General features: G+C 67.0%; 94 protein-coding genes and 1 pseudogene (1 of these 95 cut by a window edge). 45 read left to right on the forward strand and 50 right to left on the reverse strand.

The features are described from left to right. Positions 1 to 175: 175 nt before the first annotated feature. Positions 176 to 1,204, forward strand: coding sequence for a fused (3R)-hydroxyacyl-ACP dehydratase subunits HadA/HadB (locus ACFWF1_RS06205; RefSeq protein WP_379285873.1), 1,029 nt, complete (start codon positions 176 to 178; stop codon positions 1,202 to 1,204). Between the two features lie 99 nt (positions 1,205 to 1,303). Here the strand turns inward: ACFWF1_RS06205 and ACFWF1_RS06210 are convergent, their stop codons facing one another. Genes ACFWF1_RS06210 through ACFWF1_RS06220 form a run of 3 tightly spaced genes read right to left on the reverse strand, consistent with a single transcriptional unit; the run spans position 1,304 to position 4,633 of the window. Further along, a complete protein-coding gene (locus ACFWF1_RS06210) occupies positions 1,304 to 3,718 on the reverse strand; it encodes an ATP-binding cassette domain-containing protein (RefSeq protein ID WP_379285875.1) in 2,415 nt (804 codons plus the stop codon). A 49-nt stretch (positions 3,719 to 3,767) separates the two neighbouring features. Beyond that, the gene (locus ACFWF1_RS06215) at positions 3,768 to 4,178 is read right to left on the reverse strand and encodes a VOC family protein (protein ID WP_379285877.1); all 411 of its coding nucleotides are present in this window, start codon (positions 4,176 to 4,178) and stop codon (positions 3,768 to 3,770) included. A 5-nt stretch (positions 4,179 to 4,183) separates the two neighbouring features. Then, positions 4,184 to 4,633, reverse strand: a complete 450-nt coding sequence (locus ACFWF1_RS06220; protein ID WP_379285879.1) for a helix-turn-helix transcriptional regulator — start codon at positions 4,631 to 4,633, stop codon at positions 4,184 to 4,186. A 165-nt stretch (positions 4,634 to 4,798) separates the two neighbouring features. Here ACFWF1_RS06220 and ACFWF1_RS06225 point away from each other — a divergent pair, with 165 nt between their 5' ends. From ACFWF1_RS06225 to ACFWF1_RS06235, 3 genes are all read left to right on the forward strand, one after another. Then, positions 4,799 to 5,530, forward strand: coding sequence for a DUF6882 domain-containing protein (locus tag ACFWF1_RS06225; RefSeq protein ID WP_379285880.1), 732 nt, complete (start codon positions 4,799 to 4,801; stop codon positions 5,528 to 5,530). Positions 5,531 to 5,731: 201 nt separating this feature from the next. Continuing rightward, on the forward strand, positions 5,732 to 7,015 hold the full coding sequence (gene aspS / locus ACFWF1_RS06230; RefSeq protein ID WP_379285882.1) for an aspartate--tRNA(Asn) ligase: 1,284 nt from the start codon (positions 5,732 to 5,734) through the stop codon (positions 7,013 to 7,015). Between the two features lie 117 nt (positions 7,016 to 7,132). Beyond that, positions 7,133 to 7,477 (forward strand): hypothetical protein, encoded by a 345-nt coding sequence (locus ACFWF1_RS06235; protein WP_379285884.1) that lies wholly within the window; start codon positions 7,133 to 7,135, stop codon positions 7,475 to 7,477. A gap of 3 nt (positions 7,478 to 7,480) precedes the next feature. Here ACFWF1_RS06235 and ACFWF1_RS06240 read toward each other — a convergent pair whose 3' ends face one another. Beyond that, a complete protein-coding gene (locus tag ACFWF1_RS06240) occupies positions 7,481 to 7,834 on the reverse strand; it encodes a hypothetical protein (protein ID WP_357384414.1) in 354 nt (117 codons plus the stop codon). Positions 7,835 to 8,307: 473 nt separating this feature from the next. On the opposite strand from ACFWF1_RS06240, the gene ACFWF1_RS06245 reads away from it, so the two are divergent. From ACFWF1_RS06245 to ACFWF1_RS06255, 3 genes are all read left to right on the forward strand, one after another. Further along, positions 8,308 to 8,937: a TetR/AcrR family transcriptional regulator gene (locus tag ACFWF1_RS06245; protein WP_379285886.1), complete on the forward strand. Its 630-nt coding sequence runs from the start codon at positions 8,308 to 8,310 to the stop codon at positions 8,935 to 8,937. 46 nt (positions 8,938 to 8,983) lie between these two features. Then, positions 8,984 to 10,756: an AMP-dependent synthetase/ligase gene (locus tag ACFWF1_RS06250; RefSeq protein WP_379285888.1), complete on the forward strand. Its 1,773-nt coding sequence runs from the start codon at positions 8,984 to 8,986 to the stop codon at positions 10,754 to 10,756. An 89-nt stretch (positions 10,757 to 10,845) separates the two neighbouring features. Continuing rightward, the gene (locus tag ACFWF1_RS06255) at positions 10,846 to 11,340 is read left to right on the forward strand and encodes a phosphoribosyltransferase (RefSeq protein ID WP_379285890.1); all 495 of its coding nucleotides are present in this window, start codon (positions 10,846 to 10,848) and stop codon (positions 11,338 to 11,340) included. A gap of 3 nt (positions 11,341 to 11,343) precedes the next feature. On the opposite strand, the gene ACFWF1_RS06260 is transcribed toward ACFWF1_RS06255, so the two are convergent. From ACFWF1_RS06260 to ACFWF1_RS06270, 3 genes are all read right to left on the reverse strand, one after another. Further along, positions 11,344 to 11,880, reverse strand: coding sequence for a MarR family winged helix-turn-helix transcriptional regulator (locus ACFWF1_RS06260; protein ID WP_379285891.1), 537 nt, complete (start codon positions 11,878 to 11,880; stop codon positions 11,344 to 11,346). A 64-nt stretch (positions 11,881 to 11,944) separates the two neighbouring features. Further along, the gene (locus tag ACFWF1_RS06265) at positions 11,945 to 12,178 is read right to left on the reverse strand and encodes a hypothetical protein (protein ID WP_379285892.1); all 234 of its coding nucleotides are present in this window, start codon (positions 12,176 to 12,178) and stop codon (positions 11,945 to 11,947) included. Between the two features lie 46 nt (positions 12,179 to 12,224). Then, on the reverse strand, positions 12,225 to 13,379 hold the full coding sequence (locus ACFWF1_RS06270; RefSeq protein ID WP_379285893.1) for an LLM class flavin-dependent oxidoreductase: 1,155 nt from the start codon (positions 13,377 to 13,379) through the stop codon (positions 12,225 to 12,227). A gap of 307 nt (positions 13,380 to 13,686) precedes the next feature. On the opposite strand from ACFWF1_RS06270, the gene ACFWF1_RS06275 reads away from it, so the two are divergent. From ACFWF1_RS06275 to ACFWF1_RS06325, 11 genes are all read left to right on the forward strand, one after another. Then, positions 13,687 to 14,763 (forward strand): 3-oxoacyl-ACP synthase III family protein, encoded by a 1,077-nt coding sequence (locus tag ACFWF1_RS06275; protein WP_379285895.1) that lies wholly within the window; start codon positions 13,687 to 13,689, stop codon positions 14,761 to 14,763. Continuing rightward, the gene (locus ACFWF1_RS06280; RefSeq protein WP_379285897.1) at positions 14,760 to 15,740 is read left to right on the forward strand and encodes an acyltransferase domain-containing protein; all 981 of its coding nucleotides are present in this window, start codon (positions 14,760 to 14,762) and stop codon (positions 15,738 to 15,740) included. The genes ACFWF1_RS06275 and ACFWF1_RS06280 overlap by 4 nt, the downstream gene beginning before the upstream one ends. Positions 15,741 to 15,754: 14 nt before the next feature. Further along, the gene (locus ACFWF1_RS06285) at positions 15,755 to 17,560 is read left to right on the forward strand and encodes an acyl-CoA dehydrogenase (RefSeq protein WP_379285899.1); all 1,806 of its coding nucleotides are present in this window, start codon (positions 15,755 to 15,757) and stop codon (positions 17,558 to 17,560) included. A 21-nt stretch (positions 17,561 to 17,581) separates the two neighbouring features. Next, positions 17,582 to 18,910 (forward strand): acyltransferase domain-containing protein, encoded by a 1,329-nt coding sequence (locus ACFWF1_RS06290; protein ID WP_379285900.1) that lies wholly within the window; start codon positions 17,582 to 17,584, stop codon positions 18,908 to 18,910. Positions 18,911 to 18,914: 4 nt separating this feature from the next. Next, entirely contained in the window at positions 18,915 to 24,491 is a 5,577-nt protein-coding gene (locus ACFWF1_RS06295; protein ID WP_379285902.1) for an SDR family oxidoreductase, read from the forward strand. Between the two features lie 299 nt (positions 24,492 to 24,790). Continuing rightward, positions 24,791 to 26,032: a helix-turn-helix domain-containing protein gene (locus ACFWF1_RS06300; protein WP_379285904.1), complete on the forward strand. Its 1,242-nt coding sequence runs from the start codon at positions 24,791 to 24,793 to the stop codon at positions 26,030 to 26,032. 167 nt (positions 26,033 to 26,199) lie between these two features. Next, entirely contained in the window at positions 26,200 to 27,429 is a 1,230-nt protein-coding gene (locus ACFWF1_RS06305; RefSeq protein ID WP_379285905.1) for a helix-turn-helix domain-containing protein, read from the forward strand. A gap of 108 nt (positions 27,430 to 27,537) precedes the next feature. Then, positions 27,538 to 28,326: a GNAT family N-acetyltransferase gene (locus ACFWF1_RS06310; RefSeq protein WP_379285906.1), complete on the forward strand. Its 789-nt coding sequence runs from the start codon at positions 27,538 to 27,540 to the stop codon at positions 28,324 to 28,326. 441 nt (positions 28,327 to 28,767) lie between these two features. After that, complete coding sequence (locus tag ACFWF1_RS06315) at positions 28,768 to 29,250, forward strand: hypothetical protein (RefSeq protein WP_379285907.1); 483 nt, start codon at positions 28,768 to 28,770, stop codon at positions 29,248 to 29,250. Between the two features lie 18 nt (positions 29,251 to 29,268). Further along, positions 29,269 to 30,195, forward strand: a complete 927-nt coding sequence (locus ACFWF1_RS06320; RefSeq protein ID WP_379285908.1) for a hypothetical protein — start codon at positions 29,269 to 29,271, stop codon at positions 30,193 to 30,195. A gap of 14 nt (positions 30,196 to 30,209) precedes the next feature. After that, a complete protein-coding gene (locus tag ACFWF1_RS06325) occupies positions 30,210 to 30,698 on the forward strand; it encodes a hypothetical protein (RefSeq protein WP_379285910.1) in 489 nt (162 codons plus the stop codon). Here the strand turns inward: ACFWF1_RS06325 and ACFWF1_RS06330 are convergent. Then, positions 30,689 to 31,276, reverse strand: a complete 588-nt coding sequence (locus ACFWF1_RS06330) for a TetR/AcrR family transcriptional regulator (RefSeq protein ID WP_379285911.1) — start codon at positions 31,274 to 31,276, stop codon at positions 30,689 to 30,691. The two genes, ACFWF1_RS06325 and ACFWF1_RS06330, sit on opposite strands and share 10 nt — an antisense overlap. Positions 31,277 to 31,620: 344 nt before the next feature. Here ACFWF1_RS06330 and ACFWF1_RS06335 point away from each other — a divergent pair, with 344 nt between their 5' ends. Further along, positions 31,621 to 34,515: a helix-turn-helix transcriptional regulator gene (locus ACFWF1_RS06335; protein WP_379285913.1), complete on the forward strand. Its 2,895-nt coding sequence runs from the start codon at positions 31,621 to 31,623 to the stop codon at positions 34,513 to 34,515. Between the two features lie 82 nt (positions 34,516 to 34,597). Here ACFWF1_RS06335 and ACFWF1_RS06340 read toward each other — a convergent pair whose 3' ends face one another. The 5 genes from ACFWF1_RS06340 to ACFWF1_RS06360 all read right to left on the reverse strand — a co-directional run bounded on the left by ACFWF1_RS06340 (position 34,598) and on the right by ACFWF1_RS06360 (position 40,768). After that, positions 34,598 to 34,912: a hypothetical protein gene (locus tag ACFWF1_RS06340; protein WP_379285914.1), complete on the reverse strand. Its 315-nt coding sequence runs from the start codon at positions 34,910 to 34,912 to the stop codon at positions 34,598 to 34,600. Between the two features lie 19 nt (positions 34,913 to 34,931). Next, positions 34,932 to 37,283: a hypothetical protein gene (locus ACFWF1_RS06345; protein ID WP_379285915.1), complete on the reverse strand. Its 2,352-nt coding sequence runs from the start codon at positions 37,281 to 37,283 to the stop codon at positions 34,932 to 34,934. Positions 37,284 to 37,495: 212 nt separating this feature from the next. Next, complete coding sequence (locus ACFWF1_RS06350) at positions 37,496 to 38,494, reverse strand: pyridoxal phosphate-dependent aminotransferase (RefSeq protein ID WP_379285916.1); 999 nt, start codon at positions 38,492 to 38,494, stop codon at positions 37,496 to 37,498. 107 nt (positions 38,495 to 38,601) lie between these two features. Then, the gene (locus ACFWF1_RS06355) at positions 38,602 to 40,290 is read right to left on the reverse strand and encodes a thiamine pyrophosphate-binding protein (protein WP_379285918.1); all 1,689 of its coding nucleotides are present in this window, start codon (positions 40,288 to 40,290) and stop codon (positions 38,602 to 38,604) included. Positions 40,291 to 40,489: 199 nt separating this feature from the next. After that, a complete protein-coding gene (locus tag ACFWF1_RS06360) occupies positions 40,490 to 40,768 on the reverse strand; it encodes a hypothetical protein (RefSeq protein WP_379286282.1) in 279 nt (92 codons plus the stop codon). Between the two features lie 508 nt (positions 40,769 to 41,276). Here ACFWF1_RS06360 and ACFWF1_RS06365 point away from each other — a divergent pair. Beyond that, positions 41,277 to 42,104: an SAM-dependent methyltransferase gene (locus tag ACFWF1_RS06365; protein WP_379285919.1), complete on the forward strand. Its 828-nt coding sequence runs from the start codon at positions 41,277 to 41,279 to the stop codon at positions 42,102 to 42,104. 45 nt (positions 42,105 to 42,149) lie between these two features. Here ACFWF1_RS06365 and ACFWF1_RS06370 read toward each other — a convergent pair whose 3' ends face one another. After that, positions 42,150 to 43,169 (reverse strand): NADP-dependent oxidoreductase, encoded by a 1,020-nt coding sequence (locus ACFWF1_RS06370; protein ID WP_379285921.1) that lies wholly within the window; start codon positions 43,167 to 43,169, stop codon positions 42,150 to 42,152. 23 nt (positions 43,170 to 43,192) lie between these two features. Then, positions 43,193 to 45,190 carry an ATP-binding protein gene (locus ACFWF1_RS06375; protein WP_379285922.1) on the reverse strand — a complete coding sequence of 666 codons (1,998 nt, stop codon included), beginning with the start codon at positions 45,188 to 45,190 and terminating at the stop codon, positions 43,193 to 43,195. A 121-nt stretch (positions 45,191 to 45,311) separates the two neighbouring features. On the opposite strand from ACFWF1_RS06375, the gene ACFWF1_RS06380 reads away from it, so the two are divergent. Continuing rightward, positions 45,312 to 45,719, forward strand: a complete 408-nt coding sequence (locus tag ACFWF1_RS06380; RefSeq protein ID WP_379285923.1) for a helix-turn-helix domain-containing protein — start codon at positions 45,312 to 45,314, stop codon at positions 45,717 to 45,719. Here ACFWF1_RS06380 and ACFWF1_RS06385 read toward each other — a convergent pair. Beyond that, entirely contained in the window at positions 45,676 to 46,587 is a 912-nt protein-coding gene (locus tag ACFWF1_RS06385; protein WP_379285925.1) for an alpha/beta fold hydrolase, read from the reverse strand. The two genes, ACFWF1_RS06380 and ACFWF1_RS06385, sit on opposite strands and share 44 nt — an antisense overlap. A 270-nt stretch (positions 46,588 to 46,857) precedes the next feature. Between ACFWF1_RS06385 and ACFWF1_RS06390 the strand changes: the two genes are divergently transcribed. Both ACFWF1_RS06390 and ACFWF1_RS06395 read left to right on the forward strand, forming a co-directional pair. Continuing rightward, complete coding sequence (locus tag ACFWF1_RS06390; RefSeq protein ID WP_379285926.1) at positions 46,858 to 47,586, forward strand: LGFP repeat-containing protein; 729 nt, start codon at positions 46,858 to 46,860, stop codon at positions 47,584 to 47,586. A gap of 123 nt (positions 47,587 to 47,709) precedes the next feature. Further along, positions 47,710 to 48,444, forward strand: coding sequence for an LGFP repeat-containing protein (locus ACFWF1_RS06395; RefSeq protein WP_379285928.1), 735 nt, complete (start codon positions 47,710 to 47,712; stop codon positions 48,442 to 48,444). A 57-nt stretch (positions 48,445 to 48,501) separates the two neighbouring features. Here ACFWF1_RS06395 and ACFWF1_RS06400 read toward each other — a convergent pair whose 3' ends face one another. Then, positions 48,502 to 53,811 (reverse strand): hypothetical protein, encoded by a 5,310-nt coding sequence (locus tag ACFWF1_RS06400; protein ID WP_379285930.1) that lies wholly within the window; start codon positions 53,809 to 53,811, stop codon positions 48,502 to 48,504. 16 nt (positions 53,812 to 53,827) lie between these two features. Continuing rightward, positions 53,828 to 56,728, reverse strand: a complete 2,901-nt coding sequence (locus tag ACFWF1_RS06405) for a hypothetical protein (RefSeq protein ID WP_379285932.1) — start codon at positions 56,726 to 56,728, stop codon at positions 53,828 to 53,830. Positions 56,729 to 56,965: 237 nt separating this feature from the next. On the opposite strand from ACFWF1_RS06405, the gene ACFWF1_RS06410 reads away from it, so the two are divergent. Continuing rightward, a complete protein-coding gene (locus ACFWF1_RS06410) occupies positions 56,966 to 58,195 on the forward strand; it encodes an FAD-dependent oxidoreductase (RefSeq protein WP_379285934.1) in 1,230 nt (409 codons plus the stop codon). Positions 58,196 to 58,246: 51 nt separating this feature from the next. On the opposite strand, the gene ACFWF1_RS06415 is transcribed toward ACFWF1_RS06410, so the two are convergent. From ACFWF1_RS06415 to ACFWF1_RS06445, 7 genes are all read right to left on the reverse strand, one after another. Further along, positions 58,247 to 59,299, reverse strand: a complete 1,053-nt coding sequence (locus ACFWF1_RS06415; RefSeq protein WP_379285935.1) for an N-acetylglucosamine kinase — start codon at positions 59,297 to 59,299, stop codon at positions 58,247 to 58,249. Positions 59,300 to 59,343: 44 nt separating this feature from the next. Next, positions 59,344 to 60,627: a 6-phospho-beta-glucosidase gene (locus ACFWF1_RS06420; protein WP_379285936.1), complete on the reverse strand. Its 1,284-nt coding sequence runs from the start codon at positions 60,625 to 60,627 to the stop codon at positions 59,344 to 59,346. After that, the gene (locus tag ACFWF1_RS06425) at positions 60,627 to 61,517 is read right to left on the reverse strand and encodes a carbohydrate ABC transporter permease (protein WP_379285937.1); all 891 of its coding nucleotides are present in this window, start codon (positions 61,515 to 61,517) and stop codon (positions 60,627 to 60,629) included. Before ACFWF1_RS06425 ends, ACFWF1_RS06420 begins: the two co-directional genes overlap by 1 nt. Before the next feature lie 3 nt (positions 61,518 to 61,520). Then, positions 61,521 to 62,480, reverse strand: a complete 960-nt coding sequence (locus tag ACFWF1_RS06430) for a carbohydrate ABC transporter permease (RefSeq protein WP_379285938.1) — start codon at positions 62,478 to 62,480, stop codon at positions 61,521 to 61,523. Between the two features lie 7 nt (positions 62,481 to 62,487). Then, positions 62,488 to 63,828, reverse strand: coding sequence for an extracellular solute-binding protein (locus tag ACFWF1_RS06435; RefSeq protein ID WP_379285939.1), 1,341 nt, complete (start codon positions 63,826 to 63,828; stop codon positions 62,488 to 62,490). Between the two features lie 38 nt (positions 63,829 to 63,866). Next, positions 63,867 to 65,048 carry an ROK family transcriptional regulator gene (locus tag ACFWF1_RS06440; RefSeq protein ID WP_379285940.1) on the reverse strand — a complete coding sequence of 394 codons (1,182 nt, stop codon included), beginning with the start codon at positions 65,046 to 65,048 and terminating at the stop codon, positions 63,867 to 63,869. A gap of 460 nt (positions 65,049 to 65,508) precedes the next feature. Then, complete coding sequence (locus tag ACFWF1_RS06445; RefSeq protein ID WP_379285942.1) at positions 65,509 to 66,444, reverse strand: RDD family protein; 936 nt, start codon at positions 66,442 to 66,444, stop codon at positions 65,509 to 65,511. A 540-nt stretch (positions 66,445 to 66,984) separates the two neighbouring features. Between ACFWF1_RS06445 and ACFWF1_RS06450 the strand changes: the two genes are divergently transcribed. Further along, entirely contained in the window at positions 66,985 to 67,299 is a 315-nt protein-coding gene (locus tag ACFWF1_RS06450) for an NIPSNAP family protein (protein ID WP_379285944.1), read from the forward strand. 1 nt (position 67,300) lies between these two features. Here ACFWF1_RS06450 and ACFWF1_RS06455 read toward each other — a convergent pair whose 3' ends face one another. Then, positions 67,301 to 69,025, reverse strand: coding sequence for a DUF3556 domain-containing protein (locus ACFWF1_RS06455; RefSeq protein ID WP_379285946.1), 1,725 nt, complete (start codon positions 69,023 to 69,025; stop codon positions 67,301 to 67,303). 251 nt (positions 69,026 to 69,276) lie between these two features. On the opposite strand from ACFWF1_RS06455, the gene ACFWF1_RS06460 reads away from it, so the two are divergent. Both ACFWF1_RS06460 and ACFWF1_RS06465 read left to right on the forward strand, forming a co-directional pair. After that, positions 69,277 to 70,422, forward strand: coding sequence for an LLM class flavin-dependent oxidoreductase (locus tag ACFWF1_RS06460; protein WP_379285947.1), 1,146 nt, complete (start codon positions 69,277 to 69,279; stop codon positions 70,420 to 70,422). An 8-nt stretch (positions 70,423 to 70,430) separates the two neighbouring features. Beyond that, a pseudogene (locus tag ACFWF1_RS06465) lies at positions 70,431 to 71,649 on the forward strand (FAD-dependent monooxygenase). Here the strand turns inward: ACFWF1_RS06465 and ACFWF1_RS06470 are convergent. After that, entirely contained in the window at positions 71,606 to 72,130 is a 525-nt protein-coding gene (locus ACFWF1_RS06470) for an endonuclease domain-containing protein (protein WP_379285948.1), read from the reverse strand. The pseudogene ACFWF1_RS06465 and the gene ACFWF1_RS06470 overlap by 44 nt on opposite strands. A 537-nt stretch (positions 72,131 to 72,667) precedes the next feature. On the opposite strand from ACFWF1_RS06470, the gene ACFWF1_RS06475 reads away from it, so the two are divergent. Both ACFWF1_RS06475 and ACFWF1_RS06480 read left to right on the forward strand, forming a co-directional pair. Further along, positions 72,668 to 73,732, forward strand: coding sequence for an ADP-ribosylglycohydrolase family protein (locus ACFWF1_RS06475; protein ID WP_379285950.1), 1,065 nt, complete (start codon positions 72,668 to 72,670; stop codon positions 73,730 to 73,732). Between the two features lie 71 nt (positions 73,733 to 73,803). Next, positions 73,804 to 74,421 (forward strand): hypothetical protein, encoded by a 618-nt coding sequence (locus tag ACFWF1_RS06480; RefSeq protein WP_379285951.1) that lies wholly within the window; start codon positions 73,804 to 73,806, stop codon positions 74,419 to 74,421. A gap of 53 nt (positions 74,422 to 74,474) precedes the next feature. Here ACFWF1_RS06480 and ACFWF1_RS06485 read toward each other — a convergent pair whose 3' ends face one another. Then, complete coding sequence (locus tag ACFWF1_RS06485) at positions 74,475 to 75,194, reverse strand: haloacid dehalogenase type II (RefSeq protein ID WP_379285953.1); 720 nt, start codon at positions 75,192 to 75,194, stop codon at positions 74,475 to 74,477. A gap of 55 nt (positions 75,195 to 75,249) precedes the next feature. Further along, positions 75,250 to 75,648, reverse strand: a complete 399-nt coding sequence (locus ACFWF1_RS06490) for an NUDIX domain-containing protein (protein ID WP_379285955.1) — start codon at positions 75,646 to 75,648, stop codon at positions 75,250 to 75,252. A gap of 174 nt (positions 75,649 to 75,822) precedes the next feature. On the opposite strand from ACFWF1_RS06490, the gene ACFWF1_RS06495 reads away from it, so the two are divergent. From ACFWF1_RS06495 to ACFWF1_RS06545, 11 genes are all read left to right on the forward strand, one after another. Further along, the gene (locus ACFWF1_RS06495) at positions 75,823 to 76,608 is read left to right on the forward strand and encodes a DsbA family protein (RefSeq protein ID WP_379285956.1); all 786 of its coding nucleotides are present in this window, start codon (positions 75,823 to 75,825) and stop codon (positions 76,606 to 76,608) included. A gap of 62 nt (positions 76,609 to 76,670) precedes the next feature. After that, positions 76,671 to 77,336, forward strand: a complete 666-nt coding sequence (locus tag ACFWF1_RS06500; protein WP_379285958.1) for a peptidylprolyl isomerase — start codon at positions 76,671 to 76,673, stop codon at positions 77,334 to 77,336. Positions 77,337 to 77,407: 71 nt separating this feature from the next. Next, positions 77,408 to 77,686 carry a hypothetical protein gene (locus tag ACFWF1_RS06505; protein WP_379285960.1) on the forward strand — a complete coding sequence of 93 codons (279 nt, stop codon included), beginning with the start codon at positions 77,408 to 77,410 and terminating at the stop codon, positions 77,684 to 77,686. Between the two features lie 63 nt (positions 77,687 to 77,749). Next, positions 77,750 to 78,520: a 2-phosphosulfolactate phosphatase gene (locus ACFWF1_RS06510; protein ID WP_379285962.1), complete on the forward strand. Its 771-nt coding sequence runs from the start codon at positions 77,750 to 77,752 to the stop codon at positions 78,518 to 78,520. A 98-nt stretch (positions 78,521 to 78,618) separates the two neighbouring features. Beyond that, the gene (gene msrB / locus ACFWF1_RS06515; protein WP_379285964.1) at positions 78,619 to 79,074 is read left to right on the forward strand and encodes a peptide-methionine (R)-S-oxide reductase MsrB; all 456 of its coding nucleotides are present in this window, start codon (positions 78,619 to 78,621) and stop codon (positions 79,072 to 79,074) included. Further along, entirely contained in the window at positions 79,071 to 79,586 is a 516-nt protein-coding gene (gene msrA / locus ACFWF1_RS06520) for a peptide-methionine (S)-S-oxide reductase MsrA (protein ID WP_357384334.1), read from the forward strand. The genes msrB and msrA overlap by 4 nt, the downstream gene beginning before the upstream one ends. 188 nt (positions 79,587 to 79,774) lie before the next feature. Further along, complete coding sequence (locus tag ACFWF1_RS06525; RefSeq protein WP_379285966.1) at positions 79,775 to 80,341, forward strand: RNA polymerase sigma factor; 567 nt, start codon at positions 79,775 to 79,777, stop codon at positions 80,339 to 80,341. Beyond that, entirely contained in the window at positions 80,338 to 81,027 is a 690-nt protein-coding gene (locus tag ACFWF1_RS06530) for a Rieske (2Fe-2S) protein (protein WP_379285967.1), read from the forward strand. The genes ACFWF1_RS06525 and ACFWF1_RS06530 overlap by 4 nt, the downstream gene beginning before the upstream one ends. 80 nt (positions 81,028 to 81,107) lie before the next feature. Then, complete coding sequence (locus ACFWF1_RS06535) at positions 81,108 to 81,572, forward strand: cupredoxin family copper-binding protein (protein ID WP_379285969.1); 465 nt, start codon at positions 81,108 to 81,110, stop codon at positions 81,570 to 81,572. Further along, positions 81,569 to 82,510: a metallophosphoesterase family protein gene (locus tag ACFWF1_RS06540; RefSeq protein WP_379285971.1), complete on the forward strand. Its 942-nt coding sequence runs from the start codon at positions 81,569 to 81,571 to the stop codon at positions 82,508 to 82,510. The genes ACFWF1_RS06535 and ACFWF1_RS06540 overlap by 4 nt, the downstream gene beginning before the upstream one ends. Further along, positions 82,507 to 82,902 carry a hypothetical protein gene (locus ACFWF1_RS06545; protein ID WP_379285973.1) on the forward strand — a complete coding sequence of 132 codons (396 nt, stop codon included), beginning with the start codon at positions 82,507 to 82,509 and terminating at the stop codon, positions 82,900 to 82,902. Before ACFWF1_RS06540 ends, ACFWF1_RS06545 begins: the two co-directional genes overlap by 4 nt. Here the strand turns inward: ACFWF1_RS06545 and ACFWF1_RS06550 are convergent. From ACFWF1_RS06550 to ACFWF1_RS06585, 8 genes are all read right to left on the reverse strand, one after another. Further along, on the reverse strand, positions 82,878 to 83,732 hold the full coding sequence (locus ACFWF1_RS06550; protein WP_379285975.1) for a sterol desaturase family protein: 855 nt from the start codon (positions 83,730 to 83,732) through the stop codon (positions 82,878 to 82,880). The genes ACFWF1_RS06545 and ACFWF1_RS06550 overlap by 25 nt on opposite strands. 83 nt (positions 83,733 to 83,815) lie before the next feature. Next, the gene (locus ACFWF1_RS06555) at positions 83,816 to 84,574 is read right to left on the reverse strand and encodes an alpha/beta hydrolase (RefSeq protein WP_379285977.1); all 759 of its coding nucleotides are present in this window, start codon (positions 84,572 to 84,574) and stop codon (positions 83,816 to 83,818) included. Positions 84,575 to 84,802: 228 nt separating this feature from the next. Beyond that, the gene (locus tag ACFWF1_RS06560) at positions 84,803 to 85,216 is read right to left on the reverse strand and encodes a hypothetical protein (protein ID WP_379285979.1); all 414 of its coding nucleotides are present in this window, start codon (positions 85,214 to 85,216) and stop codon (positions 84,803 to 84,805) included. After that, positions 85,213 to 86,010, reverse strand: a complete 798-nt coding sequence (locus ACFWF1_RS06565; RefSeq protein WP_379285981.1) for an alpha/beta fold hydrolase — start codon at positions 86,008 to 86,010, stop codon at positions 85,213 to 85,215. The genes ACFWF1_RS06560 and ACFWF1_RS06565 overlap by 4 nt, the downstream gene beginning before the upstream one ends. Positions 86,011 to 86,013: 3 nt before the next feature. Continuing rightward, complete coding sequence (locus ACFWF1_RS06570) at positions 86,014 to 86,886, reverse strand: hypothetical protein (protein ID WP_379285982.1); 873 nt, start codon at positions 86,884 to 86,886, stop codon at positions 86,014 to 86,016. Positions 86,887 to 87,040: 154 nt separating this feature from the next. Beyond that, on the reverse strand, positions 87,041 to 87,250 hold the full coding sequence (locus ACFWF1_RS06575) for a hypothetical protein (protein ID WP_379285984.1): 210 nt from the start codon (positions 87,248 to 87,250) through the stop codon (positions 87,041 to 87,043). Between the two features lie 52 nt (positions 87,251 to 87,302). Then, positions 87,303 to 88,268 (reverse strand): ADP-ribosylglycohydrolase family protein, encoded by a 966-nt coding sequence (locus ACFWF1_RS06580; protein ID WP_379285986.1) that lies wholly within the window; start codon positions 88,266 to 88,268, stop codon positions 87,303 to 87,305. A gap of 78 nt (positions 88,269 to 88,346) precedes the next feature. Then, positions 88,347 to 88,973: a TetR family transcriptional regulator gene (locus ACFWF1_RS06585; RefSeq protein WP_379285987.1), complete on the reverse strand. Its 627-nt coding sequence runs from the start codon at positions 88,971 to 88,973 to the stop codon at positions 88,347 to 88,349. 66 nt (positions 88,974 to 89,039) lie between these two features. Between ACFWF1_RS06585 and ACFWF1_RS06590 the strand changes: the two genes are divergently transcribed. Then, on the forward strand, positions 89,040 to 90,467 hold the full coding sequence (locus ACFWF1_RS06590) for an FAD-dependent monooxygenase (RefSeq protein WP_379285988.1): 1,428 nt from the start codon (positions 89,040 to 89,042) through the stop codon (positions 90,465 to 90,467). A gap of 182 nt (positions 90,468 to 90,649) precedes the next feature. On the opposite strand, the gene ACFWF1_RS06595 is transcribed toward ACFWF1_RS06590, so the two are convergent. Then, positions 90,650 to 91,516: an LLM class flavin-dependent oxidoreductase gene (locus ACFWF1_RS06595; RefSeq protein ID WP_379285989.1), complete on the reverse strand. Its 867-nt coding sequence runs from the start codon at positions 91,514 to 91,516 to the stop codon at positions 90,650 to 90,652. 707 nt (positions 91,517 to 92,223) lie between these two features. Beyond that, a complete protein-coding gene (locus tag ACFWF1_RS06600) occupies positions 92,224 to 92,940 on the reverse strand; it encodes an SDR family oxidoreductase (protein WP_379285991.1) in 717 nt (238 codons plus the stop codon). A 102-nt stretch (positions 92,941 to 93,042) separates the two neighbouring features. Here ACFWF1_RS06600 and ACFWF1_RS06605 point away from each other — a divergent pair, with 102 nt between their 5' ends. Both ACFWF1_RS06605 and ACFWF1_RS06610 read left to right on the forward strand, forming a co-directional pair. After that, the gene (locus ACFWF1_RS06605; RefSeq protein WP_379285992.1) at positions 93,043 to 93,882 is read left to right on the forward strand and encodes a helix-turn-helix transcriptional regulator; all 840 of its coding nucleotides are present in this window, start codon (positions 93,043 to 93,045) and stop codon (positions 93,880 to 93,882) included. Between the two features lie 270 nt (positions 93,883 to 94,152). Next, positions 94,153 to 94,596, forward strand: coding sequence for a YybH family protein (locus ACFWF1_RS06610; protein ID WP_379285993.1), 444 nt, complete (start codon positions 94,153 to 94,155; stop codon positions 94,594 to 94,596). Between the two features lie 5 nt (positions 94,597 to 94,601). Here ACFWF1_RS06610 and ACFWF1_RS06615 read toward each other — a convergent pair whose 3' ends face one another. Further along, complete coding sequence (locus ACFWF1_RS06615; RefSeq protein WP_379285994.1) at positions 94,602 to 95,138, reverse strand: DUF6886 family protein; 537 nt, start codon at positions 95,136 to 95,138, stop codon at positions 94,602 to 94,604. Positions 95,139 to 95,336: 198 nt separating this feature from the next. Between ACFWF1_RS06615 and ACFWF1_RS06620 the strand changes: the two genes are divergently transcribed. Together ACFWF1_RS06620 and ACFWF1_RS06625 are read left to right on the forward strand one after the other, a co-directional pair. Next, positions 95,337 to 95,465, forward strand: coding sequence for a hypothetical protein (locus tag ACFWF1_RS06620; protein WP_379285995.1), 129 nt, complete (start codon positions 95,337 to 95,339; stop codon positions 95,463 to 95,465). 416 nt (positions 95,466 to 95,881) lie between these two features. Then, positions 95,882 to 96,382: a hypothetical protein gene (locus ACFWF1_RS06625; protein ID WP_379285997.1), complete on the forward strand. Its 501-nt coding sequence runs from the start codon at positions 95,882 to 95,884 to the stop codon at positions 96,380 to 96,382. 6 nt (positions 96,383 to 96,388) lie between these two features. Here the strand turns inward: ACFWF1_RS06625 and ACFWF1_RS06630 are convergent, their stop codons facing one another. The 10 genes in view from ACFWF1_RS06630 to ACFWF1_RS06675 are tightly spaced (at most 2 nt apart) and all read right to left on the reverse strand, a layout consistent with a single transcriptional unit that may run on beyond the window. After that, on the reverse strand, positions 96,389 to 97,180 hold the full coding sequence (locus ACFWF1_RS06630; protein WP_379285998.1) for an ABC transporter permease: 792 nt from the start codon (positions 97,178 to 97,180) through the stop codon (positions 96,389 to 96,391). Further along, positions 97,167 to 98,126 (reverse strand): ABC transporter ATP-binding protein, encoded by a 960-nt coding sequence (locus ACFWF1_RS06635; RefSeq protein WP_379286000.1) that lies wholly within the window; start codon positions 98,124 to 98,126, stop codon positions 97,167 to 97,169. The genes ACFWF1_RS06630 and ACFWF1_RS06635 overlap by 14 nt, the downstream gene beginning before the upstream one ends. Next, on the reverse strand, positions 98,089 to 99,636 hold the full coding sequence (locus ACFWF1_RS06640) for an SDR family NAD(P)-dependent oxidoreductase (protein ID WP_379286002.1): 1,548 nt from the start codon (positions 99,634 to 99,636) through the stop codon (positions 98,089 to 98,091). The genes ACFWF1_RS06635 and ACFWF1_RS06640 overlap by 38 nt, the downstream gene beginning before the upstream one ends. Continuing rightward, a complete protein-coding gene (locus tag ACFWF1_RS06645) occupies positions 99,633 to 99,881 on the reverse strand; it encodes an acyl carrier protein (RefSeq protein WP_379286003.1) in 249 nt (82 codons plus the stop codon). Before ACFWF1_RS06645 ends, ACFWF1_RS06640 begins: the two co-directional genes overlap by 4 nt. After that, the gene (locus tag ACFWF1_RS06650) at positions 99,871 to 101,613 is read right to left on the reverse strand and encodes an HAD-IIIC family phosphatase (protein WP_379286005.1); all 1,743 of its coding nucleotides are present in this window, start codon (positions 101,611 to 101,613) and stop codon (positions 99,871 to 99,873) included. Before ACFWF1_RS06650 ends, ACFWF1_RS06645 begins: the two co-directional genes overlap by 11 nt. Positions 101,614 to 101,615: 2 nt before the next feature. Continuing rightward, a complete protein-coding gene (locus ACFWF1_RS06655) occupies positions 101,616 to 102,575 on the reverse strand; it encodes a hypothetical protein (RefSeq protein ID WP_379286007.1) in 960 nt (319 codons plus the stop codon). After that, positions 102,572 to 104,332, reverse strand: a complete 1,761-nt coding sequence (locus ACFWF1_RS06660) for a fatty acyl-AMP ligase (protein ID WP_379286009.1) — start codon at positions 104,330 to 104,332, stop codon at positions 102,572 to 102,574. Before ACFWF1_RS06660 ends, ACFWF1_RS06655 begins: the two co-directional genes overlap by 4 nt. Continuing rightward, on the reverse strand, positions 104,329 to 109,965 hold the full coding sequence (locus tag ACFWF1_RS06665) for an amino acid adenylation domain-containing protein (RefSeq protein WP_379286011.1): 5,637 nt from the start codon (positions 109,963 to 109,965) through the stop codon (positions 104,329 to 104,331). Before ACFWF1_RS06665 ends, ACFWF1_RS06660 begins: the two co-directional genes overlap by 4 nt. Then, positions 109,958 to 112,945, reverse strand: a complete 2,988-nt coding sequence (locus tag ACFWF1_RS06670; protein ID WP_379286012.1) for a type I polyketide synthase — start codon at positions 112,943 to 112,945, stop codon at positions 109,958 to 109,960. Before ACFWF1_RS06670 ends, ACFWF1_RS06665 begins: the two co-directional genes overlap by 8 nt. Next, a protein-coding gene (locus tag ACFWF1_RS06675; protein WP_379286014.1) for an amino acid adenylation domain-containing protein crosses the window boundary here: on the reverse strand, positions 112,942 to 115,343 show its end. 2,614 nt of this gene lie beyond the right edge of the window; 2,402 of the gene's 5,016 nt are visible here — the last part of the coding sequence; its start codon lies off the right edge, out of view; the stop codon is at positions 112,942 to 112,944. Before ACFWF1_RS06675 ends, ACFWF1_RS06670 begins: the two co-directional genes overlap by 4 nt.

The following is a 115,343-nucleotide window of genomic DNA, read 5'->3' on the forward strand; positions in this document are numbered from 1 at the left end:
ATCCCACCCGGGGTTTTTTTCGCGCCCCCCGCCGGCGGGCGTCCCCCCTGATCCTGTGGTGGGGTTGCCGGGTCGGGCCCCGAAAAGGGGCCGCGACCGGAACTCTCGACTCATGGATTCGGCTCTGCGAGTGCTGATTACGATGTCCGAGGAAACCAACGCGAGGAGCGGCTTGATGGAAGCAACGTTCGATGTGGCCGCCCTGGTCGGGCATCACTACCGGGTCGACGACTATTACGAGGTCGGCCGGGAGAAGATCCGCGAATATGCCCGCGCGGTACAGGATTTTCACCCCGTGCACTGGAGCGAGGACGCGGCCGACGAACTCGGCTACGCCGGGCTGGTCGCGCCGACCACGTTCATCTCGATCCCCGCGATGCTGGCCAACCGCAAGCTGTTCGAGTCCGTCATCACCGGGTACGACGTGTACGTGCAGACCGATCAGGTCTTCGAGATGCACAAGCCGGTGGTCACCGGTGACCGGTTGGTCAGCGACGTCGAACTCGCCTCGGTCCGCCGGGTAGCGGGCAATGACCTGCTCACCATCAAGAACACCTTCACCGACCAGACCGGCGAGGTCGTGCAGATCATGCACACGACCGTCGCGGGTATCACCGGCGAGAGCGTCGCCGAAGGCATCAGCGACGCGATCGAGCGCGTGGTCATGCACGGCATCGAAATCCCCTCCCGGGCACCGGGAATCGCGACAGACCAGTCGGACGAAACGACTGAGGCGCCCACTCCGATCCTGTCCGAGGTCACCCGAACGCGCCTCCCGCACACCGCGATCCGCTTCGAGGACCTCACCGTCGGTGACGAACTCCCGCCTCGGACAACCCAACTCACCCGCGGCGACCTGGTGAACTATGCCGGTGTAGCCGGTGACGCGAACCCGATCCACTGGCACGACTCCGTAGCAACCCTGACCGGCCTCCCCGACGTGATCGCCCACGGCATGCTCACCATGGGCCTCGGCGCCGGATTCGTCACCGGCTGGCTCGGCGACCCGGGCGCCCTCACCCGCTACGGCGTACGCCTCTCCAGCTACACCGTGATCGACGCCCGCTCCGTCGGCAACGTCGAATTCACCGGCCGCATAAAGTCTCTCGACCCCGAGACCAAAACCGCCGTCATCGTCATCGTCGCAAAATCCGCAGGCCGCAAGGTCTTCGGCCTCGCCACCGCCACCGTCCGCCTCGCCTGAGCCGCCCGAAATATCTTACTGGACAAGCGATCACTGGGAACTGGTGCTGTTGGCTTCTCGGCCGATACCAGCACTGGTTCCCAGTGATCGGTTGACCAACTACTTGCGAGCTCGGGTGGTCTTCTTGGGGGTGGCGACGTAGGCGGCGAGGTGTTCGCCTGTGAGGGTGGAGCGGGCGGCTACCAGGTCGGCGGGGGTGCCTTCGAAGACGATTTTGCCGCCGTCGTGGCCTGCGCCGGGGCCGAGGTCGATGATCCAGTCGGCGTGGGCCATGACGGCCTGGTGGTGTTCTATGACGATGACGGATTTGCCGGACTCGACGAGGCGGTCGAGCAGGGCGAGCAGGTTTTCCACGTCGGCGAGGTGCAGGCCGGTGGTCGGCTCGTCGAGGACGTAGACGCCGCCTTTGTCGCCCATGTGGGTGGCCAGTTTGAGGCGCTGGCGTTCGCCGCCGGACAGGGTAGTGAGCGGTTGGCCGATGGTGAGGTAGCCGAGGCCGACGTCGGCGAGTCGTTCGAGGATGGCGTGTGCGGCGGGGAGGCGTGCGTCGCCTGTGCCGAAGAACTCTTCGGCCTCGGTGACCGACATCGCGAGCACTTCGCTGATGTCGCGGCCGCCGAGGTGGTAGTCCAGCACCGAGGCGTCGAACCGCTTGCCTTCGCACACCTCACAGGTGCTGGCGGTGCCGGCCATCATGCCCAGATCGGTGTAGATGACGCCCGCGCCATTGCAGATGGGGCAGGCACCCTCCGAGTTGGAGCTGAACAGCGCGGGCTTCACGTCGTTGGCCTTCGCGAACGCCTTGCGGATCGGCTCGAGCAACCCGGTGTAGGTGGCCGGATTGCTGCGTCGCGAGCCGCGGATCGGGGTCTGATCGACGGCGATCACGCCCTCCGAAGCAGGCACCGACCGATGCACGAGCGAACTCTTGCCGGAACCGGCGACGCCGGTGATCACGCACAGCACCCCGAGCGGAATGTCGACATCGACATTCTGCAGGTTGTTCGCCGAAGCGCCGCGGATCTTCAACGCACCCTTGGACTTTCGCACCGACTCTTTCAAAGCCGCCCGGTCGTCGAAATGCCGCCCGGTGATGGTGCCGCTCCCCCGCAGCCCGTCCACAGTGCCCTCGAAACAGACTGTCCCACCGCCCGAACCGGCACCGGGACCCAGGTCGACGACATGGTCGGCGATGACGATCGTCTCCGGCTTGTGCTCGACGACGAGCACCGTATTTCCCTTGTCCCGCAACTGCAGCAACAGATCGTTCATCCGCTGAATATCATGCGGATGCAACCCGATGGTCGGCTCGTCGAACACGTACGTGACATCCGTGAGCGCCGACCCGAGATGCCGAATCATCTTGACGCGCTGCGCTTCTCCACCCGACAGTGTGCCCGACGGTCGCTCCAGCGAGAGATAACCGAGCCCGATCTCCACGAACGAATCAAGGGTGTGCACCAGCGAGTCGAGCAACGGCTTGACCGATGGTTCATCAAGCGCGCGAACCCATTCAACGAGATCGCGGATCTCCATCGAGCAGAGCTCGGCGATGTTCTTCCGCTTGATCTTCGACGACCGCGCCTCTTCGCTGAGCCGAGTGCCACCGCAGTCGGGACACGTGGTGAAGGTGACCGCCCGATCGACGAACGCCCGAATATGCGGCTGCAGCGATTCCCGGTCCTTGGACAGGAACGACTTCTGAATCTTCGGAATGAGCCCCTCATAGGTCAGATTGACGCCGTCGACCTTGACCTTGACCGGCTCCTTGTACAGAAAGTCGTTGAGTTCCTTCTTGGTGTATTTGCTGATCGGCTTGTTCGGATCGACGAAGCCCGACTCGGCGTAGACCCGCACGGTCCAGAAACTGTCCGACTTCCAACCCGGAATGGTGAACGCGCCATCCGCGAGCGACTTGGACGCGTCGTAGAGCTGGGTGAGGTCGATATCGGACACCGAGCCGCGCCCTTCGCACCGCGAGCACATGCCGCCGATGATCTGGAAACTGCGGCGTTCCCGCACGGTCCGGCCCGCACGCTCGAAACTGACCGCACCCGCGCCGCTGGCCGAGGCGACATTGAACGAAAACGCCTGCGGTGAACCGATATGCGGCTTACCGAGCCGACTGAACAGGATCCGCAGCATCGCGTTCGCGTCGGTGGCGGTGCCGACCGTGGACCGCGGATCCGACCCCATCCGCTGCTGGTCGACGGTGATCACCGTCGTCAACCCGTCGAGCACATCGACCTCGGGCCGCGCCAACGTCGGCATGAAACCCTGCACGAAGGAGCTGTAGGTCTCGTTGATCAGTCGCTGCGACTCCGCCGCGATCGTGCTGAACACCAGCGAGCTCTTGCCCGACCCGGAGACACCGGTGAACACCGTCAGCCTGCGCTTCGGGATCTCGATGCTGACGTCACGCAGGTTGTTCACGCGCGCACCGTGCACCCGGATCAGATCGTGGCTGTCGGCGGCGGGCAGACTCGTGCCCTTTTTCTTCGCGGCGGTCGTCATGATGTCTCCATTCAACCTGATCAGTACTGCGCCGACGGCGTTCGACGAGCTAACTCTGCTGCTGGATACGCACCATGTTGCCCGCGGGATCGCGGAACGCGCAGTCACGAACACCGTAGGGCTGATCGGTCGGTTCCTGGACGACCTCGGCGTCGCTGGCCTGCAGCCGCTCGAACGACCCGTCCAGATCCTTGGTTGCCAGCAGGATGCTGCCGAAGGTGCCCTTGGCCATCATCTCGTCGATGACGCGACGCTCGTCGTCGGTGATACCGGGGCTGGCGGCGGGCGGGTACAGCACGATGGACGTGCCGGGCTGGTCGGCCGGACCGACGGTGATCCAGCGCATCCCGTTGTATCCGACGTCGTTGCGGACCTCGAAGCCGAGCACGTCGCGGTAAAAGGCGATGGCGGCGTCCGGGTCGTTCTGCGGGAGAAAGCTCGCTTGAATGGTGATGTTCATGGTGCTCAGGCTAGTTCCGGCGCGGCTACCTGCGCTTCTCGATTCCTGATCGGTCTGGTGACTTGTTTGGCCACGCAGGACGGCAGGCCGGCCGTCGCCTCGGCCTCGTCGCGCCGGTAGGTGCTCGGCGGCACCCCGACCAGTTCGGTGAAGCGGGTGCTGAAGGTGCCCAGCGACGAGCAGCCGACCGCGAAACACACCTCGGTGACGCTGAGATCGCCGCGACGCAGCAAGGCCATCGCGCGCTCGATCCGCCGGGTCATCAGATAGCTGTACGGTGCTTCGCCGTACGCGAGCTTGAACTGACGGCTGAGATGCCCGGCCGACATGTGCACGTCACGGGCCAGCGCCTCGACGTCGAGTGGTTGCGCGTACTCCCGATCGATCCGGTCGCGCACGCGACGCAGCCGCGCGAGGTCGCGCAGGCGCGGCGCTTCGGCGGAACTGCTGGTCACCTCTACGATCGTGCCACGTTGCGGCGGCGGTGCCCAGCGCAATCGTGCGGCGTTCGTATTAGCGGCGCTTGGTCGAAATTCGACCTACCCGGTTTTGTACGAACTCGACGGACGTGATTTCTATGGGCGTGCACGGCGTCGTGCGGTAAGACAGGATCGACAGTCGTGACTGCTTATCTCGACCATGAATCACCAACGCTCGAACAGTTACTCGATGATGCCGCATTAATGTCTTTCGAACATCAAGACCACTGCGTCCGGGTACTCGGTGAACATCGGTGGCAGGTGAGTTACGAACCGCCGCGATTCGACTTCTTCGGCGATCATCCGTTGACGTGCACGCGGTTTCACGTGCTGGGAACGGCGGCGCCCGGCCCACAGAGCTGGCTGTGGAGTTGGGCGAACAACGATTGGTATCCGCCAGAGGTGACCGAGTTGGCTCGGTCGGTGCGCGATTACGGACTGCGCCACGGGATTTCGGCGTTGCACACGGCCGAGGTGCCGTTCGCGGAGCTGCCGGGAGCGCCGACCGAGCCGAGCCGGGTCACCTGGTTGATGGGTGAGCTCGCCAAGGCGGTGTCCGGCAGCTGGACCTGGTACAGCTGCGACGTGGGCGGTGGCACGCGGCTCGCGGTGTTGATCGAACATCCCGATCTCACGCTGCCCGCTCCGGATCTGCCGCACGTCAGGAACGTGCTCGATTGGACCCTCGAAGTGGGCCTGCCCGACCATAAGCGCGTCGTGCACAGCTATGCCATCCAGCGGGGACTCGACCCGAGGTTCAACCAGGACGACTCGAAGCTGCGCCTCACCAGCCCTGGTGTCCAAGTCGTCATCACGTTCAACGTGAACGGTCACATCACCGGGATGTCGTCCTCCCCCGGCGCCGGCGTTTAATCGCTCGCGGAAACGACGCAGCCAGCTAGGATCGAGGACGCGGCGCTGACGAGCGTGACGAACTCCGAGCCGCGTCGGCCGGTCACCGCCTGAGAAATCGACCAGCAGAGGCAGCGAGCATCGCGCTGCGAAGGTGTGGTGGCACCGCGACGGACCCGATCGCCCACACCTCCCGGGGATAGCTACCAGGAGGTGAAACTGATGCCACGCACACTCTGTTCGGCCCTGCACGCAGGCAGCGGATCGGTGACCGTCGAAGGCTGGATACACCGGCGCAGGCAACTCGCGACCGTCACGTTCGTCGTGCTCCGCGACCGCTCCGGCCTCGCGCAAGCCGTGGTGACCGATCCGCAAGTCCGCGAACAGGTTTCGAGTCTTCCGGAAGAATCCGTCGTCCGGGTGACCGGGACGGCGATCGAGAACTCGAAGGCGCCCGGCGGCGTCGAGATCGCCGACCCGACCGTGCACCCGCTGGGCGCTCCGGCCGAACCGCCGCCGGTCGAGCTGTGGCGACCCGGCCTCGGCGTCACCCTGCCCACCGCGCTCGACCACGCCGCGATCACCTGGCGTCATCCGGTCCGGCGGGCGGTCTGGCAGATCGCCGCCGCATCGATGACCGGCTTCCGCCGTCACCTCGACGGTGCCGGATTCACCGAAGTCAGCACGCCGAAAATCGTCGGCCAGTCCACCGAATCCGGCGCGAATGTGTTCACGCTGGACTACTTCGGGTCGACCGCCTATCTCGCCCAGTCGCCGCAACTGTACAAGCAGATGCTCACCGGAGTGTTCGAGCGGGTCTACGAGGTGGGACCGGTCTTTCGCGCCGAACCACACGACACCGCGCGGCACCTCGCCGAATACGTTTCCCTCGACGTCGAATTCGGCTTCCTCCGGGACCATCGCGACGTACTCGCCCAACTGCGTGCCACACTCGCCGTGATGGTCGACACGATCAGCGAAAAAGCCTGGGCCGCAGTGCAAACCGTCGGCGCCGAGCTGCCGTTCGTACCCGAGGAGATCCCGGTCATCCATTTCCGGGAAGCCCTCGAACTAGTCGGCGCGGCACCGACCGAGCCCGACCTCGCGCCCGAGCACGAACGCTTCCTCGGGAGGTGGGCGAAGGCGCAGTTCGACTCGGATTTCCTTGCGGTAGAGGGATATCCGGCGATCAAGCGCCCCTTCTACACCCACCCGCAACCAAGCGACCCGCGCTGGACGAACTCCTTCGACCTGCTGTTCCGCGGCCTCGAACTGGTCACCGGCGGGCAGCGCCTGCACAACCACGCCGACTACGTCGCGGCACTGGCGGCCCGCGGCGAAGACCCCGCCGAATACGCCCCCTACCTCGAAGCGATGCGCCACGGGATGCCACCGCACGGCGGCTTCGCCATCGGTTTGGAAAGGTGGGTCACCCGCCTGATCGAAGCCGACAACATCCGCCACGCCACCCTGTTTCCGCGCGACATCCACCGCCTTCGGCCCTGAGCTCATCGAACGGGACATGACAGCGGTGTTACTCATGTCCCGTTCGGGAGCTCCCGCCGAGCGGCGGCGGTACGGTGGTGGGCCAGTGGGTGATTGCGGCGAGAGCGGGGAAGATAGATGACCATCATCGGTAGGTCCGTACGGCGAATCGAGCCGGGCCCGAAAGGCGTGCAAGTCTTCGGCGAACCGTACGAGACCGCCGATGGTTCGACTGTCATCACCGTCGCGCGGGCCGGCGGCGGACCGTTCCGGGCGGCACCGCTGGGGATCTTCGTCATCCACGACGGCACCGTGAAGTGGGAGTCGGCGATCGACACGACGCGCGTAGCACTGCTGGCCGAGTTCATCGGGCTGGCGGCGACGGTGATCGCGACACTCGCGGTGTTCCGCCGCCCGCCGTGGCCCGACCTGTCCGCGGCGGGGATGAGCGCAATGCGCAGCGTCAAATCCGCCTGGAAGTAAGACCTAGCGCATTTCGTATACGTAGCAACCGAATCCGTCGACCCGCGTCGGCAGCGACGCCTCACCGAACGCATCCTTGGCCTCGCCCTCGCAGACGGCGATCATGTCGGGCTTGGGTTGCACGCCGCGCTGGTGCAGCTTGAATTTCTGTTTGATCGGCCCGGATTGCGGCGCGCCGTTGTCGGCCTGGCAGTTCCCGGATCCTTTCGCGCCGACCTCCCCCGGCTCCTCGATCTCGTCACAGACGTACGTCCACTGCTCGTCCGCGATGGCGGCCGAGGCGAGGGCGGTCAGGCCGGCGGCCGCCGCGATGAACAAGACTGCGAGGGCTGCGATCCGGGCCGGACGAAAGCGCATGACAATCCCCATTCTGTACGGTGTCGGTCCATTGGCCGCAGTACGCGCAGGCATCTGTCATCGTGCGCTTCGACGCAGCCAAGAGGGTTCGAGGTAACACGCGATAGCGCGAACCGTAGCGGAATCCGGCGACGCTTTGTCCTATTTGAAACCGGGTGTCGCGGTGGAATCGGGACCCGTTGAAAAGCCGGACAGAAATTCCCACAAAACGCGTTGGCAAATGCCGTAGCAATGTTTATCGACGCGGCGTGCCGGGTATTGGCGCGCGTTTATTCGCGAACCTGCCAGGCAATCAGCAGGTTTCGCGCCAGGCGTCGAGCTCGCGTTTCTTCCTGATGGCAGAGAAACCGAGGCGAGCCGAGTCGGCGCAGTAGTCGGCGGGCATCAGGTTGCACTCCGCATGGAACACCGGCTAGATCGAGATTTTCGGCCACAGGGTGGATCTTGACACAGTGCTGTGTCAGGATTCGTTCATGTCCACAGTTGTCCGCCCGTTCCGCGGGGTCAGCGCCGAGCAACGGCTGGCCCAGCGACGGGCCGACCTGCTCGAGGCCGGCCTCGACGAGATCGCGGCGGTCGGCGTCGCGCAGCTGCGGATGAGTTCGGTCTGCGAGCGGGCCGGTTTGACCCAGCGGTACTTCTACGAACACTTCCGCAACCGTGATCAGCTCCTCGACGCCCTGCACGAGACCATGATCGGCGACCTGATCACCCGCACCATCGCCGCCGTCGAGGCGGAGCCACTCGACCTGCTCGTGCGCGCGCGGGTAGCGGTGGCGACCTTCTTGGACTTCTTCGCCGAGGAACCGCGGCGCGCTCGCCTCTACACCGAGGCGGCGACCCTGCCCACCCTCGCCGCACGCAAGGCCGAGGGCATCAAGCGCTACGCCGAACAGGCCGCCCGCCAGGTCTGCGCGGTCTACGGCGAGACCGACCCGCAAACCCACGCCAGGATCGCGCTCGCCGCACTGGTGGTGGTGCACGGCAACTCCGCCGTCACCCTCGCCTGGCACAACGGCGAAATCGACATGGCGCGAGACGAATACGTCGAGCTGCTCGCCCAGATATTTGTCGACGCGCTCGTCGGCGTTCATCAGCACTGACCCACCTGCCGCCGGAACACCGGCCATCAACGAGCCAGGAGATCATATGCCCACCTTCGCGTCCGCCTCGTCCACGCTATGCGAGGCGTTCCAAGCCACCATCGCCCGCGACCCGGACAAGGTCGCCGTGCGCACGCTCGGCGACCGGAGCACCCTCACCTACCGCGAGTGGGGCGAGCAAGTCCGTTCGCTGGCCGCGGGATTCGCGGCGCTCGGGGTGCGGCACGGCGATCGGGTCGCCCTGCTGATGACCAACCGGCCGGAGTTCTATCCGATCGACGTCGCCCTGCAACACCTTGGCGCCACACCGTTCTCGGTCTACAACACCTCCTCCCCCGAGCAGTTGAACTACCTGCTCACCGACTCGGGCGCGACGGTTGTCGTCTGCGAAACGCAATACGCCGCAACCGTGTTGGCGAGCAAGGGAGGTGCCCGGGTCGAGCATGTGGTGTGCATCGACGGCGCACCGGAGGGCACCAGCACCCTGGACGCGGTCAAGGCAGGCGGCCGCCACGACTTCGACTTCGACTCCGCTTGGCGCGCAGTGCGACCCGACGACGCGCTGACCCTCATCTACACCTCCGGCACGACCGGCAGTCCCAAGGGCGTGCAACTCACGCACGCCAACATGCTGGCGATGGTCGACGGCACCGAGCAGCTCGCGGACGCCACCCCGGCGGAGCGGATGGTCTCGTTCCTGCCCTCCGCACACGTGGCCGACCGCTGGTCGGGGCTCTACATCCTGTCGGTGGTCGGTAATCAGCTGACCACCGTCGCCGACCGCGCCGACTTCGCCGCGACACTGGCCGACGCCCGCCCGACCGTGTTCGGCGCGGTCCCGCAGGTGTGGCAGAAGCTCAAAGCGGGCATCGAGGCCAAGCTGGCCGAGGCGACGGGAGTCAAAGCGGCCCTGGCGAAGTGGGCGCTGACCGTCGGCCGGACCGCATCCGACGCCAGGCTCGACGGCCGCCCGGTCCCGGCGCTGCTCGCCCTGCAGGAGAAGGTCGCCGACGCGCTGGTGCTGTCGAAGCTGCGCGCCGCGGTCGGGCTCGCCGACGTACGGCTCGCGCTCTCCGGCGCCGCCCCCATCTCGCCGGATGTGCTGCGCTTCTTCAACGGCGTCGGCATCGCGGCCTCCGACGCGTGGGGCATGTCGGAGCTGTCCGGCATGGCCACCATGAGCCCGCCCGGCCAGGTCCGCCTCGGCACCGTCGGTAAAATCGTGCCGGGCAACGAGATTCGGATCGCGGACGATGGCGAGGTGCTGGTGCGCGGCCCGATCGTGATGAAGGGCTACCTGAACAAGCCCGAGCAGACCGCCGAGGCGATCGACGCCGACGGCTGGGTACACAGCGGCGACATCGGCACCCTCGACGAGGACGGCTTCCTGCGGATCGTCGACCGCAAGAAGGAACTCATCATCAACGCGGGCGGAAAGAACATGTCGCCCAGCAACATCGAGAGCTGGATCAAGGCGTTCGCGCCACTGATCGGCCAGGCCGTGGCGATCGGCGACAACCGCAAATACAACGTCGCGCTGATCGCCCTCGATCCGGACGCGGCCGCGGTGTACGCCGACAAGGCGGGCGTCGCCCTCGACGCCGCCGTGCTCGCCAAGGACTCCGGCGTTCGGCAGATCGTGGCCGACGCTGTCGCGCAAGCGAATTCGAAGCTGTCCCGGGTCGAGCAGATCAAGAAGTTCACCATCGTGCCGGACTTCTGGCAGCCGGGCAGCGAGGTGCTGACCCCGACGATGAAGCTGCGGCGCAAGCCGATCAACGACCGCTACGCCGCCGACATCGACGACCTCTACGCCTGAACAACGCCGCTGAGTGGACCGTGAAGCCGGCCACATCGTGGCAACTCGTATGCTCTGTGCGCAGTCGCGACGAGGGAGATGGAGGATCCATGGCGGATCGGGAAGTGCTGACCTGGGAGTTGTTCGGATCGGCGAGCCGGGAGTTGGCGACCACGATCGCGGACGACGGGTTCGAGCCCGATCTGATCCTGTCGATCGCCCGCGGCGGGTTGTTCGTCGCGGGCGCGCTCGGTTACGCGCTGGACGTGAAGAACCTGCACGTGATGAACGTGGAGTTCTACACCGGCATCGACCAGCGCCTCGACCTGCCGGTGATGTTGCCGCCGGTGCCGCAGGCGGTCGACCTGGCCGGCGCCACCGTGCTGGTCGCCGACGACGTGGCCGACACCGGCGCCACCCTCAAGCTGGTGCGCGACTTCTGTGAGAAGCATGTCGCCGAGGTCCGGTGCGCGGTGGTCTACGAGAAGCCGCGCTCGGAGGTCAAGTGCGAGTACGTCTGGAAGCACACCGACCGCTGGATCAACTTCCCGTGGTCGACCGAGCCGCCCGTGGTGCAGCGTCAAGTCAAGGTGCTCGACGCGTAACGCTCAGCGTTCCTTGCGCTCCTCGGTGATCGCGTCGAGGCGTTCGCCGAGCGCGTTGACCTGATCGCGCAACGCGATCAGCGTGTCGAGCGGGTAGCCGACCGACGCCATCACCGACTCGATCATCTCCCTGGCCTGGCGTTGCAGCGCGAGGCCCGCGTCCGTCGCGCGGAGTTCCACCGAGCGGCGATCGTGGGCACTGCGCACGCTTTCCACGAAGCCGTGCGACTGTAGTCGCTGGATCAGCGGCGAGACGGTGCCGTAGTCCAGGCTGAGCTGTTCGCCCAGCTCCTTCATCGTCATCCCCGGCCGCTCCCACAGCGCGAGCAGGGCGAGGTACTGAGGATAGGTGATTTCCATCGCCTCGAGGAACGGCCGGTACGCCGCGGTCATCGACCGGGAGGTCGAGTAGAGGGCGAAACACAGTTGGTTCGCCAACGACAGCAGGTCGTGGTCGGAGTCCCCTACAGTCGCGGTGCTGCCCGGCGTTGCGGCCGGTTCGACACGCACCGCGGAACTGGGATGCGCTACTTCGGGCATCCAATCACCTTACGCCAGCGAGTTCGGCGCTGCTCGTGGGCTTTTACGGTGACCGCGCGACGTACTAAGACCCCTGCTCCGGGCGTAGCTCGGTGGGGAGAACTTTCCCGTCGTGGCGGATCATGCGTTCGCCGATGCTCCCATCGTGATAGTCGCGGCGGATGTATTGGCAGCCACAGGCGTATCGGTCGACTCGGACGATCATCCCGAATCCGTCGGAATCCTCGACATGGTCGTCGTCGACCAGCCTGCCGCACGGTGCGCGACACTGTGCGCGATGCGTTGATTCGATCGTCATTTTCCGGCGCCCCTCTCGCGAGTTGGTCAGCTTCGTGCGGCCACGATCACAACTTGCGCAGCCTGCGGAGGATGCGCAGGAACGGAATCGACGCGGCGAGCCCACATTTGATGTCGGGATGGAAGGTGCTGAGATCGACAAGCACGGCGTACCGCAGACCGTTGTCGCGTAATTCGGCGATGCGCTCCTCGACTTCGGCCGGCGTCCCGGTGACGCAATAGTCCCGGACCAGCGAACTCGGGACCTTCTCGGCATACGAGAGCACGGTGTCCTCGTCCAGCAGTTGCGGTAGCAGGTCCTGGATACCGGTGAAACGGGAACCCAACGGATGTTCGACCCCGTGCCGCGCCCACATATCGGCGGAAATACACAAGCCGAATGCCCGGGCACCCACCGATCCGACCGTCTCGTCGATATGCGCACGAGTCGATCCGGTAATCACAAAGATCATCGCCGCCGGCGTCACCGACATCGGATCGCGGCCCGCATCGGACGCCGCAGTCCGCATCCGCTCCAAGCTGGTCCGATATTCGGGCACGGGTTGCGGATAAGCGGGGAACCAGGCGTCGGCATACCGGCCTGCCAGCCGCAGCATGCGCGGACTGTGCGCGCCTATCCACATTTCGGGTCTGGTGCCACGGTAGGGCGGGATTTCGAAGATCGCATCGCGCAGCGGAAAGTATTCGGAATCCCGGGTAACCGGACGGCCGTTGGACGCCCACAGCAGCCGGATCGTCGCGAGGGCCTCCTCGAATCTGGCCACCGGCTTTTGCCACGGAACCCCGTACGGCTCATTGTTTTCGCGTTCGCCCGGTCCGATGCCCAGGATCGCCCGCCCCCGGCTCAGTAGGTGCAGGGTGGCGGCGGCCTGTGCCGTGACCGCGGGATTCCGCCGCCCGGTGTCGGTGACACCGACGCCGAGCCGCAGCCGCTTGAGACTGTTCTGTGCTGCGATATACCCGAGCGCGGTCCACGGATCGTAATGTGCGTTCGCTCTGGGGATGAGCCGTGCGGCCCCGATGTGCCGTGGCTGCCAGATCGAGCCGGGCAGCAAACCGGTCAGGTGGTCCGGCACGAAGAGCGAGTCTGCCTTACCCGCCGCGGCGAGCAACCGATTGGTGCGCAACGTCAGATCGGGTGCGAACCGGGGCTGCAAGCTGAGATCGAGTATGCCGGTACGGAATCCGTCCGCCTTCCGCATGAAATCTCCTGGGTCGTCGGAATACGGCAACGCGGATCCGGGTGATGTTCGCCAGCCGGTCCGCGTTGCCGTCGGGTCCAACGAACATAGGACGCCCATCGGACGAACGATCCAACAAAAGTTGTGGGTACAGACCGACGACAGAAGTTGGTGACCACGGCACGGCGGAAATTGGGCGGCGGAACAACGACCGCCGCCGGTGCCACGGATTCGAAAAGCGTTGGCTCCACCTCGGGTAGGGCAGGCAGCCGGTGGCCGGTAGTACGTTCCAGAGAACGTTTCCCGAAATGGAAAGTAAGTGATATCGATGGCAGACGATAATCTCGGATACCTCGATCGGATCTCGAGACGCCATGGAAATTTCGGTAGCGGCAACGTTGCTATCGGAGTTCTCGGCGCCGGCGGATTTGTTCCGCAGCGCGTGCGCACGAATGCGGAAGTCGCCGAACCCGCGGCCGTTACGCCGGAGTGGATTGTCGAACGCACCGGAATACAGGAACGCCATGTTTGCGGTCTCGGTCAGTCCGCGTCCGATCTCGCCGCCCAGGCGGTGCGCACCGCGCTCGATGTGGCCGGCCTGGACGCGGGCGATCTGGACCTGATCATCGTGACGACCTCCACCCCGGATGAACTCGGCCCGTCCACCGCCTGTCGGGTACAGGCCCTGCTGCGAGCGCACCAGGCGGTGGCCTTCGACGTGTCCGCCGCGTGCACCGGCTGGCTGTTCGGCACCCGGGTCGCCGTCGACTACCTGCGCGGCGATGCCGACGCCCGGTGCGCGGCCGTGGTGGGCGTCGAGGCATATTCGCACTTCCTCGACCCGGCCGACCGCGCCACCGCGGTGCTGTTCGGCGACGGAGCGGGCGCGACGATTCTCGGCCCGGTCGCCAGGGGCAGGGGCTTCGGCCCGATCGAGCTCGGTTCCGATGGCGACCACGCGGACGACGTGCTTATCCCGGCCGGTGGCAGCAGGCGCCCGGCCAGCATCGACACCCTGACGCGCGGACAGCATCGCATCCAGATGGACGGCAAGGCGGTACGCGACTTCATTCTCGAGATCTTCCCCAAAGCCGCCGCGAGCGCGTTACGCCGATCGGGTCTGACGGCGGATCAGATCGACGTGATCGTTACCCACCAACCCAATCCCGTGCTGTTGCGTAAGGCCTGCGCGGACGCCGGATTCGACGTCGAGCGCCTGATCATCGTCGGCGACATGGTCGGCAATATCGGTGCGGGGTCGATGCCGTACGCGCTGGCCACCGCGCACGCCGACGGACGACTCCAGACCGGCGACCGAATCCTGATCGTAGGTTTCGGCGCCGGTGTCACTTGGGGCAGCACCGTACTCACCTGGGGCATCGGCGACGCGGAGGTCGACCGATGAACGGGCAGGCCACACCACCGACGCCACGCACCGTTTTTCTGGTTCCTGGACAAGGCGGCGATCCACGATGCGCGCTGCACGAGCTCTATCGCGCGGACAGCCCGTCCCGCGCGACGGTCGACGGCGTCCTCGGCGAGATCGAACGCGCGTCCGGCGATGCGGGACAAGGACTTCGCGAGGTATTGCTCAGCGAGGTCAAGCAACCCGTAATGGGGCCGGGAATCCCGCAGCTCGCGAGCTACGCCATCTCGGTGGTCCTCGATCGACTGCTGACCGCGGCGGGCCTGCACCCCGACGTGATCGTCGGACAGAGCTTCGGCGAGATCGCCGCCCTGGTGTGCGCGGGCGTCTTCGATGTGCCGGACGGCACCCGCGCGGTCGGCGCGCTCAATGCCGCGTTCCGCGGCTTCGAGGGCCGCGGCGCCATGGTGCTCGTGCTCGCCTCCGTGCCGGAGACGCGCGCCCTGCTGGCCGAGGTCGGCCCGTCGGATCTCGTTGTCGCCTGCGTCAACAGCCCGAAGCAGACCATTGTCAGCGGTCCAACGGAGGCGATCGCGGCACTGCTCGAGCGGCAAGGTGACGGTCCGCGGCTGGTGCGCCTGGCGGTGCCCTATGCCTCGCACCATCCGGGGCTCGTCGTCGTCGCGGACCGATTCCGCGCGAATCTGTGCCAGACCCGGCAGCGCCCCTTGCGCGTGCCGGTGTATTCGCCGGTCGGGCGACGGGCCTATGCCGACACCGACGACCTGCACGAGGCCCTGGTCGATTGCGTCACCAAACCCGTGGATCTGGTGGAAGCGCTGCAGCACGCCGGCTCTCAGCACACGCAGTTCATCGAACTAGGGGTCGGCGACGGTCTGTGCCGGTGCGTGCAGGCCACCCTGCCCTCGGCAGGCACCCTGGCACCGTTGGCCGGTGAGCTGTCCTGGTTGACCGGCACAACGTCGAAATCCCCTGTCTCCGTTCGACAGCGGTGAAGAAGGGAACGACGATGTCCATCGACCACGATCTCGCCACGACCACCGCGACCCCGTCGCGATCCGACCTGCGACGCTCGCTCGCCGATCCCGACTCGGTGGCGGCACCGGACCAGACGCGCGCGCTAGTGCACGCAGCGATCCCCGATACGTTCTTCACCTGGCCCGATGGAGCTTCCCGGCAGGAGCGGCTGAGCCTGGTGTATGCCAGAGCGCGACAGGCAGGCCGGACCGCGCCGCCGGCCGCCGAGCTGCTCGACTCGCCGCACACGTTGTCGGCATTGCTGGCCAGGGCCGCGCTCGCGGACCCCGACCTGTTCCATATCCTGCTGGTGCACTACACGCTGGTGCTCGCGCCGATCCTGCGCTCCGTGCCCGCTGATTCCAGTGCGGGACTGGCCGATACGCGGGCCGCGCTGGAGTCGATGGACGCCTTCGGCTCGGCCCTGCTGACCGAGGGCGCCCGCAGCAACAGCCACCTGCACCCGCGCACGCAGGCGACGTTCGACCCGGATTCCGGCGGCTTCGTCCTGCATACCCCAGACGCCGACGCGCGGAAGTTTCCCAACAGCACCGGCCATCCCGGCGTCGCGAAGACCGGCGCGGTCTACGCGCAGCTGATTGTCGGCGGGCAGGAACGAGGCGTGTTCGTGTTCGTCGTTCCGCTGCGCGGTCCCGACGGCGCCGTCCGGCCCGGAGTACAGATCACCCCGGCACCCGATACCTTCGCGCTGCCTTGCGATTTCGCCTCTGTGCGGTTCGACCGGATGCGTATTCCGTTGCACGCCTGGCTCAGTGATGGCGCCGCCATCGACGCCGACGGCCGGTTCCATGATGACGCGGGCGCTGCCGCGGAGCGCCTCGCTCGCACAATGCGCATCGGGGCGCCGCACGTGTGGCGCGGCGTCATCGCGGCGTGCGCCGCCGTCACCCAGGACTCGGCACGAATCCTGGAGTCGCACACCGCGACCCGCTTGACCATGGGACGACTGGCCCCCGAGCAAGGGCTCATCCGCTATCGCAATCAGCAAGAAGCGGTGCTCGGGGCGCTCGCGGCCGCGTACACCCTGACCATCGTCAGCAGGCACGTCGTCCGCGAGACCGCCGCGACGCCTGTCGCACCGGTCGGCGAGGCGACCTGGGCGCCCTGGTCCTCGGTCGACACCGAACTGCCCCTGCTGAAGGTGTTCGCCACCCGACTCGCGTTGGAGGTGACCGCGAGCTGCCGCACGCACTGCGGCGCGACCGGTTTCGTCGCGCACAACCGGCTCAACGCTTTTCACGGCTTCGTCAACTCGTACTTCTGCGCCGGCGGCGACAACGACCTGATCCTGATGGACACCGCGCATGCCATGGCGGACCCCCAGCGGTACCGGCCGCCGGGCCCGGAGACCAGACCAGCCGATGCCGCGGATCTGACCTCGCCGCACGCCTGGGTTTCGTTGGCGCGCACCGCCGAACGGTACTACCACCATCGCCTCGACGGCTGCCTGAAAGCGGCCCGGCGCGCCGGGCACGACCAGTTCACCGGATGGAACGACAATCTCGCCCTGGCACAGACGGCCGCGGCGGCCCGAGCGGATCGTATTGTCCTGGAGCTCTTGCGGATGGCCTGTCACAGCGCGCCCGCACCGGTCGGTGGACTGCTGCGGCTGTACGCGCTGTCCTGGATCGAGCGCAACGCCGGATTCCTGGCCGATCAGCGGCTCACCCCGACGCCGCTGCTGGACCGCATCTGGGACCACCGTCGTGCGCTGTGCGACGAACTACTCCCGCACACAACCGATCTCGCGGCCGCCTTCGACCTGCCCGAACTGTAAGCCTCCCAAAGGAAGTCTCCGATGAATGCTCGTACCGCCTTCATGTTCCCCGGGCAAGGCTCGTACATCCCGGGTGCCATGGCCACTCTGATCAACGAATTCCCCTCGGCGCGAGAAACAGTGGAGCGCATCGACGAGGTGTGCGACGAGCACGGGCATGCTCCGGTGTCCCGGCTGCTGATCGATCCGGACGCCCCATCGCTGGACGACCTGGTGGCCGATCGGTCACCGGATCTGGATGTGGCCCTGTTCGCGAGCGCTATCGTCACCTACCGGATCCTGGTCGAGACCGGCCTGCACGCGGACGTCGTCGTCGGGCACAGCCTCGGCGAGGTGTCCGCGTTCACCGCGGCAGGCGCCCTCACCGTACGCGACGCGACCCGGCTGGTCCTCGCCAGAACGACAGCCCTGCAAGATATTTCGAGCCTCGACGGTGGCATGGTCGCCCTTGCGGCCGGCAGCCCCCGCGCCAGAAACCTGACCGGCTTCCTGGACGAGCCGACCGCTGTCGTCGCGGTCGACAACGGTCCGGATCAATGCGTCATCTCCGGGCTGACCACAGCCCTTGCCATGGTCGAGCAGGTCGCCGCGGCCGCGGGCATTCGAGCGACTCGGCTGCGCGCTGCCCTGCCCTTTCACAATCGACTGCTGCGCGATGCCGCGGAAGCGTTCGCCCGAGCCGTCGACGACATTGGGGTCGCCGAGCCGAGGATCCCGGTCTACTCCCCGGTGCTCGGCCGTTACGTACGGTCCACCGAGGACATCCACTCCTGGGTGGCGCGACACCTGACCCAGCCGGTGCTGTTCTACGACGGGCTGCTGCGGTTGTACCGCGACGGCGTGCGCCACTACGTCGAGTCGGGCGGCCGGGACACCCTCACCTCGATGGTTGCGGCCTGCCTGCCCGCTGCGGCCGATACCGTCGCGCCACTGCGGCAACGGTGTTCGGCCGCGGAGTTCCGGCAGGCAGTCGGCTCGGGCGACGCCGTCCGGGCACCGGTCGCCGAGCCGGTCGCCGAAGCCACCAACGGCAGCGCGCCGACCTCGACCAACGCGTCCGCCGCGCTACCCGCACCGGACGAACTCTTCGCGCAGATTCGCGAGATCTACGCCGAAGCCCTCGGCTATCCCGTCGACCTGCTGGAGGCCGACGTCGACCTCGAGGCAGATCTCGGGATCGACTCGATCAAGCAGATCGAAGCCTTCCGGTTGGCCAGGCAACGGTTCGGGTTACCCGAACCTCCTGCCGCGGTGCGCGTTACGTCCTTCTCCACGCTGACCGAGCTGGCCGAGCTGTTGCGCCGGCTCGCCGACGGATCCGCACACACTCCGATCACGACGGAGGTTTGACGCGATGAGCGGCGAGTTCACCGGGCGGACCGCGCTGGTCACCGGCGGCGGCAAGGGCATCGGACGCTCGATCTGCCTGCGGCTGGCCGAGCAGGGCGCACATGTCCTGGTCAACTACTTTCATTCGAAAGGCGACGCCGAAGCGACGCTCGCCGAGATACGCCGCAGCGGCGGTTCCGCCGAGCTCGCCCATGGCTCGGTGGCCGACGGGGAGTCCGTTCGAGCGATGTTCGCCGGGATCGCCGATCGCCACGACGGGCTCGATATCCTGATCAACAACGCCGCCCGCGGGACGCTCGCGCCGCTGTCCACCCTGCGCGACAGCGACTGGTCCAAAGCCCTTGCGGTCAACCTCGATGGCAGCAGGCGATGCGCGCAGGCGGCCGCAGCGCTGATGACCGGGCGTCGCGGTTCGATAGTCAATCTGTCCTCCATCGGCGCCGGACTGGTCATCGGCAACTATGCGACGGTCGGGGTGAGCAAAGCGGCCGTCGAGGCGTTGACTCGTTATCTGGCAGTGGAATTCGCCGCCGCCGGCATCCGCGTGAACACCGCGTCCGCCGGCCTGATCGACAACGCCACCAGCCATCTCTTCCCCGACAGCGATGTCTTCCGGCAGACCGTGCTGACGGCGACGCCGCTGCGCCGATTGGCGACCGAAGCCGACCTCACCGAGATCGTGCTGTTCCTGGCCTCGGATCGCGCGTCGTTCATCACCGGTCAGGTGATTCTCGCCGACGGTGGACTTTCCCTTGGCTCAACGAGTTTGGCGCCGCCCGCCGGGCAGGTGACGGTCCCTGCCGAAGCCACGGTCGCCGCGCTCGGCGCGCCGGACGCGGATCCGCCTACCCCACCGCCGGAAGCCACCGAAGACGCCGACCAGCTCGTCGCCGTGGTCGGCACCGGCATGGCCATCGCGGGTGCCAACAGCCCACAGGAGTTCTGGAATCTGCTGTCGCGGCCGACGCCGGTGTTCACCGAGCCGGGTGCGCGATTCGCCCTCGAGAACTTTTACACGCCCGACCGCACCGCCGTCGATCGCACCTACTGCCGGGTCGGTGGCCACCTGCACGATTTTCAACCGCACCCGACCCTCCTCGCCGAGGAAGCGGCCGACGGGCCCCGCCGCGACGAAGCGACTCGCTGGCTCCGGCACAGCTTGCTGCAGGCCAGGGACGGCGTACGGCAGACATCGACGGATCGTTGCGCCGTCTATGTCGGCGCCTGGCCGGGCGGTAGCCAAGCCCTGGCCGAACATCTGGTCACCGAAACGTTCGGCAGCGCGGCCGACGAGGCCGCGGGCCCGGCGGCCGGAAACCGGTTGCGCGAACTGCTGAGTCGGCGCTACCCCAGAGCGGGCGCCGACCAGCCGGTGCTGCCCACGATGGTGGTGCACGCCGCCATCGCCGGCATCCTGGACCGGGTCACCGAGGCCACGGTCATCGATACCGCTTGCGCGTCATCGCTGTACGCGGTCGATTTCGGCACCAAAGCGCTGCTGGCCGGTGACTGCGATATCGCCTACTGCGGCGGGGTCGAGGTCTTGAATCCGACGGTGGCGGTGATGTTCGCCAAACTCGGTGGCCTGTCCCGCGGGGGCGCGGTCCGGTCCTTCGACGCAGCGGCCGACGGCACCCTCTTCAGCGACGGCGCCGCGGTCGTCACGCTCAAGCTGCTCTCGCGGGCCCGCGCGGACGGCGACCGAATCCTCGCCGTGCTGACCGGATTCGGCGCCGCCGCCGACGGTCGCGGCAAGGCCATCGCGGCGCCGAATCCGGCGGGCCAGCGGCTGGCGATCGAACGTGCCCGCGCGCTCAACGAAACCTCGCCCGCGCAGGTCGACTGGATCGTCGCGCATGCCACCGGCACCACCGCCGGTGACCGCACCGAGCTGCAGACCCTGGCCGCCGTCGCACCCCCCGACGGCTATCCGTGCAGTTCCAACAAGTCGGTGGTCGGGCATACCGGCTGGGCCGCGGGCGCGGTCTCGCTGATCCATGCCACCGAGGCGCTGCGGGCCGGGCGGATACCGGGACAGTACGGTTTCACCCGAGCGCCCGCGGACGTGCAGACGGATCGCACGCGCGTCTGCGACCGCGACCTCGCCTTCCCCGCCGACGCGCAGCGGCCTCGACTGGTCGGGGTATCGGCGTTCGGGTTCGGCGGCACCAACGGTCACCTGCTGGTGACCGATCGCGCGAACGGCCACCCGATCCGGTCCGGACGTCGCACCGGCAGCGAAGATCTGGCCGTGCTCGCGTGGAGCGCCCACCTGCCCGGCAACCCCGATCACGAGCGGATCACCGCCTGGCTGCGCGGCGACGGCGATGCACCCGATCGGCGGTTCGCCGTCCCCTACCCGGCCCCCGCTCCGGCCGAAGTACGACTGACTCCGAAAACGATCGCGACGATAGATCCCTGCCACCTCATGGCCATTCAGGTCGCGGACACCTTTGTTCGCGAGCACGGCGAACTGTGGGCCGAGGTGCGCGAGTCGACCGGCGTCATCACCGCACACACCGGCGTCCCGGTGGCCCTGGCCGGCGCGTTCACCCGCACCTATGGCGACGATGTACTCAGCGCGATCACCGAATCCGATGCGGCACACGACCTTAGCCCGCTCGTCGCGTCGATTCTCGCGGCGGTGCGCGACCGGGTGCCCGAGTGCAACGAGGACACCTATGCGGGCGTCATGACGAATGTGATCGCGTCGCGGATCACCAGCAGGCACAATCTGCGCGGGATGAGCGTAGCCGTCGACGCAGGCGATGACTCCGCGCTGGCCGCCCTCGGCACCGCTCGACGGTATCTGCAGGCCGGCGATCTGAATCTGGCGCTGCTGCTCGCGCTGAACGGCAACTCCAGCGGCGAGCTCGCCGATATTCTCGGCCGTCCCGCGCAACAGCTGGCCGAAGGTGCTTTTCTGATCGCGATAGCCACCGCCGAGGAGGCCGCCCGACGTGGCTGGCCGATCCTGGCGCGGGTGAGTATCGCTCGCGGTGATCGCGCCACTGCCGCCAATCCGTCCACTGATGTTGGCGCACTGAAGGATTCGATCGACACCCGAGACTATCTCGGCGCCGCGGGAGCGGTGGACCTGCTTCGCGCGGTCGCCGGCCCGGCCAAGCCGTCGGAGTTGTCGCTGCCGAATGGGGACCGCGTCCGGGTGACCACCGCGAGGCCCGACCACCTCACCAAGCGCTACGTGCCCGCGTTGGTTGCCGCGCCGAACACGCGACAAGCGTTGTCGCACAGCGCGATACCAGCGGGCAGCGTCGTCCTCGTCGGCTCCGGCGAATCGGCACAGCAACTGCGCGCCGAACTCGAACAGGCCCAGGCAACGGTCCTGTGCGCAGGTGTCGACGATCCGAGCGACACTCGCGTGCAGGCGCTGATCGACGCGGCTACCCCCGCGTTGACGGTGATCTGCTCGGTCGACGAATCGCCGCGGACGCCAACCGGCCGCGACATCGCCGCCCAGCTGCGTCTGCACGATCTCACTTTTGCCGCCGCTCAACGACTCTGGCCGCGCTGGACAGCGGACAGCTCACTCATGGTGCTGTTGCCCGGTCAGCCGAGCACGGGCCGGCCGCATCCGTACGCCGCGCTGTTCACCGGCTTCGTCAAGAGTCTGGCGTGGGAACGCCCCGGCGCATCGATCGCAGCGATACTCACCGATGCGCCCCCACTCGCGACCCTGCGGTTGCTTGCCCACGAAAGATCAGCAGCGGCAACAGATTCGGTGGTGTGGTATCGCAACGGCAGCCGATATCGCGACGTTCTCACGCCGGCCGCACTGCCAACGGCCCACCGCGGTGCGCCGATCGACGACGACTCGGTGATCCTGGTGACCGGCGGAACCGGCGGCCTGCCGATCGCGATGCTGCGCGCGCTGAGTGAACGGGCCAAACCCGCGGTATGGCTGCTCGCGCGCACAGATCCGACCGGCATCGCGGAGCACTCCAACGGCGCCGCTCCGGCGGACGTTCGCGCGGAGCTGATCCGGCGGCTGCGCGACGACGACCCGGCCAGACCCATCCGATCCATCGTCGAGCAGGCCGACGCCCGCATGAAAGCCATTGCCCGGCAACGCGATTACCAAGACCTCGCAGAACGGCTCGGCCCGGACCGGCTGCACTGCCTCCCCTGTGACGTACTGGACCCCGATGCGGTCCGGGCCGCGGTCGCCACGGTCCTGTCGACCGCGGGCCGACTCGACGTGGTGATCCACGCGGCGGGGCTGTCCGAACCGGCGTTGCTGGAGAACAAGTCGTTCGAGAGCTTCCGCCGGGTTCGAGACACCAAGGTCCTCGGCTATCAGCACCTCAAAGCGGCGCTGGCCGGGCATCCGCCGATCCGCTGGTGCAACATCGGATCGGTGGCGGGCGCGATCGGCCTGCCCGGAGACGTCGACTACGCCGCCGCCAACGATTTCCTGGCCGCCTGCGCCCAGAGCTCCGACGATGACGAATTCACCGTCGCATTCCCGCTGTGGGGACAGACCGGACTTCGTTCGGACCACTTGAACCGCGCGTACCTGCGACGGCAGGGACAGCTCAGCTCGATCACCACCGACGAGGGGACCGCCCTGTTCCTCGCCGAACTCACCGCCGGTGCCGGCTGCGCGGTCTTCCTCGGCGACAACGAGCTTCGCATGGTGCGCGGTGCGCGACCGTACGGCGTGGTCGAGGATGCGCGAGCCGACGAGAACCCCGGATGCCGGCACTACACGTTCGATCCTGTGCTTGACGGCTACCTGTCCGACCATACGGTCGACGGAAAGCCGACCGTGCCGGGAACGTTGCTGCTGGACATCGCGGCACGGGCAGCTCTGGCGGTGCTGCCGGGCGCCACCGTCCTCGGGTATCGCGACACTCGCTTCGAGGCCTTCCTCAAACCGTTCGCCGGCCGTCGGCCGATCGAGCTGCGGATCACCGCCGCGCTGGGCGTCATCCGCGAAAAGACCGCCCAGTCGGTAACGGTCGAACTGACCTCCGACGTCGCCGCGGGCAACGGCGCGGCGTCCCGGCGACGCTTCTTCCGCACCGAAGTCGTTGTATCGTCCGCCGATTCGGCTGTCGAACCCCGCAGACCCGAGGTGCCCGACGTGGTCGGCCGGTCCGTGCTCGACCCGTATCGCCTGGCCGATTCGCCAGTGCGGATCGGCGGGATGTTCGCCAACCTCGCGCACATCCGGACCGCCGACCGGCGCGCAACCGGCACGTGGTCGCTCCCGCCCGACGCGACGGGCCTGCTCGGCACCATGCGAATCCCGTGGCTGCTGCTCGACGCGATGCTGCGCACGTTCGCGTTGGCCGCCGGGACCGCTACCGAGCAGCCGATTTTCGTACCCCGCGAAATCGCCCGAATCGATCTGGCCACCGGATCGATGAACGATATCGGCCTGGCCGAGCGATACGGCGCGGACATCCGGCTGCTCGGCGATCTGACCGGAACGCACACCGTCCGCGCGATCGCACCGGACGGCACCCTCCTGCTGGAGATGACCGGCTTGACGATGTCGCGACTCGGCTCGGTTCGGCCGACCCGCACCGGCCGGGCCGAAGACTGCCGCCGGTAGGTCACGGCCGGGTAACGACTGAGCGGGCAACCCGGCCGGGCTAGGCATCGCGGCACCCTCCTCCCTCCGAATCCTCTAGTACGACCAGCACTTTCGCGACCCTGCGGAGTCGCAGCAATTCGTCAGCACATTCCCCGGTGCCCTGGCGGACGCAAGTACACCTGCACGCGCACGGCCATATCGGAAAACATTTCCCCGCAACATTCTTCGGTTAAACTACAGTCTTCAGCAGGCACGACCCGCGAAAGCGAGAGGCGACACCCGATCACGAGCCACCGGGGAAGAGGGTTCAGATGGTCGTGAATCACAGAGCGCTCAGTGCGGGAGAGCGAATCGAGTTGCGCCGCAGGCGGTTGGGGCTATCCCGTCGAGTGGTCGCCGAACTGACCGGACGCAGCGAAGAGTGGCTACGCCAGATAGAACGAGGCCGCCGCCGCCTCGACAGTATCGAGATGATGTACCGGCTCGCCGAAGTCCTGCGTTTCGATGATCCCGTCGAGCTGATCGGCCTGCCTTCGTCGAGCCGCTCGGGGGCACGTGACATGGACGAAATGGGGCTACAGCTCACCGCGCTCAACCGTGCCATCATGGACCACCCGTCGACGCACGTCTTCGCCACGCCGGTTGCGAATCTGCTGCCGACCCTGGAGTCGGTGCGCGCCGACCTCGACCAATGCTGGTACAGCTGGCTCGGTTCGGGTCACCGCTACACCGAACTCGCCGCCCGGCTCCCCGGGGTGCTGACCGCGGCGCGATCGATCCGCGCCGCAGCCCAGGCAACCTCGGACGGCCAGTTGGCGGAGACGGGCAAAGTCCTCGTCGAGGCCTATCACCTGGCCCGATTCGTGTTGACCCGGGTGGGTGACTATCACCTGGCCTGGCTCGTCGCCGACCGCCCGATCGGCATCCTCACCCAACCCGCACAGCCGGACCTGGTCGCGGTGAGTTCGTGGCACGTGGCGAGCGCACTGCTCTCGATGGGTTATCACGCGGAAAGCCGGGACTACGCCCTGGCCGCCGCACAACGCCTCGCGGCGGCCACCCGATCCGCGGAAAACGAGGGCCCGGCGTACGGCGCGCTGCTGCTGCTGGCCGCAGAAGCCGCCGCGGGCGCGACCGACCTCGAACAGTCCAAGCAGCTCATCGCCGAATCCGCCCGCATCGCCGAGCAACTCGACCCCGCGGCTTGCCTGCGCACCATCTGGTTCGGCGTCCCCGAAGTCACCATCACCGGTATGGACATCGCGCTGCGACTCGGCCAGGTCGACGAAGCGATCCGGCTCGCGGCCGAGGTCCAGCTACCGGACGAGGCCGCTGTCGATCTCCGCGCCCGCTATTACCTGACCACCGCCTACGCCTATGGCCGCAAAGGCGAGGATTTCGCCGCGACCCTGGCACTGCAACAGGCCGAGCTGGCCGCCCCGGAAGACCTCCGCTACGACTGGATGGCACATCGCACACTGCAAAGACTCTCCCGCCGCGACCACCACCTGACCAGACGCGACCTCGCGAAGCTACTCTCTGCCGCCGGTCTGGCGTGACCCGACGGCCGGCGCCGAAGTTTCACAGATTATTCCGCCGACAGCTGGGTAACGTCAGAGTACGACGCCATCGCGAATTCCCGACAGCCATCCGGCGGGTTCCGGACGGGAGCGAACTGGCCGCAACAACCGCAGGGGTTCTTTCGACCGCCGAAGGGAGAGAATTCTTGAGCAGCACCTCCGGTCTCAGAACAGGCCTACTGACAATAGGCGAGCGGCTCGAACTACTACGGCGCCGGCGCGACCTGTCCCGCCGGGCCCTCGCCGAACTGGTCGGTCGAAGTGAAGAATGGTTGCGCCTGATCGAGTCCGGCAATAAGCAGCTGGACAGCGTAGCGACAATCATCCGGCTCGCCGATGCGTTACACATCAAAGATATGCGCGAATTGATGGCGCTGCCGCCACAGCTGGCGCCCGCAGGCGTCGACGCCGGGGATCAGCTCGCCGAATCCTTGAAACGCAGTATTATCGACCATCCGGCCATCGGGGCGTATCGACGCACGGCCATGAATACCGAACCTCTTTCCGATACGGCCGATAAATTGCACCGATGCCAGAATATCTGGCAGCACTCACCGAATCGGTACACGGAATTGGCGGAATACCTTCCCCCGGTTTTGACTGCGGCCCGCGTTCAATACTTGCTGTCGCAGGACGACGAAGCCGGGAAGATACTGTTGCGTAGCTATCATCTATCCCGGCGATTTCTGACGAGGGTCGGCGCCCACCAGTTGGCCTTCACCGCCGCGGATCGGGCGACGATGGTAGCCGAGCAGATGCCGAGCCCATGGCAGATGGCAGCTTGTGCGTGGCATACCGGGAACGCGATGCTGGGACTAGCGCAGGCACAGGAATGCCACGATTACGCCGTGGCCGCCGCCGAGCACCTGACCGCCACCACCGACTCCGTCGACAAGACCGTGTTGATCGGCGCGCTGCAGTTACTCGCGGCGAAAGGCGCTGCCGCAGCGGGGAATACAACCGAAGCAGACAGACTGACGACCGCCGCGGCGCGAGAGGCCGACCGGTTGGACAGCGATCGCGCGGTTCACGACATCCCGTTCGGGCCTACCGAATCGCGCATTGCCCGCCTCGAGATCATGCTGTGGGGAGGCAATTGCGAACAGGTCGCCGAACTCGCGGCACGACAGCACGTCCCGGATGCCCACCCGGTCGGTGACCGCATGCGATTCCACCTGGCCGGCGCGTATGCCTGCGCTCGCCGAAACGACTATGCGGGAGCCTCCCGCGCCCTCGGCAAAGCCGCTGACGTCTGTCCCGAGGACTTTCGCTACGGCGCGGATACCCAGTCGGCGCTGCAATATCTCGTCGAGCAGGACAACCGCCTGGTCCGCCCGCAGGTTCACCAACTCGCCCGCGTGGCCGGACTCCGCTGACCTCGACCCGCAGAGTCGCCGCACTGCCGATTGCCGATTGATAACTGAATGGTGAAGCCTCACCCACTTCCGCCACTTCCAAACAGAAATATTCGATAGCCTCACTATATGACCGCGATAACCGAGTTGATCGTCAGCGAACTGATCGAGCCCGGCAGTCTGTCGGACCCCATAGCTCTCTATCGAGATGTTTTCGCTTTGCGCCCCGAAGACCCCGCGCCCAGCCCGAGACTGCTGACCGCGCTGGCCCACAATGGAAGTATCGCGCTCGGTGCACGCATCAACGGGGAACTGGTCGGCTTCAGCTACGGATTCCCCGGCCTCGACCTGGACGGTGGCGGACACATTTCTTCGATATACCATTACATGGAGTTATTGGTCGTACGCGCCGACCGACGGAGCATTGGCATAGGTCGATCATTGATGCATTTTCTCCGCGGCACCTCGCTCGCCCGCGGATTACACGCCATCCAGTGGGCCTACGACCCGTTGCGGGCCGCCAACGCCTACTTCTACCTCGACGTCCTCGGTGCGCGCGGCTGCGGATTCGCCCCCAACCTCTACGGTATCGAGGACTCCGGGCGCGACCGCGGCAACCCCACCGACCGGATAATCGCCCGCTGGGAACTCACCACGCCGGCCGAGCACTGGCCGCAGCCACCGTCCGGACTGGTCCCCGGCAACCCCGCACTCGATCCGCGGGGCGATACCGAGACCATGCTCGTGGCCGTTCCGACCGTGTACGAAGATCAGTGCGGACGCGAGTGCGCGGCACTGCGACGGCGGATTTGCGCCGTCCTCAGCGACTTGATCGCCGGCGGCTTCCAGGCGGTGTCCTGCCGGAAGGCCGGCGACGGCACGTCCGTATACCGGCTCGTGGCCTGCGCACCAACGTAATTCCTGCCGCGCCGATGTCGCACGGCGCGGCGATTCCGCATCCGTGCGATCATCGGTGTCGAGGTCAGTTGTAGCCGTGGGTATTTCCCGCGTCCATCGCGTCCATTCGATCGGCAGCGCTGCGTTGGCCGTCGGCATAGCCGCCGACGGTGCGGGGCCGACGATGGCGCATGCGAAATCTAGGAGCCCTGGCCCGACGAGCCGGACGCCGTGCTCGACCGATCACCGCCTGATCCGGTGTGCGTCGAAGATCCAGGAATCGGGCTCACCGAACCCGTCTCGCCGCCATATGAATATCCGCCAGTAGGCGGATATTCATATATCCGCCAATGGTTTCCGGGGGCGGCTCGTTCTTTTTCCAAGGGCCACTGGGCAATTCGCCGAACTGGATGTACCGTTGCGATGTAACTGCCGCCTGCGGACGCCGACACAGCTTGGACTGTGGCCGCTGAGGGACTGGCAACGCGGTACGGCACGGGCTCGGGTAGAAATGAGGATACGTCCATGGGGGATTCGGGAAAACGGCTCGGTGTCGACCTGTACGAACTCGAGCAAGCCGCGAAGGGGGATTTTCCGCAGATCGCGTTGGATTACAGTATTGCGATCGGCAGCTGCAACAGCGTCGCCGATGGACTGGCGCAGGTTTTGGAGCGCCCAGCGTACTTCGGTGGCTCCACCCAAGGTCCGGTATATGACGCCTATCGCGCCCTGCACACGACGGTGGTCGGCTTTCTGACGGATACCCAGAAGAATCTGGAAGACACCGCCACGGCGTTGGACAAGGCGGCGCAATACTTCGCCGGGATCGATCGAGAGGCAGGCGACGAGATGAACCGCCGCATGCACGACGATCCGGCGCTGAGCGCCACGCAGGACCCGCCGAAGCAGAACCGGCCGGGCCACCGCATGTACAACGTCCAGTGAATCGGCAGGTGACAAAAGATGAGTTTCGATCAGCTCATGCAGCACGCACACGACATCGCCGAGAAGGCCGCCGAAATCGCGCGCCGGGAGCAGACACCCGCCAACACCGGCAGATCCGGCGTCAGCGCCCCGCCGATGGAGCAGTTCAGGCAGCAATTCGCCTCGATCGAGCCGACATTCGAGCCGTTCACCAAGATGCCCGACCCGGCCCACTACGACTCGCTGATCAATGACCTGAAAAGGGCGATGGGACAGGTGAACACGGGCTCCGCGCCGCAGACCCAGCTCACCGGCGACGTGATGTTGTCGAACACCGATCTGGCCCACATGAAAACCGACGGTGACTATCTGGCGGGCTGGACCGGCGAGGCCGCGATGGCGTTCAAGAAGAACTTCGTCGACCCCTTCGGCATGGTTGCCGGAAACCAGTTCACGGCGCTGTCGACGATGCGAGGTGTCCTCGAGGCGCATCAGGCGATGTGGGCCGCGGCGCGCAAGGACATCGACAATATCGCGGAGACCACGTTGCATGCGCTGGACAACGTCGGTAGCTGCAACAAGACGCAGTGGAGCTACATGTTCACGGTGCTGTCGGCGGTCGCCACGATCGCCTCCGGGCTCATCACCATCGGAACCGGCGGTGCGACGGCGCCGATCGTGCCGGTCGCGGCAGGCGTCGCCGTCGCCAACGTCACCTTGGGCGGGTCCAATCTCTCGCAATCCGGCGCCTCCGCTGAAGCCATCATCAGCTCGATGATGCAGGGCATCGAGACCCTGCGCCAGCATATTCAGGACGTCGAACAGAACCATATCGCGCATTACATCCCGCCGCTGGTCGGCGCCTTCACCGATAACAAGGACAAGCTCGTCGCCGCACGGCCCACCCTGGCCGGAATGAGCCTGCCCGACCTCTACGGCGACCGCGGCATGGGCGGCCGAAATTAAGCAAGGTTCGTATAATGATCGATTTGGCAACGCGATTGGACAATATCCGGGTCCGGGTGACCGCGCCGGGAACGGACATCGAAGCGGAGTTGTCCCGGCGTACCGATATCGTGCTGTTCTTCAAGGACAGTGATTACGCGTTCGTCAACGAACCGATACTGGAGCGGGCGTTGACGAGTATCGCCAGGCTGCTGTGGGTCGGGTGGCAGCGGGAGTACCGGCGGGCGATCGAGTACACAAACCTGAGCATCGATGCCGAGAATGCGACGGATTTCGCCTTCTTCGCCGAGCGGGACGGCGTCGAGGCGGCCGGCGAATCGAGCAACACGCGGATCACGATCAGCACCGTTGGCATGAAGAATTTCTCGGTGCACATCGAGCCCGACACCGTTCGGGACCTATCCGAAAGTGAGTTCTGCGCGAGCGTCTCCGAAGCTGCCGCCAACGTGATCCGCGACTACGTGACGCAGGTCGGCGAGCTCAAGAAGCGGTACTACGACTGATCTGCGAGTCCCGCCAGCAGGCCCGCCGCCGTCGTCTGGAACATGTCGAGATCGCCGTAGAGCCGGGCAACCAGCAGCGCGCCTTCCAGACAGCTGATGATCATTTGCGCCTTCGCGCGCGGCGAACCACTGAAGGTGAGAGCGCGTTCCCGCTGCCCCTGGGTCAGCACTTCGGTCAGCCATGCCTGGTTTCGTTCGAAGAAGTGGACCACTGATTGCTGCATGGGTGCGGACAGGGTCTGGTATTCGGCGGCGAGCATGCCGCACAAGCACATTCGCTGCTCGCGCAGAACGCCCGCGTATAGGCTCGCATAGTGCTCTAGCCGAACGGGGGCGTCCCGATCGGCGACCGTGGACAACGCCTCGAAGAACCGTTGCTCGTAGCGCTGCACGAGCGCGAGCCCCAGCTCTGCCTTGCTCGGAAAGTGGTAGTGCAGAGCCGGTTTGGAGATCGTCAGGACCGCGGCGATGTCGGCGTAGCTGAATCCGTTGAATCCCCGGCTCTGCACGATTCGCTCGGCGGCGTCGAGGATGTGTGACCTGGTGCCGCGGTCGCCGCTCGCGGTGCGTGGCGTCATGGGCTCCTGCCTCTTGACTAGCGGGCGGGTCCTGGTGAGAATTTGACCTACTAGTAAATCAGTGTACTTCGGGCGGCCTGATCGTACAGTGTCCGTTCTGCGAAGTTGTTGCGGCATCGCCACTTCGGTCGATGGTCGAGCATCGCGGTGCGGGTGTCACACGGGCTGCGCCGAGCCGGGCACTCGTCCATGGAGGAGGGCGGGCCCCGGCCGACGTCACGGGGTGACGGATTGGCTGCGGCGGCCGAGTCCGCCTGTGCCCGTGCGACATCGCCGACACTCTCGGATTCCCAGGCGGCAAGAATATGCAAGGACTCAGTGCAATCGGCTCAACGGCCGCACCGGTGGGGACGTCCGGAGCGGGTGAGTCGCTCGGATGTCCGCCGCACAACGAGCCGGTCGACCGGTTGATCGGCCGACAGGGCGAGCTCGACCGGGTGACGGACCGGATCGACAAGGTGGTCGCGGGAGCGGGTGGGATCATCCTCATCGAGGGCGAACCAGGCATCGGCAAGACCGCAATGCTCAGGGCGGCCGCACAATTGGCGGCCGCGCGCGGGCTGCGAGTACTGCACGGGGCAGCCAAGGAACTCGAACGGTACGTGCCGTTCGCGGCGATCGAGCCGCTGCGGGCCGCGGTCGAAGCCGCGACCACGGCGGAGCCCCGCCGCGGGCAGGTGAGCGGCGGCGCCTTCACCGGCTCGATGGCCATCGGGCACGAGATGGCCGCCATCACAGGCCTGCTCGACGCGACCGAACTATTCTGTGCCACAGGACCGTTCGTGCTGCTCCTGGACGATGCGCACTGGGCGGATCCGTCGAGTCTTCGAGCCCTGCGCCGGCTGGGCGAACTGCTCGGCAAGCTCCCGCTGCTGCTCGTCCTCGCCGTCCCGCCGCTGCCCCGGCAGCGCGGGCTGTCCGGGCTACTCGCCGAATTCGAGTCGGGCGGTGCCGAACTGATACGACTCGAGCCGCTGCGCGATTCGGACATTGCCGTGCTGGTCGAGCTCTCGCTCGGCACGGCCGCGGGGCCGCTGCTGTCGGCGGCCGTCGCCAGCGCGGGCGGCAATCCGCTGTATGTCACCGAACTTGTCACCGGAATGTCGCAGGCCGGGATGCTCGAGTCCGGGGAAATCAGTTCGGCAGCATGGTCTTTCGAGGAGAACGGATCGAGGACCGTCCGCCTGCCGGAATCGCTGACCGAGGCGATTCTGCGGCGACTGGACCATCTTCCGGCCCGGTCCCGGCAGATCTTGTCCGTGGCAGCGGCATTGGGACTGGGCGTCGAGGCGATCGAACTGTCCGAGGTGCTCGCCGCGCCACTCATCGACGTGTGGCACGTGATCAGCGCGGCGGTCGCGTCGGGAATCCTGGTTCGGTCCGGCGCCGAACTGACCTTCCGGCACGATCTCATCCGTCAGGTGCTGGCCGACCAGCTTCCGCCTGCGTCGCGGACGACGTTGCAGTCGCGCGCGGCGCGGGTACTGATGTCGATGGAAGCGCCGGTGGAGCGCGTCGCGATGTACCTGCTCACCGAGGACGGTCCGTTGGACGCGACCAGCCTGGAGTGGCTGAAGAACGTCGTTGACAGGCTGATGGTTCGAGCCCCGGAACTGGCGGCCGGCCTGCTCGCTCGGGCCATCGAATCCAGCGAACTCGACCCGCAGCGCCAGGACGAGTTACGGCTCTGGCAGATCAGAGCGCTGTTGTGGAGCGGAAATCCCACCGAGGCGCAGGCGCGGGCGCGGCACGCGTTGTCGCTGGGCGCGACCGTGGCCGGTCGGCGGCAAGAGGTCGGCATCATGCTGCACTGGCTGCTGGCCCACGCGTGCTTCGCCACCGGAAACCTGTCCGGCGCCGTCGAGGTCGCCGAGTCGGTACTCGCCCAGCCCGGCCTGAACCCACTGCCGCAGGGGCAATTTCACGGGTTTCGGGCCTTGTCCAATCTTCTGCTCGAACGTTTCGATATCGCCGAAGACGCGTCGGCACAGGCGATGTCGGCCGGTCTCGCGAACTCGGATCCGGTCGCGTGGGGACTCGGTTCGCTCGCGCTCGGCTTGTTGCGATTCCACCAGGGCTTTCTCGATGAGGCGCGGCAACTCGGCGATCGGCTGGCGCGGAATTTCGAATCCAATGGTCGTCGGCGGCTGTCCAACATCGAGCCGTACTCGCTGAGCGGTCGCTGCCTGACCGAGCTCGACGAGCATCCGGTCGCGGAAAAGGCGCTGACGCTGGCAATCCGGTACAGCGAGCACACGTCCGGTGTGTATCTCGGCTCGAACCGGCTGGAACTGGCCCGATCACACTTTCTGCGGGGCCGCTGGGACGAAACCCTGATCGAACTGCGCGCCTGCCGGGACGCACCGGACGTTTTCGGCTACCTCGCGGCCGCAGAATGCCTGACGGCCCTCGTCGCGGTGCATCGCGGCACGTTCGCCGGTACCCCCGACTCGCTACCCGCCCCCGACACTCGGCTGGAGGGCCTCGGTTACCGGCATCTGCACCCGTGGGTGCGGGCGTTGGTGTATGAGACACAGGGAGATTCGAGCCGGGCCATGGAGATCCTGGTCGATCTTTGCGAACAGTTCACGAACGGATCGGCGCCTGCCACGGTGAGTCAGACGTATCCCGATCTGGTGCGAATGGCGGTCGCGGCCGGGCGGGCGGACGTAGCTGCCAAGGTCGCCCTCGCCGCCGACGCGTTGCAGGCGCGTCATGCCACGCACAGCCGACGGGCCACGGCGGCGCTGTGCCACGGGCTGGCCGAGGGTGATTCCGTGCTGGTCGCCGAGGCCGTCGAATCGTTCCGGCAGGCGGGTCGCCCCTGGTATCAGGCACAGGCGAACGAAATGCTCGCCACCATGCTCGCGGGCGACGGTCAGACCGAGCAAGCTCGATTCGCATTGGACGACGCGATCGATCTGTACACCGGATTCGGCGCCGAGTGGGATATCGCGCGAGCCGACGCGCGCCTGCGGGAATTCGGGATTCGCCGTGGCCGACGTGGCCGCCGCAACCGGCCCAAGTCCGGCTGGCAGGCGCTGACGCCCACTGAGCGGAAGGTGGCCGCACTGGTAGCGCAGGGGCTATCGAACCCCGAGATCGCCACCAGGATGTTCCTGTCGTCCCGCACCGTGCAGTCGCACCTGTCGAATATTTTGACGAAACTGCGTCTGCAATCGCGGATTCAAGTAGTGGTAGCCCTGGCCCAGCAAGGCGCGTTCCCGAGCATGGGCTGAGCTTTCGGAGCCGTTCGGCGAGACAGCGGCGGCGGCGCCGTCCGAGTGACTGATCCTGGACCAGGCCTGCCGATCGTCGAGATCAGTTGTAGCCGTTAGTATTTCCCGCTTCCATCGCGTCCATTCGGTCGGCGGCGCTGCGCTGGCCGTCGGCGTAGCCGCCGAAGGTGGTGGCCATCTGGTCGATGGCGGCGAGGAGGTTTTCGCGGGCGGCCAGGTAGCCCTTGTCGCCGTCGGCGAATTTCTTGCCGAAGCTGTCCGCGCCCCAGGGGGTGCCGGCGCCGCTCACCACACCGCGCAGCGTGCTGAGGGTGTGCGTGATGCTGTCGTGGATTCCGTCGCACTCGCCCGCTGCGTGTCGTAGCTGGTTCGTGTCGACCTCGACGGTGCCGGTCATTCGTCTGCTCTCTGTTCGTCTAGTGCTTCAAGGTGAAGGGCACATCCACGCCCTCTTCGGAATCCGGATCGGTGCCCTCGTCGGCTCCGTCGGGCGAATCGTCGTCGGATGCCGGATCGCCGTACACCCACGCGGAGGCGTCCGGTGCGTCCGGCGAGTGGAAGACGCCGGGCAGCGGGGCCCAGTACGGAAGTCGTTTCGGGCGGGTCTTGGCCTTCATGTCCTTGCCGGCGCCCAGGAAGGGATCTGGTTGGCCTGCCGGGTGCGGGACTTGCGGGACAGGGGGATTCGGATTTCGGGTGGAGCCGGTACCACTCGGCGGCGCCGATGATGGCGCATGCGAGATCGAGGAGCCCTGGCCCGACGAGCCGGACGCCGTGCTCGACCGATCGCCGCCTGATCCGGTGTGCGTCGAAGATCCTGGAATCGGGCTCACCGAACGCGTCTCGCCACTACTGGACGAGCTGTTGATCGGCGAGACGGATGGCGCGCCCCCGTCCACCGATCCCGCCCGACCGGCAGGCGGCTGCCAGCCGCCGTCGACCGAAGCCTCCCACGAGGTCGGCGGCACGAACCCGTTCCGGCCCGACCGAGTCGAGCCTTCGCCACCGGTCGACGCGTGCACCGAGGGCTGACCGCTCGATTCATGCACCGACGACTGACCACTGCCGAGCGATTCCTGCGCCGTGTGGTGCGGCTCGCGCCCGGTGTGGAACGACTGTCCTTGACTGTCGACCGTTCCTCTGCCGGTGTGGAACGACCGGCCATCACTGTCGAGCGTCCCTCGGCTGCCGGTGTCGCCTCGGCCTGAGCCAGTGCTGCCGCCCGAGTGCACCGACGGCGGACCCTGCTGTGAGCCCGAACCGTTCGTCCCGACCGGGGCCGAATTCTGTGATCCCCCAGCACTTGTGAGCACGGAAGGGGCAGGCCCGGTGCCATGCGACGAACCACTGCCATTCGTATGCACCGAAGGCTCGGGCCCTGTCACATACGACGAACCCCCACCGCTTGTGCGGACTGAAGGCGCAGACCCGGTGCCATGCGAAGATCCGCCACCGCTTGTGTGCACTGAGGGCGCAGGCCCAGTCCCACGCGACGAACCATTCGACGAACCGCCACCGCTCGTCCGCACGGAAGGCGCTGGCCCGGTGCGATGCGAACTGCCGTGCCCGCTTTGCCCACCCGAGCCCACCGACCGGCCGCTGCCCGACCCGACCCGGCTGCCGTCGCCGTTCAACGACTCCAGCCGAATGGACGATCCTGGTGATCGAGTCGAACCGTCGTGCGCCGAACTACCGCGACTCGCCGCGTTGGACGGCGGTGTCCGCGGCGCGCCCGGCTTGTGCATCCACAGCGGATACCGCACATCGGATCTCGAGATCGGGCTCGACTTCGCGAAGGCACCGCGCGCACCGCCGACCATCCCGCCGCGCGCGGCGCCGCCGACCCAGCCCTGGGGTGTGCTGAACGACGACCAGTCCCCGGTCGCCACACCGACGGCGATGTTGCCCGACGCCGAACCCACCACGCCCGCCCCGGCGCCGATGAACGCGCCGCGCCCAGCGCGCCCCCACGCATTGTTCAGCTGCCGACCGGCCAGCTTGTCGATCCCATTGCCCAGATATCGTGCGAACTCCCGCGACGGCAGCGCCGAGGCGACCGACGCGAACACGGACACGCCGAATTCTGTGCCGTCGAAGTGCCGCCGCTTGCCGTCGGCCATCTGGCCGAGTTGCACCGCCGCGTTCAATCCCCCTGACGTGATGGCCGTTTCGGCGAACTTCACGCCGTAGACGCCCCAGCCCTTCGCGGTCGGCAGCACGAACCGCCCGCCCGCCACCGTCTTCCAGAAGTACCGCTTCTCCGCCGAGGCCCCAAGCTTGCGCGCCAGGTTCTGGATCACCTTCTGCACCATGTCCTCGAACACCCGCAGGAACGAGCGGGTGGTGGTGATGGCGGTGGCCTCCACGATGGCCGCGGTCGGCGGAAACATCCACGCCCACAGGATCTCCATCGCCAGCCAGGCCAGCGAGATGACGATGGTGAGCTTGGTCGCCTGAAGCTGGGTGCCCATGTCGAAGGTCGAGTCCGAGATCTGCTGCATGTACTTGGCCAGCGAGTCCAGCGACTGGTCGCCGCTGCGCAGCCCGTCGAACAGTTTGCCCATCTCCTCGGCGGCGTGGCCCTGCGGGTAGGCCCGCGACGTGCTCTGCTTGGCCGTGTCGATGTGTGCGAGCTGCGCCTGCAGTTGCTCACTCGCGGTCTTCCAGGCCGCGGCGACGGCCCACATCTGGTCTTCGTCGCCGTCCGGCCAGGTCGATCCCGCGATCCAGCCGAGCCAGCGGAGCTCCTCGGGGAGGTACATGCTCATACGGCTCCCCCCTGCGGCTCATCCCTGGCGATCGGCGACGCCCCTCGGCCGAAGCGGAGGGGGTGGTATCCACGATGACGCACGAGTAACCATCTCCGCCAGGCGAATCGGCCCTGGTCGCGACGAGTTCACCTACCAGTCATCAGCGCATTGCTCAATGGACCGACAATGGTTGCAGCAGTTCATGTTTCAACACGTCCGAGTCGCCGGTGTCACCGTGCCGCGGTGACGACCGCCGCAGTTGCCGCGGTGTCGCCGACGGTGATCCGGATACCGGTGGCGCAGTGCTTCACCTGAATGTCGTCGCGGGCGAAACCCGCGCGCAGCCGGTCGAGTTCGCCGGGAGCGCATCCGGACAGGTAGACGAAGTTCGCGGCGCTGGTCGGCACGCGGTAGCCGAGCGCGCGCAGGCCCGCGGTGAGTCTGCCGCATTCCCGGGTTATCGTTTCGGTGCGCAGCACCAGCTCGTCCTCCGCCGCGTAGCAGGCGCGGACACCGGCCTCCGCCAGCGCCGTCATGCCGAAAGGCAGCTGCCAGCGGCGAATTCGCGCGATGACCGAGGCCGAGCCGAAGGCGTAGCCGACGCGCAGCGCGGCCAGACCGTAGGCCTTGGAGAAGGTGCGCATCACCACCAGGTTGGGGTGCTGTTCGACCAGCGCGGCGGTGTCCGCGCGGTCGCGGGGCGGGACGAAATCGATGTACGCCTCATCGAAGACCACGGTCACCGCGGGGTCGGTGCGTTCGAGAAACTCGGCGAGCGCGCCGTGCCGGATGCAGGTGCCGGTCGGGTTGTGCGGACTGCACAGCACGACGACCGCCGGGCAACGGTCGATAGCGGCCGACATCGCCGGCAGATCCTGATGGCCGTCGTCGGTGAGCGGCACCGCTACCACCCGTCCGCCCACCGTATCGGTCAGCAACGGGTAGCCGTCGAAGGTGGGTGTCGCCGTCACCACGGCCGCGCCCGGCGGGACGAACTCCTGCAGGATATGCATGATCACGCCGGTCGCGCCCGCGCCGACCACGACGCGGTCCGGTGCGTGCCCGAGCCGTTCCGCGATCAGCCCGGGCAGCCTGCGCGGCAGGAACTCCGGATACCGGTTGGCTTCGGCCAGCGCGCCCGTCAACGCCACCCGCACCGAAGGCAGTGGGCCGTAAGGGTTCTCGTTGAGCGAAAGCTGGTGGCCGAGTTGCGCGGGCGGCACAGTCATCGACACCTCAGCGCCCGCGGCGGCAAGCCGAGATGCTCATCGGTTCATCCACTCCGGCTTGATCGGCTCGCCCGTGCCGTGGCGGTGTTCGCGGACTCGTGGCTCGGTCATGCGGAGAGCTCCTTCAGGAACGGGGCGAACGGCGGCATTTCGTCCGGGTCGCAGAGGATTTCGATGAATACCGGTCCCGTCGCCGCACTGGTCTCGTCGAGCGCGGCTTCGAATTCCGCGCGGGTGCCGGTGGCGTAGGCCGGGATACGCGGGAACATCGCGGCGACCGCGGCGCCGATGCGCGCGGGGCCGAATCTGTTGTAGGTGTAATCGCCGGAGTAGTAGAGCTGTTCGCGGGTCACGCACATCGCGTGCGCGTTGTTGTTGAAGATCACGAAGGTCACCGGAACGTTGTGCTCGACGGCGGTGTGCACTTCGTGTCCGTGCATGAAATACGCGCCGTCTCCGGCGATTACGAACGTTCTGCGGCGACGCCCGAGCGCGCTGCCGATGCCCGCGCCGAACGCGTAGCCCATGCCGCCCATCCCCAGGGCGATGACGAAGCGGCCATCGGCCGGCACCGAGAGGTGATGCACCGCCGCCGCGCCCGTATTGCCCGCGTCGACAACCACATCCGTGCCCGGCGTCAGCCTGGCGCTGATCGCTTCGATCGCATCGCGGTAGCGCACTCCCGGACCCGATGCCGCCGGAACGCTCAGTGCGGGAGTCGGTATCGGCGCATATCCAGGACCCGAAAGCGCTGCCGCCGAGGCCACCTTCATTAACAGTGTCCGTAACGGCCCGCACATCCTGGCATCTGTCCGCACGAACGCCGGGTCCGCGCCGACATGCAGCACCTTCGGGCAATTCGCCAGGGCCGCTTCGAGACCGGCGCGCGCTATCACCGGCATCGGGGTGCCCGCCAACACGCACAGGGCGGCGTCGCCGATCAGCTCGGCGACATGGGGATGCCCCATGCTCCCCGCGATCCCCGCGAACAGCGGATCGTCATTCGGGAAGGCGTCTTTGGCATCCGGCGTCACCGCCACCGCAGCACGCAGTGCCCGCGCCATGATGACGAGCTCGGCCCTGGCGTCGGCGCGAGCCACCTCGGGGCCCGCGATGATCACGGTGCGACCCGTGCAGGCGGCAACGAGAGCGAGAGCCTCGTCCTGCGCGTCCGGTTCCTCGCGCTTGCCGAACAGCTGCCCCTCTCGGGTGGCCGAACCTACCACCGGTAACGTCTGAATGTCCCTGGGCAGCAGCAGGATTGCCGGTCCGCCTGCCATCGCGGCGCTGATCGCCTGCTCGACGGCAGCGGTGAGATCCTCGGCCCGGGTGAGCTTGACACAGAACCGCGCCACCGATCCGAACAACCGCTCCGCATCGATCCGCCCCGCGCCACCACTGGTGTCCTGGAACGCTCCGCTCCCCTCGAGCGCGAGCGGTGGCTGTCCGACCAAGGCCAGCACCGGAACTCGCGCATCGAACGACTCCCCCAGTGCGGCAATCAGATTCAGCGCACCGCCGCCGGAGGTAGCGGCAACGACACCGAGCCGGTTCGTGGTGCGCGCATAGCCGTCGGCCATTGTCGCCGCACCGAATTCGTGCTTTGCGACGATGCCGGTGATCGATGCCGTGCTGCGATGCAGCGCGTCGTAGAGGTCTTCGATATTCGCGCCGCCGACACCGAAGACGTGATCGCTGTGTTCGGCGATCACCTCGACTATGCGGTCGGCAACGGACTTTCGGCGCTTGACGGCAGTTTCACTCGCCGCTTCCAACATAGATCGCGTGCGATTCATCGCACACAATGTATCTGAGACAGTCGTCAGATCGCAATGTGACCCACGTCATAGCAATCTAGAAATAGCTTGCTGCGCAACAACTTTGGACAAGCGACCAATAGTTGGTCCGGTGCCCAAATAAACCAGGCTCCGACCCAACCAAACCCGGCTCAACGAGATCGCCTCGCCGAGCCGGTGACACCGAAGTCGTGCTGGATCAGCTGATCACGGAGTTCATGATGGTGCCCGCGCTGGTCGCGACCGCGCCGCCCGCCATCGCGCTGGCGATCATCTTCGGCGATTGCAAACCGCCGCCGTTCCACTTCTCCCAGGCGAATCGTCCGCCGCCGTAAGTAATGGCGGTGATACCGGACAGCTGGACCAACCAGGTGAAGTAGCGGCCCATTTGCATCAATTTGTCGGCCAGGGGTGGCGCTTCCGGTGTCGGATTGCCGACCTCCGCAAGAACGGTGTCGTGTAGCGCGGCGAGAATCATGCTCACGTTCGTGCTCCTTTTCGCAGGCTGAGGTGGGTCCGGACACGAGCAACCGCGGTGTGGTCGCCACTAACTCGGATATCGAAGAAATCGCGCCGCCGAAGAATTCGACGACACCACCGGCACGGCGGCGCTAGCTGTCGCTGCGGACTCGTACCATGTCGTCTCCTGCTTTCCGCTCGTCGCCGGAAAAACTCGTGACCTGGGCAATTCAACCCCATCAAGATCACGTATGCCCGCCGACACACCGGACAAACGACCCCATCGTCCGCCAGGGCGACCGACCGGTTTGTTGACGGGTCGGCGGTAATCACGGGGCGGCGCGGACAAAACTTCGCCGAAACCGGATGACCGCCCGAAAACCCTCCCCCATCCGGCTGAATCGCCGCGTGCCGAACGTTCGCTGGAATATCCTTGGCGAGCAAGATTCGCAGTAGCAGTCGCCAGCCGTGGGCGACTCGGCGGCACCGGATCCGACGCTCCGTAGCCGCCACAGAAGGGAATCATCATGCCGGACAGCCATTCTCCGACCACCGCCGCATTACCGACCAAGATCGATACCAGCATCGCGCACGAAGCGCGCGTTTACGATTATTGGCTAGGCGGCCGGGACAACTATCCGGCCGATCGCGCGCTCGGCGACGCCATCGCCACCTACATCCCCGCCATCCGCACCATGGCCCGCGCCAACCGCGCGTTCCTCGGCCGCGCGGTCGACTACCTGACCAGCGAGGCGGGCATCACCCAGTTCCTCGACATCGGCACCGGCATTCCCACCGCGGGCAACACGCACGAGGTGGCCCAGCGGCTCAATCCGGCGGCGCGCGTGGTCTATGTGGACAACGATCCGATCGTGCTCGCCCACGCCCGCGCCCTGATGTCGAGCAAGCCGCAGGGCAAGACCGCCTTCATTCACGCCGATCTGCACGACCCCGCGGGCATTCTGCACAACGAGACCCTCGCCGCCACCCTCGATCTCGACCAGCCGGTCGCCATCATGCTGGTTGCGATCATGATGTACTTCCGCGACGAGGACGATCCGCACGACATCATCAAGAATCTGCTCGACGTAGTGCCCTCAGGCAGCTATCTGGTGATCACCCACCCCACCGCCGACTTCGACGAGCACGCCATGTCCCGCGTGGTCGACTCCGCCGAGAACGCGGGCATCACCTTCTACCCCCGCAGTCGCGCCGAGACCGAGACCCTCTTCGCGGGCACCGACCTCGTCGACCCGGGCGTCGTCCCCGTGGTCACCTGGCACCCCGCCCCCGACGACGACCCGGCCGACCCCGAGTCCGCCTGGTACTGGGCAGGCATCGGCCGCAAACCCTGACCGATGCCCGCCGCCCGGAAGTGACGGCGGGTCCGAAAACCGTTGCTAGTCGGCGACTTTCACGACGGCCTTGCCGAAGTTGCGGCCCTCGAGCAGGCCGATGAAGGCTTCCGGAGCGTTGTCGAGGCCCTCGGTGATGTCTTCGAGGTAGCGCACCCGCCCGTCAGCGACCCATTCCGACATGTCGCGCAGGAAGTCCGGGAAGAGTTCGGCGACGAACTCGGACTGGATGAAGCCGCGGATGGTGAGGCTCTTGATGAGGATGCGGCCGTAGAAGGCGGGGAGCTGGTCGGGGCCTTCGGGGACGTCGGCCGCGTTGTAGTTGGCGATGAGACCGCACACGGGAACACGGGCGTACAGGTTGAGCAGCGGGTACACCGCTTCGGCGACGGCACCGGCGACGTTTTCGAAGTAGACGTCGATGCCGTCGGGCACCGCGGCCTTCAGCTGCTCGGCGAAGTCGGGCGCGCGGTGATCGAGCGCGACGTCGAAGCCGAATTCGTCGAGCAGGGCCGCGCACTTCTTCGGTCCGCCCGCGATGCCGACCGCGCGGGCACCCTTGATCTTGGCGATCTGCCCGACCGCCGAGCCGACCGGGCCGGTGGCGGCGGCGACCACGACGGTCTCGCCCGCCTTCGGCTGACCGATCTTCAGCAGGCCGGAGTACGCGGTGAACCCGGGCATACCGAGGACACCGAGTGCGGTCGACACCGGAACCTTGTCGGGATCGAGCTTGCGCAAGCTCGACGCGGGCGCGACGTCATGCGACTGCCAGCCCGAATAGGACAGCACCACATCACCTTTCGCGAAACCGGCGTCGCGGGAATCGACCACCTCGGCGACCGTGGCACCGACCATCACCGCGCCGACCTCGACCGGCTTCGCATACGACTTCGCCGCACTCATCCGCCCACGCATGTACGGATCAAGGGACAGATACAACGTCCGCAGCTGCACCTGCCCCTCTTCCAAGGGCGGCAACTCGGCCGTTTCGGTACGGAAGTTCGCCGACGTCGGCGCACCTTCCGGGCGGGCAGCAAGCACGATTCTCGTCGACTCGACCATGGATCCGAGCTTAGCCCCGAAGATCATCCGCGACCGGCGGCCTGCCCGGTCGAGCCGACCTCGCGGGCCCACAGCCACTCGGTGAGGTGGGCGACCGCCCGGTCCCGGTGCCGCCGATAGGTGTTGAAGGACAGGTGCAGCGTTTGCGCGACGCGTTCCTGAGTCGTAGTCGGATGCAGGAACGTGCGGTCCACCAGCTCGCTCAGATCGGGCCGCAACATACTCGCGCCCGTGGTCAGCAGGTCTCGGAGGGTGTCGACGGCGGGCAGGCCGCCTTCCTGCTGCCGGACGACCCGCGAGCGCACCAGCGGGTTGTCCCGTATCCGCTCCGGCGTGTGCAGATCACGCAGCGCATCCCGGACGGCGCGCGCGAACTCGGGCTCGGCGAGCACCGCGTTGCCGCTGCCGGGTTCGGCCGGCTGGTTCGGCGCGCCGGCTTGCCGGGCGTGCACGAAACGCAGCCACTCCGTGACATTCGTGCGGCGCCAGTCGTGCGCGAAGACGGGAAACCGCTTGTCGCCGACCGCATATTCGGCTTCCGGTGCGGGCTGGAAACCGAGGTCCGCCATGGTGTGGCCCCACCGGGCCGCGTCGGCGTACGCGCCGACCAACGTCCACGCCGCGTTGTCGCCGCGGCTCAGGATGTCGAGGGTTTGGCAGGCCGCGAACAGGGTCACCGACGGCGACGCGAACTGACCGTGCTCGCGGTCGAGGAAGAACCGCCAGGCCCGGACCCGCTCGCCGGGTCGGGGCGCACCGTTGTCGTGCGCGTAGCGCCACATCGCAGCTGCCCCCGGATCCGCGTCGAGCTCGGCCTCGGTCAACTCCAGGCACCCGGCATAGCCGCGCGGCTCGCCCGCCAGCGCACGGAACACCCAGAACGCCTCGGGTTGCCGCGCAAGCCAATACGCCGCCAAGGCGGCTTGCTGTTCACCCTGCCAGGCCGAGGTCATCGCGATGATCGGATCCCGGTCCCCGTCGCGCAGCCGGTCGGCGTACGCCTGCAGCGTCGGCGGCGGCGTGGTGCACGTTTCGATCTTCGAGCGAGCACCGGCCAAGACGATCGAGTCGACGATCAGCTGGACCTGTTCCCGCTCGTCCGCCGACGCGCGGATCCGGCCGCGCATCGCGGCCGAAATCCGTTCCCGCAGTTCGGCATAGCGGACGGGGGCACGCCAGCGCGAGTCCGCGTCGAGGGCGTCGCGGGCGATGTCGTGCGGATACAACCCGCGCGGCCCCTCATCGATGAACGGCAACGTGCGCAGCCAGGCGAACAACTCACCGGCGTCCGCGCCGATCACCTCGTGCAGCAGTTCTTCGGTGGTCACGGGTGCGTGCGCGCAGATCTCCAGCGCCGCACGGTGGCGTGCGCTCGGCGCCGCGTCGATCGTCTGCGTCAGCAGCGTGCTGACCACGTCGGGTAGATCGGCGAGTGTGCGCGGAACCGCGCCCCGGCCTACCGCGTCGACCAACATCGACAGAGTCAGTGGGTGGCCATGACTGATGGTCAGCAGCCGGTCGTGCCACTCGGGTGGGACCTGCTGAGCCGTCAGATACTGTCGACCGTCGCCGGGCGACAGGTTGTCCAGCGCGACAACGCGCATCAGATCTCGCCAGGCCGGGTCCGCCCGCCATTCCAGCCGGGGTGCCTGACGCCCGGCGATCACCACGAGCACGTCAGCGGGTAGCGAAGGCAGATATTCCTCGCGTACCCAGTCGTCGCTGTCGTCCAGCAGTTCATAAGTGTCGATCAGCAGAATCGGCCGACCGCCGGGCAGCGCGGGCATCGTGTCCGGCGCGAGCCGCAGATGCCGAGCGTCGATTCGGACCACCGGCCGTCCGGCGGCGCCCGCGACCTCCGCGAACACCTCGAGCAGCGCGCTCTTGCCGACACCGCCCACGCCGTGCACGAAGATCAGGCCCGGTTCGGCCAGCGCGGCTCGAAACAGCGACACCTCGTCCGCGCGGCCGACGAACGAACGCCTGCGCAGCACCCGCAGCCGCTCACCCAGCACCGTCACGAAACCACGTTAACTCACCGTCGCCTCAGGCTCACCCCGGCTGATCTGCCCGACGAATTGGGCAGTAGATGGGCAGCCGGTGGTCTGTCGAAGGGCGATCGGCCGATCGATGCTCGGAGGCGTGAACGACAGTGCAGGGCCGCTCGATGACCTCGTCCCGCGCGAGGCGGGCAGCCCGGTGTTCCGGGCGGTGGTGTACATGCGGGACCAGTTGGCGCGACCGGTGCCCCTCGCGGAGCTGGCCGGTGTCGCGCGATACAGTCCGTACCACTTCCTGCGAATGTTCAAGCGCGCCACCGGTTATACGCCGCACCGCTATCTCACCCTGCTGCGCATCGCCGAGGTCGAACGACTGCTGGAACATGGCGTCACGGTCACCCAGGCGGCGCAGCGGTGCGGGTTTTCCAGCACGGCACACCTGTCCGCGGTCTTCCTCCGCGAGACCGGTGTGCGCCCGTCCCGTTGGTCGCCGACCAACGACCGGCCTAGCGAATACGCGCCTGGCGGAACGCGTTTCGCAGCTCGCTGACCAGCACGCCGGGTTGTTCCCAGCCCGCGTAGTGCCCGCCGTACGGCATCTCGTTCCAGCTGATCAGATTGTGGTAGCGGCGTTCGGCCCAGCGCTTGGCGACCGGGAACGGTTCGCCGGGGAACAGCGTGCAGGCGGTGGGCACGGTCACTGCCTGCGCGTTCTGCTGCTCCGCGCTGCGCGGCGTCCACCGCAGCGCCTCCCAGTACCAGCGGGCGGCGGAGGCACCAGTGCCGGTAAACCAGTACAGCGCAATGTCATCCACCTGCTGCGCCACGCTGACACCACCACCTGACTCGGACCGCGTGTCCGAAAACGCGACCAGCGCCTCGCTCAGCCACGCGGCGAGCCCGGCGGGCAAGTCGAGCAGGGAATAGCCGAGCGTCTGCGGGAGCATGCCCTGGACGATCACATGGGTCGGCCCGGTCATCATGAACCGGTCCCGTTTGGCGATCATGGCCTGCTCCGCCTCGCCGGCCGTCGCCACGTCCTCGGGGAGCGGCGAGGCGATCGGCATCGTCAGATGCAGTGCGGCAACCCGTTCGGGTGCCAGGCGAGCCAACTCGGTACTGACGAACGCACCCCAGTCGCCGCCGTGCGCGCCGAAGCGTTCGTACCCGAGCCGGGTCATCAGCTCTGCCCATGCCTGTGCGGTACGGCCGGGGTTCCAGCCGACCGCCGCGGGCCGCTCGCTGAATCCGAAACCGGGCAGCGCGGGTACGACCACGTCGAAGGCGTCCGCGGCGGAACCGCCGTGCGCGACCGGGTCGGTCAGCGGCCCGATGATGCTCTCGAACTCCAGCACCGAGCCGGGCCAGCCGTGCGTCAGCACCAGCGGAAAGGCATCTGGCGCAAAATTGCGCAGCATGCCGCGGCCGAACGCGGTGCGCGGGATGTGCCGTTGCCAGAACTAGCCCGTGACCAGCGACAACTAACGGTGATTGCGGCGCGCCCGATAGGCCGGGTGTCGGATGCCACGACAGTAGCTCTTGCGCGTCGAACGAAAGGATCGTGCAATACCGCCGCTGCGAGCTTGCTCACTCCGGCACCCGCTGACCTCGCTGCCGATCGGCATTGGCCGCACCCTGATAGGGCTCCGCTCTGTCTCGTATACGACCACCTGCATAGGGAGTTTCTCTTGGCACGCCTACGTCGCACCCGCGTCGCACTGACGATGACCACCGCCGCCATGGCGGTTCTGCTGACCGCGGGCACCGCGGCCGGACGGCCGATCGGACCGTTCGATGTGGGCGGGGCGATCGAGGTCGAATACGACCAGGCCGGCGGGGGCGGCGTCTTCGGCGATCCGGTGAATCCGGAATCGGATGCGGGTCGCGGCGGGAAGTACCAGGCCTTCGAGCGCAATGCCTCCATCTACTGGCATCCGGCCACCGGAGCCCACCAGGTCGGCGGCGCGATCCGCGACAAATGGGGCAACCTCGGCTTCGAGAACGGACTGCTCGGCTACCCCGTGACGCGGGAGGAGTCGACCCCGTCGAAACCGGGTCGCTACAACCACTTCCAGGGCGGCTCGATCTACTGGTCGCTCGGCACCGCCGCGCATCAGATCGGTGGCGCGATCCGCGACAAGTGGGGCTCCTACGGTTGGGAGAACAGCCCCCTCGGCTTCCCGATCACCGACGAGGCCACCGCCAAGAACAACGGCCGCTACAACCTCTTCGACGACGGCGCCATCTACTGGTCCGGCGCCACCGGCGCGCACGTCATCTGGGGCGCGATCCGCACCACCTGGGAAGCCAGGGCGGGCGTCAACGGCGGCTACGGCTACCCGACCAGTGACGAGTACGACTACCAGAGCGGCAAAGCCCAGGATTTCCAAGGCGGCCGCATCACCTGGAAGCCCTGACCCGCCTCGGCACCCCTTCATCCGACCGGGCCGAGCGCGCGATGGTCGAGCCTGCATGCCATCATCGCCTACCAACGCTCCGCCCTGTCTCGTCACCGAGTAACGCCTGACTGAGGAGTTCTATTGGTCCGCCTTCGTACCCACCGCTCGTCCACCGGCGCGACGCTGGCCACCGTCGCGCTGGCGCTGCTGCTGACCGCGGGCACCGCGCAAGCCCGCCCGATCGGCCCGTTCGAGGTCGGCGGCGCGATCGAGGCCGAATACGACGCGGCGGGCGGTGGCGGCGTCCTCGGCGACCCGACCTCCCCCGAGTCCGACGCCGCCAACGGCGGCAAGTTCCAGACCTTCGACCGCAACGCCGCGATCTACTGGCATCCCGACACCGGTGCGCACGAGGTCGGTGGCCCGATCCTGGACAAGTGGCGCGGGCTCGGCGCGGAGACCGGCGGGCTGCGCTACCCCGTGACCAGCGAACAGTCGACCCCGTCGAAACCCGGTCGCTTCAACCATTTCCAGGGCGGCTCGATCTACTGGTCCGTCGGCACCGCGGCCCACCAGGTCAGCGGCGTCATCCGCGACAAGTGGTACGCCCTCGGCGCGGAGAACAGCCCCCTCGGCTTCCCGGTCACCGACGAGGCGCCCGCCAAGAACAACGGCCGCTACAACCTCTTCAACGACGGCACGATCTACTGGTCCAAAGCCACTGGCGCGCATGCCGTCTGGGGCTCGATCCGCACCAGCTGGGAAGCAAGGGCCGGTGCCGACGGCATCTACGGGTACCCGACCAGCGACGAGTACGACTACGAAACCGGCAAAGCCCAGGACTTCCAGGGTGGCCGAATCACCTGGAAGCCCTGAGGAATCCGATGTTCCGAACGGCCCGCACCGTTATCCGGTGCGGGCCGTTCGGACACCTCACGACCACCAGGTGCGAACGAGGTCGCCGTCCTCGGTTCGGACGAGCAGCTCCAGTTGACGTTGGACTCGATGGACCAGGATCGGCGTGTGCGGTCCGGCCTTGAATCCCTGCTCGCCCTGGACAACTGGGGTCCATGGAGACCAGGCTCCGGATTTGGTCCAAGTGGCGGTGTAGACGGTGCCGCTTGCGACCGCGACTGCGTCCAGCCGATCCGGATATGGTGTCGCGCACGCGATTCCGGCACCGCCCGGCACCGGAGCACCGCCCGGCAAGCCAAGCGACATCCACTGTGGCGGGTTCGTTCCGTCGAAGGTTCCGTCCCACACTTGGCCATCCGTCGCGGTGGCCAGCACGCGCGTCGGTGAACCGGGATCGACGGCGAAAGTTCGCAACGATTGCCCGTCGGTGACTTTTGTCCACGGCGTTATCTGCGGAAAGGTCGTCGAACGGATGATCGTTTTGGCCCACAGCGCTCCGTCGGTGCTGAGCACGAGCAGCCGGTCCTGGGCCATCAGGATGTCGCCGTCCTTGCGGAGGGTGAATCCTTCGACCGGGATCTTTATCAATACTCGGTACTCATCGGAAAGCGGCGAACCGAAGTAGGGCTCAGCGTGCCAATCGAATCGGAGGTACAGGTGTCCGTCGGCACCCGGCATCACCAGTTCGACACCATCGACCGCGGCAGACGAGGGTCCCGCGTAGAGGGTTCCCGGCGCGGCGAGCGGCACCGCTGTGCCGAAGTACTTCGGCTCCTCCTTGATCCACGGACCCCACGTCCCCGCGTTGTCCACGACGGAGCTGAGAAACAGCCTGCCTTCGTCGAGTACTGCCGCGACGAGCTGGCCGGGGAGGCGGGAGACGCCGCGCACCGAGCAGGTCGGCGTAAACACCGGCCCGCCTTGCTGGTTCGCGATCTCGGCCCAGCGCGGTGCTGCCGCGAGGCAGGCGTCGAGATGCCGGTGCCGCAGTGGCCGGTTCGGCGTCGCGACGAACAGGTCGCAGTGGTCGTAGTACTGGCGGTCGACCGACGGGCGGTCCGCTTGGGTCAGGATCCCGTCGATTCGGCTGTCCGGCACCGCTTCCCACGGCCGCCACCTGTCGGTGTGCACCGCGAACGGCAGCGGACCGGTGTTGCGCACGTCCTCGTCGAAATCGGACGAGTCGAACGTCAGCGTGCAGTCGCGCAGCGAATGATCGCCCATCAGTGCCTGCATCGTGAAACCCATGTTCCAGTCGGCCTCGTCGTCACCGTCGCTGAAGGCCCGGTGGCCCACGTCGATGGTCATGTCCGGCGCGGCCCGAACGGGCCCGGAGTCGAAGAAGATCCACTCGGTGTCGTGGGTGGTGTCGTCGTCGACCGGTCCGACGGCGATGATCTGCTCCTTGGTCACCTCGGTGCACCCGATCCGGACGGTCGCGACGCCGAGGGTCTTCTCGTCCATGTCCTCGTCCTTGGTGCGGACGAAGATCACCAGGCCGAGCACCTGATCCGGGTCGGCAACCGAAACGTCCTCGGTGCGTACCGGTTTGCGGAAATCGTGCACGTTGTGCAGCAGGGACTTGCCACGATATTCGAGCACATAGGACCGCTGGCCCCACTCGACCCGGCCGCCGCGCACGAAGGGATTCTCGAACCGCGGATAGTGGTCGGTCTGCAAAGGCGCGTTGCCGTAATGGAATTCGCCGCCGTCCCCGTATTTCAGCACCAGCGCCTGGCTTCCGCCCTCCGGGGTCGGCATGTGATAGGTGCACTCCATGTCGCCGGTATCGTCGAGATGCACCCGCGCGCTGCTGACCCGCTGCTTGAACCGCTCGAAGTCGCCGAACTCGGCCTTGCTGCCGACCTGAATGATCCAGATGTTCTTGCCGTCGTGCTGCCAGTCGCGGTCGGCGAAGTAGTCCTTCGGCAGCGGCTCGGCCCAGATCCGTTGCAGGTCCCGCAGCTGGCGCTGCAGAGCCGCGCGTTTGTCGTTGTCCTTCTCGTCCTCGATCTGCCCTTTCAACGCCTCGATCGGCTTCTTACCCACCGCGTCGACGGCCTTGTTGTAGACGTCGACCTCGTCTTCCTGGCGGCTCAGCCAGGTGGGGTGCTGATTGGAGAACACCCCGATGTAGGACTCGCGCCGGTCCGCGGCCACGTCGCCGGGTTCGGTGTGGGTGTACTTGCCGAACACCCAGAAACCCTTGGGGCCGTAGTGGAATACGTCGAAGGCCTCGAACAGCGACGAGTTGGCGTCGTCGTAGGCCGAGCAGCGCAGCTCGTCGACCTGATCGAAACCGCTCTTGGGGAAGAACACGTGCGAGCCCGCGTCGGCGAGATCGTCCTGGATGTCGTGGAAGTCGTAGGCGATGATCGCCGCTGGCCCGTACTGGGCGACCATCGGCAATGCGTAATACCCGGTCCACCAGTGCAATCCGTCGACGCCGTCCTTGCTCGACGCGAACGGATTGACCGCGCCGGCCAGCTCGTTGGCGATGATGCCGCCCACGCCGCCCAGCGCGGCAAGCGACGGTTTGAGGGTGCTGAGTCCGAGTACCGTGTCGCCGAATACGCCGCCGACCGCGCCGAGGGCCGCGCCCGCGAGACCACCGGCGAGTGCACCACCCAACCCGGCGACCACCGGCGAGATATCCAGGTTCACCAGCCCGGACGTGGTGAAGACGTTGAGTGTGCCGTTCACCGTGGCCTGGTTGACGTTGGACTGGAAGTTCAGCTGGCCGGCCCGGAAGTTCTGGATGCTGGACAGCATGATGTCCGGATGGCGGTAGGTGAGGATATTGGCGCGCGTCCTGGTGGAGCCCTCCAGGAAGACCGACAGATCGTCGGCGATGTCCTCGGCATTCGACGTGTTGAAGATGGCGCCGAGCACCACGCCCGCGATGGCGCCGTAGACACCGCCGATCAGTCCGCCGATCGCGCCGAAGAACCCGCCGCTCTTGACCTTCGGCAGGATCGAGCCGACGATGTCGGCGAGCTGTGCGAAAATGCCGCTCTTGGCGAGGCCGAACTTGTTCACCGCGTCGAGCGCGCCGTTCACCACCTGCTTGTTCAGGAAAGCCGATGCGCCCCACCAGAAGACGACGCTGTCGTCGCCCGCGGTGTATTTCCCGTTGTGCGCGCCTTCGATCTCCTCGTTCGCCTCCCGGATGAAGCGTGAATACTTCTCCAGCTTCGGCGCGTAACCCTCACGGTAGGAATCGATCTCGTCGCGCTGCTCGGAAAACTCGATGCCGAATCTGTGCGCCTCGTCGAAGGTGATCGAGACCCGGGACCGGTCGATGAAGGCAGTGTCCGGCGGCCGCGCCGCGATCTCGAGCAGCACCTCCGGCACCTGATACGTCGAGGTGGCCAGTGCCGCACCGATTTCGGAGTCGCTGTCGTTGAACAGGCCGCGGGTGCCGAACAGGATCTCGACGGCATCGCCGAACGCGTTGTCCATGCCGCTGGCGTGCGAATTGAATTGGGCGCGCCCGCCCGGCGCGCCCATCGCGCCCTTGTGCGAGAACCGCGCGATATCGAACAGCAGTAGGTCGGCGACCATCGTCGCCTTGTCGCGGACCTCGTCGTCGAGGGCGAAGTCGACCAGGTTCAGCACCGACCACAGGTGCTCGCGGTAGTACCCGGAGGAGTTGAATTCGGTCCAGCCCATCAATATCCGGTGATTGAGCCAGCGCAGGACGCGCGCTTTGCCACGTGCCCTGCGCTCCTTGCCGGTCAGGATGCCGTCCTTGCTCCCGCCGAGAAAGAAACTGCCCGGCTGGAATTCGTCGTCCGGCCACAGCTGTCCGGCCAGATATTCGGAGGAGGCGAACATGATGTAGTGGTTTTCCGACCAGTACTCCATTTCGTTCTCGGCGTCATAGCCGAGGTCGGTGCGGATCTTCTGAAAGGTGGTGTTCTGTGTCGCGCGCAGTGGCTCGTCGAGCCAGAACTTGTAGTGGTGGATGGCCTTTCGCACCGCCTCCTGTGCGATCGGCGAGAAGGTGACGGCCGCGCTGCCCGGTACGGCGGCGCTCTCTTCCAGGATGATGCGGAGCTTCTGCTGTGCGGCGAGTAGCCGGGCAGTTACGGCCGCGTCACCGGTGATGCCATCCGCCGCAGCGCGATTGGCGAAGAACTCGTCGAAGGTCGCGGTATCGAGCGTGGGCCGCTGCCGCCAGCGCAGCTTGTCCGCGCCGGCCACCTTCGCCGGAATGGCGCCGAACAGGTACAGCGTCCTGATGAGATGACACAGGCCCATGTCGGAGTTTTCCTTGTTGGCGTACACCTCTTTCACCGGGTGGTCCATTACCCGCAGCCAGTACTTCGTCATCTCCGAGTGCGGAAACTTCTCCACATCGTCGATCGGGAATCCCGCCGTCCCGATCCGAATGCCGAACCGGTACTGCGGTTTGGGCACGCGCTTGTCATCCAGGATTTCGACCGTCGACAAGAACTGCGCCTGCACCCTGGCCGCCGCGTCGCCGGTCGTGGTCAGTCGCAGCGCCTCGTTGATCGCCCCGCGATAGTCACGCCTGCCGGAGTCGTTGTCCGCGAACGTGAATCGCTGATCGACGGCCCCGCCCAGCACGATCCGCAGTTCCGCCTCGAAATCCGCGAGGAACTTCTCCAGGTCCTCGAGCCACAGCACCGACGGATTGCGCGGACCGAACACCGGGGTGCCCGCGGGCGGCTTGGGCTGGCGATGCGCCGGGTGATACAGCTCCGGAATGAGCCACGGCTTGTCCCTGGCGACGATGGCCCGGCTGATCGCCCGTCCGCTGTTGTCGGTCTCGAAGTCGTCACCGTCGAAGGGCGCCTCGTTCTTCAACGGGTCGAACAGCTGACCCGGCACCCAGTTCTTCGGCACCGGATTCGCCGTCGCCCGCTTGCGCCGATACAGATACAGTGGCGACTTCTCGAACGCCGAGCCGAACCGCTCCTGCTCGAAATCCTTGGCCAGCTCCGCGATTCGCTCGCGCAGAAACCTCGGATCGCGGAACTCGAGCCAGTCGCCGAGCCGGCCGATATACGCGCCCGCGAACGCGTTGCGCCGGGTGTGCTCGTCCGCATCCCACACCGCCTGGTGGCTGTCCAGATACACCCGGCGGGTCGTGCTCTGCCGACCGCGGGGGGAACCGGGCAGGCCGACGGGCACCGGCGACGGCGTGCTGAACAGTTCCAGCAGCTGGATCTCGTCCAGGTCCTTCGTCTCACCGACGATGTCGTGGAAGGTCTGCAGGTTGAACCCGCGCAGCTGGGTCTCGAAGAACCAGCTGCGCCGCTTCGCCAATTCGGCACGCAGATCGGTGTTTTCGTCAGGCATGACCGGTCCCCCCGCCTCAGTTACCGTCGGCCGCAGGCAACGCGGCCGGTGCCGGGCTCTCGACCGCGGTCAGCGCCGAGGAGGCAAAGGTCGGCAGCTGCGCGTCGTCGCGCAGCATGACCAGCGTCGTCGGCAGGCGCACCTCCCACTCGTCGACGATCACCTCTTCGGCCGCAGTCGCGTTGCGCGCCTTGATTTCCGCGATGATCGAGACGTACCGGTCGCTGAACATGTCCGGGATCTCCTCGCCCATCCACACGTCGCCGGTCTCGTGGAAGTGGGCGAGCGCGGCCTCGAAACCGGGCCGCACCGGAAGCACGACGCGCGCGGCACCGGCCTTGAGGAACGCCTCGAACTGCGGGTCGATGTCCTGGATCAGCACCAGCTCGCCCCACTTGTTCTGCCTGCCCCAGAAATACGGGTAGAACAGGTACATCAGGTGTTCCCATTCGAAGGCGCGCTCGAAGAACGCCACCACCGCGCCCCACTGCTTGATATAGCGCGGGTTGCCGGGGAACTGCTGCGGATCGCTGGGCGCCGGGTAACCCACCTGGTCGAAGTGCTCGCTCATCAACAGGTGGATGAACGCCTTCTTCAGCTCCTCGCGCTCGGTCGTCGAATCGTGCGAGAACGCGGTGGCCAGGCTCATCTGGGTGCGCAATGCGGTCTGGTAGCGGCCGAGCTGATCCAGGAATTCGGTCCGCTGGCGTTCATAGCCCGCGACGATCTTGGCGTGCGTATCCAGCTGCCACTTCGCCAGCGCCGCGTCGGTGCGGCGGCAGGTGATCCCGACGGTGTAGTTGAATTGCAGCGTCTTCGCGAATGTCCGCATGGTGACCGGTATTTCGCCGGTCTCCCCGTTCAGCCTGAACGACAGGTTGAGCGCGGCGTTCTTGATGAACTTGATGAACGTCGATTCCCCGATGAAGAATTCGAACTCCCGCTCCTCCGGGTCGTCGGGCAGGGCGAAGCTGCGATTCGTGCGCTGCACGTAGCCGCTGATCGCCGCGTACCCGTCCGGTATCGCGATCTTGAAGGCGTTGAAATACTGGCTGTAGTACGGGCTGCTGCTGGTGCTGCCGTAGTTGCCCTCCATCGCCTTGCCCGCCTCGCCCTTCTCGACGGTGGCGAGCGTCTTGACGAGTTCCTCGGGCGGCGGCGTCACGGCGCCGGTGACGCCGTACAGGGCGGCCCAGAACGTGTAGTTCGACGCATCGAGTTGCTCCGGCGTTACGGTCGGCTTGACCGGCCGGACCAGGTTGAAGTTCTCCTCCTGCGCGCCCTTTTTCAGCGAGTCGATCAGGAAGGACGCGGGCTCGGGGACGACAACGTCATACAGCAGCCGCTTGCCGTAGTTGACGACGCGGGTCTTGTACTTCTTGTCGACCCACTGGTAGATGCCGCGAATCGCCCTGAGCCCGTTGCCGTTGTCGAGCTGGTGCACCGTCTCCTCGGAGTACACCTTCTTTTCCCGTTGCGTCCGTTCCTGTTTCACCGATTGGGTGAGCTTGTTGACGGCGCGGTCGGTGACGCTGCGGGCATAGTTGGTCTTGCTGTTCTCGACCAGCCTGCCGTAGTTGCTCGTCGAGGTCTGGTCCTGGGTGGCGGAGCTCTGCTCGCCCGCCTCCTTGGACGCCTCGCTGGCGAGTTCGTTGCGCTCGGTGGTCTGGGTGTCGCGCTCGCTGCTCTGCGCCGACTCGGTCGACTCGGTGACGATCAGCTCGGAGGTCTCCTCGCGCCTGGTCGTCTTCTTCAGCAGCTCGCCGGGCAGCACGTTCTCGATGTGCGAGACGTCGGCGGGCACGTAGCCGATGAGCTCCTGCCGGACCACCTGCAGATCACCGACGCCGACCGGGCGGGTGATCGCGTGGCTGAAATCGGGCACCGGCGGGTCGGTTTCGGCGAGCTCGGCGACCGTCGGCTGGACCGCGAACAGATTGGTGCCGAGGCGATAGATGTGCGCGGGTCGCGGCAGCCGGCTCGGCTCGACATCCTGCGCCAATGCCAGTCGCCTGCGCTTGACCACGCCGAGGATGTCCTGCAGGGAAGCGGCCGTGATGTCCGGCAACTCGGACTGAAGGTGTTCGCGGACAACAGAATCCATTGCCGCCAGCGTCTGCGGGGCGAGCCCGACCACGCTGGGCACGCCGGTCGCGTGCTCCTGCTCGTTTCGCTCCGGTGTGGCCGAGTGGACGGCGAGCTGGTCCGGGCGCGCGGACATCAGGAGCTGGTAGGCCTGTTGGAAGGCCGCCTCCTCGGTGGTCAGCGCGGCGAGGCGGAGCGCGGCGGCATCCGGTTCGGGCTGCACAGCCGCGAGCTGCGGATCGCCGCCGGGGCGGGCGAAGAACTCCTCGGGGATGCGCACCGGACGGTCCAGCAGGGTGTGGATGCGGTCGATCGTCAGCGGATCGGTGCGCCCGGCCGCGAAATCGGCGACGAACGCGATCACCTGGCGCATCGAGGTGATCGATGGCGCGTCCACCCGGTCGAATCGGGTGGTGATCTTCACGGCGACCAGGACGTCACCGGACACCGCCAATTCGTCCTTGAATGGTTGCGACGCAACGAGATCGGCGGCCTCGACCCCGAACACGTCCTTGATCGCCTTGTTCACCTTGGCGGGCAGCGGTGTCGGCGGTGGTGTCGTCGTGAACGACGTCGCCGTCAGCGCAAGCAGTTTCGCGCGCAGGTCGGCATACTTCGACAACCGCGCGAGCCCACTGTCGGTCAACGTGCCTGTAGGCGTGCCGGTCACCCCGTCGAGGTATTTCTCCGCCTCCGCCCTGACCAGGGCGTACGGCCCGGACATCAACTCGCGCAAGCGTTTCTGAAACGCGGATTGCGACGTCAGATCGATCGCGTTCCCACTGTCGGATACCACGAACGCCTGCTGAATAAAACGAAACATCTCGATCATGAGATCTCCCTCGATTTCGGCTACCGAAACTCCCCCGAGCTCTGCCGCCGGACGAGAGGACCCGACTCTCGCCTCGATCGACAGGGCCATCGTGCTCGGCTCCGCGCAGCACCGGAAGGAATCGGTCAGCTCAGCGAACCTCGGGAAGTCGAGATCCACCCTCCAACAAACTAGTTGCCAAGCAACTAGTGTTCTGGCTACTATTATTGCACTAGGCCAGCAGATCGGGAGAACGAAATGAACAAGGCGACAACAGCATTGGTGATCGGCGGCGGTGTTGCCGGGTCGGTGATCGCGCTGGCACTGCGCAAGGCGGGCATCGACGCCACCATCTACGAGCGCTATCTCGCCGCCGCAGATGGCGTCGGCGCGGGCCTGAGCCTCGCTCCCAACGGGCAGCAGGCGTTGCGGGCCATCGGCGCCGACGGTGCCATCGACTCGCTCGGGCTCGACGTCCCCGGATCCATCTTCGGCGACGCCAACGGCACCATCTTCAGCGAGTTCGCCGGCTTCCCGGAACTGCCCGCCACCAAGGTCATGGCGCGCGCCGACCTTTTCCGCGCGCTGGCCGACCACGCCGCCGCCAGCGGAGTGCGCTTCGAATACGGCAAAAGGCTTGTCTCTGTTGCCGACACCGCGGACGCGGTGATCGCGACGTTCGACGACGGCAGCACCGCGACCGCCGACATCCTGATCGGCGCCGACGGCATCCGGTCCACGGTGCGCACGCTGCTCGACGCGACCGCGCCGGGACCCGAGTACGGCGGTGTCCTGAGCTTCGGCGGCATCGCCCGGGGCAGCGGCTTCGAGACGAAGGACGGAATGATGTACTTCGCCTTCGGCCGCACCTTCCTCGGCTACTACAGCGTCCCCTCAGGCGCTGACGTCGGTGTCGGCCGCAGCGGGCCCGACGCGCCGACGAGCACCGGCACCGACGTCGTCTGGTTCGCCAGCCTGCCGCGCACCGAACCTTTGACCACAGCCGAAACCCTCGAAACCACCAACGCCGAATGGCTGGCTCGGCTGAGCGAGCTGTACACCGGCCACGTACCGGGCGAAACCCTGCTCGCGCACACCGCACCCGAAGACCTGACCGTCGTCGGCCCGATGGAACTCATGCCGTCCGTGCCGACCTGGCATCGCGGGCGCATCGTGCTGGTCGGCGATGCCGCACACGCCCCGTCGTCCAGTTCCGGACAGGGCGCGTCGCTCGCCATCGAAAGCGCCGTCGAACTCGCTCGCTGCCTGCGTGATCTCCCTGTCGCCGAGGCATTTTCAGCCTATGAACGGCTGCGGCGCCCACGCGTCGAGGCGATCGCCGACGGCGCGCGCGGCACGAACAAGGCCAAAGCCGAAGGCAAGCCGAGCGGACCGCCGGTCATGCCCGCCCCGGAAGACATGTTCCGCCACACCCACTGCCATACCATCGACTGGGATCAGCCCGTCACCGCGGACCCGAGCGAATAGCGTCTTCCCCGAAAGCCGAGTCGCCACACGGTGACTCGGCTTCGGCACGACTCAAGCGGGCTGATCGATTTCGCTGGGGAACTCTGGGCGGCCGTCGTTGGCGGGGAGGGTGGGATAGGCGGCGCGGAGGCGCTCGTGCGCCGCCGGGGTTGCGTCGAGGTGATCCAGACCGAGTAGGGCGGCACCGAGAACCGGTGGGGCGATGACGATTCGGGGCTCGGCGAGGGGTGCCGCAGTGGCCAGCCGGTTCTTCACGTTGTCGATCAGTAGGGGCTGGCGGGCCGCTAAGACGCCGCCGCCGAGGATGACCGGGGTGGGTTGGTCGAGTAGGTCCAGCTTGCGCAGGACGACGAAGGCGAGGCGGGTGATCTCGTCGGCTTGCCGGTCGATCAGACGCAGGGCGGTCGGGTCGCCTGACTCCGCGGTGGTGAACAGGACTCGGACCAGTTCGTGTAGGCGGTGCTCGGCCAGTTGACCTAGGTGGATCGCCTCGGCTACCGCGTTGGCTCCGGCCAGCCCGAAGTAGTCACCGATGGCGGCGGATAGCGCGGTCGGCTCCCCTCGGCCGTCTTCGGCGCGCGAGGCGTGCCACATGGCCTCGGCCGCCATGCCCCCACCGCCGCCCCAGTCACCGGTCAAGACACCGAGGGCGGGGAACCGCGCGGTGCGACCGTCCGGTAGCAGCCCGACACAGTTGATCCCCGCACCGCAGACCACCGCGACACCGCGCGGGCCGTCGGTCCCGGCACGGAGCAAACCAAAGGTGTCGTTGACTACTCCTACGGTCAAACCCCAAGGCCGCGCCGCGATGGCGGCATGGATCCGCTGTTCCTCGATGGGCAGATCGACATTGGCCATACACGCACTGACCCGGGTGGTGAGCACCCCGCCGCGGGTGAGCCCCGCCTGCCGGGCGACCGCCTCGACGAGCGGACTGAGCCCCTCGATCGCCTTGCGCGCGCCGGTCTTGTGCGGCTGGTAACCGGCGCCTCGCGCGGCGCCGAGGATGGATCCGTCGCGCGCGACCAGGGCAACATCGGTCTTGCTGTTGCCCGCATCGATGGCCAGGACGCCCGGAACCTGTTCATTCTGTGGGAGTTTCATCAGACGCTTCCCCCGCCAACAGTTAACGGTGTTTGTCGACATGATCACGCCCAATCCAGGTAGGCGCGGTTGTGGGCGAGCAGCCGGTCGGTCAGCTGCTCGGCCAGTTCGTGCTGACCGACCAGTGGGTGTGCCAGTAGTGCGTCGAGGACCGGGCCGCGGCCACCGGCGAGCGCGGCGCGCAATGCGAGCTGCTCGTAGGCGGTGGTGTGCGCGATCAGGCCCGCGTAGAGCGGCTCGATCGGTCGTTGCGGTAGCGGGCGCACCCCGTCGGCATCGACCTGCGCCGGCACTTCGATCACGGCGTCGTCGGGCAGGAACGGCAGGGTGCCGTCGTTGCGGGTGTTGACCACTTGAATACTGGCGCCGGTGCCGAGCAGTGCGGCGAGCAGATGCACCGCGGCCTCGGAATAGAAAGCGCCACCGCGTGTTCCGAGCAGTTCGGGCTTGGTGTCCAGGGCCGGGTCGGCGTACAGGTCGAGCAGCTGCCGCTCGATGGCCGCGACCTCGGCTGCGCGTGAGCCCTTGATAGCGAGCTCCTGCACCACCGTGTCGTGCTGGTAGAAGTAGCGCAGGTAGTACGACGGGACGACGCCGAGCCGCTGGATCAGCGAAAGTGGTAGCCGCACATCGGCGGCGATCTCCTCACCGAAGTCGGCGAGGAGCTTGGGTAACGCCTCGTGCCCGGTGCCGGCGCCCGGATAGTCGAGCACGGTGACCCCACGCTCCCAGGTGAGGTGATTGAGGCCGACATGGTCGAGCCGGATCAATTCCGGGTCGACGCCCAAGTGCGCGGCGAACTTTCGCTGGAACCCGATGGCGACGTTGCACAGGCCGACCGCCTTGTGCCCGGCGGATTGCAGTGCACGGGTGACGATGCCGACCGGATTGGTGAAATCGATGATCCAGGCGGCCGGGTTGGCTCGGCGCACCTGCTCGGCGATGTCGAGCACCACCGGAACGGTGCGCAACGCCTTCGCGAGACCACCCGCGCCGGTCGTTTCCTGTCCGACACAACCACATTCGAGTGGCCACGTCTCGTCCTCGTTCCGCGCGGCCTGACCACCGATCCGCAACTGGAGCAGCACCGCGTCGACGCCGTCCACCCCGTCCGCGACCGAGGCGGCCGTGCTGACCCGCGCCCCGTGTCCCTGTTTCGCGAAGATCCGGCGAGCCAACCCCGCGATCAGCTCCAGCCGGTCCGCTGCCGGGTCGATCAGTACCACTTCATCGATCGCCAAAGTTGCACGGAGACGGGCGAATCCGTCGATCAACTCCGGCGTATACGTGGATCCACCACCGACTATGGCTATTTTGAGTGCGCGCATCAGCCCTTGACCCCTGTCAGTGTCACGCCTTCGATGAAGGCTTTCTGTGCGAAGAAGAACAGGATGATCACCGGCGCCATCACCAGCAGGGTGGCGGCCATGGTGAGATTCCAGTTGGTGTGGTGGGCGCTCTTGAACGACTCCAACCCGTAGCTGAGCGTCCAGGCGCCCGGATTCTCGCTGGCATAGATCTGCGGCCCGAAATAGTCGTTCCAGCAATAGAAGAACTGGAACAGCGCGACCGCCGCGATGGCGGGCTTGGCCATCGGCAGCACGATCCGCAGCAGGATGCGCAGTTCGCCGCAGCCGTCGATGCGGGCCGCCTCGAGATAGTCGTTCGGGATGGTCAGCAGGAACTGCCGGAGCAGGAAAATGGAGAAGGCGTCGCCGAAGGCCAGCGGAATGATCAACGGCCACAGCGAGCCGGTCAGATGAAACTGCTTGGCCCAGATCAGATACATCGGGATGACGGTCACCTGCGGCGGCAGCATCATCATCGAAACGACGGCCATCAGCGCCAGATTGCGGCCGCGGAAGCGGAACTTGGCCAGCGCGTAGGCGACCGGGATGCTGGACAGCAGCGTCAGCGCGGTACCGGCCACCGCGTACACCAGGGTGTTACGCCACCAGGTGAGGAATCCTGGTGTATCCCACACCTTTACGTAGTTGCCCCAGTGCCACTCGGTGGGCCAGAGGTCAGAGGTGAGCGCCTGCCGATCCGACATCACCGAGGTGAAGAACAGGAACACGAACGGCATCAGGAACAGCAGCGCGGCCGCGATGGCGAGCGCGTGCACGGCAACCCAATTCAGCAGGTTCTTCCGGCGCGCGCCCTTCGCCGCCACGGTGGGCACCGTGACCGGCACCGGACGCAGGGTAGTCATGGTCATCGCTCAGTCCTCCTGCAGGAAGCCGGATTTGCGCCGCAGCAGCAGTGCGGTGAACGCCATCGAGATGGCGAACAGGATCACGGCGACCACACACGCGGACCCGATATCGAAGCGCTGGAAGCCGAGGTTGTAGACCATCTGCGGCAGCGTCCAGGTGGAACCGTGCGGATAGCCCGGCTCGAACGCCTCCCCCGAGCTGCCCGCCTTCCCGCTGGCGACCTTCCCGGCGACGATCGCCTGGGTGTAGTACTGCATCGTCTGGATCACGCCGGTCACCACGGCGAACAGCACGATGGGCATGATGTTCGGCAGCGTGACGTAGCGGAAGCGCTGCCAGGAGCCCGCGCCGTCCAGCTCGGCCGCCTCGTACTGCTCCCTCGACACGTCCAGCAGGGCGGCCGTGAAGATGACCATGAGATCGCCGACGCCCCACAGCGCCAGCATGGTCAGCGCGGGCTTCGACCAGTTCGGATCGGTGAACCAACCCGGTTGCGGCAGACCGAGATTGCCGAGCAGATGGTTGACCGGGCCGGTCCCCGGATTCAACAGGAACGCGAAAGCGATGGTGGCCGCGACCGGCGGCGCGAGGAACGGCAGATAGAACACCGTCCGGAAGAAGCCGACGCCGGTCTTGATCTTGGTGACCAGCAGCCCGATGCCGAGCCCGAACACCACCCGCAGCGACACCATCACCAGCACCAACCACAGGGTGTTGCCCAGGCCCGGCCAGAAGAACGGGTACTTGTCGAGCACGTAGTCCCAGTTCTTCAGCCCGGAGAAGGTCGGCGCCGCGAACCCGTCGTACTTCATGAAGGAGAAGTAGAGGGTGGACAGCAGCGGGTAGGCGAAGAAGAACCCGAACCCGATCAGCCACGGTGCGAGGAACGCCAAGGTACGCAGTGCTTCTCGGCGGCGCTTGCGTTTGAGTGCCGCGGGGACGGTGGTGCTCGCCAGTAGTGCCATCGCTACATCACTTCGCCTGGACGATCGCCTCGTCGATTTCCCTCGCGGTCGCGGCCAGGCCCGCCGCGAGGTCGATCTTGCCCGCCTCGTAGTCGTAGCCGAAGTTGCGCAGCGAAAGCTGGTACGCGCCACCGTTGATGCTCGACGGTGTGGTGGCGGAGTTCGGGTTCCTCGCGATGTCGAGGAAGGTCTTGAAGTTCGGATCGGCCGTCAGCTTCGGCGAAGTCAAGGCCTCCGTGGTGCTCGGCACATTGTGGATGGCGTTGGCGAAGCTGACCACCGCGTCGGTGTTCGTGGTCAGGTACTTCACCAATTCCCAAGCCGCGGTTTGCTTCTGACTGGAACTGGCGACGCCGATGATGGTGCCGGTCTGGTAGCCGCGGCCGTAGGTGGCGGCCTGATCGTCCGGCACCGGGAAGGGCGCGGTGGCCCAGTCGAAGCTCACCGGGTCCTCGGTGAGCGAGGCGGTGCGCCACTCGCCGTCCAGGGCCATGGCCACCTGTCCGGTATGGAACGGATTCTTGGCGCTGAACTCCTCGCCGAAGGTCGTCCGGTACTTCTCCAGCTTGTCGTACCCGCCGAGCTTGCCGATCAGGTTCTTCTGCCACGCGAACATCGCGGCGACCCTGGGATCGGTGCCGATGTTCGACTTGCCGTCCGCGCCGAAGTAGTCGGCGCCGTACTGGGCCAGGTAGCGCGTGGCGGCGGTCTCGTACCCGTGATAGTTCGGCAGGAAGCCGAGCTGTTTGAAGCCGTCCCCCTCGGCGATGGTCAGCTTGACCGCCGCCGCCTCGAACTCGCTGAATGTCTTTGGCGGAGCGGTAATCCCGGCTGCCGCGAACGCGGTCTTGTTGTAATACAAGCCGTAAGCGTCGCCGAGCAACGGCAGCGAACACTGGTTTCCCTGGAACTGGCTGTACTCGAGCATCCCGGCCGGGAACGTCTTGGCGGGGTCGATGCCGTCCTTCTTCAGGAAGGGCGTCAGGTCGGCCCACACTTCCGCGGCGCAGAACTTGCCGACATTGTCGGTGGTGAACGAGGACACCACATCCGGGGCGTCGCGGCCACCGCCGCGCAAGGCCTGTTCGAGCTTGTCGTCGGCGATGTTGGCGACCGGCTTCACGTGGATGTTCGGGTGCAGCTGCTCGAACGCGGCGATGTTGTCGTTGATCGCCTTGACCTCGCTGTCCTGACTCCAGCCGTGCCAGAACGTGATGGTGACGTCTTTGCCTTGGGCGGAGCCGTCGTCGCCACCGCTGGAGCTCTGCCCCGTGCAGGCGGTGACGACGAGCGCGGCGGTCGCGCATGCGGTGAGGGCGGCGAGAGTGCGGCGGGTGGTTCTGCGCATGTGCGGGTCCTCCTGGGTACTGCTGGGTGTGCGATGGATCAATGAGTCGAGAACACGGTGTCCCTCGTGGTGGCCAAGGCGCGTTCCAGCGCACCGTGCAGCACCGGCGAGCCCGGCAGGGTGCTCGAGCGCACCTCGGGTCGCGGGAAGGTGAGTTCGGTGAGCGCGTCCTCGACGAGTGCGCGCAGCCGCTCGCCACCGGCCGTCGGCACGTCACCGGCGAGGATCAGCAGCTCCGGGTCGACCACCGAGACAATCGAGGCCAGCCCGAGGGCCAGGCGGGCGGCGAACTCGGCCAGAAAGACGTCGCCCGCGCCCGGCGTCTCCAGCGCGGCGGCCACCACCCGGGCCGCGGTCGGCGCGGACAGTCCGTGCTGCTTGGCCAGCGCCAAAACCGCTGGCGCCCCGGCCAATTGCTGGAAACCACCAGAATTCTTGCGGCGCACATCGTGTACGATCGGCGCGCCGGGCAGCGGCATGTAGCCGACTTCGCCTGCGCCGCTGTGGAACCCGCGATGCAACCGGCCCCCGATCACGATGGCCGCGCCGACACCTACGCCGGTCCAGAGCAGCACGAAGTCCTCGCAGCCCTGCGCCGCGCCGTGCGCCTGCTCGGCGATGGCGGCCAGGTTGACGTCGTTCTCGATCGACACCGAGCAGCCGATGGCCGACTCCAGTTCGTCGACCAGCCGCGGCGAGTGCCAGCCGGGCAGGTGCGTGGCGTACCGCAGCTTGCCGGTAGCCGGGTCGAGCGCGCCGCCGATGCCGATGACCACCTCGCAGCAGACACCGTTGGCGAGCCCGGCCAGCTCGACCGCCTCGCCGACCGCGTCCCCCACCCTGGCGGTGGTCTCGGCGGCAGGCCAGCCCTTGGTGGAGACCTCGTGCTCGGCCAGGACGCGGCCGGTGATGTCGGCGACGGCGATCCGAATCCGGCCTGCGGTGACATCGAGTCCGGCCACGTATCCGGCGGCCGGATTGACTTGGTACAGCTGGGCATTCGGGCCGGGCCCGCCCGCCATGGTGCCGACCGGGACGACCAGCCCGGCCGCCTCCAAGCGGGAGAGCAGCTGGGAGGCCGTCGGCTTGGAAAGGCCGGTGAGTGTGCCGATCTGGGTTCGGGACAGCGGGCCGTTGGCGAGCAGCAGTTCCAGCGCGGCACGATCGTTGATGGCGCGCAGCAGGCTCGGTGTGCCCGCGAGGGTCTGTCGCGTGGTCAACGGGACGCCCCTCTCCCCACCCCGCGTCGGGTGAACTATTAGGAAAGTTTCCAATTACTTTGAGGAGGGACTGTATGTCCGGTTTGACAGCCTGTCAATCGCTGTCCGCATAGCGGATACCCAAACGTCATGCGGCACAACGGTGCGGTTGATCTCAACTATTGTCGAGGACCTACCGGCGTCGCCGACCGAACCGAATCGAAGGCTCTGCCCGGCAGATTCACGAAGTGGCTATTGGCACAACGGATCTCGATGCGGTGGCAGACATCTGTCGGACCGCGCTACGGCTTCCGGGCGCGGTCGAGTCCGATCTTGTGGTGGTGAAAATCGACCTCGGCACGGTGGTCTCGACCCGGGCGCACTCGTCGCGGCCATGCGTCATCTGGGGTTCGATATTTCCCCAGACGATGTCGATCTTGCTCCCGAGGGCGGCGGAATCCGCCCACACGCCGCGAGGTGATCAGCTGGACGTGTGGCGTCGCTTGTCGTATACCGCACGGAGATTCGCGCTGAACTTCTTGGCGGTGTCCTGAGCCTGCTGTCCGCGTTCGGAATTGAGCAGTTGCCTGGCGGCCTCCCCGGTGTGCCTGCCCGCTTCCTGCCCCAGCCGACGCAGCTGGACCGCCTGGCTGGATTCGCGCAATTGCCGGAGTCGTTCATCCTCGGCAAGGTGTTGTGCCTGCTGTTTCATGGCGTTGGTGACAGCTTGCGTGCGTTCCAGGCCGGCCTGGGCGCCGCGTTCGAGGATCGCCGCATCCCGTGCGGCCTGCCATGACCTTTGATACAAACCCGCGCGCACCACCGTGGTCCCCGCGATCCGATCGATCATTGTTCGACCGCCCGCCAAAGGCACGGCGTTGAGCACCAGCGCCGCGACGGCGACCGCCCAAAGAACGAGGGACAGCACGAATTTGCCCGCGAGTAGCGCGAGACAGGCGCCGGCGTACAGGCCGACATCGACCAAGGTGGTGGCGAATGCGCGACGGGCAGACTGCCACTTACCCAGGACGCCTTGCGGATCCGTGAGTGAATGAACTCTGATGTCCAGCAAGAGCTTTCCGAGCGTGCGCCCCTTCCAGGCCAGCGCCGCGAACTGGTAGGCGAACACCAGCAGCACCAGTGCGACGAACGCCTCGGCGATCAGCAGCAGGATCTCACCGAAGACGTCCCACCCAAACGTTTTTCCCGCGCCGCCCCAGTCCCCGTTCGCGCGGAACAGATCCCAGCCACCCGATTCCGCGAGCCCAGGCCAGCTGGAGAGATAGTCGGCGATGCGGTAGTGCGTTATCGAGCCGAGCAACACCGCGGCAGCCACGATCAGCGCGAAATCGATAACCCATGCGGCGATTCGCCTACCGGCCGACGCCTGATCAGGTGGCGGAATGTGCTCGGCCATCGTGTGCACCTCTTCGCAGTACCGGGCGGGCTTGCGGGGCCCGGCTCGCCGGCGGTCTGTTCTCGCATCTCACAGATTCCTCGTCGCGGCGAGGTCACACCATCGGCTGAACAGCCGACATGAGCTTTGCGTCCCGAATCGGGTACGCCTGCCCTGTCAGTAGTCCGCTGTGCGGGTGCGACAGTAGCAAAGAACGGCGGAGACGCCGAATATCGAGGCGGAGAAGAGGTTTCGGAGCGTCCGGGCTAGGCGGAGACCCGCGGGGAGGCCGAAGGGTGCACATCGACAGCAACCGGCCGGTGGCGCGGCGCGGGACGCCGTTGCGCCAGATGCGCGGCGACAACCACACCGTGCGTCGCGATCACAACGGCTGACGCAGTACCGATTCCCACCAGTAGCAAACCCACGACAGATACCGATCCTTCCAATGCACGGTTCCGAGGGCGCCCTGTGCGCCGTCGGGCAGGATGCCCCGCCGCCCGTAGCCCAAACAGCCTGTGATCCAGAACACACCATCGCGGTGATCATTAGGCTGACATCGTGATCACCTGTGTTGTGGAGTACGTGATCGATCCAGCGAAGATCGACGCATTCGAGCGATTCGGCCGCCGGTGGATGGAACTGGTCGATCGCCACGGCGGCACCCATCACGGCTATTTCCTGCCCTCGGAAGGGGCAAGCGACAAGGCCATGGCGCTGTTCAGCTTCGCCAGCCTCAGCGCCTACGAACAGTACCGAGCGCTGTTCGGCGTCGACCCCGACTTCATCGCGGCCGACCGCATCAGGGACGAGAGCGGCTGCGTGCTGCGGTACGAGCGCACCTTCATGCGCCCACTACTGCCCGAACCCGAGTAGTTCAGGCAGGCGCGTTGTCGCGGACGTGCACGGGCACGTCGTCGGCCCACGGCTGGCGGGTCACCATGTCGGCCACATACACGACACCGCGCTCGAATTCGCCCGTGGCGGCGTCGACCAGGCGATAGGCCTGCGTGCCCTTGTTGATCGGCTGGGCGTCGAGCAGAACGACGCGGACTTCGCCGGGCTCGAAGTGGCATCGCTCCTGCATCGCGGCGATGAGCTGTTCGTTGTGCAGGTGGCCGTCGCCGAAGTTCCAGCCGACGGCGGTGCTGCAGATGCGTTCGCCGTCGGTGAGAGTGTATTCGTCCTCGTGGCCGGTCGGCATGGCCCGATGGACCAGGGTGAACAGCGCGCGGCCGTGAGTGTTCATGGCGCGGAAGGCGTAGCCCATGTACATCGGGATCTGCGCGCGGTCCTTGCCGTAGAACCGCTCGAGTTGTGCCTGCGGCATGCTGGCGATCGCGACGATCCCGCGGCCGATCTTCTCCGCCGCCGACGGTTTGACGCACCACATCGTGGTGTCCCAGTTGCCCGCGTAGTAGCGCATGCCGGGCAGGAACGAGATCTTGCGCGGGAACAGGTTTCCGGCGAGCACGATGCCCGCGAGCACGACGAACAGCACCGCCACCAGTACGGGATTGTGCAGGTCCGCGAGCCCGAGATCGGCGTGCGCGACGAACAAGACCAGCACGCCGAAGATCATGAAGACGTTCCACTCCAGCGGCACGCCCATCGGGACGGCGGTCAGGATGCCCAGGTGGAAGCCGACCATCACGACCGCGGCGATCGTCGTCACGAGCCCGCCGTGCGCGAAGAACAACACCAGCGGGACCAGCAGCTCGACGGCGGTAGCGCCGTGCGCGAAGAGGCGGGACAGGCGGCCCGGCCGCAGGTCGTCGGGGAAGTTCTCGAAGAACTTGCGCTTCAGCGACTTTCGCCGGATGACCGGACTGTTGGACATCATGGTGGAGATCACGAACGGGAAGTGCTTGTTCAGCTTCGAGATCGCCGCGCCCATCCAGATCACCACGAAAACCACCTTGGCGGCGACGATCACGTCGATGCCGGTGAACAGGAAGGTGACCGTCAACGTGGCGTAGACCTCGCCGCGCGCCGCCAAAAATATCACCTTGTCGCGCAACCCGACTGCCACGAGCAGGGCGAGGACCGCGACGATCTGCCACACCGGAAGCAGGCCCACCGTCGTATCCAACTCCGGTACCGGGCCGGTCCCGTCGGACAGCAACGCGACCACTGTCATCACCAGCAATGCGGCATACAGCGCGACATCCACTACTGACCGAGTTGTGCCCTCGGTCAGGGGAATACGCCACGGCGGCAGCCGAATAGTCTTGGGCCGCAACCAATACAGGATCGAACCGAACGGCGGGAAGAACCTGTTGTTCAGCGGCCCGAACCCACACCCGAGCCCGACCACCTCGAACAGCAACGTATACAGCACGGCCTTCTGGAAGACGATCGGCTCCGACCACCAGTCACCGACGTTCGTGAATCCATCGATGCCCTTGGTGCACAACACGATCAGCCAACCGCCGAGCACATAGAGGCCGACCTTGCCGACATAGAACAGATGCAACGCGACCGGCGTCCCGAAACCCACCTCGGCCCAATGCCGGGCCATCGGGCGTATTCGTTCGCTGCGAGTGCCTTTGCTCCACTCCGCCATATCGACCACGGGCAGTTCGGGCTCGAGAAACCCCATAGAGCACTCTCCGATTCGACGACACCGAGGTGCCCAGCCGAATCAGGGACCTCCCGGTCCCTCGATACGTTGACAGGAACTGCAACGTGTGTCAATTCTGTAGGCTCGAAACGATCGCGCCGAGGCGGTCGCCGAGGCCCGGCGGGCCGGTAGGCGACGGTGCGCGCCGAGGAATCACCGGACGCGAACGAGGGTCGCCGGGATAATCGGTGGCGTGCCCGCTGCGGCACGCCGGTCGAGAGGAGACCTTCGTGTCCGATTCGCACAAGCCCCGATCGTTTGCCGTAGGCACGATGGCCGGTGTCAATCCGCCGCTGGGCGCCGCGCGCTTCCTGGTCCGGATGGCTCGGCTCGGCCGGCTGGATTCGATTCTGGCGCCGGATCATTTGATCAGCGTGTTTCCGCACGCCATCTGGGATACCGATTTCACGCCGCAGGCGAAGGCGCTGCCCAGCCCGGACGCGCAGTTCGACTACGCCCCGCTGCTCGCGCATCTGGCCGCCGGGGCCGGGCGGGTGCAGCTGGGGGTCGGGGTGACCGATCCGCACCGCAGGCATCCGGTCATGCTGGCGCAGACGTTTCTCACGCTGGCGCACATGACGAAGGTGCCGCCGATCCTCGGCCTCGGGTCCGGCGAGACCGAGAATCTCGATCCGTACGGGTTCACCTGGAATCGGCCGGTCGACCGCCTGGAGGAGGCGCTGCAGGTGATTCGCGCGGCACTGACCGAGGCGGAACGCATCGACTTCACCGGAAAGTATTACCGAATCGACAAGGCGCCAATGGATTTGACCGTCCCGGCCGACCGGATGCCGCAGATCTGGCTCGGCGCGCACGGGCCACGGATGCTCGAGCTGACCGGGCGCTACGCCGACGGCTGGTATCCGTGGGAGACGCTCTCGCCGGACGAGTACGAGCGCAAGCTGAAGCTGGTGCACACCTCCGCCCGCGCCGCCGGTCGCGACCCCGGCGCGATCGTTCCCGCGCAGATGATCCAAATGCTCACCGCGCGAACCCAAGCCGGGATCCGGCGACTATTGCGCGCCCCGTCGGTGCGCTATCTCGGCTTGCTCGCCCCGGACACCGTCTGGGCGCGCTACGGCGTGAAACACCCACTCGGCGAAGGCTTCCGCGGCCTGATCGATCTGCTGCCGCACCAGCTCACCAAGACCGAGGTGCAGGCGGCGATCGCGGAGGTCCCCGACGAGGTGCTGCACGACTGGCTGATGATCGGCACTCCCCCGGAGATCCTGGCCCGCGTCCGCACCCTGTCCGACGCGGGCTTACGGCACGCCATCATCTTCCCCACCGCCGCCCTGGTATCCAACGCCGACATGGCATTCGGCTACGGCGTCCTGCTCTGGTTGGCGAGGCAGCTGCGGCGACAGCCGGTTTAGGGGTACCGATGCGCATCCTTGTATCCGGTGCCAGCATCGCCGGACCCGTACTCGCCTACTGGCTCAATCGATACGGATTCGACGTCACGGTCGTCGAACGCACTGCGGCACCACGCAAGACCGGCGGCGGCCATGCAGTGGACCTGTTCCGGCCCGCGATGCAGATCGTCGAACGGATGGGCGTGGTCGACGAGATTCGGGCCGAAGCCACTGGGACCGATGCCCTCGTGATTCGCCGACCCACCGGCAAGACGGTGACACTGGATCTACGCAAGCTCTTCACTGCCGTATCCGATAGTCACGTCGAGATCATGCGTGATGATCTGAGCGAGATCCTCTACAACACAACATCATCCGATGTCGACTATCTCTTCGACGAGTCGATCGCCACCATCGGCGACGACGGCGAGGTCACCTTCGAGCACAGCCCGCCACAGCGCTTCGACGTAATCGTCGGGGCCGACGGGCTGCACTCGAACGTCCGCCGATTGGTCTTCGGCCCGGAATCCGGGTTCACCACATGGCTCGGCGCGTATCTGGCGATTTTTTTCCGTGCCCAACCACCTGGAGTTGGACGGCGTCATGGAGATGACCGTCGACGTCGGCCGGGTCGCGGGCGTCTACAGCGCCGCGCACATGCCCGACGCTCGGGCAGGCTTCTTTCTCCGCACGCCGCAACCGCTGGACTATCACTACCGTGACACCGAGCGGCAGAAAAAGTTGTTGCGCAACCACTTCCGCAGCATGGAGTGGGAAGTTCCCCGGCTGCTCGCCGAGCTGGACCACACTCCGTCCTTCTACTTCGATTCCATCACGCAACTGCGATTGGACACCTGGTCTCGCGGTCGGGTCACCTTGGTCGGCGACGCGGCGTACTGCCCCGGCCCCGCCGTCGGCGGCAGCACCAGCATGGCCGTGGTGGGCGCCTACATCCTCGCGGGCGAACTCGCCGCGCACGCAGGCAACTATTCCGCCGCGTTCGCCGCATACGAACACGAGATCCGCGAATACGTCCGCCGCAGCCGTGGTTTCGCGCGCACCGCCGCGAAAGCCCTCGTCCCCGCACGCCACTTCGACGTATGGGCAATGGTCAACGCCATCCGCCTGATCAACGCATTACCCGCCCCCGTGAGTCGCGCAGCCGCCAAGCTCAACACCAAAGGCGTGCGACTACACGACTCAATCACCGTAAAGGACTACGCGGCGTTCGACAGAATCCGCGAATAGCGCTGCTGGACAATAGATCAGGAGGAAATGGTGTCGTTGGCCTCTCGGCCGATGCCAGCACCAGTTCCTCCTGATCGTTCGTCCAGCCGTGGGCGTGGAGGGCGGCGCGGACTCGGTCGAGGATTACGTGTGGGCGGTGGTGGAGGAGGGTTGCGTTGACGCGGATCACTCGCCAACCCAGTGATTCCAGGGTTGCTATCCGGTCGATGTCCTTTGTGCGCTGGGTTGGGTCGGTCCAATGGTGAGCACCGTCGTATTCGACGGCGACGCGCCATGTTTCCCAGCCCATATCGACCCGGGCGACGAAACCGCCGGCGCGGTCGCGGACCACGAGTTGGGTTGTGGGTCTGGGTGATCCAGTGCGGTAGCTGCGCACAATGCGTCCAGGATTGGTACGGCCTGGTCGCGGGGCAACTGTCGGCCGAGGTCGAACGCGGTCCGAGCAGGTGTAGTCACCCGGAATCCGTCGACCTCGCAACATTCGGACGGCGCAATGGTGGTGTGCACGGCTCGAATTCCGCAGGGTGGCTTGCAATGTCCGGTTCGCGCGATCTCCGCGGGCCGGTCCGGGTCAAGCCAGCGGGTGCCGTGCAAAGCCGCCGCTGAGGTCCCGATCAGTACACCAGCACCTTTCGCCCAGTGTGCCGCGGCGCGGGCGCGTCCTACCGCGTCGAGCGTGCACCCTTTGCGCAGGTAAACATCGGGGAACACGCGCACGAAGTTGTGCTGCAGTTCCCACCTAGTGACCAGGCCCGCGGCCCTGGCCCAAGACCCCGGAAACGGTTCATCCAAGACCCCCATGTCAGCCACTATGCCCTCACCCACCGACATGGTTGACCGAGGGGGAACTGGTGCAAGTCGGCTCTCGGGCGATACCAGCACCAGTTCCTCCTGATCGGCTGACCGACAGGGGAATCCGGATGGCGCTGCGCGGTGGCGCGCGGTTGTCAGGTGGGGGAAGTAAGCGGACATCAGTGGGGTGGGTCGGTCATGATGTTGTCTTATGGTGGATTACGCGATGACATTCGACCGGGTTCGGGGATCCCTGGTGGGCGGGGCGATTGGGGATGCGCTGGGGTGGCCCATCGAGTTCTTGAAGTTGGATCAGATTCGGGGGCGGTATGGGGAGGCGGGGGTGACGGGGTTTCTGCCGCAGCACAATGCGGGGGCACCGCAGGAGATCACTGATGACACGCAGATGACGTTGTTCACGGCCGAGGGGCTGTTGCGGTCGGCGGTGGGGGCCGATCCGGTGCCTGCCTTGCGGCGGGCTTATCTGCGGTGGTTGCAGACTCAGCAGGGCGGCAGGCCCGCCGCGCAGAGTGATGGCTGGTTGGCGAGTTTGCCGTTTCTGTATGCGTCTCGGGCGCCGGGGAATGCGTGCATGTCCGGACTCAGTCGGCAGTCGCGGGGATATGTTGCGCCGGAGCCGTTCGGGGAGAACGGGCCGGTGAATCCGCACTCGAAAGGGTGCGGGACGGTGATGCGGTCCGCGCCGTTCGGGCTGGTGGGAGTGGGACCTGATCAGGCCTTCGTGATGGCGGCGCGGGCCGCGCAGTTGACGCACGGGCATCCGACGGGATACCTCGCGGCGGGCGCGTTCGCGGCGATCCTCGATCGGGTGGTGAGCGGGTTCGAGTTGCCGATCGCGGTGCAGCAGACGATCACCCAGCTCGAGGGGTTTCCGTCGAATGCGGAGACGGTGGCCGCGTTGAACAGGGCGGTCACGTTGGCCGAGGACCCGCCGACCGCCGAGCAGGTCGAGCAGGTCGGCGCGGGCTGGATCGCCGAGGAATGCCTGGCCATCGCGGTGTACTGCGCGCTGCACGCGGCCAAGACCGGCGATGTGCGCGCGGCGCTGCTGCTGTCGGTGAACCATTCCGGTGACTCCGATTCCACCGGCGCGGTGGCGGGCAACCTGATCGGCGCGGTGCACGGCATCTCCGCGCTGCCGATGGATTGGGCGGCGACGGTCGAGGGACGCGATGTACTGGTCCAGGTGGCCGACGACCTCGTCATGAACTTCGGCGTCGGTGATCGAACCGCGCTCGACGCCCGATACCCTCTGGATACAGGCCTATGACTCGGTAACGGACCGGTCGGCCCGATCGATGAATATCAAGATCGTTGGGGCGGAATCGACTGGGAGACGATATGAGGGCACTTGTTTTGGCGATCGCGGCTGTTGCCGCGGTAGGTGCACTAGCGGGGTGTTCGAACGACGGGAAGAACACTGTCACGAGTGCCCCGTCTGGTGCGGGCACGCCAGCTTCCGTCGCAACGGAAGCGTCACCGCCACAGCGTAATCCGACAGCAGCACCGGAGACGGCGGGCAGCGCTGCCACGAAGCTGCCGTCTCGCGACGACGCGACCGTCGACGCGCGCGACTATCAAAGCGACGGCAAGTACTACTTCCAGTCGCCGAGCGGGAACATCCTGTGCGGGTTCATCGAGTCCGACGGCATCGGCACGGGCTGCCAATTGGCGCACGCGTCGGTGGTGCCCGCGGCGCTGCCGGACTGCGGCACCCGCGCGGACCGCGAGGTGGCGGCGCAGGTAATCGGCGGCAAAGGGCAGTTCCAGTGCCTGAGCCAGGGCATTTTCGTCGGACCGCCGCTCGACGGCGGCAACCGGGGCGGCGGCAAGGTGCTCGGATACGGCCAGACGATCATTGTCCGCGGCATCGCGTGCACCTCGATGACCGCCGGTGTCCGGTGCGATCAGGGTGGTCACGGCTTCTTCATCGCCGCCGACGCGCAGTCGCTGTTCTGACACGTCGTTGAGATCGCCCGGCCGCACGAAGGGCCGGGCAATCCCAAAGCTGTTCAGCAGCCCAGTGTTTCGGCGAGTTCGGTGAAGCTGGTGACGGTCAGGTCGCTCTGGGTATCCTCGGCGCGGCCGGCTTTGCCGTCCGGGCCTTTCTCCAGTGGACGTTCGAGGAAGGCGGTGCGCATCCCTACCGCCTTCGCACCGTAGATATCCCAGGTGTGCGCAGCGACCATGAGCACCTGGGCGGGCTCGACATCGAGTAGCCCGGCCGCGGTGCGATACACCTGCGGCTCGGGCTTGTAGGCCTGGGCGAGTTCGGCGGACAGGATGCAGTCGAAGGGCAGGCCCGCCGCCTTGACCAGCCGGGTGAGCAGCGCGAAACCACCGTTGGACAGCGCGGCCAAGGTGTATCGATCACTCAGGCGGGCAAGACCTGCCACGGAATCGGGCCAGGCGGGCAGCAGATGCCAAGCACGGACCAGGCGCTTGCGGGCTGCTTCGTCGAGGTCAGCGCCGTGCCGGTCCAGCAGTTGATCGAGCGATTCCCGATGCAGGGTGTCGAGGTAGGCCCACGCTCGCTCGCCGTTCGTAACCCGTTGCATGGCAGGCACATACATGTCGCGCCACGCGTTGGTGAAGACCTCGGCATCGAGATCGACGCCGGCCGTGCGGAATACCTCGGCGGCCTGCTCCGAGACCCCGGTGAACCAGTCCACGGTGGTGCCGAAGATGTCGCAGGCCAGCACCTGGATGGCTGTCGGATCGAACTCTGACATCTGCTCTCCCTTCCGATGTCAACATCGCACAGATCGAAACGCGGCGCGGCGTTTCCTACCAGTCGACGATGCCGAGCTCGTGCAGTTTGCGGAACACCAGCATCGAGCCGGGCGCGACCTGGTCCATCGCGGCGTACTCGCTCACCGTGAAGTAGCGCAGCTCGGCGATCTCACTGGTCGGCTTGGGTTCACCGTCCAGTTCGGCGGTGAAGCACGTCATGTGCAGCCGGGTGCCCGCGGCGTGGCCGACCGCCTGCGCCTCGAAAACACCGAGCTCATCGCAGGACACGACGCCGACGCCGAGTTCCTCGCGCACCTCGCGATGTAGCGCGCCTTCGGGCGTCTCGCCGGGGTCGATCTTCCCGCCCGCCATGTAGAAGATGTCCTTGCCGATCGATCGCGTCTGCAGCAGACGACGATCCCTGATGTGGGCCAACGCGGCTGTGCGAATCACCGGACCACCCTACTTTTCCGGTTCGGGTCGCGAGCAAGCGAATATCGGTCAGCGGCGCCGGCATCGGATGCTGGACATGTACTCGACCCGGTCAGCGCCACCAAACCGGTCCGGCAACCACTATCGTGACGGAGCGAAACTGTTCAATTGGCGAGAGGCACGGGGGATTACACGGTGAACACCACTCGAGGTGGCTGGTCGACCCTCCCATCGGAGTCGGAGCGCGCCCAGCACAACCGCAAGGTTCTGGTCGGACTGGTGGCGGGCGGCGTGCTGTTCGCGCTCGTCGTCGCGGTCTGCGTCGGCGTGGTGGCGCGCGACCTCACCAAGGACTTCATCGGTACGGCGCGACCGGTTCAGGACGCCAGTCAAGTTCCGGTGGCCAACCAGCTGCCCGCCGCGCCCGCGGGCGTCACCGACAACGGCGCGATCCGGATCGGCGATCCCGGCGCGAAAGTCACCGTGCGGGTGGTCGCCGACCTGCAGTGTCCCGCGTGCCAGATGTTCGAGAAGGCCAACGCCAAGGTGCTCGAGGAGGCCGTGACCAGCGGTTCGGCCGCCGTAGAATACAACGTCATCTCTTTCCTGGACCGGGCATCGACCAGTCAGTACTCCTCGCGCGCGGGCAACGCCTCGTACTGCGTCGCCGAGGCGGATCCGTCGAAGTACCAGGCCTGGCTGGCCACCATGTTCGAGCAGCAGCCCGCCGAAGGCGGTGACGGCCTGCCCGACGACCGGTTGATCGAGCTCGCCCGCGATGCCGGATACACCGATTCCGCAGTGGCCCAATGCATTACCGACCGCAAGTACGACCCGTACCTGCGGGCCAAGACCAAGGAGATCCTCGCGAGCGGCATCAAGTCCACCCCATCGGTCTTCGTCAACGGCCAGCAGGTAACCGAGGCCAAGCTGCTCTTCGCTCCGGACGGGCTCGGTTCGCTGGTCACCGCCGCCCGGTAATTGTCTGTCCGGATTGCGGCTTTGCCGAACGTGTTTCGGTGCCATCGGCTAGTTTGCTGGCTATGAGTTCACGCTGGGGCGCCGCGTTCGCCATTTCCGTCCTGTCGCTGTCCGGGCTGGTCGCGGGCACTGTGCCTGCCTCGGCCGGTCCGCCCGTGGTGTCGTGCGCCGTCACGCCGACCGCGCCGGACAACCCCGCAGCCCGGCCGGTCGTGTCGCCGCCGCCGGTCGCGCTGGCCGTCGGCACCATGGACGTGACGTTCCAGTTCAACTATGGCCCGGTGACCATCCGGCTCAACCGCGCCGGGGCCGCGCCGTGCGGCGTGCAGAACATGGCAAGCCTGGTGCTGCAACGCTTTTACGACCAGAGCCAGTGCTGGCGGCTGACCGACAGTGCCCGGCTGGGTGTACTGCAGTGCGGCGACATCTACGAGGTGGAGAAGGGTGGTCCCGGCTACCAGTTCCCCGATGAGGTCGACGGCACCGAGACCTATGAGCGCGGCACGGTCGCCATGGGCAATCAGGGGCCGGGCACCAACGGCAGCGAATTCTTCATCGTGCACTCGTTCGCGCATATTCCGGCGAACTATTCGGTGCTCGGCCAGGTCGTGAGCGGCATGGACGTGCTGGATCGGATGGTTGCCGCGGGCATCACGCCGACCGAGCGCGGGCCACTCGACGGGCTGCCCGCCGAGCCGGTGGTGATCAACGCCGCCCGCCTGGGATAGCGCGAGCCCCCAGAGTTGGGGGGTGCTGCGGGGCAACCGGTTTCACGTAGCGGTGCGGTAGCTTCGGACGGATGAGTACATCGAAAAGCAGTATGAAGCGTGGGATCGGCAGTGTAGTGCTGGCAGGTGGGGTGGTTGTCGGTGTCTTGGCAGGATCGGGGACGGCGGCCGCGGACAGCGGTTCTGCTGGTATCTCAGCGGTAGCGGACGATGGGTGCACGTTCTCGTCGGTCGGTGGTTCGTGCACCGATCCGGGGCCGGTGGGCAACGCATTGATCGGCTTCAAGAATTGGCTCAAGAGCATGGGGTACGGGACCGGCAGTTCGTCGGGGACCGCGTACTTCTTCTGACGGCACGGTGCCCCCGCTTCGGCGGGGGCATTTCCATCGGCTGGTAATCGGGGAGGGAACAGGATGCCGACGATTCCTGAGTGGTCCAAGCAACTTCCGTGGGGAGTGCGCGTCGACTGGGGTTTGGCGGGCGCGCGGGCTTTGGGGCCCGATAGTGCGGCGATTGTCGTTATCGATGTGCTGTCGTTCACGACATCGGTGTCGGTCGCTCTCGACGCGGGGACGCGAGTTTTCCCGTATCCGTCACGAGACGAGACAGCGGCGGAATTCGCGGTAAGCCATGACGCGCAACTAGCTGTCGGGCGTAAATCCGCGTCCGAGCAGCAACCATGGTCGCTATCCCCTGCGGCGCTTCGACGGGCACCCGCCCCGGCACGCCTGGTATTGCCGTCGCCGAATGGATCGGCCATTTCGGCCGCAGTCAGTGGAGTGCCCGTGATCGCGGGGTGCCTGCGGAACGCGTCCGCAGTCGCTCGCTGGATCGTCGAGCAAGGCTGGGGCACCGCGGACCAGCCGATTTCGGTAATCGCCGCGGGCGAGCACTGGCCGGGCCAGGACGTACTACGGCCCGCGATCGAGGATTGGTTCGGCGCTGCCGCGATCATCTCGGCCCTCGCCGAGAACGGTGCCGGACCACTCTCGCCCGAGGCGTCGGCGGCCAAGGCCACCTATGACGCGACGGCCGATATTCCTTCGCTGATCACCCAGTGCGCCTCCGGGCGCGAACTCGCGAGTATCGGATTCGCCGATGATGTCGCCGTCGCGATCGAAATCGACGCGAGCAAGGTTGTTCCGGTGCTGGTAGACGGGGCCTTTACCGACGCGGCAGACTGAGGTGGCGGACAATGATGACCGAAGTGTGACGTCGCGCCGACCGGGGACTTTCCCACCAGGAGCCCGGGTTGTACGTGGGGCCGATATGAGGAGGTCATGTGGCACAGGAATACAACAGGAATCCCGCGGCCGTCGCCGCCCTGTCCCCTGAGCAGTACCACGTCACCCAGGAGAACGGGACCGAGCGCGCGTTCACGGGCGAGTACTGGGATAATCACGAACCGGGCATCTACGTCGATGTGGTGTCGGGTGAGCCGTTGTTCGCTTCGGTCGACAAGTTCGACAGCGGGTCGGGCTGGCCGAGTTTCACCAAGCCGATCGACGCCGCGAATGTGGTCGAGAAGCGAGACTTCAGCCATCTGATGATTCGCACCGAGGCGCGTTCGGCGCACGGTGGCAGCCATCTCGGGCACGTGTTCACCGACGGGCCGCGCGCCGAAGGTGGCCTGCGGTATTGCATCAATTCGGCGGCGCTGCGCTTCATTCACCTCGATGATCTCGAGGCCGAAGGATACGGGCAGTTCCGGACTCTGTTCACGAAGGAGGACGCGTGACCGACACGCGAAAGGCCATTCTCGCCGGCGGGTGTTTCTGGGGTATGGAGGACTTGATTCGCAGGCAGCCCGGGGTGGTGTCGACGCGGGTCGGCTACACCGGTGGGCGCAACGATCACCCCACCTACCGCAACCATCCTGGCCATGCGGAGGCCGTGGAGATCACCTACGATCCGGCGCAGACCGACTACCGCGCGCTGCTGGAGTTCCTGTTCCAGATCCACGATCCGACGACCAAGGACCGGCAGGGCAACGACATCGGTAGCAGCTACCGGTCGGCGATCTTCTACCTCGACGAGGATCAGAAGCGGGTCGCGCTGGACACCATCGCCGACGTGGACGCGTCGGGGCTGTGGCCGGGACCGGTCGTTACCGAGGTGACGCCGGCGAGTGAGTTCTGGCAGGCCGAGGCCGAGCACCAGGACTACCTGCTGAAGTACCCGGACGGGTACACCTGCCACTTCCCGCGGCCCGGCTGGAAGCTGCCGAAGCGGGAGAACGCCGCGAAGTAAGCGGTCGTGCCCGAGAGATGTTCGGGCACACCGTGACCGAGTAAAACTGAAAATGTGCACAACCGACTGCGCCACCTGCTTCAGGTGGCGCAGTCGCCGTTCGTACCGAGCCCATTGAACCGATGCTCGGTGTAACCCCGTTCCGTACTCAGTAGGGAGCGTGGTTACACCGCACTCAGAAGGTGGGCATGGTGGGACGAACAGGCGCCGGGCCGTCGCAGGCGGAACCGGGATCGGGCCGGGAGTTGCGGCTGGTCTCCGGTGACGGCTATTCCGACTGGGAAGCCGTGTATCGGGACAACGTCTCCTGGGTGTTCGCGCTGATGTTCTCGAAGGTCGGCAACCGACCGGACGCCGAGGATCTGACGGCCGAGGTGTTCATGGCCGCGCTGAAGCCGCTGCGGGTTTCGGCGAGCGTGGCCGAGGTGCGCGCCTACCTGCGGGCCACCGCGCGCACCGTGCTCGCGGGCTACTGGCGGACGCGCATGGGCCGGGAGATCACCACCATCGAGGACGATATCGTCGATGATCGGCCCGAGCCCGAGCCGCCGGACCCGACCTCCGCGGCTCGGGCGCGGGCGGTGCTGGATCGGCTGCCGGATCGCTACCGGCGGATCCTGGAACTACGGTTCCTGCAAGGGCTGTCGGTGCGCGATGCGGCGCATACGTTGGGTGTCAGCGTCGCGAATGCGAAAGTGTTGCAGCATCGTGCGTTACAGATGGCGGCGCGGGAGAGTGCGGGAGGTGCCGAGTGAGCGGGCGAGACGTGCGGCGGTACGTCGAGCAGTTGCTGGCCGGGCGCAGGCCCCGAGCGTTCCGGCCGGACGCCGACGACGCCGAGCAGATGCGCACGGCCATCGAGCTGCGGGCCGCGCGGCTCGGTAGTCAGGCGCCCAGTGAGGAATTCCTGGCCGATCTGCATCGGCGGCTCGCTACCGAAATCGACGGCACGGCAACCGAACCCACCGCAGCGGGGGCGACACCGCGCCGCCGGGTGGTGATCGGGACGTCGGCGGCCGCGGTGGCGGCGGCCGCCGGTGCGGCGATCGATCATGCCGTTGTCGGTCGTGAGCAGCCGAACGAGCCTGCCGCACAGGAGACTTTGACGCCGAACAACGGCGCCTGGCGCGCGGTCGCGGCCAGTTCCGAGTTCCCCGAGGGCGGCATCATTCACTTCGATGTCGGCACTCTGAGCGGATTCGTGCGCCGCGTCAACGGGGTGGTGACGGCGGTGTCCGGTGTGTGCACTCATCAGGGCTGCAAGTTGTGGCTCGACTCCCCCGCCGCCCAGCTCCGTTGCCCGTGCCACTCGACCTCGTTCGCCGCCGACGGCCGGGTGCTCGCCCATCAGTTGCCGATCGCGCCCGCGCCGCTGCCGCACCTGCGGGTACGGGAAAACAACGGCGCGATAGAGGTATTCGCGCCGACCGAGCCCGCCTGAGCCGGTGTAACCCCGGTCGCTATCTATCGGTGAGGACCCGCACCAGCGGGCAGACCCACCCCGGATGGAGGACCGGATCGATGAGACGTATCCCACGGCGAACGATAGTCGTCGGCGCGGCAGCGGTGCTGATGGCGATCGTGACCGCCTGCGGTAGCCAGGGCGCGACCAACTCTGCGCCGACGCCCGTGTTCGCTTCCGGCACAGCGACTCCCGGCATGCAGCCGGGTGGCGGCATGCCCGGCATGCCCGGCATGTCGATGGCGCCGCCGACGCAGGCGGCGGCTCCGGCCGGGCCGAACGCGGTGAACATCGACAACTTCGCCTTCGCGCCGGCGGCGCTCACGGTCAAGGCGGGCACGACGGTCACCTGGGTCAACCATGACGAGGAGCCGCACACCGTCGCGGCCACCGACGGTAGTTTCCACTCGCCGGGGATGGGGGCGGGGGCGACGTACACGTTCACCTTCGCCAAGGCGGGCACCTTCGCCTACATCTGCTCGATCCATCCGTTCATGAAGGCGACGGTGGTGGTCACACCATGAGCGAACACACCGATCCGCGCGACCCGCACGCGATGACGCGGCGGCAGCTCATGCGGCACAGTGCCTGGTTCGGGGCCGCGGTTGGGCTCACCGTGATCGGCGGCGAGGTGATCTCGCACGTCGCCGGTGCCGCACCGCCCGTGGCGGACGGTCGCCCGACGCTGCGCTTCGCCCAGCTCAGCGACAGCCACATCGGGTTCCAGGGCACCGCCAATGCGAATGTCACCGATACGTTCACCGAGGCGATCAGCCAGGTGAATTCGCTTGGTTACCAGCCTGATTTCGTCATCCACACCGGCGATCTCACCCATTTGGCCACCCCGGAGCAGTTCGATCAGGTGGCGCAGATGATGCAGGGGCTGAACACCCCGCACGTGTTCACCGTTCCGGGAGAACATGATTCGACCGATGACGCGGGGCAGAAGTATCGTTCGGTGTTCGGCAAGGGCACCCGCGGCGATGGCTGGTACAGCCTCGACATCGCGGGCGTCCACCTGATCGCCCTGGTGAACACGCTGAATCTGCAGACGCTCGGACATCTGGGGCAGGATCAGCTGGACTTCGTGCGCAAGGACGTCGCCGGACTGTCCAGCGACACACCGATCATCGTGTTCAGTCACATTCCGCTGTTCGCGATGTATCCCCAATGGGGTTGGGGCACCGACGATGCCACCGAGGCGCTGAGTTATCTGCGACGGTTCTCCTCCGTCACCTGCCTCAACGGTCATGTGCACCAGCTGTTCACGAAAACCGAAGGCAATATCACCTTCTACAGCGGCACCACCACCGCCTATCCCCTGCCGAAGCCGGGTGACGGGCCCACGCCGAAACCGGTGACGCTGCTGGCGGGAAAGCTGCACGACGCCTTGGGAATCCGCGAGGTGACCTATCAGAAGGGGCAGCAGATGCTGGCGATCAAGGAGCAGACGCTGAAATGACGGGACGTCTCTTATCGCCGGATCTGTTCGCACGCGCGGGAATCAGCGCGAGCCTCGTAGTCAGCGGCTACCTGCACGCCGACCTCTACGGCAGTGGCTACCGCTACATCCATATCATCGGCCCGTCATTCCTGCTGCAGGCCGCCGCCTCGTTCGCGCTCGCAGTGATGGTGCTCGCCGGACCGTGGACATTGCGGGTCGCGGCGGTCGGACTCGCGGTCGGCGCGTTGGGCGCGTTCGTATTGTCGCGCACCACTGGACTTTTCGGGTTCAGCGAGGTGGGTTGGGAACCTGCGCCACAGGCAGCGCTGAGCGTGGGCGCGGAGATCCTCACCGTCATCTTGGGGGTGGCGTCGCTGCTGATTGCCTACCGTGGCGGGAGGAAGACATAACCGAGGCGTTCGCGCAGGGTATGGGAGTTGCGCAGGTCGTGCAGGATGTCGCGGTAGCCGCTGACTCCGATGGTCAGGGGGTTTGTGCTATCGATCTTGCGGGCCAGTCCGAAGGTGGCGGGGTGGGTTTCGGGGACGAAGGTGCCGAACAGGCGGTCCCAGATGATCAGGAACGCGCCATAGTTGTGGTCGAGGTAGTCGGCGTCACTGCCGTGGTGGACGCGGTGGTGCGAGGGAGTGTTGCAGACATACTCGAACCAGCGGGGCAGGCGGCCGACGGTTTCTGTGTGCAGGAAGAACTGGTAGGTCAGATCGATGGTGATCGCGACCCCGATCATCGCCGGGGAGTAGCCGAGCACGGCCAGCGGGATGTTGAAGGCCAATTGCCATGGCGGTGCCCATTTCCGGCGCAGCGCCACCGCGAGATTGAAGTACTGACTGGAGTGATGCACCTGATGCCCGGCCCACATCAGCCGGACGCGATGACTGGCCCGATGCCGGAGATAGTAGAGCAGGTCATAGCCGATCAGCAGTAACGCCCAACTCCACCACTGCGAAGGCATCTTCAATGGTGTCAGGACGTAGAGCGCGGCGATGCCGCCGACCAACGGGCCGATCTGCGTGATGCCGTGAATGATCACCGAGCCGAGCCCGAGTGCGAGACTGTTGATCGTATCGGCGAACCCGTACCCTTTGCCGCCCCGATCACCCGAACCGGCGTCGAGGATACGCACGGCGATTACCTCGATGGCGATGAACACCAGATAGATCGGCACGGCGCCGATCGCGGCCGTCGTCGCGTGCTGCAGGAATTCGGCGAGCGCCCCCACAGCCGTGAAAATAGCATCGGAAGGGGCCGACTGACAACGGTATCGGCGACCAACTGGAAGCTGGTCGCCGATACCGTGTCACGTCAGACCAGTGCGGTGACGGTCCGGCCGAGATGCCGGGCGAAGAACCTGGCCGAGCTGTCGACCTCGAATCCGGGTATTTGGTTGTGCCTGCCGGGGTTGGCGTGCAGTGTCTTCTCCTTCGAGGCGAAAGCGTCGAACAGTGCCAGACCGGCGTGGCGGTCGATTTCCTCGTCGTCCCAGGCGAGCAGGAACTCGATCGGGATGGTGATCCGGCGGGCCGCTTCGGTCAGTGCCTCGTAGACGAAGACCGTGCTGAAATTAGCTGCGGCGATTCGTGATTCGGTTGCCGCCAGCATCACACCGGTCGCGGTGCCCAAGGTGCTGCCGCCGTAACCGATGGGGGCTTGTTCGCCGATCTCGGGTAGCGCTTGCAAGGCATCCACGGTTGCCTGCCATTCCGGCACGGCCCGCTCGGCCAGCGAGGTGTTGTACTCGATGATGATCGGGCCGATCGGATCGCCTGCCGCCCGGGCTCGCAGCATCGCGGCGACCCACCGTTGATCCTGGGCGTTTCGTGGTCGGTCGCCGTGGCCGGGCGCATCGATGGCGGCGACGGTGAACCCATAGACGCTCACGTAATGCTGTGCGCGGAGACAGATTCCGGGCGCTTTCTTGTGTAAGCCGCCGGTGTGACCCAACAAGATCAGGGGCGCGCCGGCCGAGCCGGATGCGGGCGACCACAGCACACCGGTGATCTCACCCACCGTGAATTCGCGTTCGACAACACCGTTCGACGATGTTTCTGTAGTGAAATCCATAGCTCTCACCTTTCGGGATTGTCTTGCCCAACAGACGCTCCCGGCGACACCTACTTCAATCGCCAACCGTGCAGCGGACGGGGAGCACCCACCTGGATACAGCCTTCATGGGTCGCACCTCCTCACGCGTACTCACGGTCCCCCGCACGCTATCAACCCGCCCCTACCTCCCGCTACCGACTTTTCGGACAGCGACATCGAGCCCGCACAGGTGCGTCTCATCGCCCTTCACCGTGCGGAAAGACCTGGTTGCTGACCGACCGGCACACTGTCGTTGCGAAGCAACTCACCGAGTTCACGCACGATCGCCGTGATTTCCCCGGCGGCTTCCGCTGGTTCCAGCGCAGGGATCCGCGCCAGGCGGAGTTCGAGGGACTGTGCGGCACCGTAGCGGGTTCGATGGAATCGCCACCGCTCACCGAACGAGAGCGCGCGCTCGGCGCCGATGATGATGGCGGCCACTGCGGTGAGAACCCTTGGGATCCATTGCGTCTCGCCCGACCAGGGCAGCGAGGTCGCGGCGATGCTCACCGCGAGCGCGACCACGGTCCCGCCGTTGTAGAGAAACGAGTCCAACTTCGGGCTGTGCTGTGCCTTGTACTCTTGGACCGCCGCTCGTATCGCGTCCACATCGCTGGTCATCCAGCTTCCCTTCTGCTCGGCCGAGTCCGCACACGACGTTCGCGGGGTCGCTGCGCCGCGCTCGGTTTACGCACTGCCATGGTGCCGAGCACGGCCGCGGTGAACGCACCGAACGCTTCTTCCTGCCAGTGCGCGTGATGATTGATCTCGAAGTCCTGCCGGTGCCCCCAGGGTCGGTCCGCCGGCGCTCCGTGCAACCCGACCGCCTCGCTACGCGGCGTCCACGGTGCGGACAACCAGTTGCCCATGTCGAAGGGGCGCTTGAGGACTGGGTCGCGGGGGCTGAAACCGACGGCCTCGGTATGCGCGAGGCGGAGTCCATATTGCCCCGTGATCCGCTCCATTTCGGATACCGCCACAGCCGCACCGACCAGGCCCAGACCCGTGAGGCTTCCGCGCAGACGGTCCGCGGCAGCGAGTACCACCAGCGAGCCGAGTGAGTGCCCTATCAGCACGCACGGATGATTGCCGCGCCGCTGCAGATAATCGGCGAGTAGCCGTCCGCATTCGCGAGCCGGTTCCACCACCTTCGGATAGGTCAACCGACCGATCGATCGGTATCGGTTGAGATCGCTGGGCCACAGGAACGGGCCGCGCTGAACCCGCGGATCGGGAGTGATCAACGACGCGACGGAGTTCCACTGCCGCATCGCGTGACCCTGGTCGACGTTGAACCCGTGGACGAACAACAGCATCGGGCGGCCCGGTTCAGGTGCACGTATCTCTTTGACCCGAGCCAGGCGCGGTCCGCCGCGCTCGGCGTACCGAAGAGTCAGGAGCAGGTCGTAATTCACCGGTCAGAGCACTCCCCTGCGCTCGACCAGCCGGGCCAGATCGCGGATCAACCAGGCCACCGGACCGCCGATCGCCACCCCGCCCATGGTTGCCAACACCAGTTCGGCCGCACCCAGGTGAATCACGGAGGCGCCGATAGCCGCGAAGAACCCGGCCCAGCCGGCCGACGTCGCCCGGAGCAACCGGTGCCAGCGGTTCTGCACGTGGATCTGGAAAGCGTCGAGCCTGCGTTCGATGTGCTCGTACACCGCATCAGCAGGCCTGCGCTTCGAGCTCCCTCGTGGTCTGTCTGCCGCTATCTCCGCCCCGGGGTCTTCTCGGTGCCCTGGAATGAGGCCCTGCGCCACTCGCCGATCACCGATAGCGGCGTAGGCGAGAGCGTCACGGAGTTCGTCTGAAATCGGGCTATTCGCTACGCAGACAGCGAAATAGCTCAAAGATTCCGCCAGCTGGCCCGCCAACTGCCGAGACGTCGAGTCATAGCTGAGATAGCTGGGCGAACCAACGGCGGCGATCCGTGACGATTCGACCGGTGACCGATAGGTCTGTTCCACCACTTGCTCGTTCAACCGATTGATGTCCGCACCGAAGTACCGCTCCACGAGCAGACGGTGAAAACCCCCGCGCAGCGGCGTCTGATGCTTGATGAACTCTACGATCAAGAAGGCGAGCACACCCGACAGCGCCGCGAACAACAGGAGCTGCCACAACACGTCCGCGAGTCCAGCCGGTCCGCCGGTTCCGCCCGCTCGGATCAACAGGTTTCGCGCCGACGCCACCCCGAAGGCGATGATCGCCGTTAATGCGGCGACCAAGAGCAACGGGCGAATCTGCCGCAGGGTCTGCACGATACGAAACCATGGTGCGACATTCATTCAGGCTCCGACGATCGACCAGCGACAATCTCGCGCGGAACAACCGAGTTCGATCAGACCTGGCCACCCGCGACCGGGCTATCACCGTACGCTATCGGCCACCCGCAGGCGGGAGTATCGGCCGTTCGATCGACAGCGCGGGTCTAGTTCGCGCTCAGAGCAGTTCGACCTCGTCGTATCCGACGGTCAGGGTGTGCCGGCGCTCCCGCAGCACGTTGCCTTCGCGGTGGACGGTGCCCTCGGCGAAGTCGATGCGTAGCATCGCGCGATGCGAGTAGACCTCGCGCACGACGCCGCAGATCCCGTTGAACGGGCCTGCCGGGAAATGGATGACGTCGCCTGGTGCGTATTCGGTAAACCCCACGCCGCCACAGTAATCCAAGTCAGCGGCGGTCGGTGTGCGGCGATGAGGGTGCTCATGATGCGCCGGACAGCCAGCGGCGCAGGGAGCTCTTGCGGCGGCGGGGTCGGCGGTCCGGGTCGAACCAGTCGGGCAACGGTTCCCGCGCGGCGAGCCAGTCCGGCGGGACCCCGATGAGCGGGCCTGTGCTGGGGGCGGTGCCGGTGTAGGCGGCGACGATGCCACCGGCGATGGCGCTGGTGGTGTCGGTATCCCCGTCTGCCGCAATGCAGGTGGTGATCGCGGACGGGTAGTCGGCGAGATGGGTTGCCGCGACCCATAGCGTGAACGGCACCGTGTTCTGCGCGGTCACCTGGGATCCGTTACCGAGTTCGGCAGCGGCCTGTTCGGCGGAGGCCCCGAGCAGCGTGCGGGCGTGCCGAATCAGTCGGCTCGTCTCGCCGTCGTCGAGATGATCGAGCACCGTCGTGATGAATTCCGTTGGTGTGGGCCGGATTCCACTCAGTCGGGCATACGCGGCGCGACCGGCCGCGAGCGCCACCGCCACCGCCCCGGCCACCCCTTCCGGATGCATGTGCGTCACCTGCGCCGACCGAACAGCCTCGGCGACAACTCTTTTCGGATCTTCGGCGTAGTAGGCGCCCAGCGGGGCGACCCGCATGGCGGCACCATTGCCACAGGAACCCTGACCGTCGTACGCGGCGCCCGCCACTTCCCGCCAGTGCGCGCCGCCCTGTATTCGACGCAACGTACTGACGGCGATGAACCCATAGTCACGGCCCGGATCGAACCGTCGCGCGAAGGCGACGGCCAGCCGATCCTGATCGATCGCACCATGAGCACAAAGCTCAGCGACCACGGTGCAGGCCATCTCGGAATCGTCGGTCCACGCCCACGGCCCCGCTGGGAGATTGCCCACCCGAATATCCTGAATCGACCGTCGCATTATGGGGAACTGCTGACCCAGCGAGTCCCCCACAGACAGCCCATCCAGCGAATCAAGCATCAAGTCGATATGCATCGCAGCTGATCCTAACCGTCGCGCGGCCGGCCGTTCCGCCAGCACGAAGACGTGCGTGCGGCGTACGAACGGCCGGGGTTACCGCCCCGCGATCCCGTCGCGCAGGAGATCGAACGCGTGATTGCTGGCTCGGACGGCCGCCGGGTAGCGGGCTGCGGCGGATTCGCCTTCGACGAGGCGGGTGTGGTTCATGATGGCGAGTTCGCGTTGGACGACGGTCACCTGGGCGGCGAGGAGGCGGGCGGTGAGTTCGTCGAAACCGTTCTCGTGCAACGCAGCTGCCAGGGCGGTTACGCCGCGGGAGGCGTAGCGGCTCAGTCTGGCCGCCAAACTTTCGGTGCCGCTGACCAATTGGAGGAACGCCATGATCTCGGGGGTGTCGTTCAGGCCGGTGTTCGGGTCACGTCGACGCAGCGCTGCGAGGTGGGCTTCGCGGAGTGCGTCCAGCGGCGGCTGGTCGGGCTGCCGGGTGCGGACGGTCCTGGCCGCTTCGTCTTCGTGGTCGGCGAACCGTTGCAGGACAAGGTCTTCCTTGGTCGGGAAGTACGCGAACAGGGTGCGCCGGGAGACCTCGGCCGCGCGGGCGATGTCGGTGATCGAGACCTGGTCGAACCCGGATTCGAGGAACATGCGGATCGCCGTGGCGCCGATCTGCTCGCGGATACGGAGTTTCTTGCGTTCGCGTAGTCCCGTCGGTTCGGTCATGTTCTCACTCTAGCGCAATAGTAGATTAAGTGTATTATTGCATCGAGTCTACTTTCGGAGGATGACATGCGGACTGAAGTGATCGTGGTCGGGGCAGGGCCGACGGGGTTGATGCTGGCCAATGAGCTCACGCTGGCCGGAGTACCGGTGGTAGTGGTGGAGAAAATGAGCACGCGCAGCGCGCAGTCCCGGGCCGGCGGGCTGCAACCGCGCACTGCAGAAGTACTCGACCTGCGCGGAATGCTGGAGCCACTGCTCGACCGCGCGATCCCCCGCGGCGAGTTCGGTGGGCATTTCGCGGGGCTCCCGGTCGAACTGGACTGCAGGCCGTGGCAGACCCGTCATCCGTATCCGGTCGGGATTCCACAGACTCGGCTGGAGGCCTTCCTCGAACAGCGACTGGTCGACCAGGGGGTGCCGGTGCTGCGCGAGTTCGAGGTGTCGGCGATCGAACAGGATTCCGGCGGCGTCACGGTCGGGGATATTCGGGGCAGCTATCTCGTCGCGTGCGATGGTGGGCACAGCACCGTTCGTAAGCTGCTGGGCGTCCCGTTCCCGGGGACCGCGGGCACCATGGCCTCGGCTGTCGCGGACCTGACCCTCGCGTCCCGATCCGACACTGTCCCCACCACTTCCGAACACTTCAGTCAGTACTTCAAGTCCGGCAACGGGTTCTTCACTGTCCTGCACCCCCTCGAGGGTGGCGTGTACCGGTTCATCTTCGGCAAGCTCGACGCCGAACGAACCGATCGCCAAACGCCCGTCACGGCAGCGGAAGTCGACGAGGCGCTGCAGGCGGTGTTCGGGCCCGAGACGCGGCTCGGCGAGTTGCGCGAGGCCTCCCGGTTCAGTGACGCGGCTCGGCAGGTCGAACGCTACCGCGAAGGCAGGGTGTTCTTCGCCGGGGACGCGGCCCACATCCACCTGCCGATCGGCGGTCAGGGCGTAAACCTCGGCATCCAGGACGCCGTCAACCTGGGTTGGAAACTCGCTGCGGCGGTGCATGGTTGGGCACCCGAAGGGTTGCTCGACAGCTATCACAGCGAGCGCTACCCGGTCGCCGCGCGGGTCCTGCGCACCACCCGCGCACAGGGTGTCATCCTCAACGCCGACCAGAACGCGAATATCGCTGCAGTCAGCGAGTTGTTCACCGATCTGCTGCGGCTGCCCGAAGCCAATTACTTTGTCTCAGGCATGATGTCGGGCCTCGACACCCAGTACGCCGGGCTCGGCCCGCGCATGATCGACATCGACCTCACCACACCGGACGGTCCGACCCGGATGAGCCAACTGATGCACTCCGGCCGCGGCCTGCTGCTCTCGCTCGATGACACACCCAGGTCGATCGAGCGCTGGTCCGATCGAGTCGATCACGTCACCGCCAAAGCCGACGGCGACACCACCAGCGTCCTGATCCGGCCCGACGGTTACATCGCCTGGTCGGCCACCGACGAACAACCGCTCGAAACCGCCCTCACCCGCTGGTTCGGCTGAGCACCGCGGCGGTATCGGACTGCCGAATCATCAACCACCGGTCGATGATTCGGCCTGAATTCCGGTCGGCACCGAACACATGACGGCGCCGACCGGAGGTGTAGCGCGGTTGAGGCAGTTGAGACGTATCGATTACCGTCGGTCTTCCCGACCCGCGCAGCTGACGCCCGTTGCGATTGCCGCTACAGGGTGGGCGGGCCCTGGTTGATGCGGCGCATGACCGGGGCGAGACGGTGCAGGGCGTCGGTGGTCATGAGTTGGCGTTCGTCCCACCAGGTGGCGCCTGCTTCGGCGAAAGGTGCGATGAGGTCACGCGCCTTAGCGGGGTCGCCGGGGCTGATGCCGCCCACTACGACATCGAAGTGGTTGTCCTGGTGGTCTTTTCGGTGGTCCTCGGCGTAGGCGATGAGGTCGCGGAGTTCGTCGATAGGTGGCAGGCCGCCGTGTCCGGAGCTGAACAGGGGGACGACGCCGTCCCAGCGGGCAGCTCGGCGGATCGGTCGGCGGTGCGGCCAGAAGCCTGCGATCCAGACGGGTGGGCGGGGGCGTTGGGTCGCGGCGGGCAGCAGGGTGACGTCGTTGACCTGGTAGTGCTTTCCGTCGTGGTCGACCCGCTCGCCAGACCAGTAGCGCTGCAACAGATCCAGGCCTTCATCGAGGCGCTCGGCCAGCAGGACCGGGTCGGTCGGCTCGCCGAAGCTGCCGAATTCGTCGGCGATCGGGCCGCCGAGGCCCGCGCTGAAAATGACCCGGCCACCGCTCAGCGCGTCCAAGGTCGCCACCTGGCGGGCGAGTTGTTCCGGCCGCCGCCGCGCCACCGGGGTGACCAGGGTGCCCAGCTTCAGGCGGGAGGTCGCCAGCGCCGCGGCGGTCAGCAGCATCCACGGATCACCGAACGGCTGCCCCCGACGTGCTTTCTTGTCGAGAACCACGTGGTCCCAGATGAACAGTGCGTCCCAGCCTGCCTCTTCCGCCGCCGACGCCGCCATCGCCACCGTCCTGGCGTCGGCGAAGTCGCCGAAGTTCGGAATGTTGATCGAGAATCGCATACCCGAATAGTGCTGTGCCGGAACGCGGCTGGCAAGCAGATCGGATTCTGCGGCGACGACAGTCGCCTGGCTGTCGCGCGGTGTTCAGCCGCCTACCAGCGATTGGGTGGCGGCTGATCGCGATTTCTGGTGGTGGTCGGCGGCGGTTCCGGTGCTCGATCGCGCCCGCGGGTCACTCCCCAGCCAGTATCCCCAGGATCTGCACTCTGTCTCGGGATCAGCACTCGGAATAGGGCCCTATAGCCAGTGCAGGTCCCGAGAAACAGTGCAGATTCTGGGGATACAGTGGCGAGCGCGGAGCGTTTGGGCGGGATGCGGCTCCTGTACAGGGGTGCGCGACTTCTAGTGCTCAATCAGCCTGCGAAGTGAGCCCTCCAGCCGGTACGCCCAGAATCTGCGCACTCTCTCGGGATCGGCACTCGGAATAGGGCCCTAAAGTCAGTGCAGGTCCCGAGAGAGTGCGCGGATTCTGGGTTCGGCTGGGCGGGGTGGGGGCTGTACACGGTTCGAGCAGAGATCCGCAGTCGCTCTCGGAATCCGCCCGGCGGGCGGGCCCTAATCCGTGTCTGTCCGCCGTGGGTGAACGGTACCAACGGTCAGGCCGCGAATTCGTAAGCCTGGCAACTGGATTGCTTTTGCACCTGTCACGCCACGGGCCGATTGGCACTGCTCGGGTGCGAATGCTCTACCGCCGGTAGATGATCGGACTACCAGGGTAGGGTGCCGTTGGCGTCGAAGTAGCCACCGGTCGGTCCGTCGGGGGTCAGCTGGGCCATTCGGACGATGATCTCGGCGCCCTCTTCGACGGTCTGTGTTCCCTCGTGGCCGTTCAGGTCTGTTGCTGTGTAGCCGGGCTCTACCGCGTTGATTCGCATGTCCGGGAACGCTTTTGCGTATTGGACGGTGATCATGTTGACTGCGGCCTTGGATGCCGGGTAGGCGACTCCCGGGTAGAGGTATGCCGGTGTGTCCGGGGTGGTGACGTGGGTCAGTGAGGCCAGGCCGCTGCTGACGTTGACCACGACGGGTGCGGCGGATCGGCGTAGCAGGGGGAGGAAGGCGTGGGTTACGCGGACTACGCCGAAGACGTTGGTGTCGAAGATCGGGCGCATGATGTCGACGGTGACGGCGCCGGCGCCGATATCGTCGCTGTCGCGGGTTTGTCCTTCGAGGCCGGAGATGCCCGCGTTGTTGATCAGGACGTCCAGGCCGCCGTCGGCCTCGAGGGTTTTCACGGCCGCCGCGACGGAGGCGTCGTCGGTGACGTCGAGGACGACCGCGCGGGCACCCAACTGTTCGGCGGCCCGCCTGCCGCGTTCGGCGTCCCTGCTGCCGAGATAGACGGTGTGGCCTGCCGCGATCAGTCGGCGGGCGGTCTCGAAGCCGAGGCCCTTGTTCGCTCCGGTGATCAGTGTCGTTGTCATGGCTTCAGCTTTGCTTCGAGGATGCGAGCCAGCCAGTCGTCTGCTCTTCCTGGGACTGCTGATACCAGGCACGCCGACCGGGGCGCGGGCAGACTGAGAACCATGGCAACCGCGGAATTCGGGAAGGCAATGCGCCGGTGGCGCGACCGGGTCGCGCCCGAGGCAGCCGGGCTGCCGGCCGGTGGTCACCGACGCGCACCGGGGCTGCGCCGGGAGGAATTGGCACTGTTGGCCGGCATTTCCGTCGACTACATCACCCGCCTCGAACAAGGACGCGCGTCCAACCCGTCGGCTCAGGTCGTCGAGGCGCTGGCCAGAGGTCTCCGATTGTCCTCGACCGAACGCGCACACCTGTTCCGGCTGGCCGGAGTGCCGCTGCCGGACCCGGACACCGTGCCCACCTACATCACCTCGAGCGTGCAACGCGTACTGGACCGACTGACCGGCACTCCCGTCGCCGTCTACGACGCCTCGTGGACGCTCCTGCAATTCAACCAACCGTACGCAGCGTTGATGGGCGAACCCCCCGGACCACACGACAACAACCGCAACGGCGTGTGGCGACAATTCGTCGGCCCCGGCATCGCCTCCCGCCGGACACCGGAAGCCACCCACGCACACGAAATATCCCTGGTCTCCGACCTACGCGCAGCCGCCGCCCAATATCCGGCCGACCTACGCCTACGCAAACTCATCGCAGACCTGCGCGCAAACAGCACCCGATTCGCCGAACTGTGGGACTCCGGCGCGGTCAGCCGTCGCGAGGCCGCGCAGAAGACGATCGATCACCCGCGAGTAGGCCCGGTGACGCTGGACTGCGACATACTCACGGTCGCAGGCAGCGACCTGCGCATCATGATCTACACCGCCGAGCCGGGCACCGAGGACGCCGAACGCCTCGCGCTACTCACCGTGCTCGGCACCCAATCCCTGACCGGATAACGAATCCTCCTGCCACACTGGCGAACCGACGCGGCCCTGGCCGCCCAACTGCTCCCCGGTCGCATCGGACCAGCACACCGATCGAAACATCTATCGCGCCGTAATCGACGGTGGGCTTCGTTCCAGTGCGGAGCTGGCGGGGTGGCTGGCGGTGCGCCCGCGTGACCAGCTCACCTTCTGGAAACCGCGCTAGTTGTCGATCGGGGGAACCTGTCGGTGGGGTCTGGCAGGGTGATATTTCCCAACGTGAGGGAAGTTCGAGGTGGGACGATGACCCGCACAACAGAAGCGGCAGACGACGCGGATATCCGAGGCGTGATCGACAGGTGGGTCGAGGCGTTTCGGAACCGCGATGTGGACGCGGCCATGGCGATTCATGCTGTGGATACGGTGTCGTTCGATATCGCGCCGCCGCTGCGGTACGTCGGGACGGACGAATACCGCAGGCCGTGGGAGGCGACGTTCGCCAACTTCACCGGGCCCATCGAGTTCGAGATCCGCGAGCTGGACATCACCATCGGCACCGATGTCGCCTTCAGCCGCAGCCTCAATCGCATGATGGGCACGCTGCGCGACGGCCAGGAAGCCGACCTCTGGCTCCGCTGGACCGCCTGCTTCCAGAAACGCGACGGCCAGTGGCTCATCGTGCACGACCACAGCTCGGTCCCGACAAACTTCGCGAACGGCACGGCAGTACTGGATCTGACGCCGTAGCGAACTCAGGTGCGAGGCCGGGCGGCGCGCAACCGGATGCCGCTGAAACCCAGTGAACTGGCGGTCGCGGCGTCCCAGAAGTCCCATAGATTAGGCAGGATTCGCAGCTGAATCGCGGCATGCTCATGCAGTTTCAGCAGATCGCCGACTTTATGCGGCGGCGCAAGTGGCTCAACGGGCACCGTTGCCACGTGAGCGTGCGGAACCGGGTCACCGAAGGGACGGAACAGCGCCGCGGGCAGGCGGTATGCGTACAGCGTGACACTGCGTAGCTGGTCGAACCAGCCGTATTCGATGGCGTGCACGCGCTCTCCCCCGCCCGGCCCGATGATGGCCGCGCGATCGGCGGCGGTCGTGTCGGCGGTGATCCAGGCCATCGCGCGTGGGCAGGCACGAGGGAACCAATAGCCGGGGGCTCGGTCCCGGTCCACGGCCCAGACATACGGCTCGGGCTGGCGGGCGGTCGGCGCGGTGTGCGGCAGGAAACGGTCGATGGTCGGATCCTCGGAGAAGTGCAGAACTTCCCCTGGCTCGGGGTACATGCCCCTTCGCTACCACACCAGCGACCGACCGGTGCGGAAACCGAACTCGTCCAACGCGTTACGGGCGGCGCAAATCGGATCGGCGTGGCGGGACGAAACGCTCGGGCGGCGTGGCGCGATGGGCTGGTTATGCGTACCGACCTCACTTGTGGTGAGCGGCGGCAAGCCGTACGACGGCTGGTTGCCGTGTGTCATTCCATGAATCAGCTCATCGACCTGGCCGAAGGCGGCTCGTCGGAGCTGATGATCGCGCAGGCGCACACGACTCGCCGACTACTCCAGGATCTCGTCCTCGACATGATCGCGACGACCTACCCCAACCCCTGATCGGCCGCGCTCCGGCGAGGTCGCCGATATTCGTTCGGCGTGCCGACAATCCAGAGGGGGGACCAGTCCGAACTTAGATGTGTGGGCATCGACGTTTCGGAATGGGATCGGCACGGGCGCACCGGCCGGTGTGTTCGCTGGACCGTCCGGCGCGGCAACGGTGACACTGGGCATTCCGGGCGCAACTCTGCCGGGCCGCACGAACAGCGGGGGTGATGGTTTCGTGTTCAACAAGGTAGCCGCGGCGAGATCGGTTGCGCAGCAATCCATGACCGCGCGGACCAGCGTGGGATTCGCGTGGCGTTTGCGGTGTCACGATGACACCGTGCGGCTATCATTTAGTTAATCGTTCGGGGTACCGGGGGTCGGGTGGTAGCCGAGAGCGGCTCGGCGAGTCATGACAAGGCAGGGGTTGAGTGGCCACGATCGCGCAACTGAGGGCAATTCTCGCGGTGCTGCATATCGACCCAGGCGACGCCGATGCCCCCGCGCACAACGACACCGCGGTCGAACGCGCCAAGCTGGCGGCGCTGCTGCAACGCGTGTTCAGCAGTGAACTGCGCAGCGCGGTCACCAACGCACCGGATCAGAACGAGCTGGCCCGCCGCTGGACCGCGGCGAGCACCCAACCCGCGCTGGACGGCGAAAACGCCACCGAACAGGCTCATTTCGACGCGCACTGGCTACACAACCGGATCGACGCGCTGGCCCCGCGCGACACCTCCGACCAGGCGCCGGTGCTACTCGACGCCGCCGCCCGTGCCGCCGAAGCCGCCCAGGTGCTGCTCTCACTCAGCAGCGGCAACCCGCACGGCGACGGCACCGAATCGCTCTGGCAGACCGCACTCGACGACCTGGCGTCCGCGTTTCACCTGATCAACGACGAGCACAACGCGATCACTCAGCCCATCGAGTAGCCCAGCTCAGCTCCGGCCGACCTTGCTGTGGCTGAGCCGGAACTTGAACATGGCGATCAATCCGCCCGCGACGCCGACGGCGAGCAGGATCAGGCATGGCTTGACGATGTCGGCGAACCCGGCGCCGCGCAGGATGACGTCCTGATACCCCTTCAGCGCCCAGTACTGCGGGGTGAACGGCGACAGCGCCTGGGCCCAGCCGGGCAGGGTGTCGCGCGGGGTGATCGTGCCCGCCAGCCCGCCGATGCCCAGCGAGCCGACCTGCGCCATGATCGACAGCTGATCGATGGTGCGGCACAACGAGACAAGGGCGATGCCGAAGCCCCACGTCGCGACCACCATCGAGGCGGAGATCGGCAGGAGCAGCCAGGTCGATCCCCTGCTGTGCAAGTCCCATAGCGTGAACGCGACCACCCAAAGGATGATCACGTGCGCCACCGAGAACAGCACCGAGGGGAACGACTTCCCGACGATGATCTCGGTCGCGCGCACCGGCGCGGCGCGCAGCCGGTCCCAGGTCCCCCACTCGTGTTCCCGGAAGAACGAGGCGCCGAGCAGTGTCGTGATAAAGAATGCGAACATCACGATGGCGCCTGGGCCCGCCTGTTCGATGCCGCTGGCGTTGGGGAACCCGCCGAAGAAGCGCAGCTGCGCCTTGTTCGCCGGTGCCAGGAACGCCATCAGACCGATCGGCAGCACCGTCATCACGATCAGCTGGGCCGGGTCGGATTTGAGGCGGCGCAGATCCGCCCAGGACAGCGCGCGCACCCGATCAATGGCGGAGTCATGCAACAGCATCTCGGATTCCTTCCACGGGCTGGTCATCGGCGGCGTCGGCCGCACGCATGATCGCCAGGTACGCGTTTTCCAGGTTGGGGTGATGGATTTCGGCGGCCAGCAACTGGTCGGTATCGGTGTCCAACGTGGCGAACAGCTGCGCGAGCAGCTGCCCCGGCGCGTTGGTCGGAATATTCAAGCGCCGTGACTCCAGCACCGCGGCGCCAGGTGCGGCCAGGAAGCCGCCCAGGCCGGCCGGAATGGACTCGGCGAACTCGAGGCTCACCGCCGCCTGTGCGTAGCGCTCGACGAGTTCGGTGGCGCTGCCCTGGGCCAGGATCTGGCCCTGGTGCAGCACCACCACCCGCGCGCCGAGCACCTCGAGTTCCGGCAGGTAGTGCGTCGCGTAAACCACTGCGGCACCCCGGTCGGCGAGGTTGCGCACCTCGTCGAGCAGGTCTTGCCGCGCTGAGACGTCCGCGCCGACCGTCGGCTCGTCGAGCCACAGCACGTCCGGCTCATGCAGCAATGCCATCGCGGTGTGCAGCCTGCGCTGCTGACCGCCTGAGAGCTGGTGTGCGCGAGTGGCGAGGAACGGGGTGATGCCGAGCCGCGTGGCGACCTCGTCGACGCGCGCAGGTAGATCCTTACGCCCAAGGCCCATCAGCCTGCCGTAGAAGGTCAGATTCTCGCGCGCGGTGAGCGTGGGATACACGCCGAGTTCCTGCGGCGCGAACCCCAGCTTGCGGCGCGCCTGCCGCGGCTCGGCCGCGATATCGATGCCGGCGATGCGGACCGTGCCCGAATCCGCGGCGGTGATGCCCGCGACGATCGAAGCCGTCGTGGTCTTTCCCGCGCCGTTGGGGCCGAGCAGCCCGAGTATCTCGCCCGGCCGCACGGTCAGATCGATCCCGGTGAGGACCTGTTTCTTACCGTACGACTTGTTCAGGTCGGCGATCTCCAGCATCCCGCACCTCCTCACTCAGAATTGGCCATGGTGCGCCCCAACCGGCGGCGCCGAGTACCGAAACTTCCCCGGGCACAGCGGCTTCGGAGGAGAACACGTTGACGATGTCGGCGGCGACGGGCGCGATGGGGTTGCTCACGGCACGTCCGCCCGGCGTGTTCGTCAGGTCGGTCCAGAGCCGCGGTGGACGGACCACCACGACGTTCCAGGGATGGTGTCGCGCAACGTATTCCGCGAGACCTTCGACGGCGGCCTTGGCCGCCGCGTAGTGCGGCCACCAGCGTGGCGGCGCGAGTACCGCCTCCGACGAGATCATCACTACCGTCGCACCCTTGCGCAGCCGGGGCACGCACACCGACAGCGGCGCGAACACCAGACGGGTGCTCGCCGCCATGAACTGCGCGGCGGTCTCGACCGCGTCGGGCGCCAGCGGCAGCGTCGGAATCGCCGGTGCGGCAAGCAGAACCACGCCGTCCAGCTGGCCTTCCGGCAGTGCCGCGCCCAACGCCCAACCGTCACTGGCGTCGGCAAGTACCGGCCACAGGCGATCTCGATAGGCGTGTGACGCCGCCGCGAGCACCTCGGGTGCCCGGGTGCAGCTGACCAGCACGCGCGCGCCCTGACTCGCCAAACCCAGTGATACCGCGGCACCTAAGCCACGGCTCCCGCCGACGACCAGGATGGTGCGTCCGGCCAGCTTGTCCGACGGCGGCAAGACCGCGGCCAGTTCCGCCGAATCCGGGCCGGGCACCGATTCCCTGATCAAACTCTGCACGGTCACATCGGCACTCGCACCGCAGCGCATGCCCGCGCGCAAGGTGACGAGACCGGATCGCCGGTCGACCTCGGGTTCGGTGGTCTCGAATTCCACTGCACCGGAACCAGATCCGTGCAGCACGACGGTGCAGGCGACGAGCAGGGCGTCCCGGCCGGGCGTGCACATCCCGGTCCAGTAGCTCGCCCAACCCAGCACCGCCGCAACATGTTCGGGGACCCGGCCGCCGATGACCCGCGACACCAGACCCGCGATCAGCGGATAGTCCACCGAGTAGGACCCGCTCTCCTGGCCCGGGGCCTGCGCGGAATCCCCGGCCAGATCGGCCAAGCCGAGCACCCGGGGCGCGTCCCGGCGCGGCTCGTCCGCGGCGGCGGGACCGCACCACGGCAGCACCGAGCCGAGCCTGCACCGGATGCCGACCACCTCGATACCGCCGAAGCTGACCCGGCCGCGGGCCTCACTCTCCGATACGGTCCAGTCGACCTCGTAGCGTCGGCCCGGAATCGTGGGCTGCCGGAACGTCGCCCGAATATCGCGCACCGCCATCGGATCGGTCGTCTCGGCCAGTGCGGCCAAGGCGAGGGTGACCACCAGCGCACCGTGCGCGACCGGCCTGCCATACGGCGACCGGTGCCCGAAATCGTTGTCCACGTGCAGTGGATTGCGATCGCCGACCGCGGCGGCGTACGTCGCAACATCAGTGTCGGTAACCCGGAAGACCCGCGAGTTCACGACACCCGCTCCTGCCGTGCGGCCGCCACGGAGTCGGCGATCTCGGCGAGCGACGGTTCCGAGGTGAGCGTGCTCTCCGGAAGTTCCACCGCGAAGGCGCGTTCCACCGCGTAGACGAGGCGCACCTGGGCGAGCGAGTCCCAGGTGTCCATGTCGCCGCGGACGGTGTCGGGGCCGTGCGCGGCCGGCTCCCCGACCACCTCGGCGAACAGCTCGAGCAGCTGCTCCATCACATCAGTAGCCATGTTGCATCTGCGCCTCTCGCACATGCGGGCTGCGCGCGAGCGCGCCGCCCGAAAGGTCGTATCCATACACCGACCCCTGTTCGGACTCCGCTTCGAGCGCGAAGCCCTGTCCGGGGTACAGGTCGCGCACCAGCGCGTTGCGGGCGGTCGGGATGTACCGGCCCACCAAGCGCGAACTGCCCTGTGCCAGCGCCCATTCCGCGGCGGCGGCCAGGAGATTGTTTTCCGCGTTCCGGCCGATCACCCGGCAGCTGAGCAGCAGGGTGTCGAGCTCGACGGTGCCGCCGAGATCTTCGGCGAGCAGCACGCCGACGATGCCGTGGTCGGCGAATCGGTCCCGCAGGCGCAGCGTGGCGGCGAACCACTGCGGGTCCTCGGCCATCTTCCTGACCTGGGTCTGGGTGTGCCTGCGGGTGGTCAGGTTGAACTGGTTGGTCTTGGCGATCAGCTGCGCGGCCCGGTCGAGGGTGGTGCTGTTGATCGGCTCGATGGTGGCGACCATCTCCAGGCCCGCGAGGAACTCGTCGAGGTTGTCCGTCGCGGTGCGCTCGGCGGCGGCGAGCGCCTGGTATGAGCGCTGCCTGGTGAAGTCCTCGCTGGACAGCGAGCCCGGATGCAGCCAGGGCAGGGCCGCGAGGGCGGTGGCGAACTTCGCGGGCGAGGCGGGCAGGCACAGCGCGCGCACCTCGGGATGGGCGGCAACCACCTGGGCGCATTCGGCCGGGTTGTCATCGACGAAGGCGAAGCTGTTCAGGCCGAGCCGGATCTTGTCCGAGATCTCCTGGAGCTGTTCGGATTTGGGTCGCCAGTCGGCGACGATGTGGGTGAAGTCCTCGACCCGCAGCACCATGCCGGGGGCCTCGGCGATGGCGCGCAGGGCCAGGTCGCGATCGTTCTTGCTGGCCACCGCGAGCAGCACGCCACGCTCGGTCAGTGCGCGCAGGTAGCGCTGGAAGTCGGCGAACGCCTCGCCGTCGGGGCCGGTGCCGACGCGAATGCCGTCGATGCCGTCGTCGCCGAGGATGCCACCCCACAGGGTGCCGTCGAGGTCGACGACCACGCAGCGCGCGGAGCGGCCGCGGTCGGCGGCGATCGTGTCGGCGATGGCGGCGGCGAGCCACGGCAGGCTGTCCGGCGCGTAGGGCTGGCGCACGCGGTACCAGCTGCGCGGGTCCTCCCACTGACGCAGGCCGACCTGGGCGGCGAGCTGTTCGACGTCGACGAAAAGCACACGGCCCGCGGCCTGTTCGGCAAGGCGCGCGTTGATCTCACGCACCCGGTACGACAGTGACTGCGGCGCACGCCATGCCGCCGGTCCATAGGCGTCTACCGCGGGCGGCGCGAAACCGAGTTGGACCACCCGTACTCCGGAGCGCGCGGCAGCGTCCCAGAGCCCGACCCACCGGTTGACGGTCTCGTCCACCGTGCCGGTGACATCGTGGTGCGTACCGGACAGCACCACGTAGTCGCCCTCACGGAACGGTGTTTGGGGCGCGAGCAGTACCTGCTCGACCTGACCGAACGGGAATTCCAGGAGTTCCGGCGTGAGACCGGCGCGTGCGCCCGCCAGCGGCAGCAGTTCGGCGAGGAAGTCGGTGGTGTAGGTGGCCAGCAGCGCCATCCGCACCGCGACACCGGGCACGCCGGGTTCGCGCGCCGGCGATTTCGCGCGTTGCGTCCACGCCACGTAGCCGTCGGCGGGGGAAAGTTCTACTGCCACATCGGTTGTCATGTCTACTCCCGCTCCGTGCGAGGGTGGTGCGCGAAAGCCAGGTGCTTGCCCTCGTATTCGGCGAGCGACAGCAGCGTCTCGGCAATGTGCGCGGTCTGTACGGTGCCGCCCGCGGCGGCCCGCATCCTGGCGTGCATCAGCAGCGGTGGCAGCTTGCGCCACTGCGTCACCGCACGTTCCCAGTGGTCGCGTCCGGCCGCGTCTAGCAGTTCGTCGTCGAGGTCGGACGCCCACAGCAGCAGCTCACGCTGGCGCAACGCCTGCCAGAGATCGTCGAGCTGAGTGAAATCGTCTGGCGTCGAGGCGAACTGGTAGCGGCTGGCCAGCGCGATGAGCGCGTCGGCGCCCACCAGTCGATCCTCGCGCGGCGACAGCGGCGCGACCGGATGGGATTCGAGCCACCGATAGGTCTTGCCGACGTGAATCGCGTCCGAACCGGCCATCGCCCGTTCGCGCAGCAGCGCGACAGTATCGTCCTGGCCGAGCCCGACCGACCATTCGCGCAGTTCGGCCGCCGAGAGCACCGGAATCCGTTGCCCGGTCTGCTTGCCGAGCTCGGTGGTCATCGTCAGCGGATCCTCCACCACCCAGCCGTCGATGGTCTCGACGATGGCCAGCCAGTGCGGGGCGTGCCAGCGCTGGTGCCCGTGCTGCCAGGGGAGGTGGAAGATGTCGGCGAGCAGCACCACCGAACCGTGCTCGGCCACTTGCTCTTCGAGCGCGTGATAGGTGGTGGCCCAGTCGTCGTCGCCGTTCACCCGCAGGCCGAGGGCGGGCAGCGGCGGGGTCGCGTCGTGCTCGAACAGCAGCAGGTCGTCCTCGGCGGGACTGACCGCCAGGGTCGGTCCGCCCGCGAGTAGCGGCCGCCACCATCGGGTTTCGCCGCGAGCCACCAGCGCGCTCGCCAACGCCGCGGTGAAGCAGGTCAGCTTGTCGCCGTGGGTGGCCAGGGCCGTGGTCATTTCGCGCCCCGGAGGGTGCCGTCGAGGTAGGCGGTGCGCGAGGCCGAACGCTGGATCTTGCCGCTGGAGGTACGCGGAATCGCGCCGGGGCCCAGCAGCACCACCTCGTGCACACCGACGTCGTGGATGCTGAAGATGGCCTGGCGCACCGCGTTCCGCAGTTCCTGCGCGGTCGTCTCGTCGTCTGACGGGATCCTGGCCTCGATCAGCACCACGATCTTCTCCTGCACGCCGACCTCGACGGAGAAGGCCGAGCAGCGGCCGGGCAGCACCAGCGAATGCGCCTGCTCGGCGGCGTCCTCGAGGTCCGGCGGATAGTAGTTGCGGCCGTCGATGATGATCAGATCCTTGAGCCGGGTGGTCGGATAGACCTCGCCGTCGTGCAGGAACCCGATGTCGCCGGTGCGCAGGTAGTACTTGCCGTCGCGCGGTGAGAGTTCGCCGCGGAAGGTGTATTCGGTCTCTTCGGGCCGGTTGTAGTAGCCGGTGCAGACGGCCGGGCCGGACACCCAGATCTCGCCGAGCCGGTCCTCGGGCAACGCCAGCTTGGTCTCGGGATCCACGATCTGGATGGTGGTGCCCGGTGCCGCGGCGCCGCCGCTGACGATGTCCGCGCCGTCCTTGGCGACGACCACCTCGCCGGTGGCGAGCGCGTCCCGGTCCACCGTGATGGTCTCGACGCCGGACAGGGTGCGCCAGTTCACCGACACGATCAGCGTCGACTCCGCCAGCCCGTACCCGGCGATCAGCGTCGAGCGAGCCAGGCCGTTGTCGGCGAACTTCGCGTAGAACTTGTCGATAGTGCTCACCCGCACCGGCTCCGCGCCGGAGAGGGCATAGCGCCACCGGCTCAGGTCGATGCCTTCGAGTTCCTTCAGCCCGATCCGCTCGGCACACAGCTCGTAACCGACGTTCGGGGAGGCCGCGAAGACCTGCGCCGGGTTGTCGCTGATCGCCTGCAGCCAGCGTTCCGGCCTGCGCAGGAACGAGGTCGGCGACATCTGCACCACGCCGTGGCCGCTGATGATCGGCATGATGACGCCGACCATCAGGCCCATGTCGTGGAACAGCGGCAGCCAGCTGACGAAACCGACCTCGTCCTCGGCGGAAATGCCGACGTGGTACATCATTTCGTAGACCTGCCTGGCGTTGTCCAGCAGTCCGCGATGCGGCACCATGACGCCGGCGGGCGTGCGGGTGGAGCCGGAGGTGTACTGCAGCAACGCGATCTGCTCGCGGTCCACCAGGACCGGCTCCCAGTCGATCGCGAGCTTCTCGTCGACCTCGCCGGTGGTCACGATGAGCCGGGTGGTGTCGGTCGGCGAATTGTCCAGCCACGCCGTCACATTCGATAGCGCGCCGTCGGTGGTGACGATGCAGGCCGGGTCGGCGTCGACGCAGACCGCGTCGATGCGGCCGTTGGAGTTGTGCGCGCTCGGCGGGTACAGCGGCACCGCGATGATGCCGGCGTAGAGGCAGCCGAAGAACGCCTTCACATACTCCAGGCCCGGCGGCAGGAGCAGCACGGCGCGGTCGCCGGGGTGCGCGACCTGGAGCAGGGTGGCCGCGTATGCCCTTGCCGCACGGTCGATCTCGGCATAGGTCAGCGACTCGGTCTCACCGTGCTTGGAGGTCGAGTCCGGGTAGCTGAGGAAGCTGTACGCGACCTTGTTCGGCCGCTGCGCGGCCTGATTCGTCAGTGCGCGCACCAAAGTGTCGTACTCGAGCGCGCCCCCGGTAAGCAGTGTTGTGGTCATACTCCGACCTCCTGTGGTGACGGCGCGGCGAGGAAGCCGACCTTCCGGAAGTAATCCAGGTAGCGGATGAACAGGTCGCGGGATACCGGCGGGCAGTGCACGCCGGCCCCATCCAGTGCGGTGACGGCCTTGTCGACGTCGAACTGGATCAGCGGGGTGAGCCCGTCGTTGGCGCTCAACAGGCTCAGCACGCTGAAGGACGCCGATCCGGGGCCCGCGCCTGCGGCGTGGGCGGCGATCGCGTCGCGCCACTGGTCGAGGGCGACCAGTCGCACCGGCCAGCCGCTTTCCCGCAGCCAGCCGATGGCGTCGGTGAAGCTGCACGGCTGTGGGTTACGCAGGTGGTAGATGTGGGTGCCCGGCCGCGGGGCGCGGGCCAGTTCGACCATGGCCGAGCCGGTGAAGTCGGCGGGGGCCAGGTCCACCGCGAAGTCGACCTCCGGTGCGAGACCCACTTCCTGGCTGGCCTTGACCAGCAGCCAGAAGAAGTCGCTGGTCTGGCAGGCGCCGGTGCGGCTGTCGCCGCCGATGCGGCCGAGCCGGAACACGCTCACTGGCAGGCCGCGCTCCCCCGCCTCGGTGACCAGTCGCTCGGAAACCCACTTGCTGCGCAGGTATCCGAGGGACAGCTGCGAGGGGTCCTGTGCCGGTAGCGGTTCCGCGACCCGGCCGTCGACCGCGTCGCCGGGGCCGAGGACGTAGAGCGAGGACACGAAATGCAGTGGCGCGCCGCTGGTTCGGGCCAGCGTGATGAGCTCCTGGGTGCCCTGGACGTTGGCCGCCTCCAGCACCCGGTACGGCAATGCGAAGTTCACGTGCGCGCCGTTGTGATAGATCGCGTCGATGGTGTGACCGAGCAGCAGGAACTGCTTCTCGGACAGGCCGAGTCGCGGCTCGGCCAGGTCGCCGAGCACCGGGATCACCCGGTCGAACGCGTCGCGCGGCAGCTCGTAGCTGTCGAAGGTGGCGGCCAAGCGCGCCAGGCCCTCTTCTCGGCTGTCGGCCCGCACCAGGCAATGCACGCGGGAGTCGGTGCGCGCCAGCAGTTCATGGAGCAGGAAGGCGCCGACGAAACCGGTCGCGCCGGTGAGCAGCACCTCGCCGGTGCTGGGCGGGGTGACCGTCCACGGTGCGGCGGGCCACGATTCGATCGCGGCGGCCACCTCGGCTTCGAGGTCGATCACGTCCTCGGCCGCGGTCTCGCCGGCCAGCAGCGCGACCACGCCCGCGACCGTGGGGCGGGCGAACAGCGAGCCGAGCGGAATGTCCTCGCCGAAGGTCTCTTTCAGCCGCAGGATCAGTTGAGCCGCCAGCAGCGAGTGGCCGCCGAGGTCGAAGAAGTTGTCTTCGCGGCCCACCCGCGGGATGCCGAGGACGTGCGCGAAGACGCCGGCGACGCGCTGCTCGAGTGGAGTTCGCGGCGGCTCGTACTCCAAGGTGTTGCGGCGCAGGATCGGGGCGGGCAGTGCGCGCCGATCCAGTTTTCCGTTGGTGGTCAACGGGAATTCGTCGAGCACGAGGACGGCGGCGGGCACCATGTGCTGCGGCAGCCGGCGCGCCAGGTGGGCGCGCACGTCGACGACCAGATCGTCGCGGGCCTTGACCCGCAACGGATCCGAGATGACGAGGTCGTCCGGCCATTCGGTGTCGCGCGCACCGGGGATGGACGGCAATGCCACCTCCCAGCTGGTCACCACGACGTCGTAGCGACCGCCCGGGCGGCGCAGCGCCTCGATCCGGTAGGGAACCCGATCGGCCAGGGCGAGATAGTCTTCCGGGCTGACGCCGCCGGAATCGGCGAGCGCGGCCCGGATCTGGGCGGCACTGGCCCGGCCGCGCTGCAGCTCGGCGACGACGGCCAGCGGACCGGCTACTCGGGCGTCGAGGACGTCGGCGACGAGTACCGCTGCGGGACGATCGCGTTCGAGCAGATCGGCCAGCAGCTGCGGCGTGGTCGTCGCGTCGAGCAGCTTCGGCCGCACGGGCAGGCCGCGCTGGCCCGCGAACAGCACGGCGTCGTAGCGGAAGCGGGACATCTCGTTGAGGTATTCGCCGCGCTTGAGCCGGATCCTGGATCCGGCCAGCGTCGGGTGGGTGGCCACGAAGTCCTCGAAATACCTCGGCGCGATCACCAATTCGGCATCCCGGTCGAGGGCGGCGCGCACGGCGGGCGCGAGCTCGGCGGCACCGGCGGACGGCGCGTTGGTCGCCTCGACAGTGGCGTGGAACGACTCGCTCAGGGTGAGGTCGCGGACGTCGCCGACGAACAGGACGCCTTCGGGAGCGAGCAGGCCGACGACCGAGTCCAGCACGCGGGTCAGGTAGTCGGCGCTCGGGAAGTACTGCACCACCGAGTTGATCAAGATGACGTCGTACGGTCCGGCGACGTCGTAGGGCAGCTCGTCGGCGGCGCACCTGTCGAGCCGGACGTGCTGGAGGTCCGGATTGCCCGCGACGATCTTCGTCCGCACGTTCTCGATGGCCGAGGCGGAAACGTCGGTGGCGTCGTAGACTGCGCACTGCGGTGCGAGCCGGGACAGCAACAGACCGGTGCCACAGCCGATTTCGAGAACGCGCTGCGGTGCCAAGGTGCGCACTGCGGCGACGGTCGCGTCGACCCATTCCCGCATGTGCTCCTCGGGGATGGCGGCGTTGGTGTAGGAGTCGTTCCAGCCGGAGATGTCGAAATCGGCGTCGCCGTCGTGGCCTTGGCGGTAGGTGCTGTTGAACACGATCTGCCAGTTGGCGACCTGGTCCTGTTCGGCTTCGGCCGCGTCGGCGGTGGCGTCGCCCGGCGTGAAATAGGCGACCAGCGAGAGGCTTCCGCCGGTGTCCTTGCGGGCCAGCACCACCGACTGATCGACGCCGGGGTGCGCGGTGATGGCCGCCTCGATCTCGCCGAGCTCGATGCGGAAGCCGCGCACCTTGACCTGCTGATCGATGCGGCCGAGGTATTCGAGATCGCCGTCGGCGCGGCGGCGGGCGAGGTCACCGGTCCGATAGACGCGTCGGCCGAGGACCGGGCTTTCCACGAACCGTTCGGCGGTGAGGTCGTCGCGGTTCAGGTACCCGCGACCGACGCCGGGCCCGGACACCAGCATCTCCCCTGCCACGCCGTCCGGCACCGGACGGCCCGCCGGATCGACGATCAGCACGCCCAGATCGGGCAGCGGGACGCCGATCAGGCTGCCCGCCGCCGACACCACGTCGGCGCGGGTGAGTTCGCGATAGGTGACGTGCACGGTGGTCTCGGTGATGCCGTACATGTTGACCAGCCGCGCGGACTCGCCGAACCGATCGAACCACGGTGTGAGCGTGGACAAATCGAGCGCCTCGCCGCCGAACACGACCCAGCGCACCGCGAGTTCGGTGCCCGGCGTGTTCTCCAGCGCGCGCAGCAGTTGGGTGAACGCGGACGGTGTCTGGTTGAGCACCGTGACCTGTTCGCGCGCAAGCAGTTCCGCGAACTCGGCGGTGGACCGGCTGACCGGGCCGGGCACCACGACGAGCCGTCCGCCGTAGAGCAGCGCGCCCCACATCTCCCAGACGGCGAAGTCGAAGGAGTACGAGTGGAACATCGTCCACACGTCCTGCGGGCCGAAGTCGTACCAGCGGGTGGTGGTCGAGAACAGGCGAACCACGTTGGCGTGCTCGATGACAACGCCCTTCGGGACGCCGGTGGAGCCCGAGGTGTAGATGACGTAGCACGGGTCGTGCGGCTCGGCCTTCTCCAGCGGGAGATCGGGCACGGCCTCGGCGCCTTGCTCGTCGATGAGCAGGAGTTCGGGGCCCGATTCCGCGGTCGAGACCAGCGCGCTGTGGCTGATCACCAGTCGCGCACCCGAGTCGGCGATCATGAATTCGATCCGGTCGGCCGGGTACATCGGATCCAGCGGGACATAGGCGGCACCCGCGCGCAGTACCGCGAGGATGGCGACGACCACGTCGGCGGAACGGTCCAGGTGGATGCCGACGAACGAACCGCGGCCCACACCGCGTCCGCGCAGGCGCTGGGCCAGCTCGTCGGCGGCTGCGGCGAGTTCGCCGTAGCTCAGGGCACTGTCGCCGAAGGTGAGGGCCACCGCGTCGGGCGTTTGGATCGCCTGCGCCGCGAAGAGTTCGTGCAGGGTCAGCGCGGGCTCGGCGGAGGGCTCGGTGGGCAGTGCCGCGGCGATCGCGCGGTCCCGTTCGTCGGCCTCGAGGAAGTCGAGTTCCGGCAGCGCGGTGTCGGGGTCGGCGACCACGGCGGTCAGCAGGGCGACGAAGTGCCGGGCGATGGCGGCGACGGTCGGCTCGTCGTAGAGGTCGACGTCGTACTCGAACGCGCCGAACAACTCCGCGCCGACCTGACGCAGGGTCACCAGCACGTCGAATTTGGTAGTGCCCGAATGGACTTCGATGTACTCGGCGCTGAGTCCGGGGATGGCGAGTTCGGGCAGCGAGGTGTTCTGGAACACGACGGCGGTGCGGAACAGTGGCGAATGGCTCAGTTCCCGATCGGGGCGCACGTGCTCGACGACTAGGTCGAACGGCGCTTCCTGGTGGTCGAACGCGTCGAAGACGACGCGCTGCTCCCTGGCCAGCAGTTCGCGGAAGGTCGGCGCGCCGGACAGATCCGTGCGCAGTGCCAGCGCGTTCACGAAGAACCCGATCAGCGGCTCGATCTCGGGCCGGGTGCGCCCGGCGATCGGCGTACCGACCGTGATGTCCTCCGCGCCGGTGTAATAGCGGAGCAGCGCTTTGAATCCCGCCATCAACCCGATGAACAACGTGGCGGGCCGGTCGTTCACCCTGACCTCGTCGACGAGATGCCGCAGGCCGGACAGCACCGGTGCCGGAATGGTGAACAGCACTCGGGCGCCACGGTTTTCCGGCTCGAGCGCACGCGGCCGGTCGGGATGGAAGGTCACCAGCGGCGGCTCGTCACCGAGCACGCCGCGCCAGTAGTCGAGATCGGCGCCGAACTTGTCCTGCTGCGCGAGATCCTGCAGCCAGGTCGCGTAATCGGGATACTGCAACGGCAATTCGGGGAGTTCGGGCAGGTGCTTGCCCGCCGTGAGATCGGCGTAGGCGGACATCAATTCGGTGGCGAACACGCCGAGCGACCAGCCATCGGAAATGATGTGGTGCATGGCGACGGCGAAGATCGCGTCGTCCTCGCTCAGCCGCACCAGCAGCACCTCGACCAGCTGACCGGACAGGTCGAACACGGTCCGGCTGAACTGCTCGACCTGCGCGGTCGCGTCCGCGAGCGGCCGCTCCGCATCCAGCTGCGACGACGCCACCATGGTCATCGGCAACGGCGCCACCGGTCCGACCACCTGGACCGGAACTCCGTCGCGCACTTCGATGCTGGTGCGCAGCGACTCGTGCCTCGCGACGACCAGCGACAGCGCGCCCTGCAGGGCCGCGATGTCGAGGTGGCCGCGCAGGCGCAGCGCCAGCGGCATCGTATAGGTGGCCCGATCCGGGAACAGCTGCTCCAGGAACCAGATTCGCTGCTGCGCGGCCGAAAGCGGCGCGGCGGCGGTGGGATCGGTGCGGCGCGGGATTCCGGCCCGCGCCGTGCCGCCGGCGGCCCAGCGCCGCAGCAACGCGCGGCGCGATGCGCCCGTATCGACGACTTCAGGCATTGTTGCTCCGTTCTTCGGCCGCCCCCGGCTGGTTGAGCAGCAGCTCGACCTCGCTGTCGGACAGCTCGTCCAACCGCTGCATCAGGTGCGCGGCGATGGCGTCGGCCATCCCCGCGGCTGTCGGGCTGGCGAACAGCTCTCCGAGTGCGAGATCCAACGGGAAGATGGACCGCAGCTGCGTGGCGACGTGCACGGCGAGCAGCGAATCGCCGCCCAGTTCGAAGAAGTTGGCGTCGTTGCCGACCTGTTCGATGCCGAGCGCCGCGCACCACACCGCGACGACCTGGTTGCGCACCGAGACCACGAAGTCGTCCTCGTCGGAGGGCGCGGTGGGCTCGCTGTCGACCGGTGCCGGTGCAGCGGGCCGGATGGGATCGATGCGCCGCGGTTGACTCGTTGTGACCTCGGGCGGGTCTACCCAATAGCGCTTCAGCGCAAAGGGATACGTCGGCAAGCTGACCGAGGCCGGTGTCTCGCCACCGTAGATGGCGTCGAAATCGACTGCTACACCGGACAACCAGAGCCGTCCCGCCGCATCGACGATCGCCGTCTCCGGCGCGCCCGCGCCGAGACCGACGCCGAGGGTGCCGACGGTCGCCGAAGTGCGATCGGCGGTGCGCAGGAACGAGACCAGGGACTTGCCCGGGCCGACCTCCAGCGCGACGGTCCCCTGATTCCGGTCTACCAAGCCGGTCGCGGCCTCCCGGAAACGCACGGTGCTGGTCATCTGCCGGGCCCAGTAGGCCGGGTCCACCGCCTGCTCGGCGGTGATCGGCGCGCCGGTGACGTTGGACCAGAACGGCACCCGCGGTGCCTGACGCGGCACCTTTCGCACGAGTTCGGCGAAGCGGGCCGCGGCCTCGTCCATGAGCGGAGTGTGGAAGGCGTGCCCAACGGGCAGCAGGGAGCTCGGCACGCCCTCCTCGGAGAGTTCACCGGCCAGCCGGAACAGGGCGGCGGGCGACCCCGCGACGACGCAGCGGCTGGCGGAGTTGTCGGCGGCGAGCCAGACGTCGTCCGGCAGGCGCTCCGCGATCACGTCCGCGCCCTTGGAGATCGCGAGCATGCCGCCGGGCGGTGACGCCGCCATGATCCGGCCGCGCTCGACCACCAGTGCCAGCGCGTCGGGCAGCTCGAAGACGCCCGCGATGGTGGCGCAGACGAGCTCGCCGAGGCTGTGCCCCAGCAGTTCCCGGGGTTCGGCGCCGAACTCGCGCCACATTCCGGCCAGCGCGTACTCGACCGCAAACAGGGCGACCTGAGACTGTTCGGTGCCTTCTGCGTGGCGGACGGCGGCGTCCAGGTCGAAACCGGTGCGCTCGCGCAGGATGTCGGCGCAGGCGCGATACCGGTCGCCGAACGAGCGGACCTTGTCGGCGAGTTCGAGGACGGCGGCACCGAGCGCGACGCCCTGGCCGGGGAACAGCCAGGCGAGCGCTGGGGCAGGCAGGGCCTCTCCCGCCGCCGGCTTACGCAGTGCGGCCGCAGCTTCCGCCGTCGTGCTGGCGACCACCATGCGACGATGTGGGAAACGGCGACGGCCGTGCGCCAAAGTCTGTGCGACAGAGGCCAGTTCCGCGTCCGTATGATCCAAGTGCTCGGCAAGCCGAGCCGCGATCCGGTCGGCGTCCTGTGCGGTGCGGCCCGAGATCAGCAGCGCGCGCGGACCAGTCCGAGCCGGGGCGGCCGCCTGCGTCGGCGGCTGTTCGACGATCACGTGGGCATTGGTCCCGCCGATGCCGAAGGCGCTCACCGCCGCGCGCCGCACGTCAGCCGACCAGGTCCGCAGTTCGGTGTTGACGAAGAACGGCGTTGCCGCGAAATCGATTTCGGGGTTCGGCCGGGTGTAGTTGAGGCTGGCCGGGATACGACCCTCGCGCACCGCGAGCACCGCCTTGATGAACCCGGCGACACCGCCCGCGGAGTTGAGGTGGCCGACATTGGATTTCACCGAGCCGAGCGCGCAATACTGTGCGGCCTCGGTGTGCTCGCGGTAGGCCGCGCTCAGCGCGGCCACCTCGATCGGGTCACCCAGTTTCGTGCCGGTGCCGTGCGCTTCGACGTAGCCGATGGTGTCCGCGCCGATTCCGGCCGCCGACAACGCTTCCCGGATGACGGCCCGCTGCCCGGCGATGCCGGGGGCGGTGAAGCCGATCTTGTTGCCGCCGTCGTTGTTCACCGCGGAACCGAGGATCACGGCGTGGATGTGGTCCCGGTCCGCGATGGCATCGGCGAGTCGCTTGAGCACGACAACGCCGACACCCGAACCGAACACGGTGCCGCCGGCGTCGGCGTCGAACGCGCGGCAGTGACCATCCGGCGAGAGGATCGACCCCTCCTCGTAGATGTAGCCCGCCTCCTGCGGCACCTGCACGCTCGCACCGCCGGCCAGCGCCACGTCGCACTGGAAGTCGAGCAGCGCCTGCGCGGCCTGATGCACGGCGACCAGCGAGGTGGAGCACGCCGTCTGCACCGCGACGCTCGGCCCGGTCAGGTTCAGCTTGTAGGAGACCCGGGTCGCCATGTAGTCGGAGGCGTTGCCGTGCAGCGCATGCAGCTGCGAACTGGGTGTCTGGAACAGGCTCGCGTGCGCGACCAGGTTCCGCAGCAGGTAGGTGCTGATGCCCGCGCCCGCGAAAACACCGACCGGGGTGGGGTTTTCGGCCGCGATGTGCCCGGCGTCCTCCAGCGCCTCCCACGCGCACAGCGTGAACAGGCGATGCTGCGGGTCGGTGAGTTGTGCTTCGCGCGGGGGCATGTCGAAGAACTCGGCGTCGAACTTGTCCGCGTCCGCCAGCAGCGCGCCCGCGTGCACGTATCCGGCGGGCGGGTCGGCGGGCATGGACTCCGGGGCGAGCGGGCGCACCGATTCGCGTCCCGCGCACAGGTTGTTCCAGTAGTCGGTGACGGTGTCCGCGTCGGGGAACCGGCAGGCCATGCCGATTACCGCGACCCGGAACTCGTTGTCGTCGTGTGTCATCGCTGGCTCCCAACGCTGTCGGGCAGGGTCTCGGTGGCCTGACGGTGGGCGCGGCGGCGGGCGGCGGCCGCGCGCCGGTCCTGGCCGCGGTCCGCGTCCTCCTGCGGTGCGGTGCGCCCGGCCAGTGACTTGGCCAGCCCGTCGACGGTGGGCGCCGCGAACAGGTCGGTCATCGCCAGGTCCACGCCGAGGCGGCGCTCGAGCAGCCCGCGGACCCGGGCCAGCGCGAGCGAATGACCGCCGAGGTCGAAGAAGTTCTGCCCGAGACCGATCTCGCGGTCGAGCACCTCGGCCCAGACTTCGGCGACGACGCGTTCGAGTTCGGTGCCCGGCGGCGTGTACACCGGTGCCGCGGCCGGGGCGATCTTGGGCAGCTTGGCGCGGTCGAGCTTGCCGGTGAGGCCGCGCGGCAGGCGGTCCAGGACCATGTAGGCGGACGGAATCATGTAGTCCGGCAACCGAGTACGCAGGTAGGCCGACAGCTCGAGATAGTCGGGCTCGAGCGGGCCGTCCTGGGTGAGGTAGGCGACCAGCCTGGGCACATCGGACTCGGCGTCGAGCACCACGGCGGCCTCGGCGACCGTCGGGTGCGAGCGCAGGAATGTCTCGGCCTCACCGGGTTCGACCCGGTGGCCGCGGATCTTGACCTGACGGTCCTTGCGGCCGACGAAGACCAGCCGGCCGTCGGGCAACCGCCGGGCGAGATCGCCGGTCCGGTAGTACGGAACGCCGTTGGGGCCGGTGCCGAATACCTTCTCGGTGAGTTCCGGCCGATGCCAGTAGCCGAGCGCGACGTACGGGCTGCGCAGTGCGATCTCACCGTAAACCTCGGTGGGACGGCCACTTCCGTCGACCAGGTCGACCTCGACGCCCTCGACCGGGTGGCCGATCGGCACCCCGGCGCGGTCGGCGTCCTCGGGAGTGATGATGTGCTGCAACGCGACCGAGCATTCGGACGGGCCGTACAGGCTCACCAGACGGCAGGCCGGGGCGAAGTGCTTGCCGAAGTCGACGACGTCGCCGCGGACCACTTCCTCGCCGCCGAGCGCGACCAGGCGCAGCGCGTCCGGCACCCAGGGGCCGTCGGTGTCGCCGAGCAGGTAGCGGAAAAGCGTTGGGGTGCAGTGCAGCACGGTGACCCCGGCGCGTTCGATCTCCTCGCGCAGGCCCGCGGGGCTGAACAGGTGCGGGTCGATGACGTACAGCTCGGCTCCGGCCACCGCCGCGCCGAAGGAGTTCAGCACACCGGCGTCGAAGGTGTAGCGGGCGGGCGCGGCCACCACGTCGTCGGGTCCGATGCGCAGTCGCCGGGCATAGGTGACCGCGTGGGACAACGCGTTGCCGCGGCTCTGTGCGACACCCTTGGGGCGGCCGGTCGAGCCGGACGTGTGCAGGATGTAGGCGAAATCATCGGCGCTGATATGGGATTTCGCCCAGGTCGACAGGTCGTTGGTGGGCACCGTGCTCAGCGCGGATTCCGGTTGATCGGTGCGCCCGGACACGGTGAACACATGTGCCCCACCGGCGACCGAGCGGGCGAGGTCGGCGAGCGACGGATCGCACAGCAGCGCGGAGACGTCGGCCTCCTCCATGATCTCGATCAGCCTGGCCTGCGGCGCACGCGGGTCGAGCGGGACATACGCGACACCGGCGCGCAGGGCAGCCCAGACCGCGACGAAACTTTCCGGCGTGTGGTCGTAGAGCAGCGCCACACGGCTGCCGTCCAGGCCGGCGCCGATGAGTTCCTTGGCGATGCCCGCGGTGATCATGTCGAGTTCGGCGAAGCTCGTGGTGCGGTCGCCGGCGCGCAGAGCCGGTGCGCCGCCGCGTAGATCGATCACGGCGTCGAGCCGATCGATCAGCCGCTCGTCCGGTTCGGCCTCGGGGACCATCGGGACACCCGGCAGAGTCCAGATCGCCTCGGCCACAGCCTGATCCGCGTTCTCCAGACCGACCTCGCCGACGAGCTGCTCAGGGTTCGAGACAACGCTGGCGAGCGCGGTCGCGTAATGCCGCAGTGCCCGAACCGCGGTCGGCGCGTCGTAGAGGTCGACGCTGTATTCCAAGGTGAGCTTCGTCGGGCCGTCGGTCTCGTCAACGGTGAGGTCGAAGTCCATCTTGGCCGTCGCGCGGGGCGCGTCAACCAGTTCGACGTCGAGGCCTGCCATGTCGAGTGCCGGTGCGGGCGTGTTCAAGTAGTTGAACATGACCTGGGCGAGCGGGGTGCGGCTCATGTCCCTGGTCGGCACCATGGCCTCGATGACCTTCTCGAACGGCAGGTCCTGGTTGGCGTGCGCGGAAAGCACGGTCTTGCCTACGCGCGCCACCAGCGCGGCAAAGGTCTCGTCGGGATCGACCTCGGTGCGCAGCGCCAGGGTGTTCAGGAAGCAGCCGACCA

The sequence above is a fragment of the Nocardia sp. NPDC060255 genome (assembly GCF_042727395.1).
In the GTDB taxonomy this organism is placed as follows: Bacteria; Actinomycetota; Actinomycetes; order Mycobacteriales; family Mycobacteriaceae; genus Nocardia.

Excerpts from the sequence above, each read along its gene's own strand:
- ACFWF1_RS06205 (WP_379285873.1), top strand. The coding sequence starts at position 176 with ATGGAAGCAACGTTCGATGTGGCCGCCCTGGTCGGGCATCACTACCGG.
- ACFWF1_RS06210 (WP_379285875.1), bottom strand. The coding sequence starts at position 3,718 with ATGACGACCGCCGCGAAGAAAAAGGGCACGAGTCTGCCCGCCGCCGAC.
- ACFWF1_RS06215 (WP_379285877.1), bottom strand. The coding sequence starts at position 4,178 with ATGAACATCACCATTCAAGCGAGCTTTCTCCCGCAGAACGACCCGGAC.
- aspS (WP_379285882.1), top strand. The coding sequence starts at position 5,732 with ATGCCACGCACACTCTGTTCGGCCCTGCACGCAGGCAGCGGATCGGTG.
- ACFWF1_RS06235 (WP_379285884.1), top strand. The coding sequence starts at position 7,133 with ATGACCATCATCGGTAGGTCCGTACGGCGAATCGAGCCGGGCCCGAAA.
- ACFWF1_RS06240 (WP_357384414.1), bottom strand. The coding sequence starts at position 7,834 with ATGCGCTTTCGTCCGGCCCGGATCGCAGCCCTCGCAGTCTTGTTCATC.
- ACFWF1_RS06245 (WP_379285886.1), top strand. The coding sequence starts at position 8,308 with ATGTCCACAGTTGTCCGCCCGTTCCGCGGGGTCAGCGCCGAGCAACGG.
- ACFWF1_RS06250 (WP_379285888.1), top strand. The coding sequence starts at position 8,984 with ATGCCCACCTTCGCGTCCGCCTCGTCCACGCTATGCGAGGCGTTCCAA.
- ACFWF1_RS06255 (WP_379285890.1), top strand. The coding sequence starts at position 10,846 with ATGGCGGATCGGGAAGTGCTGACCTGGGAGTTGTTCGGATCGGCGAGC.
- ACFWF1_RS06260 (WP_379285891.1), bottom strand. The coding sequence starts at position 11,880 with ATGCCCGAAGTAGCGCATCCCAGTTCCGCGGTGCGTGTCGAACCGGCC.
- ACFWF1_RS06265 (WP_379285892.1), bottom strand. The coding sequence starts at position 12,178 with ATGACGATCGAATCAACGCATCGCGCACAGTGTCGCGCACCGTGCGGC.
- ACFWF1_RS06270 (WP_379285893.1), bottom strand. The coding sequence starts at position 13,379 with ATGCGGAAGGCGGACGGATTCCGTACCGGCATACTCGATCTCAGCTTG.
- ACFWF1_RS06275 (WP_379285895.1), top strand. The coding sequence starts at position 13,687 with ATGGCAGACGATAATCTCGGATACCTCGATCGGATCTCGAGACGCCAT.
- ACFWF1_RS06280 (WP_379285897.1), top strand. The coding sequence starts at position 14,760 with ATGAACGGGCAGGCCACACCACCGACGCCACGCACCGTTTTTCTGGTT.
- ACFWF1_RS06285 (WP_379285899.1), top strand. The coding sequence starts at position 15,755 with ATGTCCATCGACCACGATCTCGCCACGACCACCGCGACCCCGTCGCGA.
- ACFWF1_RS06290 (WP_379285900.1), top strand. The coding sequence starts at position 17,582 with ATGAATGCTCGTACCGCCTTCATGTTCCCCGGGCAAGGCTCGTACATC.
- ACFWF1_RS06295 (WP_379285902.1), top strand. The coding sequence starts at position 18,915 with ATGAGCGGCGAGTTCACCGGGCGGACCGCGCTGGTCACCGGCGGCGGC.
- ACFWF1_RS06310 (WP_379285906.1), top strand. The coding sequence starts at position 27,538 with ATGACCGCGATAACCGAGTTGATCGTCAGCGAACTGATCGAGCCCGGC.
- ACFWF1_RS06320 (WP_379285908.1), top strand. The coding sequence starts at position 29,269 with ATGAGTTTCGATCAGCTCATGCAGCACGCACACGACATCGCCGAGAAG.
- ACFWF1_RS06325 (WP_379285910.1), top strand. The coding sequence starts at position 30,210 with ATGATCGATTTGGCAACGCGATTGGACAATATCCGGGTCCGGGTGACC.
- ACFWF1_RS06330 (WP_379285911.1), bottom strand. The coding sequence starts at position 31,276 with ATGACGCCACGCACCGCGAGCGGCGACCGCGGCACCAGGTCACACATC.
- ACFWF1_RS06340 (WP_379285914.1), bottom strand. The coding sequence starts at position 34,912 with ATGACCGGCACCGTCGAGGTCGACACGAACCAGCTACGACACGCAGCG.
- ACFWF1_RS06345 (WP_379285915.1), bottom strand. The coding sequence starts at position 37,283 with ATGAGCATGTACCTCCCCGAGGAGCTCCGCTGGCTCGGCTGGATCGCG.
- ACFWF1_RS06350 (WP_379285916.1), bottom strand. The coding sequence starts at position 38,494 with ATGACTGTGCCGCCCGCGCAACTCGGCCACCAGCTTTCGCTCAACGAG.
- ACFWF1_RS06355 (WP_379285918.1), bottom strand. The coding sequence starts at position 40,290 with ATGAATCGCACGCGATCTATGTTGGAAGCGGCGAGTGAAACTGCCGTC.
- ACFWF1_RS06360 (WP_379286282.1), bottom strand. The coding sequence starts at position 40,768 with ATGATTCTCGCCGCGCTACACGACACCGTTCTTGCGGAGGTCGGCAAT.
- ACFWF1_RS06365 (WP_379285919.1), top strand. The coding sequence starts at position 41,277 with ATGCCGGACAGCCATTCTCCGACCACCGCCGCATTACCGACCAAGATC.
- ACFWF1_RS06370 (WP_379285921.1), bottom strand. The coding sequence starts at position 43,169 with ATGGTCGAGTCGACGAGAATCGTGCTTGCTGCCCGCCCGGAAGGTGCG.
- ACFWF1_RS06385 (WP_379285925.1), bottom strand. The coding sequence starts at position 46,587 with ATGCTGCGCAATTTTGCGCCAGATGCCTTTCCGCTGGTGCTGACGCAC.
- ACFWF1_RS06400 (WP_379285930.1), bottom strand. The coding sequence starts at position 53,811 with ATGCCTGACGAAAACACCGATCTGCGTGCCGAATTGGCGAAGCGGCGC.
- ACFWF1_RS06405 (WP_379285932.1), bottom strand. The coding sequence starts at position 56,728 with ATGATCGAGATGTTTCGTTTTATTCAGCAGGCGTTCGTGGTATCCGAC.
- ACFWF1_RS06410 (WP_379285934.1), top strand. The coding sequence starts at position 56,966 with ATGAACAAGGCGACAACAGCATTGGTGATCGGCGGCGGTGTTGCCGGG.
- ACFWF1_RS06415 (WP_379285935.1), bottom strand. The coding sequence starts at position 59,299 with ATGAAACTCCCACAGAATGAACAGGTTCCGGGCGTCCTGGCCATCGAT.
- ACFWF1_RS06420 (WP_379285936.1), bottom strand. The coding sequence starts at position 60,627 with ATGCGCGCACTCAAAATAGCCATAGTCGGTGGTGGATCCACGTATACG.
- ACFWF1_RS06425 (WP_379285937.1), bottom strand. The coding sequence starts at position 61,517 with ATGACCATGACTACCCTGCGTCCGGTGCCGGTCACGGTGCCCACCGTG.
- ACFWF1_RS06430 (WP_379285938.1), bottom strand. The coding sequence starts at position 62,480 with ATGGCACTACTGGCGAGCACCACCGTCCCCGCGGCACTCAAACGCAAG.
- ACFWF1_RS06435 (WP_379285939.1), bottom strand. The coding sequence starts at position 63,828 with ATGCGCAGAACCACCCGCCGCACTCTCGCCGCCCTCACCGCATGCGCG.
- ACFWF1_RS06445 (WP_379285942.1), bottom strand. The coding sequence starts at position 66,444 with ATGGCCGAGCACATTCCGCCACCTGATCAGGCGTCGGCCGGTAGGCGA.
- ACFWF1_RS06455 (WP_379285946.1), bottom strand. The coding sequence starts at position 69,025 with ATGGGGTTTCTCGAGCCCGAACTGCCCGTGGTCGATATGGCGGAGTGG.
- ACFWF1_RS06470 (WP_379285948.1), bottom strand. The coding sequence starts at position 72,130 with ATGTTGCGAGGTCGACGGATTCCGGGTGACTACACCTGCTCGGACCGC.
- ACFWF1_RS06475 (WP_379285950.1), top strand. The coding sequence starts at position 72,668 with ATGACATTCGACCGGGTTCGGGGATCCCTGGTGGGCGGGGCGATTGGG.
- ACFWF1_RS06480 (WP_379285951.1), top strand. The coding sequence starts at position 73,804 with ATGAGGGCACTTGTTTTGGCGATCGCGGCTGTTGCCGCGGTAGGTGCA.
- ACFWF1_RS06485 (WP_379285953.1), bottom strand. The coding sequence starts at position 75,194 with ATGTCAGAGTTCGATCCGACAGCCATCCAGGTGCTGGCCTGCGACATC.
- ACFWF1_RS06500 (WP_379285958.1), top strand. The coding sequence starts at position 76,671 with ATGAGTTCACGCTGGGGCGCCGCGTTCGCCATTTCCGTCCTGTCGCTG.
- ACFWF1_RS06505 (WP_379285960.1), top strand. The coding sequence starts at position 77,408 with ATGAGTACATCGAAAAGCAGTATGAAGCGTGGGATCGGCAGTGTAGTG.
- ACFWF1_RS06510 (WP_379285962.1), top strand. The coding sequence starts at position 77,750 with ATGCCGACGATTCCTGAGTGGTCCAAGCAACTTCCGTGGGGAGTGCGC.
- ACFWF1_RS06525 (WP_379285966.1), top strand. The coding sequence starts at position 79,775 with ATGGTGGGACGAACAGGCGCCGGGCCGTCGCAGGCGGAACCGGGATCG.
- ACFWF1_RS06535 (WP_379285969.1), top strand. The coding sequence starts at position 81,108 with ATGAGACGTATCCCACGGCGAACGATAGTCGTCGGCGCGGCAGCGGTG.
- ACFWF1_RS06540 (WP_379285971.1), top strand. The coding sequence starts at position 81,569 with ATGAGCGAACACACCGATCCGCGCGACCCGCACGCGATGACGCGGCGG.
- ACFWF1_RS06545 (WP_379285973.1), top strand. The coding sequence starts at position 82,507 with ATGACGGGACGTCTCTTATCGCCGGATCTGTTCGCACGCGCGGGAATC.
- ACFWF1_RS06555 (WP_379285977.1), bottom strand. The coding sequence starts at position 84,574 with ATGGATTTCACTACAGAAACATCGTCGAACGGTGTTGTCGAACGCGAA.
- ACFWF1_RS06560 (WP_379285979.1), bottom strand. The coding sequence starts at position 85,216 with ATGACCAGCGATGTGGACGCGATACGAGCGGCGGTCCAAGAGTACAAG.
- ACFWF1_RS06570 (WP_379285982.1), bottom strand. The coding sequence starts at position 86,886 with ATGAATGTCGCACCATGGTTTCGTATCGTGCAGACCCTGCGGCAGATT.
- ACFWF1_RS06580 (WP_379285986.1), bottom strand. The coding sequence starts at position 88,268 with ATGCATATCGACTTGATGCTTGATTCGCTGGATGGGCTGTCTGTGGGG.
- ACFWF1_RS06585 (WP_379285987.1), bottom strand. The coding sequence starts at position 88,973 with ATGACCGAACCGACGGGACTACGCGAACGCAAGAAACTCCGTATCCGC.
- ACFWF1_RS06590 (WP_379285988.1), top strand. The coding sequence starts at position 89,040 with ATGCGGACTGAAGTGATCGTGGTCGGGGCAGGGCCGACGGGGTTGATG.
- ACFWF1_RS06595 (WP_379285989.1), bottom strand. The coding sequence starts at position 91,516 with ATGCGATTCTCGATCAACATTCCGAACTTCGGCGACTTCGCCGACGCC.
- ACFWF1_RS06600 (WP_379285991.1), bottom strand. The coding sequence starts at position 92,940 with ATGACAACGACACTGATCACCGGAGCGAACAAGGGCCTCGGCTTCGAG.
- ACFWF1_RS06605 (WP_379285992.1), top strand. The coding sequence starts at position 93,043 with ATGGCAACCGCGGAATTCGGGAAGGCAATGCGCCGGTGGCGCGACCGG.
- ACFWF1_RS06610 (WP_379285993.1), top strand. The coding sequence starts at position 94,153 with ATGACCCGCACAACAGAAGCGGCAGACGACGCGGATATCCGAGGCGTG.
- ACFWF1_RS06615 (WP_379285994.1), bottom strand. The coding sequence starts at position 95,138 with ATGTACCCCGAGCCAGGGGAAGTTCTGCACTTCTCCGAGGATCCGACC.
- ACFWF1_RS06620 (WP_379285995.1), top strand. The coding sequence starts at position 95,337 with ATGAATCAGCTCATCGACCTGGCCGAAGGCGGCTCGTCGGAGCTGATG.
- ACFWF1_RS06630 (WP_379285998.1), bottom strand. The coding sequence starts at position 97,180 with ATGCTGTTGCATGACTCCGCCATTGATCGGGTGCGCGCGCTGTCCTGG.
- ACFWF1_RS06635 (WP_379286000.1), bottom strand. The coding sequence starts at position 98,126 with ATGCTGGAGATCGCCGACCTGAACAAGTCGTACGGTAAGAAACAGGTC.
- ACFWF1_RS06645 (WP_379286003.1), bottom strand. The coding sequence starts at position 99,881 with ATGGCTACTGATGTGATGGAGCAGCTGCTCGAGCTGTTCGCCGAGGTG.
- ACFWF1_RS06650 (WP_379286005.1), bottom strand. The coding sequence starts at position 101,613 with ATGACAACCGATGTGGCAGTAGAACTTTCCCCCGCCGACGGCTACGTG.
- ACFWF1_RS06655 (WP_379286007.1), bottom strand. The coding sequence starts at position 102,575 with ATGACCACGGCCCTGGCCACCCACGGCGACAAGCTGACCTGCTTCACC.
- ACFWF1_RS06660 (WP_379286009.1), bottom strand. The coding sequence starts at position 104,332 with ATGACCACAACACTGCTTACCGGGGGCGCGCTCGAGTACGACACTTTG.
- ACFWF1_RS06665 (WP_379286011.1), bottom strand. The coding sequence starts at position 109,965 with ATGCCTGAAGTCGTCGATACGGGCGCATCGCGCCGCGCGTTGCTGCGG.
- ACFWF1_RS06670 (WP_379286012.1), bottom strand. The coding sequence starts at position 112,945 with ATGACACACGACGACAACGAGTTCCGGGTCGCGGTAATCGGCATGGCC.